The organism is Burkholderia mycopellens (assembly GCF_964265025.1).
Classification (GTDB): Bacteria; Pseudomonadota; Gammaproteobacteria; order Burkholderiales; family Burkholderiaceae; genus Burkholderia.
Window position 1 is genome coordinate 1,129,925 of sequence record NZ_OZ183802.1, and the last position, 111,519, is coordinate 1,241,443.

Below are 111,519 nucleotides of genomic sequence, written 5' to 3' on the forward strand. Positions count from 1 at the left end.
GTGTGCGACGACGGTGCGCGTCTCGGCCATCCGGCGGCGGTCCTCGTCGTCGAGGTGGATGCAGTGGCCGTACACCGCGCGCGGGCGCAGCAGCCCGTAGCGGTCGTAGATGTCGAGATAGCTGCGATGGCCGGGAAACAGCTCGGCCACCCATTTCACCTCGTCGACGTTCTCCGCGACATGGCTCTGCACGAACACGTCCGGATGGCGGCGCGCGAGTTCGCTGCACGCCTCGAGCTGCGCCTCGGTCGACGTCGGCGCGAAGCGCGGCGTGAGCGCGTACATCTGTCGACCCTTGCCGTGCCAGCGGCCGATCAGCTCGGCGCTATCGTCATAACCCGATTGCGCGGTATCGCGCAGGAATTCGGGGCAGTTGCGGTCCATCAGCACCTTGCCCGCGATCATCCGCAGGTCGCGCGCGTCGCTGGCCGCGAACAGTGCATCGGCCGACTGCTTGTGCACCGTGCAGTAGACGAGCGCGCTCGTCGTGCCGCAGGCGAGCAGTTCGTCGATGAAGAAGTCGGCGACTTCGCGCGCATGCTCGGGATCGCCGAACTGGCGCTCGGTCGGGAACGTGTACTTGTCCAGCCACGGCAGCAGGCCCGGCGCCGGCGACGCGATCATGTCCGTCTGCGGATAGTGGATGTGCGTGTCGATGAAGCCGGGCACGATCAGCTTGTCGCGCAGGTCATGGACGATCGCGTCGCGCGCGAGCGTCGCCGCGAGCTGCGCGTACGGGCCGGCCGCGACGACCTTGCCGTCGTCGACGACCAGGAGGCCGTCGGTCTCGTAGTTCGCGGCCTGGCTCGATTGCGCCGGGTCGCCGTTGAAGGTCAGCAGCTGGGAACGAAAAGCGGTTTGCGTCATGACGAATGGTCCTGCATCAAGGTAAGGCGAACAGAAGAAAACGAGCGACGTCGCACGAGGGCAACGCGGCGCATGGCGAGCGGGCGTGGCACGCTGCGTGCGGCACGACCGGATGCGCAAGCGCGGGCGAACGTGGCGGCCGAAGCCGCCAGCGAGTGGTTGCCGGCGGGCCTCGCAGCCGTTGTGCTCGCGACCGATGCGGTAGCGAGCGCAACGGCAAATCGCAACGGCAGGCACGCGCGTGCGACGACGAACGGCGCCGCCGCCGCCCGGGCATGCACGCGATCGCCCCGGCGCAAGGCCGGGCCGGTGGTCGCGAAGCGGATGCCGTTGCCGTGTTTCATCTGTCTAGCGTTCCTCGATGCCTGCCGTCACGCGGCGTGCCAGTACGCGTCGAGGCGCGCGAACAGCGCGTCGCGCTGCGCCGGTTCAATGAACGATGCCTCGAAGCCGTTGCGGATCACCGCATGGACTTCGGCATCCGTGAGTTGCAGCCCTTCGGCCGTCGCGAAGTAGTTTTCGTTGACGTAGCCGCCGAAATAGGCCGGATCGTCGGAGTTGATCGTCACCGCGACGCCGCGATCGAGCAGCGCCTTCAGCGTGTGCTTCGCCATGTCGTCGAACACGCAGAGCTTCAGGTTCGACAGCGGGCACACGGTGAGCGCCGTGCGCGTCCTGGCGAGACGCTCGACGAGTGCCGCGTCCTCGATGCTGCGCACGCCGTGGTCGATCCGGTCGACCTTCAGCACGTCGAGCGCTTCATAGATGTACGCGGGCGGGCCTTCCTCGCCCGCGTGGGCGACGAGTTTCAGCCCGAGCGCGCGCGCTTTCTCGAACACGCGTGCGAACTTCGTCGGCGGATGGCCGAGCTCGGACGAGTCGAGGCCCACGCCGATCAGGCGATGGCGATAGCGCTCGAACAGCGGCAGCGCGGATTCGAACGTCGCGAGGGCGTCCTCTTCGGACAGGTGGCGCAGGAAGCACAGAATCAGCTTGCTCGACAGCCCGCGTTGTTCGGCATCGGCGAGTGCGCGCTCGATGCCCGCGACCACCGTCTCGATCGGCACGCCACGCTCGGTGTGCGTCTGCGGATCGAAGAACAGCTCGGTGTGGACGACGTTGTCGGCGAGCGCGCGTTCGCAGTACGCGGCCGTCATGTCGTAGAAATCCTGCTCGGTCAGCAGCACGCTCGCGCCTGCGTAATAGATGTCGAGGAACGACTGCAGGTCGGTGAACGCGTACGCGGCGCGCAGCGCGTCGATCGAGTCGTACGCGAGCTTCACGCCGTTGCGCTGCGCGAGCGCAAAAATCAGTTCGGGCTCGAGCGAGCCTTCGATATGGATGTGCAGCTCCGCTTTCGGTGCGCGGGCAATCTTGTCCTTGAATGTCGGGGTCATGGCGTCGTTCTTGGTCGGTCAATAGGTAGGGGAAGCCTGCGCGGATGCGTTCGCGTTTGCCTCGACGGCCTGCAGCAATTGCGCCGCCACCGAGATCGCGATCACTTCGGGCGCCTTGTCGATGATGCCTTCGACACCGATCGGGCAGCGCATCCGGGCGACCTGGGCCGGGTCGATGCCGATGGCTGCGAGGCGATGATCGAACTGCACGCGTTTCGCGCGCGAGCCGGTCATCCCGAAGTACGCGTAGTCGCCGCGCCGCAGGATGCGCTCGGCCAGCACGAAATCGAGCGCGTGGTCGTGCGTCATCACGACGAAGTAGGATTGCGGCGGCGCCGCGTCGACCGCGTCGACCGCGTCGGCCGGGGCAGCGGCCGCTTCGATCGCGAGGTTGCCGATGCCGGCGAGCGCGTCGGCCGGCGGGAACACCGCATCGGGCCCGTCGATCCAGCGCACGTGGCACGGCAGCGTCGCCAGTACCTTCACGAGCGCGGTGCCGATGTGCCCGGCGCCGAACAGGACGACGGGGAACGCATACGGTGCGATCGTTTCGGTCATCAGCGACACGCCGCCGGTTTCCCACAGCAGGCAGTTGGCACGCGCGGCTTCCGATTCGGGCTCGCTCAACAGCGGCGCGCCCGGCGAGGGGCCGAATGATACGCTACGCACGGTCGCGGCGCCGGCCGCGACACGCTTCGCGAGCGACATGATCCAGCCGAGATCGCCCACATCGAGCCGCTCGAACGCGAGCACCACCGCGCCGCCGCAGCACTGGCCGAGGCTCGGGCCGAGTGCGAGCCGCTCGAGCCGGCGCGCGTGCGGCACGTGCGCGCCATCCTTCAGCAGGTGCCGCGCGATCTCGATCGCCTTCCACTCCAGATGACCGCCGCCGATCGTATGGCGGGCCGTGTCGCGCGTGACGAGCATCTTGGTGCCGGCTTCGCGCGGTGCGGAGCCGTCGGTATGCGCGACCGTCACGAGCACGGCCGCTTCGCCATGCGCGAGCAGTTGCTGCAGATCGCCGAGCCAGGCTTCCATCAGCACGCTCCGTTCGGGGCGACGCGGCAGGACACGCGGCGCGGGCTGGCGAGCGTGGCGGCAACGATGACGGACGGGGGCGAGGCGGGCCGGCCGCACGGCCGATGCGGTGCGGTGGCAGCGCGCCGACGGCGTTCGCGGACGGCACCGCCGGATGCGCGGACGCGATGAGGGTGGCGGATGCGGATGGTTTGCGTTGTCATGATGAATCCAGTCGACATTGCGGATCAGGCGCGCGTTACGCAGGGAGAGTGAGACCGCCTGGCCTCGCGCACGTAGATCGCCATCCAGTCATGAAGATAGCACCGCAGGGCGTCGGGAACATCGCGGGGCGGTGATCCGGGCTATCAGGAGGCGATCATGTCGATCATAGGCCCGCCGCGCGGGATCGGGGCGCCGATGCGTGCACATCGGGCTGAAACGCAGGCGTGGCGGGGCGGGGCGCGGAAGTCGCACGATGCGCGTTCGCCCGGAGATCCGGGCGGTGGCGGAGTAGGTGTTTACGCGTGACGGCCCGGATGCGGCCCTGGCGAGCAGGCGAGCGGGCCGCGTGCAGGCCGGTCGAAACCGGCCGGTCAGCCCACGAGCTTGCGGCGATGGCGCCAGAGGCTTGCGACGACCGCGATCAGGATCACGGCGAAGCCGATCAGCGACCAGCCGGGCAGCAGGATGCCGAAGATCGGCGGGTAGACGGTCTCGCACAGCCCGGCGACCTTGAACATGCCGGGGAACCAATGCGCGGGCGGCAGGCTGTCGACGATCGGCTGCAGCGTGTCGAAGCCGCAGCTGAAGCCCGGGTTCATCTGGATCGACAGGTGCCGCGCGGCCGTGCCGACGCCGCCGGCCGCCGCGATTGCGATCAGCAGCTCGAGCACCCAGACGCCGCGCCAGTTGCGGATCCCGGCGGCCAGGAACGCGAAGATCCCGATCGCGCAGAAGAAGTAGCGCTGGATGATGCACAGCGGGCACGGATCTTCGTTCTTGACGTACTGCAGGTAGAGCGCACCGGCCAGCAGGGCGATGCACACCCATCCGAGCAGCATCAGCAGGCGGCGTTCGCGGCGGAGTGCGAGCGTGTAGTCGTTCATGTCGGCGGGGTTCCTCGTGGGTCGGTCCGGAAAACAATCGCGAGATTTTAGCGCGAACGGTCTGGCACGAAACTGACAGTGCGCGTGCGGCAACCTGCTGCACCGCACTTCCTGTCCGCCGCCGGTCGGTTGGTTGCGGTCAGCGGATCGTGTTCAGCACGGCCTCGACCGCCTGGCCGATCGAGAGCAGCGCGTCGTCGCGATGCGGTGCGGCCGCGAGCATCAGCCCGACCGGCGCCGCGTCGCGCGGATGGCAGGGCAGCGACAGCGCGCATGCGTCGAGGAAGTTGAACGCGCTCGGGTTGCGCAGGATCAGCGCGTTGGTGCGCGTGAACGCGGCGTCGTCCGCTTCGAGTTCGGCGATGCGCGGCGGCACGACCGGCACCGTCGGCGCGACGAGTGCGTCGAAGCGCGACCAGACCGTGTGGGCGGCTTCGTCGAGCATCGCCGCGCGCGCGGCGAGCAGGTCGAGATAGTCGGCCGCGGTCGCGGGTTCGCCCTTCAGGATCCGCGTGAGCACGCGCGGGTCGTACTGGTCGCGGTGCTTGGCGAGCAGCGGGCGATGCCACGCGTAGGCCTCGATCGGCGAGAAGCCGAAGCGGTTGATGTCCGGCAGCCGGTCGAGCGCGGGAAAGCGTACTTCCGTGACGATCGCGCCGGCGGCTTCGAGATGCTTGAGCGCGGCGTCGAGTGCAGCCACGACGTCGGCATCGACGCCGTCCGTCACGTAGTTCGTCAGCACGCCGAGCCGCACGCCTTCGAGCGGCCGGGCGGCCGGCACGTGCGGTTCGAGGCCCGCGAGTATCCGGTCGACGAGCGCACAGCAGGCGACCGTCAGGCCGATCGGGCCGAACGAGTCGAGCGTCGTCGACAGCGGCACGCCGCCTTGCGTCGGGATCCGGCTCGCGGTCGGCTTGAAGCCCGTCAGCCCGCACAGCGCGGCCGGAATGCGAATCGAGCCGCCGGTGTCGGTGCCGAGCGCGATGGCGGCCATCCCGTCGGCGACGGACGCGGCCGCGCCGGATGACGAGCCGCCGGAAATCCGCGCGTCGCCCGGCACGTCGCGGTGGTACGGCGAGCGCGGATGGCCGAAGTGCGGATTCAGCCCGAGCCCGGAGAATGCGAACTCGCTCATGTTGGTGCGGCCGACCAGCACTGCGCCCGCGCGCTTGAGTCGTGCGACGGCGACTGCGTCCGTGCGGGCGGCCGGCGCGCCGTCGAGCACGCGCGAACCCGCGCGTGTCACCTGGCCCGCGACGTCGAACAGGTCCTTGACCGACACGGGAATGCCCGCGAGCGGCGACAGCACGGTGCCCGCGGCGCGCAGCCGGTCGTGCGCGTCGGCGGCCGCGCGCGCGTTGTCGGCATCGACTTCGGTGAAGACGACCGCGCCCTGGCCCGACGGATCGGCGATCCGGTCGAGCGCGGTATCGACGAGCGCGCGGCTCGTGGTTCGGCCGGCGGCGAGGTCGGCGGCGAGCTGGGCGAGCGGGGGGAAGGGCGTGAAAGTGGTCATGGGCGGCTCAGCGGCGAAGATGTTGAAGAAGCGTGGAGCGGAACGAATCGATATGGCTTTCGACGGCCGCGCGCGCGCCGGCGGCGTCACGCGCGGATAGCCGGTCGAACAGTTCGCGATGTTCGTGCTGGACGTCGGCGAGATGGTGAGGTTCGGACAGCGTGACGAACCAGAAGCGCAGCGAGCGCTCGTGCAGTGCGCGCAGGATGTCGGCGAGGACCGTATTGCGCGCGGCCGTGGCGATCGCCTGGTGGAACGCGCGGTCGAGTTCCATCATGCCTTCGACGTCGTGCGTGTCGACGCACGCCTGCCCAGCGTCGAGCAGCGCGGCCAGGCGCGCGAGATCGTCGGGGGTTGCATGGCGCGCGGCGAGTTCCGCGCAGTGTGCTTCGTTGATGCGCCTCACGTCGATCACCGCGATGATGTCGTCGAGCGACAGCGGCTGCACCATCAGTCCCTTGCGGGGCATCACGGACAGCAGCCCTTCGAGCACGAGCCGGTGCACGGCCTGATGTACCGGCGTGCGGCCGATGCTGGTGCGGGCGACGAGGTCGGCTTCGTTGAGGGCGGCGCCGGGCTTCAGGCGCATCGTGATGATGTCGCGCTGGATCAGCGCGTACGCCCGGTCGGCGAGGCTGCCCGACGGTGCGGCTGGGCGCTTGCGGGTGACGTCGGTCAGGGCATTCATGCGGGGTGCGGTGCGGTGGCCGGACGGGGCACGATCATGGCGCAGGCAATCGGGAAGCGTGGACGATGTCTGGATATTATTGTGATATATCACTGGTGTCCAGTACCGGCCGCGATGCACCCGCGTTGCCGGCGCGCGGGCGGGGACGCCCAGCGACGCAGTTTGTCGCCGACTTGCAACAATATCGACAGGATGTTGCCGGTTTGCCGCTCGATCGTGCGCTGAAGCATAATGAATCCTCGTCTATCCATACGCGTGAGCGACGTACCAGACCATCGTCATGAGCGAAAACACGCCTTCCCCGGCCGGTCTGCCCGGCACCTCCTCCGTTTCTTCCGATTCTCCCCGTACCGATCCGGCGAAAGCGCCCGATGCGCCGGCAGCCCCGGCCGCCGCGCAGACCGTCGCTGCTGACGGCGCGTCACCGGTTACGGCTGCGCCCGGTGCGACAGGCGCCGCCGTCGATGGCGCTGCTGCGGTCGCGCCGCCGAAGGCTGGAACGCCGCCCCCCGGATTCGGCGCACAGCCCGATTTCGACACGCCGCGCCCACCGCCCGCGAACGCGCAGCATGCACCGCCGGCCTACCTGAAGCAGAGCGACACACCGTGGTCGGTGTTCGGCCGGATCGTGGCCGCGCGCGCCCGTCGGCTGTTCGACCGCGCCGGCCAGCGCATCACGCAGCGCACGCTGCGCATCGGCGTGTCGGCGCGGATCTTCCATCCGGAACCGGGGGCGAAGGGGCTGCGGGGCAAGACGCTGCAGTATCTCGAGGAATCGATCGCGCACTGGGTGATGTCGCGTGACGTGCTCGTGTTCATGATTCCGACCGTCGGCCACCAGGGCATGATTCACCCGAGCAACATCCGCCTGCGCGACTACGCGAAGCATCTCGACGGCCTGTTGCTGCAGGGTGGCGCCGACGTATCGCCGCAAACCTACGCCGCGTCCGACGCACGCCCGGAATGGCCGGGCGATCGCGTGCGCGACATGTACGAGCTCGAACTGCTGCACGAGTTCGTCGAATCCGGCAAACCCGTCCTCGGCGTGTGCCGTGGCTGCCAGCTGATCAACGTCGCGTTCGGCGGCTCGCTGTACCAGGACATCGCCACCGATGTGCCGACCGCGAATGCGCACGTGAGCGAGCATTACGACCAGCATCGTCACGCAATCCGCTTCCCGGATTCGTCGACGCTCGCGAGCATGTTCCCCGGGCGCAGCGAAGCGATCGTCAACTCGATTCACCATCAGGCGATCCGCGATCTCGGCCGCGACCTGAACATCGAGGCCGTGTCGGCGGGCGACGGCATCATCGAAGGCATTCGTCATCGGCGTTCGCCGTTCGTCGTCGGCGTGCAGTGGCACCCCGAGTTCCATCGGGCCGGCGGTTCGGAACTGCTCGACTGCACCCCGTTACTCGATGCGTTCCTGCGCGCGGCGCGCGAAACCCGCCTGTAGCTAGCCGAATGCTTCGCGTCGTACGAGGGTCGGCCGCATTCCGATAAATTCGAGATGCGGCCGTTTCGTTTTGAACGATAATCGCGAGTTCCGATTCGTTCGCCGGAGTCTGACGTTGGCTTTCCGAAATTTTTCCCCTGCACGATGCGCCACGTGGATCGTTGCGCTGGTTGCCTGCACGCAAGCAGGTGCGGCCTGGTCCGCCGACGTGACCGCACCCGCCGCCGGCACGCGTCCGGCGGTCACGAGCCTGCGCGGCGATGCGGCGGCATCCAATGCGACTGGGACGGATGCGTCCGCGCAAGGCAACGTCGCCGAGCTGACGCAGATGCTGCACGACGGACGGATCGTCGAGATGCGCACGACGTACAACGGCAGCTACGGTGCGAGCCTGATGTTCGATCCGCGCGAGATGACGTATTACGTCGCGCTGTTCCAGGACAAGCACCTGTGGCGCGTGATCCGGTCGCAGGAAAAGAATCGCGCGGAGATGGTGTACGCGAACTTCGTTCAGCAGACCGTACAACTTGCCGATATCGAGATCCGCCGTACCGAGCTGGAGGCACAGAAGGCGTTTCTCGAGCGCGTGATTGCGCTGCAGGCGAATCGTGCGCAGCAGTTGCAGGCCGACCTGAGCGTTGCGCGCAGCCAGCAGGCTGAAGTCGCGCAGCGGCAGCGGTCGGCGCAGGAGCAGGCGCAGGCGCTGCAGGTCGAGAAACGGGCCGCGCAGATGCAACTGCGCGATCTCCAGGAGCAGGTGCGACAGCTCGAGAAGCAGACCGAGACGGGGCTGCCCGCGCAGAAGTAGCGATTCGTCGGACGGAGAGAGACGAGCAAAACCCGGCGAAGCGAGCTTCGCCGGGTTTTTTTATGGTGCGGCCGTCAGCGCGCGAACGCGTCCGGGGTATCGGTCAGGCGGCGGTGGGACAGTTGCGCCGTCCAGTCGAAACCGGTGGCGGGCGCGTGCGCTGCGCGGGCAGGCTGGGCGCGCAAGGCGCTTGCCATTGCGATCAATGTGAGCGGATCGTCGAGCGTGTCGAGCGTTTCGCCAGTTGCACGCGGCGATGCGGCGAGCCGATCGCGTGTGCGGACGTCGACCGTGCTGCTCCGGATCGGCTGACGCGCGGCCAGCCGCGACACGGTTGGTGTTCGGACCGGCGCCGCCGCCATGCGCTTGCCGCTCGAACGAGGCAACGCGGAAGTGGCCGTCGGCGCCACGCGGGATGTTGCCTTCGGACGCGTAACGTGGTGCGTGGCCGGCGGTGATTCGGTCGTTGTCGCGACAGGCGCGGCCATCTTGCGCTGCGGTGGCGCGCTCGGCGACGTATGCGGCTGAACCGCAGCGACCCGCACGGTACCCGACGACATAGCGTCCGGTACAGCACCGGCCGTGTGAATCGCGTATGCCGGCCCGGACCCCGCAATGGGTTCATGCGCGGCAATCAGCCAGCCGATGATGCCGAGCGCGCCGATACTCCAGCAGAATGCGTACTTCGCGCGCCGGTCGCGAAAGCCGCCGGCGATACGGCGGGAACACGGGGCCGCAGCGGCAGGCAGTGCAACCGGCGACCCCGCATGAGTTGGTGCCGGCGCCACGATGGGCAGCGGCTGCCAGCGGCATGCGCGGTGTGGCCGGTTCACGTCGATGCAGGACGTCGACAGTGTCGCGAGGCAGTGCCTGCCGGGCCGCGCACCGGGTGCGCCGCGAAAGGTCCAATCGTGGGCGAACGACGGTACGTTCTCGAGCGGAGCGACGCGAGGGCGGGCGAGCGCGCCTGTCACGGGGACGAGGGACGATGGGGTCATGAGGGCGGTGCGCTATGTGACACGGGCAACCGTGCCGGTGCGGCGCGGAACCGTCGTTGCAAATCGAGACATTGTGGTCAGCCGGCGAAGGCCAGTCGATCGGATCAATCTGATTTTTGCGTCCGTCTCGGGACGACTTGTACGAGGAGTACGCCGCGACGGCAACGGCAAGGGGGACACAAGGCAAATGTCGGGTTGGCGTGGCATGATGCGCGAACCATACCGGTGCGCGCGTCGTTGCGCGGCGCGCCGCCGGTGGGCAGTGATGCCCGCGCGCGCCGGCCCGGCGCCGCGTGCGTCATCGGATCCATACGGCGCGAATTCGCGCCATCCGAGCTGAGCGAGAAAAACATGTCCACAGCTTCACACGCCGCTGCGCAGGAATCGAAATTCCGCACCGTGTTCCGGGTCGTCAGCGGCAACTTCCTCGAAATGTACGATTTCATGGTCTACGGGTATTACGCGTCGGCCATCGCGAAAACCTACTTTCCGAGCGGCAACGCGTTCGCGTCGTTGATGCTGTCGCTGTCGGTATTCGGCGCGGGCTTCCTGATGCGGCCGGTCGGCGCGATCGTGCTCGGCGCGTACATCGACCATCACGGCCGCCGCAAGGGGCTGATCCTGACGCTCGGGCTGATGGCGCTCGGCACGCTCACGGTGGCCGCGATACCCGGCTACGCGACGATCGGCGTGCTCGCGCCGGCGCTCGTGCTGCTCGGCCGGCTGCTGCAGGGCTTTTCGGCTGGCGTCGAGCTCGGCGGCGTGTCGGTCTATCTGTCCGAGATCGCGACGAAGGGCCACAAGGGGTTCTATACGTCGTGGCAGTCGGGCAGCCAGCAGGTGGCCGTCGTGTTCGCCGCGTTCGTCGGCGTGCTGTTGAACCGCGCGCTGCCGGCCGAGGAGATGACCGCGTGGGGCTGGCGCATTCCGTTCCTGATCGGCTGCCTGATCGTGCCGTTCCTGTTCCTGATCCGGCGTTCGCTGAAGGAGACCGACGAGTTCCTTGCGAAGCGTCATCGTCCGACGATGGGCGAGATCATGCGTTCGATGCTCGACAACTGGGGCGTCGTGGTGGCGGGCATGGGGATGGTGATCATGACGACGGTGTCGTTCTACATGATCACCGCCTATACACCGACGTTCGGCAAGGAAGTGCTGCACCTGTCGTCGCTCGACGCGCTCGTCGTGACCGTCTGCGTCGGGATTTCCAATCTCGTGTGGCTGCCGCTGTCCGGTGCGTTGTCCGACCGCATCGGTCGCCGCCCGGTGCTGATCGCGTTCACGGTACTGACGCTGTTGACGGCTTACCCGGCCGTGCTGTGGCTCGTCGGCGATCCGTCGTTCCTGCGGTTGCTCGCGGTCGAGCTGTGGCTGTCATTCCTTTATGCGTCGTATAACGGGGCGATGGTCGTTGCGCTGACCGAGGTCATGCCGGCCGACGTGCGCACGGCCGGTTTCTCGCTCGCATACAGCCTGGCGACGACGATCGGCGGCTTCACGCCCGCGATCTCGACGCTGCTGATTCATCAGACCGGGAACAAGGCGGCGCCGGGGCTGTGGCTCAGCGTTGCCGCGATTTGCGGCCTGATTGCGACACTCGTGCTGTATCGCACGTCCGAGGCGCGCAACCAGTACAAGGCGGCCTGACCGGCACCGGGTTAGCGCGCGGCGCCGGCCGCACGCATTGCAATGAGAAAGGGAGCGCGGCGCGCTCCCTTTTTTTGTCTGCGCTCAGACTTCGCGCAGCATGCCGGCGATGGCCGCCGTGACGTCGAGCCATTGCCCCGGCGCGGGCTGGCGGGCGAGCCTGGCCTGCGGATACCACGGGCAGTCGTCGCCGGTGAACCAGCGCCAGTCGGGCGCGAACGGCAGCATCACCCACAGCGGCTTGCCGAGCGCGCCGGCGAGGTGCGCGACCGCCGTATCGATCGTGACAACACCATCGAGCCGCTCGATCAGCGCGGCCGTGTCGGCAAAGTCGTTCAGCCGGCCGTCGAGCCGATGCACGCGCGGATGCGCGTCGACGCGCGCGCGTTCGTCGTCGTCGAGTGCGGGCTGCAGCACGATCCAGTCGATGTCGGGCAGCGCGAGCAGCGGTGCGAGCGCGTCGAATGGCATCGAGCGGTTTTCCTGCGTCTGCCGGCGCCCCGACCACGCGAGGCCGAACTTGCGCTTCGACTGACCGCCGAGCGAGCCGCGAAAGCGCCGGCCGGCGCCGTCGGGCGCATCGAGGTAGCGCGAGCCTGCGACGATGTCCTCCTTCGTCTGAAGCCCGAGCAGGAACGGCAGGCTCATCAGCGTGCACGCGACATCCGCGGCAGGCGGTTTCGCGGCGCCCTGTGCGACGAGCGTCACGCGCCAGCGCGACGCGGCCGGCGCCAGCAGCGTAACGAGTTCCGGCTGGACTTCGAGCACGACGCGCGCGCAGCGTGCGCGGGCAAGCGGCACGAAGCGGACGAACTGCAGCGTATCGCCGAAGCCCTGTTCCGCGCGGATCAGCAGCGTGCGCGATGCAATCGGCTCGCCTTGCCAGCGCGGCAGTGTGCCGAGCGGTGTCGCGCCCGGCGTGTCGTGGCGGGCTTCGTAGGCGGGCAGGCCGCGCGCGAAGTCGCCGAGCGTCAGCAGCGTGACCGCGCGGTGCAGCCGTGCCAGCGTGAGATCGGGCGCGACGCGCAGCGCCTGGTCGAATGCGCGCAGCGCCATCTCGTGCGCACCGAGCGCGTGGTGTGCGTTGCCGAGGTTCAGCCACGCCAGGCTGAATGACGGATCGAGCCCGACGGCGCGTTCGTAATAGGGCAGCGCATCCCGGTGGCGTGCCTGCGCGCTCAGTGCGTTCGCGAGCCCGAACAGCGCGAGCGGAAACGGCGGATGCAGCGCGAGCGCGGCTTCGAACGCGGTCGCCGCCTCGGCATGCCGGCCGACCGCATCGAACGTGTTGCCGAGATTGAAATGGGCGGCGACGAAACGCGGCTGCGCGGCAATCGCTGCCTGGAAGTGCGCGATCGCGTCGTCGGCGCGGCCCATCGCGTTCAGCGCCATCGCGAGGTTGTTGTGCGCTCCCGCATGCCCGGGCCGCAGCTCGAGCGCACGACGGAACGCGGCGAGCGCGTCGTCGTGGCGGCCGAGCGCGTTCAGCGCGTTGCCGAGATTGTTGTGGATCGATGCATCGTCGGGCGTCAGCCGGAGCGCGCGGCCAAATGCATCGATCGCATCGTCGTGGCGCTGCAGCGCCGCATACGCGTTGCCGAGGTTGTAGTGCGCGAGCGGAAATTCGGGCGCGAGCGTCAGCGCGTTGCGAAAGCGGTCGACCGCTTCATCAAGCCGGCCGAGTGCCTTCAGCGTGTTGCCGAGATTGAGCTGCAGCGCGGCATCGTTCGGCCGCAGCGCGACGGCGCGGCCGACGAGATCGGCCGCCTCGGCGTGCTGGCCCTGCTGGTGCCGCAGCACGCCGAACAGGTGCAGCGCGTCGGCGTCGGCGGGGTTGGAGGCGAGCGCGTTGCGATAGCCGTGCTCGGCCTCGGCGAGGCGGCCCGCGCGGTGTGCGGCATACGCCCGGTCGAATGCGGAATCCATAACGCGATAACTGACGGAAAGCGCGTATTTTCCCACACCGCGCGGCGCCGCCGCGTATCGGCCGTTCGGCATATGGCCCCGTCACGCGGAGCGGCGTAGACTTGCAGGGTCGCGTGTCATCGAGGTTCTCATGGCTGACACACTGCCCGATATCCCGCCCGTGCTGATCGTCGGCGCGGGGCCGACCGGCCTTGCCGCGGCGATGAGCCTCGCGCGGGCCCGCGTGCCGGTGCGCGTCATCGATCGGCTCGCTGTGCCCGCGCCGCACTCGCGTGCGATCGGCATCCAGCCACGCACGCTCGAACTGCTGGAGCAGCATCGCGCGGTCGAACCGTTTCTCGCGCTCGGCCATCGTGCGCATGCGGCCGCGCTGCATGCCAACGGCCGCGTGATCGCGCGGCTCGATTTCGATCCGCTGCAAACGCGCTATCCGTACCTGCTGTTTCTCGACCAGACCGTCACCGAGCGCCTGCTCGCCGAGCACCTGGCCCGGCTCGGCGTGACGGTCGAGCGCGGCGCGACGCTGACCGCGTGCGAAGCGGGCGGCGCGTCGCTCGACGTGTCGATCCGCTGCGCCGACGGTCGCGACGAATCGTTCGCCCCGTCGTACCTGATCGCGGCCGACGGCGCACACAGCACGGTCAGGCATCTGCTCGGCCTGGGCTTCACCGGGCATGCGTTCGAGCAGACTTTCCTGCTTGCCGATTTCGCGGCGATACCCGACTGGCCGGACGAAGAGATCCACCTGTTCACGACGCCCGAAGGCATCGCCGGCCTGTTTCCCATGGGAGGCGGCCGTTACCGGCTCGTGGCCGACCGGCCGCCCGGCAGCGACGTGTCGCCCGATGCGCCGACGCCGTCGCTGGCGGAATGCGACGCGATCGTGCGTGCCCGTGCCGGTGCATCGATCTCGCCGAGCGATCTCGCGTGGTCGTCCTATTTTCACCTGCACAGCCGGATGATCGACCGGCTGCGTGACGGGCGCGTGTTCTTCGCGGGCGACGCCGCGCACGTCCACAGCCCGGCGGGCGCGCAGGGCATGAACACCGGCATCCAGGAAGCATTCAATCTCGGCTGGAAGCTCGCGCGGGTGCTCGGCGCGGGCACGCCGGAGCGGCTGCTCGACACGTATCACGCAGAGCGTCATCCGATCGAGCGCGACGTGTTGCGGCAGACCGGTTTCGTCACGCAGATCGTCGAAGCCGAGCGTGGCGCGATGAAATTGCTGCGCGATCATGTCGTGCCGCTGCTGGCGTCGTTCGGGCCGATGCGCGACGCGGTGCGGCGCACGGTCAGCGAGCTCGGCGTGCAGTACCGGAAGAGTCCGCTCACGCTGGAGCGTGTGCTCGACGGCGGGCCGCGTGCAGGCGAGCGGGCACCCGACGCGCACGTGCGGGTGCTCGACGGGCCGCTCGGTCAGGCGCCCGGAACGGCGCGGCTATACGACCTGCACGATCCGGCGAGCTTCACGTTGCTGCTGCTGGAAGAGCCGGTCAATGCCGACACCGGCGCGGTGCCGCCGATGCCGGCCGATGCGCAGGCACTCGTGCAGGGGCTCGAACGCATCATGCCGGATGCGGTGCGCGTCTGGCGCGCCACCGATGCCGAAGGCGGCGATGCCGGGCTTGCGCAGGAATACGGCCGCTCGCGGCCGTCGTTTTACCTGCTGCGGCCGGATGGTTACGTCGCCGCGCGCGGGCGCACGGCGACCGACGCGAACGCGCTGCTGCGCCATTGCGAAAGCTGGTTCGCGGGCATGTCGCGGCCCGCGTAGCGGTGCGGTCAGGCGCTCGCCGCGGCGGGTACGAGTGACGCGCGGTGCACGGCGATCGCGTCGCGCACGATCGGCGCCGCGCGCTGCGCGGCTTCGCATGACGGATCGTCGAGCGCCGCGAGAAGCGCGCGGCGCATCCGCGGCTCCCAGAAGCGCCGGATATGGTCGGCGATCCCGGCCAGCGCTTCGTCGCGGTCGGGCATCGATTCGAAGAATGCGCCGATCTGGTTGGCCATGTCGATCAGGTGTCCGATGTCCATCGCTTCCTCACTTGCCTGCCGTCACGCTGGCGGTCGCGGCTGCGCGGCGCTCGAGCAGGTCGAGCTGCTCAGCGTTGAAGCGCGCATACGCTTGCTGCCAGTCGGAGGGCTGCGCGACGGGCAGCACCTGCACGGCCGTCACCTTGTACTCGGGGCAGTTCGTCGCCCAGTCCGAGCTGTCCGTCGTGATCACGTTCGCGCCCGATTCGGGGAAGTGGAACGTCGTGTACACGACACCCGGCTGCATGCGTTCGGTCACGAGCGCGCGCAGCACCGTCTGCCCCGCCCGCGATTCGATGCCCACCCAGTCGCCGCTGCGGATGCCGCGATCCTGGGCGTCGTGCGGATGAATCTCGAGGCGATCCTCTTCGTGCCACTGCACGTTCTCGGTGCGGCGGGTCTGCGCGCCGACGTTGTACTGCGACAGGATGCGGCCCGTCGTCAGGATCAGCGGATAGCGTTGCGTGACCTTCTCCGGCGACGCAATGAACTGCGTGATCACGAACTTGCCCTTGCCGCGCACGAATGCGTCGATATGCATCGTCGGCGTGCCTTCCGGCGCGTGCTCGTTACACGGCCACTGAATACTGCCGAGCGTGTCGAGCTTCGCATACGACACACCCGAGAAGGTCGGCGTGAGCCGTGCGATCTCGTCCATGATTTCCGACGGATGCGCATAGTCCATCTCGTAGCCGAGCGCGCGCGACAGCATCAGCGTGACTTCCCAGTCCGCGTAGCCCGCGAGCGGCGGCATCACCTTGCGCACGCGCGAGATGCGGCGCTCCGCGTTCGTGAACGTGCCGTCCTTTTCGAGGAACGACGAGCCGGGCAGCAGCACGTGCGCGTATTTCGCGGTCTCGTTCAGGAAGATGTCCTGCACGACGATGCATTCCATTGCCGACAGCGCGGCCGCGACGTGCTGCGTATTCGGGTCCGACTGGACGATGTCCTCGCCCTGGCAGTAAAGCCCCTTGAAGCTGCCGTCGAGGGCTGCATCGAACATGTTCGGGATGCGCAGCCCCGGTTCCGGTTGCAGCTTCGCCGACCACGCGGCTTCGAACTGCGTGCGCACGACCTCGTCGCTGATGTGCCGGTAGCCGGGCAGCTCGTGCGGGAACGAGCCCATGTCGCACGAGCCCTGCACGTTGTTCTGGCCGCGCAACGGATTGACGCCGACGCCTTCGCGGCCGAGGTTGCCGGTCGCCATCGCGAGGTTGGCAATGCCCATCACCGTCGTCGAGCCCTGCGCGTGCTCGGTCACGCCCAGCCCGTAGTAGATCGCGGCATTACCGCCCGTCGCATAGAGGCGCGCGGCTTCGCGTACCAACTCGGCGGGCACGCCCGTCACGTCGGCGGTTGCCTCGGGCGAGTTGTCGGCACGCGAGACGAAGTCGCGCCATTGCTCGAACGCTCGCGTCTCGCAGCGCTCGGCGACGAACGCGTCGGCGACGAGCCCTTCGGTGACGATCACGTGCGCGAGCGCATTGACGATCGCGACGTTGGTGCCGGGGCGCAGCTGCAGGTGGTAGGTGGCCTTCACGTGCGGGCCGTCGACGACGTCGATGCGGCGCGGGTCGATCACGATCAGCTTTGCGCCTTCACGCACGCGCCGCTTCAGCCGCGAGCCGAACACCGGGTGGCCGTCGGTCGGGTTCGCGCCCATCACGACGATCACGTCGGCCTGGCTGACCGATGCGAACGTCTGCGTGCCGGCCGACTCCCCGAGCGTCGTCTTGAGGCCATAGCCCGTCGGCGAGTGGCACACGCGTGCGCAGGTGTCGACGTTGTTGTTGCCGAACGCGGCGCGCACCAGCTTCTGCACGAGGTAGGTTTCCTCGTTCGTGCAGCGCGACGACGTGATGCCGCCAATCGAGTCCCGGCCGTACTTCTGCTGCAGCTTGCGGAATTGCGTCGCCGCGTAGGTCAGGGCTTCGTCCCAGCTGACTTCGCGCCACGGGTCGGTGATCTTCTCGCGGATCATCGGCTTCGTGATGCGGTCCTTGTGCGTGGCATAGCCCCATGCGAAGCGTCCTTTCACGCATGCGTGGCCCTCGTTCGCGAGGCCGTTCTTGTGCGGCGTCATGCGCACGACCTGCGTGCCCTTCATCTCGGCCTTGAACGAGCAGCCGACGCCGCAGTATGCGCAGGTCGTGACGACCGAGTGTTCGGGCTGCCCGAGCTGCACGACGGATTTTTCCTGCAGCGTGGCGGTCGGGCAGGCGGCGACGCACGCGCCGCACGACACGCATTCCGACGCCATGAACGATTCGCTTTCGCCCGCGGCGACGCGCGATTCGAAGCCGCGTGCGGCGATCGTCAGCGCGAACGTGCCTTGCGTTTCCTCGCAGGCGCGTACACAGCGGTTGCAGACGATGCACTTCGACGGGTCGTACGTGAAATACGGATTCGATTCGTCCTTTTTGTCGTGCAGATGGTTCGCGCCGTCGAAGCCGTAACGCACTTCGCGCAGCCCGACGACGCCTGCCATGTCCTGCAGCTCGCAGTCACCGTTGGCGGGGCAGGTGAGGCAATCGAGCGGATGGTCGGAGATGTACAGCTCCATCACGTTGCGACGCAGCGACTGCAGCCGGTCCGACTGCGTGCGCACCTTCATGCCCGCTTCGGCAGGTGTCGTGCACGACGCCGGATAACCGCGCCGGCCTTCGATCTCGACGAGGCACAGCCGGCACGAGCCGAACGGTTCGAGCGAATCGGTCGCGCAGAGCTTCGGGACGTTGACGCCGGCTTCGATCGCGGCACGCATCACCGACGTGCCGGCCGGCACCGTGACCGGCTGGCCGTCGATTTCGAGCGTGACGTCGGTATCGGCATGCCGCTGGGGTGTGCCGTAGTCGGTATCGTCGAACGGGTCGCGGGTGCGCGCCTGTGCGGCGCTCTTGCACGCGCATTGGCCCGAGCCGCAGCCGCCTTGGCGGACATTGTTCGTGTCGAGGGACATGCAGGGCTCCTTCTGGGTCAGGCCGCAGCCTTGACCGGACCCGACGCGGCATTTTTGCCGGCAGCGAGCCCGAAATCTTCGGGGAAATGGTCGAGCGCGGACAGCACCGGGTAGGGTGTCATGCCGCCCATTGCGCACAGCGAACCGGCCAGCATCGTGTCGCACAGGTCGCGCAGCAGCGTGACCTGCCGCTCCGACGTGTCGCCGTGGCGGATGCGCGCGATCGTCTCGACGCCGCGCGTCGAACCGATTCGACACGGCGTGCACTTGCCGCACGATTCGATCGCGCAGAACTTCATCGCGTATTCGGCCAGCTCGGCGAGGTTCGATGTGTCGTCATGGAGCACGATGCCGCCGTGGCCGACCACCGCGCCGATCGTTGTATACGCTTCGTAGTCGAGCGGCACGTCCCACTGATGGTCGGGCAGGTAGGTGCCGAGCGGGCCGCCCACCTGCGCGGCACGTGCGGGCCGGCCGCTTGCCGTGCCGCCGCCGAAGTCGAACAGCAGCTCGCGCAGCGTGACGCCGAACGCGAGCTCGACGAGGCCGCCGTAGCGGATGTTGCCTGCGAGCTGGAACGGCAGCGTGCCGCGCGAGCGGCCCATCCCGTAGTCGCGATAGAACGCCGCGCCGCGCGCGAAGATCACGGGCGCCGTTGCGAGCGTGATCACGTTGTTGATGACGGTCGGCTGCCCGTACAGGCCGGCGAGCGCGGGCAGCGGCGGTTTCGCACGCACGACGCCGCGCTTGCCTTCGAGCGATTCGAGCAGCGCCGTTTCCTCGCCGCATACGTACGAGCCCGCGCCTTTCGCGACGTGCAGCTCGAACGCATGCGCGGAGCCGAGCACGTGCTCGCCGAGCCAGCCGGCTTCGCGTGCGCGGACGATCGCGGCTTCGAGCGTGGCGATCGCGTGCGGATATTCGCTGCGCACGTAGATGTAGCCGACCGTCGCGCCGGTCGCGATACCCGCGATGATCATTCCTTCGATCAGGCAATACGGATCGCATTCCATGATCAGGCGGTCGGAGAAGGTGCCCGAATCGCCTTCGTCTGCATTGCAGACGATGTATTTCTGCGTGGCGCTTGCTTGCCGGACCGTGCGCCACTTGATACCGGCCGGGAACGCTGCGCCACCGCGGCCGCGCAGCCCTGATTCGATCAGCGTTTCGCACGCCGCGTCGCCGTCGAGCGCGAGCGCGTTTTTCAGGCCGGCGAGGCCTTCGTATCGCAGGTAGTCGTCGATCGACAGTGGGTCGGTCAGGCCGATGCGTGCGAACGTGAGGCGTTGCTGGCGCGCGAGATAGGGCAATGCGTCGACGAGGCCGACGCCGCTCGGATGCGTGCCGCCTTCGAGCCAGTTTGCGTCGAACAGGGCCGGCACGTCGGCGGCCGACAGGTTCGCATAGCCGACGCGGCCGGCGGCCGTGCCGACCTCGACGAGCGGCTCGAGCCACAGCAGCCCGCGTGAACCGTTGCGAACCAGTTCGACGGCGACGCCGCGGCGTTCGGCTTCCGCTGCAATGGCGGCGGCGAGCGCGTCGGCGCCGAGTGCCAGCGCGGACGAATCACGCGGGACATAGATGCGGGTCGTCATGCGGCCCCCGGGGTGTGGGCGACCGCGTCGGCAAGTAGCGCGTCGAATTTCTCCGGCGTGACCTTGGCATGCAGTACGCCGTTGACCGTCAGCGACGGCGACTGCGCACACAGTCCGAGGCAATAAACCGATTCGAGCGCGACGTCACCCGGTGCATGCACATCGGCGGCATTGCCGTGCGCCGCGTCGAACCGGCAACCCGTGCGGACTTCCGCATGCGCGGCCAGCGCTTCGCAGCCCATGCTGCGGCACGCTTCGGCGCGGCACATCTGGATCGTCACGCGCGCGGGCGGCGCGGTGCGGAAGTGATGGTAGTAAGTCAGGACGCCGTGCACTTCCGCACGCGACAGGTTGAGTGCGCGGGCGAGCGGCGCGACGCAGCCTGGCGGTACGTAACCCGCGTCGTCCTGGATCGCGTGCAGGATCGCCACGAGCGACCGGCCGGCGCGTGCATGGCGCTCGACGAGCGCGTCGGGCGCTTGGGAATTCGGGGACATCAGTTGTGCTCCTCCAAAGTCTCATATGCGCTCGAGATTCATATAGTGCGCATCGCGACTTCGTTCTGATTGATTTCAAACAACGATAAGCGGAAGATTTGGCGGTCGCAATAGGAAATCGGAGTGCATAAATGATTCGAATCGAATGCGACGCGTATCTGACCGTACGCGACACGGAAGGCCGTGCGGCCAGCCTGTCGGATGTCGCGCCATTGCTCGAACTCGTGGCCGACACGGGCAGCATTGCGCAAGCCGCGCAAGCGAAAGGGCTGTCCTACCGGCACGCGTGGGGCATGCTGCGCACGCTGGAAGCGTGCATCGGCGGGGAACTGATCGAAACCGCGCGCGGCAAGGGTTCGACGCTGTCGGCGCTCGGGCAGGCGGTGGTTGATGCGCAGCGCCTCGCGCGCAGCCGGCTCGACGGGAACCTGCGCACGCTGGCGGCCGAAGTGGCGAGCGACCTGAACCGGCGGCTCGCGCAGCGCGACGGCGCCGTGCGTATCCACGCGTCGCACGGCTACGCGGTCGCGACGCTCGTATCCGCGCTCGTCGATGCGCAGGCGGCTGTCGACATCAAGTATCGCGAGAGCGTCGAGGCCGTGCAGGCGCTTGCTCGCGGCGAGTGCGACCTGGCCGGCTTCCATCTGCCGCGCGGCGCGTTTCGCGCGCAGTGCGCACAGATCTACCGGCCGTGGCTCGACGATACGCGCCATGTGCTGATCCACCTGACACGGCGCCAGCAGGGGCTGTTCGTTGCGCGCGGCAACCCGAAGCAGGTGCGCGGGCTCGCGGATCTCGCGCGCAGTGACATCCGCTTCGTCAACCGCCAGCCGGGGTCGGGTACGCGCATGCTGCTGGATCTTGCGCTGCGCGCGATCGGCATCGATCCCGAGCGCATCGACGGCTACGCGTCGGCCGAACTCACGCATTCAGCGATCGCGGCGTTCGTCGCCAGCGGGATGGCCGATCTCGGCTTCGGCGTCGAGCCGGCTGCACACCACTTCGGGCTCGATTTCATTCCGGTCGTCGACGAAGATTATTACTTCGCATGCGAACGCGCGCGGCTCGACGCGCGGCCGCTTGCCGGCGTACTGGCGCTGCTGCGCGATGCACGCTTCGTCGAGCGCGTCGCGCATCTCGACGGCTACGATCCGGCCGCGTGCGGAACGCTGACGAGCATCGCGACGGGTTTGGCCGGCGGCGACGGCGCGAGCGCGCCGGCGGGCAATTCCCGGTAACGCGGGCGTGATCGCACCGCGATGCAGCAGCGAGGGATTTGCGCTACGCTTGCCGCTTGACCAACGTTCCAACAAGCACGCCGTTCAAGCGTCATCCCGCCATGAAATTTTCCGTTCCCCTCGCCGCGGCAGCGTTGACCGCAGGGCTGCTGGTCGCTGTTTCGCCGTTTGCGCTCGCGCAGAATTCCCCCGGTGTGCCTGGCGGTATCCTGAGCGAACAGTTTCGCCTGAACGAGCATCCGCAGATGCCGTTCGCGGCGTCAACGCCGTCGCAGAAATACCAGAGCGGCAAGAAGTCGGCCTTGCGCCGCAAGGGCGACATGGGCGATCCGAACGGCTGCAACCTGAAGTGTCCGATGGATACTCAGTAACCCGGCTGGCGGGCGCGTCCGCACGATAGTCGTGCGGCACCGGTCCGACTGGCGTGCATTGCGCCCGCCCGCGCATCGGCCTGGCTCACTGGCAACTGCCGGAATCCCGTGCGATCCCGATTCTGCCCGAGCCCCGCGAAGCGTTTTCGCTTTGCGGGGCTTTTGCTTTCCGTCGAATCTTCAGGCGATTTGACGCCGGGCGATGCCCGCGCACATCGCCGACCTGACAGATGCCTAGGGTTAACCCGTAAATCAGGAAGGATGTCTTCCAGAAACCTGCCTTATTCTTAAGCATCTGCCTACATAAACTTCGGGTTGTCAGCGATGAACAAGGTGTTCACCGCGAACACAGACAAATCTGGAGGTAGGTCATCATGAAGTCGCTCGTTCAAGCTGTTGTCGTTGCTGCCGCTCTCGTTGCCCCGGTCGTGTCGTTTGCTCAGTCGGGCTCGACGATCACCCGCGCGCAGGTTCGTGCCGAGCTGGTCCAACTGCAGCAGGCGGGTTACAACTCCGCTCGCGGTGAAGATCCGCATTATCCGGAAGCGATCCAGGCTGCAACGGCGAGTGTTGCAGAGCAACAGCGCAGCGCGCTGGCGCAAGCGCAAGGCGCCGACGCCAGCGGGTACGGTGCACAGGCGCAGGGCGTATCGGCATCGGGTTCGCGCGCAATGGGCGTGCGTCCGGCCACTGCTGAGGAAATGAAGTCGTTGTATCGCGGCAGCTAAACCGCGCATCGCCCGGTGTGCGTGAATGCCGGGTGCGACGACGCGTCGCGCCCGGCACTGCAGCGCCCGGGCTGGCCGCTGCCTGGCGCGATCGACGATTGCGCGGACGCGGCAGGAACTCCGTCACCTCCTGTCGCCGGAAGCCCGGCGGCATTCCGCCCGGCCCACCCGTGGCTGGGCGCTTTTTCGGAAGGAGGGGGCGCATGCGTTTCGCCGGCCACAAAAAACCCCGCAGACTTGCGTCATGCGGGGTTCGTGCGGCGAGCGCGGAATATGGTGGAGGCGGCGGGAATCGAACCCGCGTCCAGAAGCGCTCCACGACTAGTTCTACATGTTTAGTTCAGTCATTTGATTTAACCGCAGCGACGCGGACGAACACGCTGCACTACGGCGATTCGCTAGGTTTTCGACCCTGGCGTCGCGACGCCGACAGGGCTTAACTGACGTAAATGACCTCTGGCGGTATTGCTACCGGTCTTGCGACACTAGCCCGTCAGTGAACTAGGCAGAGGACGGCGGCCCTTAGGCTGCCAGTGCGAACGTATCGTCGTTTGCAGTTACGATTTTCCCATTGATTAACGAGGTGACGGGTCCTCGACATGCCCTAGCCGCTTCACAACCCCTGTCGAAACCAGGTCGCCCCCGCGGATAAGATCGACCATTATAGCCCAACATCGCGCAGCAGTTCGCGTAGTTGCTGCGTTGTGTCGACGAGATGCTCCGCTTGCCAGTCGGCCGGCGCGGCGCCGTCGCCGCAATAGCCGTACGCAGCCGCGACCGTCGCCATGCCGGCGGCGCTGCCGGCTTGAATGTCGCGCAGATCGTCGCCGACGTAGACGATGCGCGCAGGCGCGAGCGTCAACTGGTCGGCCGCATGCAGCAGCGGGGCCGGGTGCGGCTTCGGATGCGGCGTTGTGTCGCCCCCGACGACGCAGGCGGCGCGCGGCGCGAGGCCGAGCAGCTCGACGAGCGGCGCCGTGAGCCGCATTGCCTTGTTCGTGACGATGCCCCAGCGCACGCCGCGCGTGTCGAGTTCGTCGAGCACGTCGCCAATGCCGGGGAACAGCGTCGTATGCACGCACAGATCCGTCGCGTAGTTGGCCAGGAACTCGTCGCGCATCGCTTCATAACCGGGCGTGTGCGGATCGATACCGAACGCGCCGCCGAGCAGGCCACGCGCACCGGCCGAGGCCAGCGGCCGCAGCACGTCGAGCGGTGTTTCGGGCAGGTCGCGCACGCGTTGCATCTTGTTGACGGCAGCCGCGAGATCGGGGGCCGTGTCGGCGAGCGTGCCGTCCAGATCGAACAGCACGGCATCGCAGTGCAGCAGGCGCGATTCGTCGATTGCAACCCGAGCGGTCGAGAGGGGAGTCGTCATGCCGGTTGGAAGGTCACGCGCCACGACGGCACGCGACGAGGTAGTTGATGTCGGTGTCGTTCGACAGCGCGAAACGCTTGCCGATCGGGTGATACGTGATGCCCTTGATCTCCACGATGTGCAGATCCGTTGCCCGCACGAAGCCGGCCAGTTCCGACGGGCGGATGAAGCGCGCGTAGTCGTGCGTGCCCTTCGGCAGCATTTGCGCGATGTACTCCGCGCCGATCACGGCGAACAGGTAAGCCTTCAGGTTGCGATTCAGCGTCGAGAAGAACACCCAGCCGCCCGGCTTCACGAGCGTCGCACACGCGGCGACGACATCGCCGGGCGACGGCACGTGCTCGAGCATTTCCATGCACGTGACGACATCGTAGGTGCCCGGCTCTCGCGCGGCGAGCGCCTCGGCGGCGATCGCCTCGTAATCGACCGAGATGCCGCTTTCGAGGCTGTGCAGGTCGGCGACGCCAAGTGCTTCGGTCGACAGGTCGATGCCTTTCACCTGTGCGCCGATTCCGGCCATCGATTCGGACAGGATGCCGCCGCCACAGCCGACGTCGAGCGCGCGCTTGCCGGCGAGGTGCGCATGCGCATCGATCCAGCCGAGCCGGACCGGGTTCAGGTCGTGCAGCGGCTTGAATTCGGCATTCGGATCCCACCACCGATGGGCGAGGTCGCTGAATTTCTGGAGTTCGTGCGGATCGGCGTTGGTCATGTCGGCAAACGGGCTACGGGAGGAGGGCGGTGCTGCGGTTCGTCAGCCCCGAGTATATAAGAAGCGGACGAGCGGCGAAGCGGCGAGCGCCTGGACGGGCATCAAAGAAAAAGCCCCGCCGGAGCGGGGCTTTGAAGCAGTCGAAAACCGCGGCTTAGTTTGCCGGAACGGTCGTCTTCTGGACTTCTTGCGTACCAACCACTTCGACTTCCACGCGGCGATCCGGTGCGAGGCAGGCGATGAGTTGCTTGCGGTTCTTCTGGTTGCAGCCAGTCGTAACCGGGTTGCGCTTGCCCTTGCCTTCCGTGTAGATCTTGTTGGCCGGCACACCCTTGCTGACCAGGTACGACTTCACGGCTTGCGCACGGCGCAGCGACAGACGGTCGTTGTACTTGTCCGAACCGATACGGTCCGTGTAGCCCGTTGCGACGACCACTTCCGTGTTCATGCCTTCGATCTTCGCAGCCAGTTCGTCCAGCTTTTGCTTGCCCAGCGGCTTGAGCGTTGCCTTGTCGAAGTCGAACAGAGCGTCAGCTTGATACGTGATCTTCTGGCTCGAGATGACCGGAGCGACCGGAGCGACCGGCGGTTGCGGTGCTTGAGCGACCAGTGCGCCATCGCACTTCGCATTGGCGGTGGCCGGCGTCCAGAACGCATCGCGCCAGCAGAGCTCGTTCGTACCGTTCATCCACACCCATTCGCCCGTGCCGTTCACCCAGTTGTCATTGACGGCTTGACGCGACGCCGGCACCGACTGTGCCGAAGCGGATGCAGCCATAACTGCGGTAGCTGCAATGAACGCGAGCTTTGAAAGTTTATTCATATTTCTCCTCTCGAAATTGAGATTACCGCAGGTTTACTGCGAGCCTGTTGACGGTGACAAGTCATACATTGCTCGAAGTATAACATTGGTGCGGCACAAAAAACGCGGCACCGCTCTGTGTAGACTTCGAGCAGCGTCTAACTTTCAGTGCGTTGGCATTTTGCCATATCGTTCCCTTCCTACGAAAAAAAATCCTCCCCACCCTAAGATCGCCCCAACGTTTGTGGTGCATGCGCAACACCGGCCTGCCGCAACTTTCAGAGATTGTCAAGAGTGTGGGGGCGGAATTGCGCCAGTGAATGCATTTGTTTACTCGTGTGCGAGAAACAAGTGCGATGCGATCGTCGGTGGCGCCGAGTCGGGCGCAATTGCGGTGGGCAATTTCCGGCCGGTCCGCCGCGGCTGCGATTTTCGCTATTTATATATAGAGGGGGAGGCGAATTGGCGGCTGATGGGCGCATGTTAGAATCTCGCGTTGCGTTGCGCATGCAGCGCCCACGCGAAAGGCGTTCGCCGTCTTCGCTCCGAAACGATACGGATACATGGATCAATTCGCCAAAGAGACCCTGCCCACCTCCCTAGAGGAGGAAATGCGCCGTTCGTATCTCGATTACGCGATGAGCGTGATCGTCGGACGTGCCCTCCCGGATGTCCGCGATGGCCTGAAGCCCGTGCATCGGCGCGTGTTGTTCGCGATGCACGAACTGAACAACGACTGGAACCGCGCGTACAAGAAGTCGGCGCGTATCGTCGGTGACGTGATCGGTAAGTACCACCCTCACGGCGACACCGCGGTCTACGACACGATCGTACGGATGGCGCAGGACTTCTCGCTGCGCTACATGCTGATCGACGGGCAGGGCAACTTCGGCTCGATCGACGGCGACAATGCCGCGGCGATGCGTTACACCGAAATTCGCATGGCGAAGATCGGTCACGAGCTGCTCGCCGACATCGACAAGGAAACGGTCGATTTCGAGCCGAACTACGACGGCAACGAAACGCAGCCGTCGGTCCTGCCGTCGCGCATCCCGAACCTGCTGATCAACGGCTCGTCGGGTATTGCGGTCGGCATGGCGACCAACATCCCGCCGCACAACCTGAACGAAGTCGTCGACGCGTGCCAGCACCTGCTGGCCAACCCGGAAGCGACGATCGACGAGCTGATCGAGATCATCCCGGCGCCGGATTTCCCGACGGCCGGCATCATTTACGGCGTCGCCGGCGTGCGCGACGGCTACCGCACCGGGCGTGGTCGCGTCGTGATGCGTGCGGCCACGCACTTCGAGGAGATCGACCGCGGCCAGCGGATGGCGATCATCGTCGACGAGTTGCCGTACCAGGTGAACAAGCGTTCGCTGCTCGAGCGGATCGCCGAGCTTGTCAACGAGAAGAAGCTCGAAGGCATCTCCGACATCCGCGACGAGTCCGACAAGAGCGGCATGCGCGTCGTGATCGAGCTCAAGCGCGGTGAAGTGCCGGAAGTGGTGCTGAACAACCTGTACAAGGCGACGCAGCTCCAGGATACGTTCGGCATGAACATGGTCGCGCTCGTCGACGGCCAGCCGAAGCTGCTGAACCTGAAGGAAATCCTGCAGTGCTTCCTGTCGCATCGGCGCGAAGTGCTGACGCGCCGCACGATCTACGAACTGCGCAAGGCCCGCGAACGCGGCCACGTGCTCGAAGGTCTCGCGGTCGCGCTTGCGAACATCGACGAGTTCATCGCGATCATCAAGGCCGCGCCGACGCCGCCGATCGCGAAGGCGGAGTTGATGGCGAAGCCGTGGGATTCGTCGCTCGTGCGCGAGATGCTCACGCGCGCGGAGAGCGAGAATGCGGCGGCCGGCGGCCGCTCCGCGTACCGCCCGGAAGGTCTGAACCCGGCGTTCGGCATGCAGAGCGACGGCCTGTACCGCCTGTCCGACACGCAGGCCCAGGAAATCCTGCAGATGCGTCTGCAGCGCCTGACCGGCCTCGAGCAGGACAAGATTATCGGCGAGTACCGCGAAGTGATGGCACAGATCGCCGACCTGCTGGACATCCTCGCGCGCCCCGAGCGGATCACGACGATGATCGGCGAGGAGCTGACCACGGTGAAGGCCGAGTTCGGCGACGCGCGCCGCTCGAAGATCGAACTGAACGCAACCGAGCTGAACACCGAAGATCTGATCACGCCGCAGGACATGGTCGTCACGATGTCGCATGCGGGCTACGTGAAGTCGCAGCCGCTGTCCGAGTACCGCGCGCAAAAGCGCGGCGGTCGCGGCAAGCAGGCGACGCAGATGAAGGAAGACGACTGGATCGAGACGCTGTTCATCGCGAACACCCACGACTACATCCTGTGCTTCTCGAACCGCGGCCGCGTGTACTGGGTCAAGGTCTATGAAGTGCCGCAGGGCTCGCGCAACTCGCGCGGCCGCCCGATCGTCAACATGTTCCCGCTGCAGGATGGCGAGAAGATCAACGTCGTGCTGCCGGTCAAGGAATTCTCGGCCGACAAGTTCATCTTCATGGCGACGTCGCTCGGCACCGTGAAGAAGACGCCGCTCGAAGCATTCAGCCGTCCGATGAAGAAGGGCATCATCGCGGTCGGCCTCGACGACGGCGACTTCCTGATCGGTGCGTCGATCACCGACGGCGCGCACGACGTGATGCTGTTCTCCGACGCCGGCAAGGCCGTGCGCTTCGACGAGAACGACGTGCGTCCGATGGGGCGCGAGGCGCGCGGTGTGCGCGGCATGCAGCTCGAGGACGGGCAGCAGGTCATCGCGATGCTGGTCGCGGGCAGCGAGGAGCAGACCGTGCTCACCGCGACCGAGAACGGCTACGGCAAGCGCACGCCGATCACCGAGTACACGCGCCACGGCCGTGGTACGAAGGGTATGATCGCGATCCAGACGTCCGAGCGCAACGGCAAGGTCGTGGCCGCGACGCTCGTCGACGCCGAGGATCAGATCATGCTGATTACGACGGCCGGCGTGTTGATTCGCACCCGCGTATCCGAGATTCGCGAGATGGGGCGTGCCACGCAAGGTGTTACACTCATCAGTCTCGATGAGGGTACCAAGCTCTCTGGCCTGCAGCAGATCGCGGAGGCCGAAGAGGGCGATGGCGAGGCCGACGAGGCGTCGGACGGCGAAGCCTGAAGAACGGATGAGACTCTGGCCGCCGCGGGCGTGAAGCGCCGCGGCCGGCGAGCAACCATTCATATTTCCAAAAGGGAGTGATGATGCAAAAGCAATTCAAGCAACTGGTCCTGCTGGCTGCACTGGTGCCGACGTTCGCGATGGCGCAAGCGCTGTCGAATTCCGCACCGGCACCCGCCGCGGCAGCTGCGCCGATCGACGCCGACAAGAAGGCAGCGATCAAGGATCTGCTCGACGCGATCGACGCGCCGAAGCTCGTGTCGGCAATCGGCAACAGCGCCGAAATGCAGGCCAAGCAACTCGTGCCGGCGATCCTGTCGGACGCGCTGTCGGAAAACAAGACGCTGAACGACAAGCAGAAGCAGGCTGCCGTTCCGACGCTGCAGAAGAACGCAGTGCCGAAGCTGGTTGACGGCGCAGGCAAGGTGTTCGGTACGCAACAGTTCCAGAACGACGCGATGTCGGCTCAGTACGACGCATACGCGAAGTACTACAGCACGTCGGAGATCAAGGATCTGACGACGTTCTACAAGAGCCCGACGGGCCGCAAGTTCATTCAGGTTCAGGATCAGGTCGGTCGCGACGTGGTCAACGGCCTGATGCAGAAGTACATGCCGCAAGCTATCCAGGCAACGCGCACGCAGGCTGACAAGGAAGTCGCAGCAGTCAAGCCGGGCAAGTAAAGCCGTCCAGGCACGCCCCCCGGCCGTTCGGCCGGGTTTGGCGGGAGCCTGGCGACAGTGCGATAATGGCCGTTTGCGCGCGAGCGCAAGCGGCCATTTCTTTTCTGGCGCGTTCCGCCGGCGGCGAGCCGGTCGCGTCCCTCCGAGGTTTTCACGATGCGCGTCTTTAATTTCTCCGCCGGCCCTGCGGCGATGCCCGAGGAAGTGCTGCGGCAAGCTGCCGACGAAATGCTCGACTGGCACGGCAGCGGCATGAGCGTGATGGAGATGAGCCATCGCGGCAAGGAATTCATGTCGATCCACGAGGCCGCGCTGACCGACCTGCGCGACCTGCTCGGTGTGCCGGCCAGTCACCGGATCCTGTTCCTGCAGGGGGGCGGTATCGCGGAAAACGCGATCGTGCCGATGAACCTGCTCGGGTCGCGCAAGACGGCCGACTTCGTCGTCACCGGCTCGTGGTCGCAGAAGTCGTTCAGCGAAGCGAAGAAATACGGCACGCCGCATCTCGCCGCGACCGGCAAGACCGAAGACGGCTTCACGCGTGCGCCCGCGCGCGCCGAATGGCAGCTGTCGGACGATCCGGCGTACGTGCATCTGTGCACCAACGAGACGATCGACGGCGTCGAGACGTTCGAGATTCCCGATCTCGGCGACGTGCCGCTGGTCGCGGACGTCTCGTCGCACATCCTGTCGCGTCCGATGGACGTCGCGAAGTACGGCGTGCTGTTCGGCGGCGCGCAGAAGAACATCGGGATGGCCGGCGTGACGCTCGTGATCGTGCGCGAGGATCTGCTCGACCGCGCGCTGTCGATCTGCCCGTCCGCGTTCGAATGGAAGACCATCGCCGCGAACAACTCGCTGTACAACACGCCGCCCACCTACGCGATCTACATCGCGGGCCTGGTATTCCAGTGGCTGAAGCGGCAGGGTGGCCTCGAAGCGATCGAGGCCCGCAACATCGAAAAAGCGAAGCTGCTCTACGACACGATCGATGCGAGCAGCTTCTATCTGAACAAGGTCGAGCCGGCAGCGCGTTCGCGGATGAACGTGCCGTTTTTCCTGGCCGACGAAACGCGCAACGAAGACTTCCTTGCCGGCGCAAAGGCGCGCGGGCTGCTGCAGCTGAAGGGCCACAAGTCCGTCGGCGGTATGCGGGCGTCGATCTACAACGCGGTGCCGCTCGAGGGCGTGAAGGCGCTCGTCGAGTACATGAAGGACTTCGAGCAGCGCGGCGCCTGACGGCGGCGCTGTTCAAACAGCACGGCAAAACGCATGGACGACGAACTGAATTCCCGCCTGAAACCGCTGCGCGATCGCATTGACGCGATCGATGCGCAGCTCATCGCGCTCCTGAATCAGCGCGCCGCAGTGGCGCTGGAGGTGGGCGAGGTCAAGAAGCATTTCAACGCGCCGGTGTTCCGGCCGGAGCGCGAGCTGCAGGTGATCGCGCGGCTGCAGGACATGAGCGCGGGGCCGCTCGCGAGCGAGCACATCAGCGCCATCTGGCGCGAGATCATGGCCGCGAGCCGTGCACTCGAGCAGACGATCCACGTCGCGTTCCTCGGGCCGGTCGGCACGTACAGCGAGCAGGCGATGCTCGAGTACTTTGGCCAGTCGATCGAAGGGCTGCCGTGCCCGTCGATCGACGAGGTGTTCCGCTCGGTCGAGGCCGGCGCGTCCGCATTCGGCATTGCGCCGGTCGAGAACTCGACCGAAGGCGCCGTGTCTCGAACGCTCGACCTGCTGCTGCAGACACAACTGCTGATCAGCGGCGAGCTCGCGCTCCCGATCCATCACAACCTGCTGACGCAGAGCGGCACGCTCGACGGCGTGAAACGCGTCTGTGCACATGCGCAGGCGCTCGCGCAATGCCAGCAGTGGCTCGCAGCGAATGCACCGCAGCTCGAGCGGCAGGCGGTAGCGAGCAACGCGGAGGCCGCGCGTCTCGCGGCGGCCGATCCGACCGTCGCGGCGATCGCGGGCGACCGCGCGGCCGCGCACTACGGCTTGCAGATCGCGTTCTCGCTGATCCAGGACGATCCGCACAACCGCACGCGCTTCGTGATCATCGGCAAGCAGCCGGCGGGGCAAAGCGGTCACGACCAGACGTCGCTGATCGTGTCGGTGAAGAACGAGCCGGGCGCCGTATTCAAGCTGCTCGAGCCGCTCGCACGGCACGGCGTGTCGATGACGCGCTTCGAGTCGCGCCCGGCGCGCGTCGGCACATGGGAGTACTACTTCTACATCGACATCGAGGGGCATCGGGACGATGCGGCAGTTGCGGCCGCGCTCGCGGAACTCGGCCAGAAGGCCGCGTTCCTGAAGATACTCGGTTCGTATCCGCGCGCACGCTGATGCGCGGCGGCCCGTCGCTTGTTCACGCAGGCGTTGGGGCCCGGCGGGCAGGGCAGGCCGGTCGGCGCTGCCGAAGGCGGGTTCGGGCGGCATCCGGCGCAGGTTGTGCCGGATGCGGGCCTGTTGCCCGGAATCTGGAATTCCGCGTGGCGGGCGTCGTCCCGCGCGCGTAACTTGGCTCTTGTCGTGTCAGGCTTTGCATTCAACAAACTGGTCATCTTCGGCGTCGGCCTGATCGGCGGATCGCTGGCCCGCGCACTGCGCGAGCGCGCGCCAGGCGGCGCGGGCGAGGTTGTCGGCGTGGGTCGTTCACGTCCTTCGGTCGAGCGTGCGCTTGCGCTTGGCGTGATCGACCGAGCGGCGGCGCTCGACGACGACGTGCAATTACGTGACGCGCTCGCAGGCGCCGATCTCGTGCTGCTGGCGGCGCCCGTCGCGCAGACGGGGCCGTTGCTCGCGCGCATCGCGCCGTGGCTTGAAGCGGCGACGATCGTCACCGACGCGGGCAGCACCAAGTCCGATGTCGTCGCGGCCGCGCGCGAAGCGCTCGGTGCTCGGGTCGCGCAGTTCGTGCCGGGGCATCCGATTGCCGGCCGCGAGTCGAGCGGCGTCGAGGCCGCGTTGCCGGATCTGTACGTCGGCCGCAACGTCGTACTGTGCCCGCTGCCGGAGAATGCAATCGAATCGGTCGCGCGGATCGACGCGATGTGGCGCGCAACCGGCGCTGACGTGCGCACGATGAGCACGGAGCAGCACGATCGTGTGTTTGCGTCGATCAGCCATCTGCCGCACGTGTTGTCGTTCGCGCTCGTCGAACAGATCCTCGGCGAGGCCGATGCGGAACTGAAGTTCTCGTACGCGGCGGGCGGTTTCCGCGATTTCACGCGCATCGCGGCGTCGAGCCCGGAGATGTGGCGCGACGTGTGCGTCGCGAACCGCGCGGCGCTGCTCGACGAACTCGATGGCTATACGCGCGTGCTCGCGCGGCTGCGCGCGGCGATCGACGCCGGCGACGGCGCGGCGCTCGAAGCGGTGTTCACGCGCTCGCGCGCGGCGCGCAAGGCATGGCAGGAGCGCGGTGGTGCGCCCGCTGCCGAACCGGTCAAGAAATAACAGGACGATTCCCATGGACTATCTCGATCTCGGCCCGTACTCCAGCGCATCGGGCACCGTGCGCCTGCCCGGCTCGAAGAGCATTTCGAACCGCGTGCTGCTGCTCGCGGCGCTTGCCGAAGGCGAAACGACGATCACCAACCTGCTCGACTCCGACGACACGCGCGTGATGCTCGACGCACTCGGCAAGCTCGGGGTGAAGCTCGCGCGCGATGGCGACACCTGTGTCGTCACGGGCACGCGCGGCGCATTCACCGCGAAGACGGCCGACCTGTTCCTCGGCAACGCGGGCACGGCCGTGCGGCCGCTGACCGCCGCGCTCGCGGTGAATGGCGGCGACTATCGCGTGCACGGCGTGCCGCGCATGCACGAGCGGCCGATCGGCGATCTCGTCGACGGCCTGCGGCAGATCGGCGCGCAGATCGACTACGAGCTGAACGAAGGCTACCCGCCGCTGCGGATCAAGCCCGCGAACATTTCCGTCGACGCGCCGATCCGCGTGCGCGGCGACGTGTCGAGCCAGTTCCTCACGGCGCTGCTGATGACGCTGCCGCTCGTGAAGGCGAAGGACGGCAGGATCGTCGTCGAGGTCGACGGCGAGCTGATCTCGAAGCCGTACATCGACATCACGATCCGGCTGATGGAGCGCTTCGGCGTGACCGTCGAGCGCGACGGCTGGCAGCGCTTCGTCGTGCCGGCCGGCGTCCGCTACCGTTCGCCGGGGCGGATCATGGTCGAGGGCGATGCGTCGTCCGCATCGTACTTCCTCGCGGCCGGCGCACTTGGCGGCGGCCCGCTGCGCGTCGAAGGCGTGGGGCGGGCGAGCATCCAGGGTGACGTCGGTTTCGCGAATGCGCTGATGCAGATGGGTGCGAACGTGACGATGGGCGACGACTGGATCGACGTGCGCGGTATCGGTCACGACCACGGCAAGCTCGAACCGATCGACATGGACTTCAACCTGATCCCTGATGCGGCGATGACCATTGCGGTCGCGGCGTTGTTCGCGAACGGCACGAGCACGCTGCGCAACATCGCGAGCTGGCGCGTGAAGGAAACCGACCGCATCGCCGCGATGGCGACCGAGCTGCGCAAGGTTGGCGCGATCGTCGAGGAAGGCCCTGACTACCTCGTCGTCACGCCGCCGGAAAAGCTCACGCCGAACGCGGCGATCGACACGTACGACGATCACCGGATGGCGATGTGCTTCTCGCTCGTCAGCCTGGGCGGCGTGCCCGTGCGGATCAACGATCCGAAGTGCGTCGGCAAGACGTTCCCCGACTATTTCGACCGCTTCGCCGCGCTCGCCAAAGCCTGACCCATTTGTTCCGATGAAATCGACCCGACCCTTTCACCCGACTCCCGTCATCACGATCGACGGCCCGACTGCTTCCGGCAAGGGCACCGTCGCCGCACTCGTCGCCGCGCACCTTGGCTTCCACCTGCTCGACAGCGGCGCGCTGTACCGGCTCGCCGCGCTCGCGAGCGTGCGCTACGGCATTGACGCGGAGGACATCGACGCGCTGGTGAAACTGATCGACGATCTCCACATCACGTTCCGCGAAGGCTGCGCGCAGCTCGACGGCGTCGATGTGTCGAACGACATCCGTGCCGAAGCGGTCGGCAACCGCGCATCGGCGATTGCCGTGCACGGGCCCGTGCGCACCGCGCTCGTCGCGCGCCAGCGCGCGTTCCGCAAGACGCCGGGCCTCGTCGCGGACGGGCGCGACATGGGCACCGTGATCTTCCCGGACGCCGTGCTGAAGGTGTTCCTGACGGCCAGCGCCGAGGCGCGCGCGACCAGACGGCATAAGCAATTGATGCAAAAAGGTTTTTCTGCTAATATAGATGACTTGCTCCGGGATCTTCGTGACCGTGACGCGCGCGACAGCAATCGCGCGGCCGCACCGCTGAAGCCCGCGGCAGATGCCAAGCTGCTCGATACGTCGGCACTTTCGGTCGACGAAGCAGTCGACCAGGTGCTGCAGTGGTATCGCGCGCTCGGTCAGCCCGCCTGAGAAGGCGGGCAGCGGTAGGTGCCCCGCGTCGCAAGCGCGGAGCGTGTTTCGAACCCTTAACCCCGTGTGGTCTTCGATCTGGCCCTTTCAGCCTGCCATTCCGGCCGGCGTGGCACAGCGAGCCATGCACAATCAGATTTTTATGTCCGACCTGCAAACCTCCAACCCGAATACTGAATCTTTCGCGGCTCTGTTCGAAGAGTCGCTGACCCGCCAAGACATGCGCGCCGGCGAAGTGATTTCCGCCGAAGTCGTGCGCGTCGACCACAACTTCGTGGTCGTCAATGCAGGCCTGAAGTCCGAGGCTTACATTCCGATCGAGGAATTCCTGAACGATCAGGGCGAGGTTGAGGTGCAGTCGGGCGATTTCGTGTCCGTCGCGATCGACGCACTCGAAAACGGCTACGGCGACACGATCCTGTCGCGCGACAAGGCGAAGCGCCTTGCATCGTGGCTGTCGCTGGAAAAGGCTCTCGACAACAACGAACTCGTCACCGGCACGATCACCGGCAAGGTGAAGGGCGGCATGACCGTGATGGTCAACGGCATCCGCGCGTTCCTGCCGGGTTCGCTGGTCGACACGCGTCCGGTCAAGGACACGACCCCGTACGAAGGCAAGACGCTCGAGTTCCGCGTGATCAAGCTCGATCGCAAGCGTAACAACGTCGTGCTGTCGCGTCGTGCAGTGATCGAGGCAACGCAAGGCGAAGAGCGCGCGAAGCTGCTCGAGACGCTGAAGGAAGGCGCGATCGTCAACGGCGTGGTCAAGAACATCACCGACTACGGCGCGTTCGTCGACCTCGGCGGCATCGACGGCCTGCTGCACATCACCGACATCGCATGGCGTCGTGTGCGTCACCCGAGCGAAGTCCTGTCGGTTGGCCAGGAAGTCACCGCGAAGATCCTCAAGTTCGACCAAGAGAAGAACCGCGTCTCGCTGGGCATCAAGCAACTGGGCGACGATCCGTGGGAAGGCATCTCGCGCCGTTACCCGTCGGGCACGCGCCTGTTCGGCAAGGTCACGAACATCACCGACTACGGCGCATTCGTCGAAGTGGAATCGGGCATCGAAGGCCTCGTCCACGTGTCGGAAATGGACTGGACCAACAAGAACGTTGCTCCGTCGAAGGTTGTCCAGCTGGGCGACGAAGTCGAAGTCATGGTCCTCGAGATCGACGAAGACCGTCGTCGTATCAGCCTCGGCATGAAGCAGTGCAAGCCGAATCCGTGGGATGACTTCAGCCGCAACTTCAAGAAGGGCGACAAGATCACGGGCGCAATCAAGTCGATCACCGACTTCGGCGTGTTCATCGGTCTGCCGGGCGGCATCGACGGCCTGGTTCACCTGTCGGACCTGTCGTGGAGCGAAGCTGGCGAAGAAGCTGTTCGCAAGTACAAGAAGGGCGACGAAGTCGAAGCCATCGTGCTCGGTATCGACGTCGAGAAGGAACGTATTTCGCTCGGCATCAAGCAGCTCGAAGGCGACCCGTTCAGCAACTACGTTGCAATGAACGACAAGGGCTCGATCGTCGACGGCGTCGTGAAGACGGTCGATGCGAAGGGTGCGGTCGTTACGCTGACGGGCGACATCGAAGGCTACCTGCGCGCATCGGAAATCTCGCAGGATCGCGTCGAAGACGCACGCAACGTGCTGAAAGAAGGCGACAAGGTCAACGCGATGGTGATCAACATCGATCGCAAGTCGCGCGGCATCAACCTGTCGATCAAGGCGAAGGATTCGGCTGAACAACAGGAAGCGATCCGCGGCCTGCAGTCGGACTCGAGCGCTGCTGCGACCGGTACGACCAACCTCGGCGCGCTGCTGAAGGCGAAGCTCGACGGCCAGAACCAGTAAGCCTCACGAGGTCTGCTGAAGTATGACCAAATCCGAGTTGGTCGCGCAGCTGGCATCGCGATTTCCGCAACTTGTCCTCAAGGATGCGGATTTCGCGGTGAAAACGATGCTCGATGCGATGTCTGACGCCCTGGCGAAAGGGCATCGCATTGAAATTCGGGGTTTCGGCAGCTTTGGCCTCAACCGTCGCCCGGCGCGCGTCGGACGCAACCCGAAGTCAGGGGAGAAAGTGCAGGTGCCCGAGAAGTTCGTGCCGCACTTCAAGCCTGGCAAGGAGTTGCGGGAACGCGTCGACGGCCGCGCCGGTGAACCGCTGAAGGCTGACGATCCGGACGACGAGCGTTGAGCGTCATCCGGTTGGCCCGGAACCCATCCGGCGAAGGCTGAAAAGAAAAGCGCCCCTTGCGGGCGCTTTTTTCATTTTCGGCGATCGCCGCGCAACGGGTGCGCGCAGGATCTGCGCAGGCGCGGAAACGCATCCTTTACAATACGGGTCGATTCGGTGCGGCGAAGGGGAGTCGCGCGCCGCGGCAAACCTCAACAAAGAGAGGGCTTCATGAAGTTTATCGTCTGGCTGATCCGGGTATTGGTGTTCGTACTGCTGCTGGTGCTTGCGCTGGCCAATACGCAAACCGCGACGCTGAATTTCGTTGCCGGCTATTCGTGGCAAGCGCCGCTGATCCTGATCGGCCTCGCGTTCTTCGCCGTGGGGCTGCTGGCCGGCCTGCTGTCCGCGCTGCCTTCGATCTTTCGCTTGCGTCTCGAGAACGGGCGCCTGAAGCGCGATCTGCGTGCGGCACGCGAAACGCCGGCCGTCATCGACCAGCCGCCGATGCCGCCCGTCCTTTAACACGGACGCCGCGCGATAATCGCGCGGTTTTCGTCTCTGCTTCGATATTTCGCATGGATCTGGATTTCTGGTGGTTGCTCGCGATTCCGGTGGCATTCGCGCTTGGTTGGGCGGCGTCACGCTATGACCTGAAGAATCTCCTGTCGGAGAGCGCCAACCTGCCGCGATCGTATTTTCGCGGCCTGAATTTTCTGTTGAACGAACAACCCGACAAGGCGATCGACGCGTTCATCGAGGTCGCCAAGCTCGATCCCGAGACGGTCGAACTGCACTTCGCGCTCGGTAACCTGTTCCGCCGCCGCGGCGAGACCGACCGCGCGATCCGGGTGCACCAGAACCTGCTGAGCCGCACGGACCTGCCGGTCAACGAGCGTGACCACGCGCTGTACGAGCTCGGCCAGGATTTCCTGAAAGCCGGCCTGCTCGATCGTGCGGAGGAGGCGTTTCACAAGCTCGCCGACGGTGATTACGCGCTCGGCGCGCAGCGGGCGCTGCTGACGATCTACGAGATCGAAAAGGACTGGAACAAGTCGATCGATACGGCGAAGCGCATCGAGTCGATGAGCGACAAGCCGCTCGGCGTCGAAATTGCACAGTTCCACTGCGAGCTCGCGCAGGACGCGCTGCAGCGCAAGAACGCGGCAGCGGCAGCCGAACAGCTGCGCCTGGCGCTGACCGTGAATCCGCAGAACGTTCGTGCGACGGTCCTGTCCGGCGACGCGGCGGAAGCGGAGGGCAACCACGCGGCCGCGATCGAGCACTGGAAGCGCGTCGAAGCGCAGAATCCGGCGTATCTGCCGCTCGTCGCCGACAAGCTGATGAAGGCGTACGTCGCGCTCGGCAAGAACGCCGAAGGCGCCGAGCTGCTGATGGGGTATGTCGACCGCTATCCGTCGAACGACCTGCTCGACATCGCGTACCAGCACCTCGCGGGGTTGCGCGGCCAGGATGTGGCACACGCGCTCGCGCGTACGCAGATGGAGAAGTCGCCGAACCTGTCGGGGATGCTGCATCTGCTCGATGCGCAAATCGCTGCGGCCGACGAGCCGCGCCGTAAGGAGCTTGAAATGATGCGTGCGCTGATCAAGCAGCGCACGAAGAATCTGCCACGGTATACGTGCCAGAATTGCGGTTTCCGGGCACGGCTTTTCTATTGGCAGTGCCCCGGATGCAGCGGTTGGGAAACCTATGCGCCGCGCCGCGTCGAACCTGCGATGCCGGGCTGATCCCGGCACGCGGAGCCAACGCGCTGCGGTTGCCGCCGGGCTTGTCCCGGCGGCCAAGTTAGTCAATTACCGGGAAGTACCGGAACATCTATGAAAATCACCATCATCGGCACCGGCTACGTCGGTCTCGTCACGGGCGCCTGCCTCGCGGAGATCGGTCACGACGTATTCTGCCTCGACGTCGATCTGCGCAAGATTGACACCCTGAACAACGGCGGGATGCCGATTCACGAACCGGGGCTGCTGGACATTATCGCGCGCAATCGCGCGGCCGGGCGCCTGCGCTTCTCGACCGACATCGAGGCGAGCGTCGCGCACGGCGAGATCCAGTTCATCGCCGTCGGCACGCCGCCCGACGAGGACGGCTCGGCCGACCTGCAGTACGTGCTCGAAGCCGCGCGCAACATCGGCCGCCACATGACGGGCTTCAAGGTGATCGTCGACAAGTCGACGGTGCCGGTCGGCACCGCGCAGCGCGTGCGCGGCGTGGTCGACGAGGCGCTTGCTGCCCGCGGTCTGGCAGGCAGCGTCGCGCATCGCTTCTCGGTCGTGTCGAACCCGGAGTTCCTGAAGGAAGGCGCCGCGGTCGAAGACTTCATGCGTCCGGACCGGATCATCATCGGCGTCGACGACGACGAGACGGGCATGATCGCGCGCGAGAAGATGAAGAAGCTTTACGCGCCGTTCAACCGCAACCATGAGCGCACGATCTACATGGACGTGCGCTCGGCCGAATTCGCGAAATACGCGGCGAACGCGATGCTTGCCACGCGTATCTCGTTCATGAACGAGATGTCGAATCTCGCCGACAAGGTCGGCGCGGACATCGAGGCCGTGCGCCGCGGGATCGGCTCCGATCCGCGCATCGGCTATCACTTCCTGTACGCTGGCGTCGGCTACGGCGGCTCGTGCTTCCCGAAGGACGTCCAGGCGCTGATTCGCACCGCAGGCGAGAACGGCCAGCCGCTGCGCATCCTGGAAGCCGTCGAGGCGGCCAACCATGCGCAGAAGGACGTGCTGATCGGCAAGATCGAGCAGCGCTTCGGCGTTGACCTGACCGGCCGCGAGTTCGCGGTTTGGGGCCTGGCGTTCAAGCCGAACACCGACGACATGCGCGAGGCGCCGAGCCGCCGCCTGATCGCCGCGCTGCTCGAACGCGGCGCGACCGTGCGTGCGTACGATCCGGTCGCGGTCGACGAGGCACGGCGCGTGTTTGCACTCGATTTCGGCACCAACCCGGACGCGCTGGCGCGGCTGCATCTCGTCGAGACGCAGGACATCGCCGTGACGGGCGCGGACGCGCTCGTGATCGTGACCGAGTGGAAGGAATTCCGGAGCCCCGACTTCACGCGCCTGAAGGCCGAATTGAAGGCGCCCGTGATCTTCGACGGGCGCAACCTCTATGAGCCGGATGCGATGGCCGAACTGGGCATCGACTACTACGCGATCGGCCGGCCGTATGTCGATCCCCAGTCGTCCACCCGTGGCTGACCCTACGATGAATACTCTCCGCGAAGTCGTTCCGGTGCCGCGCGAGCAGCTCGCGCGCTCGCGCGTGCTGGTCGTCGGCGACGTGATGCTCGACCGCTACTGGTTCGGCAACGTCGATCGCATTTCGCCTGAGGCGCCGGTGCCGGTCGTGCATGTGCAGCGTCAGGAAGAGCGCCTTGGCGGTGCAGCGAACGTTGCGCGCAACGCCGTGACGCTCGGCGGACAGGCCGGGTTGCTGTGCGTTGTCGGTTGCGACGAACCCGGCGAGCGGATCGTCGAGCTGCTCGGCAGCAGCGGCGTGACGCCGCATCTCGAGCGCGACCCGGCGCTGCCGACCACGATCAAGCTGCGCGTGCTCGCGCGCCAGCAGCAACTGCTGCGCGTCGACTTCGAGGCCATGCCGACGCACGAGGTGTTGCTCGCGGGGCTCGCGCGCTTCGATGCGCTGCTGCCGCAGCACGACGTCGTGCTGATGTCGGATTACGCGAAAGGCGGCCTGACGCACGTCACGACGATGATCGAGAAAGCGCGTGCGGCCGGCAAGTCCGTCCTCGTCGACCCGAAGGGCGACGACTGGGCACGCTATCGTGGTGCGTCGCTGATCACGCCGAATCGCGCGGAACTGCGTGAAGTGGTCGGGCAGTGGAAGTCGGAAGACGATCTGCGCGCGCGCGTTGCGAAGCTGCGCGCGGAGCTCGGCATCGACGCGCTGCTGCTCACGCGTTCGGAAGAAGGGATGACGCTGTTTTCCGCCGACGGCGAACTGCACGCACCAGCGCTCGCGCGCGAGGTGTTCGACGTGTCGGGCGCGGGCGATACCGTGATCGCGACGGTCGCGACGATGCTCGGCGCAGGTGTGCCGCTCGTCGATGCCGTCGTGCTCGCGAATCGCGCGGCAGGCATCGTGGTCGGCAAGCTCGGCACGGCCACGGTGGACTACGACGAACTGTTTCACTGAGCGCATGCGGTGGCGCGACGAGCGCGCCGCACGCATGGCTCGCACTTTTCAGGCAGGACGATCATGACCCTCATCGTCACCGGCGCAGCCGGTTTTATCGGCGCGAACATCGTCAAGGCGCTCAACGAGCGCGGCGAGACGCGCATCATCGCGGTCGACAACCTGACGCGCGCGGACAAGTTCCGGAATCTCGTCGATTGCGAGATCGACGACTATCTGGACAAAACGGAATTCGTCGAACGCTTCGCACGCGGCGATTTCGGCAAGGTACGCGCGGTGTTCCACGAAGGTGCCTGTTCGGACACGATGGAAACCGACGGCCGCTACATGATGGACAACAACTTCCGCTACAGCCGCGCGGTGCTCGACACCTGCCTCGCGCAGGGCACGCAGTTCCTGTACGCGTCGTCGGCGGCGATCTACGGCGGCTCGACGCGGTTCGTCGAGGAGCGCGACGTCGAGGCGCCGCTGAATGTCTACGGCTATTCGAAGTTCCTGTTCGACCAGGTGATCCGTCGCGTGCTGCCGACCGCGAAGAGCCAGATCGCCGGCTTCCGCTATTTCAATGTGTACGGCCCGCGCGAAACGCACAAGGGGCGCATGGCGTCGGTCGCGTTCCACAACTTCAACCAGTTCCGTGCGGAAGGCAAGGTGAAGCTGTTCGGCGAGTACAACGGCTATGCACCGGGCGAGCAGACGCGCGACTTCGTGTCGGTCGAGGACGTGACGAAGGTGAACCTGTTCTTCTTCGATCATCCGGAGAAGTCGGGCATCTTCAACCTCGGCACGGGCCGTGCGCAGCCGTTCAACGATATCGCGTCGACGGTCGTGAATACGCTGCGCGCGCTCGACAACCAGCCGCCGCTGACGCTCGCACAGCAGGTCGAGCAAGGGCTGATCGAATACGTGCCGTTTCCCGATGCATTGCGCGGCAAGTACCAGTGCTTCACGCAGGCCGACCAGACGAAGCTGCGCGCGGCCGGTTACGACGCGCCGTTCCTGACCGTGCAGGAAGGCGTCGACCGCTACGTCCGTTGGCTATCCGGCCAGGTTTAAGCGGAAGCGTTGTATCGATAGACTGGGTCTCACGGTCGGCAGCCGCCGGCCGAATTCATCGGAGATCCAGCACATGATCAGGAAATGGTTGGCCGCAGCGGCAATGCTCGGCACGATCGCGTCGGCCTGGGCGGCCGTCGACGTCAACACCGCGAACGAGGATGCGCTCGTCGGCATCAAGGGCATCGGCCCGGCGCGGGCGAAAGCGATTCTCGACGAACGCGGCGCACGCGGTCCGTTCAGGAATGCCGAAGATCTCGCATCACGCGTGAAAGGCATGGGTGGCCATACCGTCGAGCGGCTTCAGCAGGAAGGGCTGACGATAGGCGCGGCCGGCACGAGTGCCGCGCTTCCGGCTGCGGGCAAGCCGGCTGCCGGCAAGCCTGCGGCTGCCCCCGCCCGCACCGCACAGAAGTAACGCGCTACGCGCGATCGACAACGAGCTCCTTCAGCCGCCGTCGTTGCGACGGCTTCCCGCGGCATGCCGCGGGTTTTTTGCGTGGGCACGGCGTAGGGCGGCCGCGCGTATTCCATCGTCGCAATGGGGTTGCCGGCGCGAGCAGCGGCGCTGGTTTACAATCGATCGATTGATCGGCCTCGTACTCACGGTATATCCATGGCTTACAAAACTATCGAAGACACGATCGGCAATACGCCGCTCGTCCAACTGGTCCGCTTGCCGGACGAGGAGATTCGCGCGCGCAACAACGTGGTGCTCGCGAAGCTCGAAGGCAACAATCCGGCCGGTTCCGTGAAAGATCGTCCGGCACTGTCGATGATCAGCAAGGCCGAGGCGCGCGGGCGCATCAAGCCGGGCGATACGCTGATCGAAGCGACGAGCGGCAATACGGGTATCGCACTCGCGATGGCCGCGGCGATCCGCGGCTACAAGATGGTGCTGATCATGCCGGAAGATCTGTCGGTCGAGCGCCGCCAGAGCATGGCCGCCTACGGTGCCGAAATCATCCTGACGCCGGTGAAGGGCGGGATGGAGCTGGCACGTGATCTCGCGGACCAGATGCAGCGCGAAGGCAAGGGCGTGATCCTCGACCAGTTCGCGAACCCCGACAATCCGATTGCGCATTACGAAGCGACGGGCCCGGAAATCTGGCGCGATACCGCAGGCCGCATCACGCATTTCGTGTCGGCCATGGGCACGACGGGCACGATCATGGGCACGTCGCACTATCTGAAGGAACAGAATCCGGCGATCGAGATCGTCGGTGCGCAGCCGGAAGACGGTTCGCGCATTCCGGGCATCCGCAAGTGGCCGGAGGCATACATGCCGACCATCTTCGATCGCAGCCGAGTCGACCGCGTCGAGAGCGTGAGCCAGGCCGCAGCGGAAACGATGGCGCGCCGGCTCGCGGCTGTTGAAGGTATCTTCGCGGGCATTTCGTCGGGCGGCGCATGCGAAGTCGCGATGCGTATCGCGCGTCAGGTCGAGAATGCGACGATCGTGTTCATCGTCTGCGATCGCGGCGACCGCTACCTGTCCACGGGCGTGTTTCCCGCCTGAACGCGGGCAGGCGCGCGTCGAGCGCGTGCGAAAAAAAAGCGCCGCTTGTGCGGCGCTTTTTCTTTGGGAGGGCGATGCTTACTGCGATTGCGTTTCGGTGGCGCTCGGCTGAAGTGCGCCGCTCGCTTCCATTTGTGCCTTCACGGCCTCGCCAAGCTGGTACACGGTGAGCGCGTAGAAGAAGCTGCGGTTGTAGCGCGTCAGCACATAGAAATTCTTGAGACCGAGCATGTACTCGGTCGCACGCCCCGGTGACGGCAGGTCGACCACCGTCACGGGCGTACTGGCTTCGGTGGTGATGTTGACCGCCGGCTCGTTCAGCGTCATGCCCGCGCGCAGCAGTTGCGACAGCGCCCAGTGCGGTTCAGGCTGGCCGTCGGCGGCGGCTTGGGCGATCCCCAGGCTGCCCGTATCGGGCGTGATCTGCCAGACCACCGGACGGTCGGTTTCCCAGCCGTGCTGCTTCAGGTAGTTCGCGACGCTGCCGATCGCATCGGCAGGGCTGCTGCGCAGGTCGACATGGCCCGTGCCGTCGAAGTCGACCGCATATTCGCGGATACTGCTCGGCAGGAACTGCGGGATCCCGATCGCGCCCGTATACGAGCCGAGCACGGTGGTCGGATCGAGTTGGTTATCGCGGGTCCAGACCAGGAAATCCTCGAGGTTCTTGCGGAACGTCGCCTGGCGGCTGTCGCGATTCGGCGTGTCCGGATAGTCGAACGTCAGCGTCGTCAGCGCGTCGAGCACGCGGAAATTGCCCATGTAGCGGCCGTAGATCGTCTCGACGCCGATGATGCCGACGATCACCTCGGGCGGCACGCCGAATTGCTCGGACGCGCGCTGCAGCGTTGCCTGGTTCGCCTTCCAGAATTTCACGCCCGCGTTGATGCGGATCGGCTCGATGAAGCGCGAGCGATAGACGCGCCAGTTCTTGACTGTCGGCGACGGGGCCGGCTTCACCAGCTTGACGGCCGTTGCCGAATAGCTGATGCGCGAGAACAGCGCATGCAGGCTCGCGGAGTCGAAGCCGTTGCGGCTCACCATCTCGTCGATGAACGCGTCGACCTTCGCGTTGTTCGCGTAGCGCTGCGGAACAATTTCCTCTTCGAAGGTCTGGCCTTGCGGCGTCGGCTGCTGCGGCTGGGCCTGTGCGACGAGCTTGCCCGCGGGCTTCGCGGGCTGCGTCTGCGCGCTGGCAGGCGCGGTGCCGAGGGCCGCCACTACAGCGACCGCAACGAGCGGGACGCGAGCACGGAACAGCGCGGAGAGAAGGGCGGCAGGCTTGCTGGAATTCATGTCGAAGCGGGCGGACAGGGCGATTGGGTTCGGCGCAGTATACCCGACGGATCCGGCGCGCCGGGGCGTGGCGGGCCCCCGTTGTGGTAAGTTAGCGGCGAATTCGCGGCAGACGATGGACATCATTGATGGAGACCTGCGGCGCACCGTGCGCCGTGGATGACAGCTTATGGCAACCGCTTTCTATACGCACCCCGACTGTATGCTGCACGAGATGGGGGAATGGCATCCGGAATGCCCGGCCCGCCTCTCGGCGATCCAGGATCAATTGATCGCGAGCCGCATCGACGACCTGATCGTGCACGAAACCGCACCGTTCGCGAGCGAGGTGGCGCTGGGCCGGGTGCATACGCAGGCGCACATCGACTACATCCGGAGCATGACGCCGGTGGACGGCTACGTCGAGATCGATCCCGATACGCTGATGAACCGCGATACGTGGCGCGCGGCGCTGCGCGCGGCTGGCGCCGCGATCGCGGCGACCGACGCGGTGATCGAAGGCCGCTATGCGAATGCGTTCTGCGGCGTGCGCCCCCCCGGCCACCATGCGGAGCCCGCGCGCGCGATGGGTTTCTGCTTCTTCAACAACGTCGCGATCGCCGCGCGGCATGCGCTCGATGTACACGGTCTCGAGCGTGTGGCGATCATCGATTTCGACGTGCACCATGGCAACGGCACCGAAGCCGCGTTCGCGAACGACGAGCGCGTGCTGATGTGCAGCTTCTTCCAGCATCCGCTGTATCCGTTCTCGGGCGTCGATCACCAGGCCCCGAACATGGTCAACCTGCCGATGCCCGCGCGCAGCAACGGGATGGCGATCCGCGAAGCCGTCGACATGTTCTGGCTGCCGCGCCTCGATGCGTTCAAGCCGCAGATGCTGTTCGTGTCGGCGGGTTTCGACGCGCATCGCGAGGACGACATCGGCAACCTCGGCCTCGTCGAAGCCGACTTCGAATGGCTGACCGCGCAGATCGTCGACGTGGCGCGGCGGCATGCGCAGGGCCGCATCGTGAGCTGCCTCGAAGGCGGCTACAACCTGTCCGCGCTCGGGCGCAGCGTGGTCGCACACCTGCGCGTGCTGGCCGGCATCTGATGACCGATTGACCGGCCGGGCCGGGCGCGCTCAGCGCGCCGGCACGCGTGCGTGAATCCACGCGATCAACGCGTCGATCACGCGATCGCGTTCGAGATCATTCATCGTTTCGTGAAAGCCGCCTTCGTATAGCGTCAGCGTGCGATCGGGCGAGCCGACGTGCGCGCCGAACGCCCGGCTGCCGTCGGGTTCGGTCAGCTTGTCCTCGGTACCGTGATAGACGAGCACCGGAACGCGGAGCCCAGCGCGGCCGCTTTCGATGCGTGCCATCGCGTCGAGAATCTCCGCACCGGTGCGCGCGGGTACCGCGCCGTGATGCACGAGTGGATCGGCGCGATTGGCCGCGACGATGGCCGGATCGCGCGACAGCAGCGCTGCATCGATCCTGATTGCGGGGAAGGTCGGCCATACGCGGCTGATGACGCGGCTCACCGCGAGCATCCAGCGCGGCACGTCGCGCCCCGGCGCGAGCGCCGGGCTCGATAGCACGAGGCCCGTCAGCGCGTGGCCACGTGCCGGCGCACGTTCGATTGCGTAAAGCGCCGCAATCGCGCCACCCATGCTGTGCCCCATCAGGAACAGCGGCGAATTGCCGCGCGCGGCTTCGGCGACCAGCGCGTCCGCGTCGTTCAGGTAGCCGTCGAAGCGCTCGACCCAGGCGCGCTTGCCGGGTGACTGGCCATGCCCGCGCAGGTCGATCGCGAGCACGTCGATGCCGGCTGCATTCAACCGGCCGGCGAGTGCGGCATAGCGGCCCGCGTGTTCGGCAAGACCGTGCACGAGCGCGATCGTCGCGCGCGGCGGCGTGGTGCCGTCGCCGGCCGGCCAGCGGTACGACGCCAGTTCGAGCCCGTCCGCGGTACGCAGCCGGCCCATGGTCGGCGCGGGCGACGACGAAGGTGCCGGTTCGGCAGTGGCGGGTGCGGCAGCCGGCGAAGTGGTGGCGGTCATCTGGCGTGTCCCCTGTCGGTTGGTCGGTGTTCGGGATCATAGTCGCGGCACCGTCGCGGCGCGCCAGCGGCGCTCCTCTAATTTCGTGTGGTTATGAAAAGATCGAAATCGATTATTAAGGGGAATGAGGGGTTTGCGGTAAAATCGCCGGCTATTCCAGATGCATCGGTGGCCGACTGGCGGGCCTGCTCGCCAGCCGGCCATCGTTTTGTTTACATGATCGAATTACGCAATCTTTCGCAGCGTTTCCCCGGGCCGAGCGGCTGGGTCGAGGCGCTGCACAACGTCAACCTGACGATCCCGCAGGGCGAGGTGTTCGGCATCATCGGCCGAAGCGGCGCCGGCAAGAGCACGCTCGTGCGCACCATCAACCTGCTCACGCGGCCGACCGAAGGCAATGTCGTCGTCGGCGGGCGCGATCTCACGCTGCTGCCGGCTGGCGCGCTGCGCGAGGCGCGCCGCGAGATCGGCATGATCTTCCAGCACTTCAACCTGCTGTCGTCGCGCACGGTGTTCGACAACGTCGCACTGCCGCTGGAACTGGCCGGCGCAAGCCGTGCCGAGATCGAGGCCGCCGTGCTGCCGCTGCTCGACCTCGTCGGGCTGTCCGCGCAAAAGGATCGCTATCCGTCGCAGATCAGCGGCGGGCAGAAGCAGCGCGTCGGCATCGCACGCGCGCTCGCGAGCCAGCCAAAGGTGCTGCTGTCGGACGAAGCGACGTCCGCGCTCGATCCCGAGACCACGCGCTCGATCCTCGACCTGCTGAAGCGCATCAACCGCGAACTCGGCCTGACGATCGTGCTGATCACGCACCAGATGGAAGTGATCAAGCAGGTGTGCGATCGCGTCGCGGTGCTCGATGCAGGGCGGGTGGTCGAGGAAGGCCGCGTGATCGACGTGTTCCTGCAGCCGCATCACGAAGTGACGCGTGCGCTGATCGGCGATGTGATTGCTCAGGAACTGCCGCCCGCACTGAAGGCGCGCGTGGCTGAGCGGCTGAAGACCGGCAGCGGGCATCTGCTGCGGCTTGCGTTCACCGGCTCGGGTGTCGACCAGCCGATCCTGTCGGAGACGATCCGCCGGTACGAACTCGATTTCAACATCCTGCACGGCCAGATCGACGAGATCCAGGGGCAGGCATTCGGTTCGCTCGCGGTGCTCGCGGGCGGCGAGCCGGGCAAGGTCGGGCAGGCGCTCGCGTTCCTGCGCGAGCAAGGTGTGGTGGTAGAGGAGCTTTCGTATGTTGAGTGAGATGTTCGATATGTTCGTGCAGTCGTTCTGGGAGACGCTGATCATGGTCGGCATCTCCGGGGCGGTCGGCGCGCTCGTCGGCCTGCCGCTCGGCGTGCTGCTCTACCTGACCGACCGCCAGGGCGTGCTGCAGAACCTCGCGGTGAATCGTGTGCTCGGCGGCATCGTGAATGCCGTCCGCTCGACGCCGTTCATCATCCTGCTGGTCGCGGTGATTCCGTTTACGCGGCTGGTCACGGGTTCGTCGATCGGCACGGCCGCGGCGGTCGTGCCGCTGACGCTCGCTGCCGCGCCGTTCATCGCGCGTCTCGTCGAGACGGCGTTGCGCGAAGTCGACCGCGGGCTGATCGAGGCTGCGCAGTCGATGGGCGCGACCACGTCGCAGATCGTCTTCAAGGTGCTGCTGCCCGAATCGCTGCCGGGCGTCGTCGCGGGCCTGACGATCACGTTCGTGTCGCTGGTCGGCTATTCGGCAATGGCGGGCGCGATCGGCGGCGGCGGCCTCGGCGATCTCGGGATCCGCTACGGCTATCAGCGCTATCTGCCCGAAGTGATGTGGACGGTGGTTGCGATCCTGATCGTGTTCGTGCAGATCGTGCAGTCGTTCGGCGACTGGCTCGTCCGCCGGCTGAGCCACAAGTAAAACAAGGTTGATTCGCTAGGGGACACTCGATGCAACGACGCTTCATGCTGAAATTCGCGGCGGCACTGGGCGCGGCCGCGCTGTTCGCGGGCGCGCACGCGCAGGCCGAAACCATCAAGGTGGGCGTGACGGGCGGGCCGCACGCGCAGATCATGGAGGCGGTGAAGAAGGTCGCGGCGAAGAGCGGCCTCGACATCCGCATCGTCGAATTCTCGGATTACGTGCAGCCGAACGCCGCGCTCGCGTCGGGCGACCTCGACGCGAACAGCTACCAGCACGATCCCTATCTGCAGGCGCAGGTGAAGGATCGCGGCTACAAGCTGATCAAGGTCGCGGATACCGTCACGTTTCCGATGGGCATCTATTCGAAGCGCGTGAAGTCGCTGGCCGAACTGAAGCCCGGCGCGCGCATCGCGATTCCGAACGATCCGACCAACGGCGGCCGTGCGCTCCTGTTGCTGCAAAAGCAGGGCCTGCTGAAGCTGCGCGCGGATGCCGGGCTGAAGGCGACGCCGCTCGATATCGTCGACAATCCGCGCAAGCTGAAGATCGTCGAACTTGATGCGGCGCAGATTCCGCGCTCGCTCGGTGACGTCGACGCGGCCGCGATCAATACCAACTACGCGATGGAAGCGGGGTTGAAACCGAAACAGGACGCGATCGCGATCGAGGGTCCGAACGGCCCGTACGCGAACATCCTCGCGATCCGCGAGGCGGACCGGAACAAGCCGTGGGTCGCGAAACTGGTCGCGGCCTATCATTCGGCCGATGTGAAGCAGTTCATCGAAGGCAAGTTCGGCGGCGCGGTTATTGCCGCCTGGTAACAGGCGAGGCACGGGGCGCCCGGCGAGATTAGAGTTGATGATCGAAAACCCGGGCTTTGCGTCCGGGTTTTTTCTCTTTTAAAATAGAACGACCGTTCGCTATCATTGGCGCGTCGCCAAGAAGCGGTATCCTCGACAGCCACGAAGGTTGGGTCCGCTTGGCCGCGCAGTCATGAGGCCTCGCTATAGAATGGCCTCTGGTCGTATTCGTAACTTTGGAGCGTGTGCATGAAAATCCTGGTGCCAGTGAAAAGAGTGGTCGATTACAACGTGAAGGTCCGCGTGAAGTCGGACAACACGGGTGTCGACATCGCGAACGTGAAGATGTCGATGAACCCGTTCGACGAAATCGCGGTTGAAGAAGCCGTGCGCCTGAAGGAAGCGGGCGTGGCGACCGAAGTGATCGCCGTGTCGGTGGGCGTCGCGCAAGCGCAGGAGACGCTGCGCACGGCGCTGGCGATCGGCGCGGATCGCGCGATCCTCGTCGAATCGACCGACAGCGTCGAGCCGCTGGGCGTCGCGAAGATCCTGAAAGCGCTGGTCGACAAGGAACAGCCGCAACTGGTGATCCTCGGCAAGCAGGCGATCGACGACGATTCGAACCAGACGGGCCAGATGCTGGCCGCGCTGGCCGGCCTGCCGCAAGCGACGTTCGCGTCGAAGGTGACGGTCGCGGACGGCAAGGCCACGGTCGCGCGCGAAGTCGACGGCGGCTCGGAAACGCTGTCGCTGACGCTGCCGGCGGTGATCACGACCGACCTGCGCCTGAACGAGCCGCGTTACGTGACGCTGCCGAACATCATGAAGGCGAAGAAGAAGCCGCTGGAAACCGTGAAGCCGGAAGACCTGAGCGTGGATGTGGCGCCGCGTCTGAAGACGCTGAAGGTGGTCGAGCCGCCGAAGCGCGCGGCCGGCGTGAAGGTACCGGATGTGAAGACGCTGGTCGAGAAGCTGAAGACCGAAGCCAAGGTGCTGTAAGAGGGAGCGGAAAGAAATGACGATTCTGGTGATTGCAGAACACGACAACGCGTCGATCAAGACCGCGACGCTGAACACGGTGGCGGCGGCGGCAAAGATTGGCGGTGACATTCACGTGCTGGTCGCGGGCCACAATGCGCAAGCGGCTGCAGACGCAGCGGCGAAGATCGCAGGTGTTTCGAAGGTGCTGCTGGCCGACGCGCCGCAACTCGAAGCGGGCCTCGCGGAAAACGTCGAAGCGACCGCGCTGAACATCGCGAAGGACTACTCGCACATCCTCGCGCCGGCGACGGCCTACGGCAAGAACATCGCGCCGCGTATCGCCGCGAAGCTGGACGTCGCGCAGATCTCGGACATCACGGCGGTCGATTCGGCCGACACGTTCGAGCGCCCGATCTACGCCGGCAACGCGATCGCGACGGTGCAGTCGAGCGACCCGATCAAGGTCATCACGGTGCGTGCGACGGGTTTCGATCCGGTGGCTGCGGAAGGCGGCAGCGCGTCGGTCGAGAAGATTGAAGCGGCGGCAGATGCGGGCAAATCGCAGTTCGTGAGCCGTGAGGTGACGAAGCTGGACCGTCCGGAACTCACGAGCGCAAGCATCATCGTGTCGGGCGGCCGCGGCCTGGGCAGCGGCGAGAACTACACGAAGGTGCTGGAGCCGCTGGCGGACAAGCTGAGCGCGGCACTGGGCGCATCGCGCGCGGCAGTCGACGCCGGCTACGTGCCGAACGACTATCAGGTCGGCCAGACCGGCAAGATCGTCGCACCGCAGCTGTACATCGCGGTCGGCATCTCGGGTGCGATTCAGCACCTGGCAGGCATGAAGGATTCGAAGGTGATCGTCGCGATCAACAAGGATCCGGAAGCGCCGATCTTCAGCGTGGCTGACTACGGCCTCGTCGGCGATCTGTTCACGCTCGTGCCGGAACTCGTGGCCGAGCTCGGCTAACGCAGTGTGACGCTTCGGCGGTAAGCACACGAGAAGAGGGGGCGCGACGAGCGCCCCTTTTTTTTCGCCATCGACAGAAGAGAGAAGAGGGAGACACACATGAGCTATCACGCCCCCGTCAAGGACATGCTGTTCGTGCTGAAGGAACTGGCCGGCATCGACGCCGTTGCGCAGTTGCCGGGCTTCGAGGATGCCGGTTACGACACGGCGCAGGCCGTGCTCGACGAATCCGCGAAATTCTGCGGCGAGGTGCTGGCCCCGCTGAACGTCGAAGGCGACCGCAACCCGAGCAGCTGGAAGGACGGCGTCGTGACCGCGACGCCAGGCTTCGGCGAAGCGTTCCGCCAGTTCGTCGAAGGCGGCTGGCAGGGGCTGCAGCATCCGGCCGAGTACGACGGCCAGGGGCTGCCGAAGCTGATCGCGACGCCGTGCATCGAGATGCTGAACGCATCGAACCTGTCGTTCGCGCTGTGTCCGCTGCTCACCGACGGCGCGATCGAGGCGCTGCTGACGGCCGGCACCGACGAGCAGAAGCAGCGCTACGTGCCGAAGCTGATCTCGGGCGAATGGACCGGCACGATGAACCTGACCGAGCCGCAGGCGGGCTCCGATCTCGCGCTGGTGCGCTCGCGCGCGGAGCCGCAGGGCGACGGCACGTACAAGGTGTTCGGCACGAAGATCTTCATCACGTGGGGCGAGCACGACATGGCGGAGAACATCGTCCACCTGGTGCTGGCGCGCACGCCGAACGCGCCGGAAGGCGTGAAGGGCATCTCGCTGTTCATCGTGCCGAAGTTCATGGTCAACGACGACGGCTCGCTGGGCGCGCGCAACGACGTGCACTGCGTGTCGATCGAGCACAAGCTCGGGATCAAGGCGAGCCCGACGGCGGTGCTGCAATATGGCGACCACGGCGGCGCGATCGGCTACCTGGTCGGCGAGGAAAACCGCGGCCTCGAATACATGTTCATCATGATGAACGCGGCGCGCTTCGGGGTCGGGATGCAGGGGATCGGCGTGGCCGACCGTGCGTACCAGAAGGCGGCGGAATTCGCGAAGGAGCGCGTGCAGAGCCGCCCGGTGGACGGTTCGGCCAGGCAGTCGGCGACGATCATCCATCACCCGGACGTGCGCCGCATGCTCGGCACGATGCGCGCGCTGACCGAAGGCGCGCGGGCGCTGGCGTACGTGGCCGCCGCGCACAGCGACATTGCCCACCGCCATTCGGACGAGGCGACGCGTGCGCGTCATCAGGCAATCTACGAGTATCTGGTGCCGGTGGTGAAGGGCTGGAGCACGGAGATGGTGAACGACGTGGCGAGCCTGGGCGTGCAGGTGCACGGCGGGATGGGCTTCATCGAGGAGACGGGCGCGGCGCAGTATTACCGCGATGCACGTATCCTGGCGATCTACGAGGGCACGACGGCGATCCAGGCGAACGACCTGGTGGGCCGCAAGACGATGCGCGACGGCGGCGCGGTGGCGAAGGCGCTGATCGCGGAGATCGGCGAGACGGTGGCGGCGCTGGGCAGGCTGGACGGCGCGGCGGCCGCGTCGGTGAAGGCGCAACTGGAGAAGGGCGCGAAGGCGCTGTCGTCGGTGGTGGATTATGTGGTGGCGAACGTGAAGCAGGACCCGAACGCGGTGTTCGCGGGCAGCGTGCCGTACCTGAAGCTGGCGGGCGTGGTGCTGTGCGGGTGGCAGATGGGCCGTGCGCTGGTGGCGGCGCAGGCGAGGCGCGCGAGCGACCCGGCGTTCTTCGATGCGAAGATCGCGATCGCGCAGTGCTACGCGGAGCACGTGCTGGTGCAGGCCGGCGCGCGCGAAGCGTCGATCGTCGGCACGAAGGGCAACGAGGGCGTGCTCGCGTTGACGGAAGACCAGTTCTGATCGGCTGACGGTTCGATGAAATGAGAAAGGCGCCCCCGAGGCGCCTTTCTATTTGATGCCTGCCGGCCTGTATGGCCGCGGGCGTCGTCGGCTTAAGCGTATGCCGGGCGCGTCGGGCCGGCCACGTCCTTCAGGTAACGATGCACCGACAGGTCGTCGGCCTGGATCGCGGGCATCTTGCCCGAGATCAGGTCCGCGAGCAGTTGGCCCGAGCCGCACGACATCGTCCAGCCGAGCGTGCCGTGGCCGGTGTTCAGGAACAGGTTCGACACCGGCGTGCGGCCGACGATCGGCGTGCCGTCCGGCGTCATCGGGCGCAGGCCCGTCCAGAACGTCGCCTTTGACGTGTCGCCGCCACCCGGGAACAGGTCGTTCACGCACATTTCGAGCGTTTCGCGGCGCGCGGCGCGCAGCTTCTTGTCGAAGCCGACGATTTCCGCCATGCCGCCGACGCGGATGCGCTGGTCGAAACGCGTGATTGCGATCTTGTAGGTCTCGTCGAGCACGGTCGACACGGGCGCGGCCGCTTCGTTGACGATCGGCGCGGTGATCGAATAGCCCTTCAGCGGATAGACGGGGATCTTCATCAGGTTCGAGATGAAGCGGGTCGAGTACGAGCCGAGCGCGACGACGTACGCGTCCGCGCGCACCGTCTCGCTGCCGCACTGCACGCCGGCGATCTTGCCGCCCGCGATCGCGAGCGCATCGATCGGCGTGTTGTAGCGGAATTTCACGCCGAGCGATTCCGCAAGCGCGGCAAGGCGCGTCGTGAACAGCTGGCAGTCGCCCGTTTCGTCACCCGGCAAGCGCAGGCCGCCCGTCAGCTTGTGCGAGACGGCGGCGAGTGCCGGTTCGGCTTTCTTCAGGTCGGCCGGCGACAGCAGCTCGAACGGCACGTTCGCTTCCTGCAGGACGGCGATGTCCTTCGCCGCGCCGTCGAGTTGCTGCTGCGTGCGGAACAGCTGCAGCGTGCCGCCCGTGCGCCCTTCGTACTGGATGCCGGTATCGGCGCGCAGTGCCTGCAGGCAGTCACGGCTGTATTCGGCGAGGCGGACCATGCGGCCCTTGTTGACTGCATAGCGCTCGGCCGTGCAGTTGCGCAGCATCTGGTACATCCACTGGAGCTGGAAGCGCGTGCCGTCGAGGCGGATTGCGAGCGGCGCATGCTTTTCGAACATCCACTTGACGGCCTTCAGCGGCACGCCGGGTGCGGCCCACGGCGCGGCATAGCCGGGGGAGATCTGGCCTGCGTTCGCAAAGCTCGTCTCGAGCGCCGGGCCTGCCTCCCGGTCGATCACCGTGACTTCATGACCGGCGCGCGCGAGGTAATACGCGCTTGCCACGCCCACCACACCGCTGCCCAGAATGACGACTCGCATAGCTGCTCCAGATGGAAGGGACCAGATCGAGGCCGGGCGCACAGGCGGCTCCGTGTAACCTCTAGCTGATCTAGTTTTTTGCGCTATGGTATTGTCGAATGTGTAGGTTTTGTTATCGTATTTTTCAGGTTTTCAGCAGAAACAAATGAGAACGCAACGTCAGCCCGTACGCTCGCTCGACAAGCTCGACCGGCGCATCCTGAAACTGCTCCAGAACGACGGCCGGATGGCGATGAAAGACCTCGCGGAACAGGTCGGACTGACCGTCACACCGTGTATCGAGCGCGTGCGGCGCATGGAGCGGGATGGCGTGATCACCGGCTATCACGCGCGCGTCGATCCTCACCAGCTCGATGCCGCGCTGCTGGTGTTCGTCGAGATCACGCTCGGCCACAAGGGCGGCAACATGTTCGAACAATTCCGCCGGGAAGTGATGAAGATCGACGAGGTGCTCGAATGCCATCTTGTGTCCGGCGATTTCGACTACCTGATCAAGGCGCGGATCGGCGAGATGGCCGACTACCGGAAGCTGCTCGGCGACATCCTGCTGCAGTTGCCCGGCGCCGTGCAGTCGAAGAGCTATGTCGTGATGGAAGAAATCAAGGAGACGCTGACGATCGCGGTGGGCGACTGACGCGCCTGCGGCAGGCCGTCGGGCCCTTTATCCTGCCCTTGGCATGCTGCACCCAATACTGTATAAATGTACAGTATTGGGTGCAGGCGAATGGGTGGGCACATGGACGATCGATCCGACAACGAATTTCCGGTAGCGCCGCCCGTGCCCCGCAAGGGGCGCGGTGCGGTCGACAACCTGCAGGGGCGATATGAAATCGCGCAGCGTGAAGCGGTCGACGACGGCTGGACACACGAGTCGGACGATGCCGATTTCCCCGCGCCTTTGCGCACGCAGGTCTTCGAGGAGCGTGCGAAGAGCATCCTGACGCACAACCAGTCGCCCGACATTCCGTTCAGCGTATCGCTCAATCCGTATCGCGGCTGCGAGCACGGTTGCATCTATTGCTTCGCGCGGCCGACGCACAGTTATCTCGGCCTGTCGCCGGGGCTCGATTTCGAAAGCCGCATCTATGCGAAGGTCAATGCGGCCGAACTGCTCGAGCGCGAGATTTCACGCAAGCGCTACGTGCCGGAACCGATCGCGCTCGGCGTCAATACCGATGCCTACCAGCCGGTCGAGCGCGACCTGCGCATCACGCGCAGCGTGATCCAGGTGATGCACGATCGCGGGTTGCCGTTCGCCGCGATCACGAAGTCGTCGCTGATCGAGCGCGATCTCGACCTGCTCGCGCCGATGGCCGAACGCGGGCAGGTGATGGCGGCGGTGACGATCACGACGCTCGATGCCGATCTCGCGCGCACGCTCGAGCCGCGCGCGGCAACACCGGCGCGACGGTTGCGTACGATTCGCGCACTGAGCGAAGCGGGCGTGCCGGTCGGCGTGAGCATTGCACCGATGATTCCGTTCGTCACCGAGCCCGATCTGGAGCGTGTGCTCGAGGCGTGCGCGGAAGCGGGCGCGACGCATGCGAGCTACATCATCCTGAGGCTGCCGTGGGAAGTTGCGCCGCTGTTCAAGAACTGGCTGGCCGCACATTTTCCCGATCGCGCGGAGCGCGTGATGAACCGCGTGCGCGACATGCGCGGCGGGAAAGACTACGACTCGGATTTCTCGAAACGGATGAAGGGCGAGGGGATCTGGGCCGACCTGCTGCGGCAGCGCTTCCGCCAGGCCGTTAAGCGGCTCGGGCTGAACGAGCGCACGAACGGCATTCTCGATCTGTCGCAGTTTCGCGGTGCGCCGGCCGCCGCGGCGCCGGCGCCGCGCGTTGCTGTTCGTTCAGCCGCCAAGTGGTCGACGCAGTCGCGTGACGACACGCAATTGAACCTGTTCTGACCAGCGCGCTGAACCGGCGTGAGGCGCCGGTGCGTAGCGGCCGTTACGCTTACTGCGAAATCTGCTTGGCCGCTTCGACCTGCGACTCGAAATACGTCTGGAACGACAGTGCGAGTGCGGTCATCAGCAGGAATGCACCGATCAGCAGCGAGAAGATCACCACGAAGATCACGGTCCAGCCCGACTTGCTGTGCTTGCCCGTCTCGGCGTTGAATTGCGCGTCCCATTTTTCGTCGGGACGCAGCCCGTAGACGAGCGCGGCGAGGAATGCTGCCAGCAACGAGATTGCGCCGGGTACCGCGAGCCACCAGCCGAGGCCGGCGCTGCGCTGGGTTGCCGCGAGCAGTAGGAAGCCCGGGATGCCGACGATCGTCGCGAGCAGGTGCGCCCAGCCGAACACGTCGCGGAAGCCATATAGATAGAAGCGGTGCGCGCCGAGCGATCCGAACAGGAACGCGAGGGCGGCGGTGAGCGTCTTGGAACGAAAGCGGCGGGACGGTGCGGTGCTGCTGGACATGGATGGCGGCGTATTGTCGTTGGCATGGGCGGCCGGCAGGCCGGCGCGGGCACGCGGCCCGGCTCGCATTCTACGATGCCCGATCGGGCCCGGTCACCCCTGTCCTGCGTCAAGGTGCCGCATAGGTCACACGGTAGATCGCGCCTGCGTAGTCGTCGCTGACGAGCAGCGAGCCGTCCGGCAGCGGCAGCACGTCGGCCGGGCGTCCCCATACCGTGCCGTCGGGCCGCAGCCAGCCCGTGACGAACGGGGTCTGGCGCGCCTGGCTGCCATCCGCCGAGACGACGACGCGCATCACGCGATACCCGATCTTCGTGCTGCGATTCCACGAGCCGTGTTCGGCGATGAAGATGTTATTGCGATACGACGCCGGAAACATTGGCCCTGCATAAAAGCGCATGCCGAGTGCTGCGACGTGTGCACCGAGTTTCAATACGGGCGGCACATAGCGGCGGCATACGTCGGCGCTGCCGAATTCGGGGTCGGGCGTATCGCCGCCATGGCAGTACGGAAAGCCGAAGTCGAGGCCGGCGCGCGGCGCGCGGTTCAGTTTGTCGTCGGGCACGTCGTCACCCATCATGTCGCGCCCGTTATCCGTAAACCAAAGCTCGCCGGAATCGGGGTGCCACGCGAAGCCGACCGTATTGCGTACGCCGCGGGCAACAACCTCGCTCCCGCTGCCGTCCGCCTTCATGCGCGCGATGATTGCATAGCGGCTGCGATCGGCAAGACAGACGTTGCACGGTGCGCCGGTCGGCACATACAGCTTGCCGTCGGGGCCGAACGCGATGAATTTCCAGCCGTGATGGTGTTCGGTCGGCAGCGTGTCGGTGACGACGGCGGGTGCGGGCGGTGTGGCGAGCCGGTCGTCGATATGATCGAGACGCAGGATGCGCGATACGGCGGATATATAGAGTGCGCCGCCACGGTAGGCGACGCCGACGGGCATGTCGAGCCCGGACGCGATCACGTAGCGCGCGCTGATCCGTCCCTCGTGCAACACGAACGCATGTACGCGACCTTCCCGTGTGCCGACATACAGGATGCCGCGCGGCGACCACGCCATTTCGCGGGCGGTCGGTACCGCGTCGGTCAGCACTTCGACGTGGAAGCCGGACGGCACGACGAGTTCGCCTACTGGCAACGGCGCGGCAGGCGTCGGTGCGGACGCGAGGCAGGCAAGGCCGGCAAGCAGCGCCGCGAAACGGTGCTGCGCACGGCGCATCGAGGCGGCGCGTAGGGGCGGCATGACAGTGTGAAACGTCCCGGACACGACGATTGTATGCCCGGCGGGCAGGCCGCCTCCGGATTTTTTGCGCGTAAGTGTTTGTTGTACCTCCGGTTTCCGGCTATAATCGCGTGTTTCAGTAGTTTCGAACCCGGTTTTCCCGAAGGACATCATATGGTTATCATCCGTCTGGCTCGTGGCGGCTCGAAGAAGCGCCCGTTCTACAACATCGTTGCTACCGATTCGCGCAACCGTCGTGACGGCCGCTTCATCGAGCGCGTCGGCTTCTACAACCCGGTCGCTACGAAGGGCGAATCGCTGCGTATCGCTCAGGATCGCCTGACGTACTGGCAAGGCGTTGGCGCGCAACTGTCGCCGACCGTCCAGCGTCTCGTGAAGGAAGCGCAAAAGGCGCAACCGGCTGCCTAACATGGCACGGTGTGCCGGTCGTGCCGGCTTTGAGGTGCATTAATGGCGGGTCACGATTCCGGTAATGCAGGGCGCGGGCGTGCGTCGTTTGGCGCATTCGTCCGCAAGCCGGCCGAGCGCGGCGTTGTCGCGAACGCCGGTCAGGCCGCCGAGCAGGGCGGTCTCGAAGTGGTGCAAGCCTGGCCCGACGATGCCGTCGAGGTCGGGGCGGTGGTCGACGCCTATGGCCTGAAGGGTTGGGTCAAGGTGGCGACGCACGCCGACGCCGGTCGCGGTGGCGATGCGCTGCTCAAGGCGCGCCACTGGTGGCTGGAGCGTGGTGCAGAGCGGCTTTCCGTGCGCATCATGCAGTCGAAGACGCACAGCGACACAGTCGTTGCGCAACTTGCGGGCGTCAGCGACCGCGATGCCGCGCTGGCTATGCGCGGCTTTCGCGTGTTCGTGCGCCGGGAAGATTTCCCGGCATTGGCCGCGGACGAATTCTATTGGGTCGACCTGATCGGTCTCGACGTCGTCAACGAGCAATCGGTGGCACTCGGGAAGGTGAGCGGGATGATCGACAATGGCGTGCATTCGATCATGCGTGTCGAGTATCCGGCGACCGGCAAAGACGGTCAGCCGACCACCGACGAGCGGTTGATTCCGTTCGTCGGCGTATACGTCAAAACGGTGGATCAGGCGGCGCGTCGCATCGTCGTCGACTGGGAAGCCGATTACTGAAATGAACCAGGTTACCGAGAGCGCGGTGCAGTTCGACGTCGTCACGCTCTTCCCCGAGATGTTCCGTGCACTGACCGACTGGGGGATCACCAGCCGGGCCGTCAAGCAAGGGCGCTTCGGGTTGCGCACCTGGAACCCGCGTGATTTCACGACGGACAACTACCGTACGGTCGACGATCGTCCGTACGGCGGCGGTCCGGGCATGGTGATGCTGGCCAGGCCGCTCGAAGCCGCGATCGGTGCCGCGAAAGCGGCGCAGGCTGAGCAGGGTATTGCGAGCACGCGAGTCGTGATGATGTCGCCGCAGGGCGCGCCGCTCACGCATGAGCGTGCGGTGCGGATGGCGCAGGAACCCGGTGTCGTCGTGCTGTGCGGTCGCTATGAAGCGATCGACCAGCGCCTGCTCGATCGTTGCGTCGACGAAGAAATCAGCCTCGGCGATTTCGTCCTGTCCGGCGGGGAATTGCCGGCGATGGCGATGATGGATGCCGTCGTGCGGTTGCTGCCCGGTGTGCTGAACGATTCGCTGTCGGCCGTGCAGGATAGTTTCGCTGACGGCCTGCTCGATTGTCCGCACTACACGCGCCCCGAGGAATACGACGGCGTGCGCGTGCCGGACGTGCTGCTCGGCGGGCATCATGCCGAGATCGAGCGGTGGCGGCGCCAGGAAGCATTGAGGAATACGTTGCGGAAGCGGCCGGACCTGATCGTCCGGGCGCGCCGCGAGAAGTTGTTGAGCCGTGCCGACGAGGCGTGGCTTGCGAACCTCGCACGCGAAGCGAAGGACGCCTCCTGAGGCGGTGTCGCGAGCGGGAATTGGCGGTGCCGTGCATGCGTGCGCGGCGCCTGATGTGAATCCATCCTCTATCGGGGCCATGCCTGGAAGCAGGCAGGCGCAAACGCCGACACGATGGCAATAGGAGTCAGTGATGAACCTCATCGCAAAACTTGAGCAGGAAGAAATCGAGCGCGCGCTCGCCGGCAAGACGATCCCCGAATTCGCCCCGGGCGATACGGTGATCGTGAACGTGAACGTGGTTGAAGGTAACCGCAAGCGCGTTCAGGCTTACGAAGGCGTCGTGATCGCGATTCGCAACCGTGGCCTGAACTCGAACTTCATCGTCCGCAAGATCTCGTCGGGCGAAGGTGTCGAGCGTACGTTCCAGACGTACTCGCCGCTGCTGGCAAGCATCGTCGTGAAGCGCCGCGGTGATGTGCGTCGTGCGAAGCTGTACTACCTGCGCGAGCGTTCGGGCAAGTCGGCTCGTATCAAGGAAAAGCTGGTGTCGAAGGATCGCGCCGCAGCAGCTTCCCAAGAGTAAGAGCTGTAAGGAAAAAGCACCCAACCGGGTGCTTTTTTCATTCTGGCGCGAGAATATGCTCGATACGACACGAACCCGAGAGCCCCATTGAATCGCCGCCCCATCATCGATCCCGAAGTCCTGCCGGTCGAAGGCACCGGCGCCGGCCTGCCGGCCATCGATTCCCGCCTGATGACGCCGTCCGGCCTGCGCGACCGTTTCGCGCGCACGCTCGAATGGAGCGTCGAGCCCGGCGAAGCGAGGCTGCAGGAGGGCGTCGATCCACGCAGCGCGGCCGTCCTCGTGCCGCTCGTCGTCCGCGAGTCCGGCCTCACCATGCTGCTGACCCAGCGCGCCGACCACCTGAACGACCACGCCGGACAGATCAGCTTCCCCGGCGGTCGTCGCGAACCGTTCGATCGCGATGCAACCGCGACCGCGTTGCGCGAGGCAAAGGAAGAGATCGGTCTGGCAGACGAGCGTGTCGAGATCCTCGGCGCGCTGCCCGACTACCTGACCGGCACGGGTTTTTGCGTGACGCCGGTGGTGGGCCTCGTGCATCCGCCGTTCACCGTGCAGGCCGACACGTTCGAAGTCGCCGAGATTTTCGAGGTGCCGCTCGCGTTCCTGATGAATCCCGCGAACCATCAGGTCCGTGTGTTCCGCTGGGAAGGCGGCGAGCGTCGTTTTTTTGCGATGCCCTATCCGAATGGCGAACCCGGCGGGCATTACTTCATCTGGGGCGCAACTGCCGGCATGTTGCGCAATCTGTACCGCTTCTTGGCCGCCGGCTAGGCGCATGCGGCGGCCGGCGCTCGCGGCTGGTGGCCGTGCGACCGCACCGGCAGCCATCCGGCGCTTACGCTGTGCTATCGTTATGCAAAAAATGACATAACTCCGAAGACGGCGCCACGCATGACTTTCTTTTCGGTTCTCCTCGCCCTCATCATCGAACAGGTCCGCGCGTTGTCGCCGAACAATCCGGTGTTCGCGCTGTTCCAGTTTCATGCGGAAACCGTCGCGCATGGTCTCGACGCTGGCAAGCAGAAGCACGGCATCCTCGCCTGGCTCGCGGTCGTGCTGCCGTGGGTGCTGATCGTCGCGCTGATCTATTTCCTGCTGTACAAGGTGAGCTTCGTGCTCGCATTCATCTGGAACGTCGTTGTCGTGTATTTCACGCTCGGCTTCCGTCAGTTCAGCCATTACTTCACCGACATCCACCTCGCGCTCAATAACGACGACGTGCCGCGTGCGCGCGAAATCCTGCACGAGTGGACAGGCATCGACACGGTCGACATGCCGGTCGGCGAAATCGTCCGCCATACGCTGATTCATGCCGTTGTCGCATCGCATCGCCACGTGTTCGGCGTGTTCTTCTGGTACGTGTTGCCGATCGGCCCGGCCGGTGCCGTGCTGTACCGGATTTCCGAATACCTTGCGCGCAGCTGGTCGACGCCGGGCGACGACCGCACGGCGGCCTTCTCGACGTTCGCGCAGCGCGCGTTCTTCGTGATCGACTGGATTCCCGCGCGATTGACCGCGCTCGGCTTCGCGATCGTCGGCAATTTCGAGGATGCGATCTATGCGTGGCGCAACCATACGCGCCAGTGGCCCGATCCGAACGATGGCGTCCTGCTGGCAGCCGGCAGCGGAGCGCTCGGCGCCCGCCTCGCGGGGCCGCTCGCGGAACCGTCGAGCCTCGATGCGCTGGCAGTCGGCGACAGCGGTCCGTTGACGGTCGGTGACGATTGCACGCCGCGGACGCTGCAATCCGCGGTTGGCCTCGTCTGGCGTGCGGTGATCCTGTGGATGATTCTGCTGCTGATGCTGACGCTTGCCGTCTGGGTGTCGTGACGGGGCAGAGTGCGGTACCCGATGAAAGGCAAAAGGCCGGCTGGATGCCGGCCTTTTTGCTGTGGGTCAGTCGTCTAGCGGGTCGCGTACGGCGCCGCATTGCCAGCATGCGGTGAACTGGGCTTCGAGCGCCTCGCCGCACTGCCGGCAGCGCCACGGCGCGGCGCCGGCCGAGGGGCCGTGCGACGCGGCATCGAGGAGCCGGCGCGCGAGCGCGTCGTCGCGTTCGTCGTCGAGCCACAGTTCGGGCGTGCAGGCGTCGGCGGGCAGGCCGCCGAGCGCGCCGGTCGCGTAGCAGTTATGCAGTTCGCAACCGATGCCGGCCACCTGAAGCACGTTGGCCCAATGCTGCGCCGTCGCGAGATCGGGTGCCTTGAAACGCATCGCGGCTCCTGTCGGTGAAAGCCGGCCCGCATGGCACCGGCTGGCCGCTGTGCGCGCCGCGCGATCAGCGGACGATCTGGCTCGCCTCGTGCACGAGCTGCGCGTACAGCGCATGCCGCGACGTCGCGATACGGCCGTCTGCGACAGCTTCGAGAATCGCGCAGCCGGGTTCGTGCAGATGATGGCAATTATAGAAACGGCAGTCGGCGAGCAGCGGCCGGAACTCCGGGAAGGCGCGCTCGAGACGGCCTTCCGTCAGGTGGTAGAGGCCGAATTCCTGGAAGCCGGGCGAATCGATCAGCGCACCGCCGCCGTCCAACGGATAGAGGCGCGTGAACGTCGTCGTGTGACGCCCGCTGTTGAGCGCGGCCGAAATCTCGCGCGTGGCGGCTTCGGCATCGGGAACGAGCAGGTTCACGAGCGTCGACTTGCCCATCCCGGACTGGCCGAGCAGGATCGTCGAATGCCCGGCAAGGTGCGGCATCAATTGCGCGCGCGCGTCGTCCGGCGAGCCCTTCACCGACAGCTCGAGCACGTCATAGCCAAGGGCGCGGTAGGGCGCGAGGCGCTCGCGCGCGACCGGCAGCGCGGCTTCGACGTCGATCTTGTTCAGCACGACGAGCGGCTTCAGCTCGTTCGCCTCGGCGGCGATCAGCGCGCGGCCGAGCAAGTCCTCGCTGAAGTAGGGCTCGGTCGCGAGCACGATCAGCAACTGGTCGAGGTTGGCCGCGAACAGCTTCGACTTGAACTGGTCGGAACGGTACAGCAGGTTGCGCCGCTCGCCGATCTCCACGATGACGCCCTGGTCGGCCGACGCGAGTTCGTACGCGACACGGTCGCCAACCGCGATATCGCTCTTCTTTCCGCGCGGGAAGCATTGCAGCATCGGGCCGCCATCGTCGGGCGCGACGATGTAGTGGCGCCCGTGCGCCGCGATCACGCGGCCTTCGGCACGTTGCGCGCCCGACGCGCGCGGGGCCGGCTTGCGGGAGGTCGGCCGGCTCATGCGTGCTGCATCAGGCGGTCGATCCGCTGCGACGCGGGCGGATGCGAGTAGTAGAAGGCCGTGTAGACGGGGTCGGGTGTCAGCGTCGACGCGTTGTCCTCATAGAGCTTCACGAGTGCGCTGACGAGATCCTGCGCGTCGGTCTGGCTGGCCGCGAATGCGTCGGCCTCGAATTCGTGCTTGCGCGACGTGAGGCTGCCGAACGGCGTCGCGAAGAACAGGAACACGGGAATCGCCAGGAAGAACAGCACGAGTGCGGCACCCGCGTTGCTCGTGTCGAGCGACGGCGTGACGCCGAGCCCCGTGTAGAACCACGTGCGTTGCGCGAGCCAGCCGAGCAGCGCGAGCAGCACGAGGCTCAGCACGAACGATACGAGCATCCGCTTCATCACGTGGCGGCGCTTGAAGTGGCCGAGTTCGTGCGCGAGCACGGCCTCGATTTCCTGGCCGGACAGGCGCGCGAGCAGCGTGTCGAAGAACACGATCCGCTTCGACGCGCCGAAGCCCGTGAAGTACGCGTTGCCGTGCGCGGAGCGGCGGCTGCCGTCCATCACGAACAGCCCCTTCGCCGCAAAGCCGCAGCGCTTCATCAGCGACTCGATGCGCGCGCGCAGCGCGTCGTCCTTCAGCGGCTCGAACTTGTTGAAGATCGGTGCGATGAAGGTCGGGTAGATCAGCAGAACGAGCATCTGGAACGCGACCCAGACGATCCAGGTCCACAGCCACCACAGGCTGCCGGCTTGGTTCATCAGCCACAGCACGACGAACAGCAGCGGCAGGCCGAGCGCGGCGCCGAGCAGCGAGTTTTTCAGCATGTCGGTGAAAAACAGCCGCTTCGTCATCCGGTTGAAGCCGAAACGCTGTTCGATCCCGAACTGGCGGTAATACTCGAACGGGACGTCGATGACGCTCGTGATCACGAGCACCGCCGCGACGAGCGCGACCTGCTGCCCGTAGCCGCGGCCGAGCCAGCCGGTGAGCAGCGTGTCGAGCGCGCCGACGCCGCCGAGCAGCGTGAGGCCGACCAGCACGGCCGCGCTGACCACGATCTCGAGCATCGTCAGCCGGGTGCGCTCAACCGTATAGTCGGCCGCGCGCTGGTGGGCGGTCAGCGGGATGGTTGCGCTGAATTGCGCGGGGACGACGTTGCGGTGCGCCGCGACGAAGCGGATCTGCCGCGATGCGAGCCACAGCTTGGTGACGACCATCGCGAGCACGGCGAGCGCGAACAGCAGGGTGAACGAAAAGGGTGACATCGAAGGCGCCAAAGGGTTCTATGCGAGAATTATATGTTCTTGCGGACCGGCCCCGCTGATGCGATGCCGGCCGCCCGGTCGGCGCCGCGCGCCGCCCGCCATTTTCCAGGATGACTCATGACCGATACCGCCGCTTCCACCAGCCAGCCCGCGCTCGTGCGCAACGAGTTGAACCTCGTCTGGCTCGACATGGAGATGACGGGCCTCGACCCGGATAACGACCGCATCATCGAGATCGCGGTCGTCGTGACCAATTCCACGCTCGACATTGCCGTCGAAGGCCCGGTGTTCGCGATCCACCAGAGCGACGAAACGCTCGCAAAGATGGACGACTGGAACAAGTCGACGCACGGCCGTTCGGGCCTGATCGACCGTGTGCGCGCGTCGACCGTGACCGAAGCGGAAGCCGCCGAGCAGCTGCAGGCGTTCCTCGCGCAGTACGTGTCGCCCGGCAAGTCGCCGATGTGCGGCAACTCGATCTGCCAGGACCGCCGCTTCATGGCGCGCTGGATGCCGGAATTCGAGAAATTCTTCCACTACCGCAATCTCGATGTCAGCACGCTCAAGGAGCTGTGCCGACGCTGGCAGCCCGCGATCTACAAGGGTTTCCAGAAGCGGGCGATGCATACGGCGCTCGCGGACATCCACGAGTCGATCGACGAACTGAAGTACTACCGCGAGCATTTCCTGATTCCGGCCACGTCTGCTTCGGCAGGCGAGTCCGCGCCGGCCGCCTGAGCGGGCCGGCACACGCTCAGCGCGGGGCGCGCTGAGCGCTTTTCGGGCGGAACGCCGCGACCACCGCGGCGTCGGTCTCGATGTACGGGCCGCCGATCAGGTCGATGCAGTAGGGCACCGCGGCGAAGATGCCCGGCACGGTCGACTTGCCGTCGGCATCGCGCAGCCCTTCGAGCGTTTCCCGGATCGACTTCGGCTGGCCTGGCAGGTTGATGATCAGCGCCGCATGGTCGGCCGTCTCGCGGATCACCGCGACCTGCCGCGACAGGATCGCGGTCGGCACGAAATTCAGGCTGATCTGCCGCATCTGTTCGCCGAATCCCGGCATCTCCTTCGTCGCCACGGCCAGCGTGGCCTCGGGCGTCACGTCGCGGCGCGCGGGGCCCGTGCCACCCGTCGTCAGCACGAGGTCGCACCCCGCGACGTCGACGAGCTCGGCGAGCGTGGCGGAGATCGTGGGCGCATCGTCCTGGATCAGGCGCGTTTCGGCGCGCCACGGCGACACCAGCACGCCGGCGAGCCACTCCTGCAGCGCCGGAATGCCCTTGTCTTCGTAGACGCCCGTGCTCGCGCGGTCGCTGATCGACACGAGGCCGACGACGAGCTCGTCCGGATGGTTAGGCTTCGTCGTCATGGTCGTCTCCGGCGTCGTCCGCCGCCTCGTCGTCCGCATTGGACGTGCCGCCAGCAGTCTTGATCCACTGGAACAGCTCGCGGAAATAACGCGGCGGCTTGCCTTGCTGCGCTTCCTTGCGTGCGTTGCGGATCAGCGTGCGGCCTTCCTGGATATCGGCTTCCGGATGCTGGCGCAGGAATTCGGTCAGCGCGTCGTCGCTGGCGAGCAACTGTTCGCGCGTGCGTTCGATCCAGTGCAGGCGGGCCGTTGCGGCCTTGTTCACGCCGCGCTGCGCGTCGAGTGCGATGCGCAGCGCGGCCGTTTCGTCGTCGGTCAGCGAGCGCATCACGCGGCCGACGTACTGGAGCTGGCGGCGCTTGCCTTCGTGATCGGTGATCCGGCGTGCCTCGCGAACGGCGTCCGCGAGACTTTCGGGCATCGGCATGCGCTTGAGGGCGTCTTTCGGCAGATCGACGAGCGCCTGGCCGAGCACCTGCAACTCGTGCATCTCGCGCTTCAACTGGGATTTGCTGGGGCGATCGTAGCCATTGTCGTCGTCTTCGACGGCATGCTCGATCGGCTGGATTCGGGTTTTGCGTGTCATGGGCGGCATTGTATCGCGCCGCGGACACCCCAAGCTTGTCGGTGTCCGGCCCCGGACCTTGCTATGATCGCGGGATACGCAATATTTTGAACATGCGGGCGCCCGCCCGCCACCGGATATCAAGACGATGGCAGCCAATCTCGACGTACAAGCGCGCTATTTCCCGCACACGCAGGACCAGCTCAAAGAAATCGCCTCGGACATCCTTCGCCATGCGAAGGCGCTCGGCGCGACGGACGCCGCGACCGAAATCTCCGAGGGCGACGGCCTGTCGGTGTCGGTGCGCCGCGGCGAAGTCGAAACGATCGAACACAACCGCGACAAGATGGTCGGCGTGACCGTGTTCATCGGCAAGAAGCGCGGCAACGCGAGCACGTCGGATTTCTCGCCGGGCGCGATCAAGGATACCGTCGCCGCCGCGTACAACATCGCGCGCTTCACGGCCGAGGACGAGGCGGCTGGCCTGGCCGAGGCCGAACTGCTCGAAACCGACCCGCGTGACCTCGATCTGTACCATCCGTGGGCGCTGACGGCCGACGAGGCCGTGGAGCTCGCCCGCCGCGCGGAAGACGCCGCATTCGCGGTCAGCCCGCAGATCCGCAATTCGGAAGGCGCGAGCGTGTCGGCCCAGCATTCGCAGTTCGTGCTGGCCACGTCGCGCGGCTTCCTGTCCGGCTACCCGTACTCGCGCCACTACATCGCATGCGCGCCGATCGCGGGCAGCGGCCGTCACATGCAGCGTGACGACTGGTATTCGTCGAAGCGCAGCGCGATCGATCTCGCGGCACCCGAAGCGGTGGGCCGTTACGCGGCCGAGCGTGCACTTGCACGGATGGGCGCGCGCCGCCTCGACACCCGCAAGGTGCCCGTGCTGTTCGAGGCGCCGCTCGCGGCCGGCCTGCTCGGCGCATTCGTGCAGGCGGTAAGCGGCGGCGCGCTGTACCGCAAGACGTCGTTCCTCGTCGACAGCCTCGGCAAGCCGGTGTTCGCACCGCACATCCAGGTCGTCGAGGATCCGCACGTGCCGCGTGCGATGGGTAGCGCGCCGTTCGACGAGGAAGGCGTGCGCACGCGTGCGCGCAGCGTCGTCAAGGATGGTGTGGTCGAAGGCTACTTCCTGTCGACCTATTCGGCACGCAAGCTCGGCACCCAGACCACCGGCAACGCGGGCGGCTCGCACAACCTCGCGCTGCGTAGTTCGAACACGCAGGCGGGCGACGATTTCGACGCGATGCTGAAGAAGCTCGGCACGGGCCTGTTGCTGACCGAGCTGATGGGGCAGGGCGTGAACTACGTGACGGGTGACTATTCGCGCGGTGCGGCGGGCTTCTGGGTCGAGAACGGCGTGATCCAGTATCCGGTCGAGGAAATCACCGTCGCGAGCACGCTGCAGGAAATGTTCCGGCATATCGTCGCGATCGGCGCCGATTCGATCGTGCGCGGCACGAAGGAAACGGGCTCGGTGCTGATCGAGCAGATGACGATCGCCGGGCAGTAAGCGGAGCGCGGCTTCGGCCGCCATCAAACGAAAAAGCCCGACCGGTATGAGTGAGCCGGTCGGGCTTTTTCATTGTGCGTGTGCGTCAGCCGCGCTTGCGCTCGTAGACGACGAACGCATAGCCGAACGTATTCGGCGCGGCCGCCTGATGCGCATCGCGCGACACTTCCTGCCACTGCGCGGCGTCGGGCGCCGGGAACGAGGCGTCACCGTCGAAGTCGGCATCGATCTCGGTGACGACCAGCTTGTCGGCGAGTGCGAGACCTTCCGTGTAGAGCTGCGCGCCGCCAATCAGGAACACCTCGGGCACGCCGTCGCGCGCGGCAAGCGCCAGCGCATCGACGAGCGACGTGACCGTGTCGCAGCCGTCGAAGCGACGCGTCGCGTCGCGCGTGACGACGATATTGCGGCGGCCCGGCAGCGGCCGGCCGATCGACTCGTGGGTCTTGCGGCCCATCACGATCGGTGCGCCCATCGTCGTGCGCTTGAAGAAGGCGAGATCCTCGGGAAGTTTCCAGGGCAACTGGTTGTCGCGGCCGATGATGCCATTGCGGGCACGCGCGACGATCAGGGTCAACGTCGTCATGAAGGTCGGGGAAAGGAAAACCGGAATGGCGCCGATTTTACCGGAACGGCGACGCGCGCCGGTTCCGGGTGCGCGCATCCATTTTTCTGCGCTGCGCGCCGCGACGCTCGAGGCAATGCGTCGCGGCGACGGAATGAATAAAAAGCGTGCCCGCCGGGGGACGGAGCACAAAACCGTTCCGTGTTGCGAGATCGTCGATACCGGCCTCCGATCGATGCTGTCCGGCCCGCTCAAATCTATACGTGATCCTTATCAAATGAATCGACTCGTGCATCACTGATGCGTACTGCCTTGCGCGGTGCCTTCCATCGCGTGCTGCGCGTCGCCCGGCTGCGGTACCGGTACTGGAAGCGGCATCGGCAATTGAGGCGGCGGAATCTCGTCCCACAGCGTCACCGAAGTCCTGCCGGCCGGCAGCAGTTGCGGTGACGACACGGTCACGATACCGAACCCGTTGCCGTGCTGCATGCTCGGCGCGTTTGCTGCAAGCAGCATGGCGCGATCCGGATTCGCGCTTTCGTCTGCGCGTACGAGCGTGGGCGGGCCGACTGCGACGGCCGCAATGGCCATCGACACGAAAGAAAGTAAAAGATGTTTTCGCATGGTCGCTGTCTCCGACGGTTTCCATATTCAGCGAAATGCATGCCATCGCGCCGGGACCGTTGTCGAGACTGCGATTCGTGCTCGAGCGTTGCGAATTGTGTTGGAAAACGGCCGAAAATGTTTCAGGCCTGAAACGAGGGGGCTTGGGAATTCTGCGGATTCAATCCATACGCAGCAAGGATGAAAATCGTCGCAAGTGTTGATGACAGAGCGTATCGCTGCGCACGTGCTATGTGCAGACGATTGACGCGCATCGACCTCCTGAGCGATACGGCCGCGTCGCTCGCCGCGCTGAAATCGGATTGTCGTATTCAGTGCCTATAACTAAGCTGTCTTGATCAAAATAACTGGACGCAAGATAAGCGCCATCATGCGAGGCGATGTGATCGCCTCGTATCGGCATGGCGAATCGAGCCGCCTTCGGCTGACCCGATTCGATCCTTTTCGCCCGTGACCTGGCGGGCACGGCAATCGTTAGACGGTTGATGAACGGGGTGAGCATATGGGAGCCGATCAGCGGCACGTGATCTACTATTCGCGCGAACCGAACGACGCGTTGCGTGGCCATTTCGACGAATGCGGTTGGCGTGTCGATCTCGCGGAGACCGTGCGAGACGTACGACGTGTCGTGCAGCATGGCGTCGCAACGGCCGGGCTGCTCGATTTTTCGCCGGGCTTCAAGCCCTCCGACCTGCGCGAACTCGAATCCTGCCTGAGCATTCAGCACATCGGCTGGATCGCGGCGACGCGCCGCGGCCAGTTGCAGGACGCTACGCTGCGCCATCTCATTCGCGACTACTGTTTCGACTACGTGACGATGCCGTACGAGACGTCGCGGATCGTCGAGACCGTCGGTCATGCGCACGGGATGGTCGCGCTGACCGAACCCGTTGCGCCGCCCGTCGGCGCCGGACGCAGCGAAGGCGAAATGGTCGGGACCTGCGATGCGATGCTGGGGCTCTTCAGGACGATACGCCGCGTCGCGGCAACCGACGCGCCGGTGTTCATCTCCGGCGAATCGGGTACGGGCAAGGAACTGACGGCGGTCGCGATTCACGAACGTTCGTCGCGCGCGCAGGCGCCGTTCATCGCGATCAATTGCGGTGCGATCCCGTCGACATTGCTGCAGGCCGAACTGTTCGGCTATGAGCGCGGTGCGTTCACCGGCGCGAACCAGCGCAAGATCGGCCGCGTCGAGGCCGCCAACGGCGGCACGCTGTTTCTCGACGAGATCGGCGACTTGCCGCTCGAAAGCCAGGCAAGCCTGCTGCGCTTCCTGCAGGAAGGCAAGATCGAGCGGCTGGGTGCCCATGTGTCGGTGCCGGTCGACGTCCGCGTGATCTGCGCGACCCACGTCGACATGGAAGCGGCGCTGCGCGAAGGACGGTTCCGCGAGGACCTGTTCCATCGCCTGTGCGTGCTGAAGATCGAGGAGCCGCCGCTGCGCGCGCGCGGCAAGGACATCGAGGTGCTCGCGCGCCACATGCTCGAGCGTTTCAAGGGCGATGCGCATCGTCGCCTGCGCGGCTTTTCCCCCGATGCGGTCGCGTCGCTGTACGGCTATTCGTGGCCGGGCAACGTGCGCGAACTGATCAATCGCGTGCGCCGCGCAATCGTCATGTCGGAGGGCCGGATGATTACCGCGGCCGATCTCGAGCTGAACGACTTCGCGACGCTCGCACCCGTGTCGCTGCTGGAGGCGCGCGAGGCGGCCGAACGGCAGGCGATCGAGCAGGCGCTGTTGCGCCATCGCGGCCGATTCGCGGATGCCGCGCGCGAACTCGGCGTGTCGCGCGTCACGCTCTACCGGCTGATGTGCGCACACGGCATGCGCGATCGCGGCGACACGCTGGCAGGGTTTTCGGCGCCGTTGCCGGAGCTTCCGCATCACGCTTGCTAAAATTGGCGGGTACGGCCGCCCTCGCGGCCGAAGGAACCCGCATGAAACAGTACCTCGATCTCGTTCGTACCATTCTCGATACCGGCACCTGGCAGGAGAACCGCACGGGGATCCGCACCATCAGCATGCCGGGCGCGATGCTGCGCTTCGACCTGCAGCAAGGCTTCCCGGCCGTGACGACCAAGAAGCTCGCGTTCAAGTCCGCGATCGGCGAACTGGTCGGCTTCCTGCGCGCGTCGCGCAGCGCGGCCGATTTCCGCGCGCTCGGCTGCAAGGTGTGGGACGCGAACGCGAACGAGAACGCGCAATGGCTCGCGAACCCGTATCGCCAGGGCGTCGACGATCTGGGTGACGTGTACGGCGTGCAATGGCGCCAGTGGCCGGGCTACAAGGTGCTCGACGCGGGTGCCGACGCGCAGATCGCCGATGCGACGCGCCGCGGCTTCCGGATCGTCACGCGTTTCGACGAGGACGGCGCGCCCAAGGTGCTGCTGTACAAGGCGATCGACCAGTTGCGCCAGTGCCTGGACACGATCATGGAGAACCCGGCCGACCGCCGCATCCTGTTTCACGCGTGGAATCCGGCCGTGCTCGACCAGATCGCACTGCCCGCGTGCCATCTGCTGTACCAGTTCCTGCCGAATGCGACGAAGCGCGAAATCTCGCTGTGCCTGTACATCCGCAGCAACGACGTCGGCCTCGGCACGCCGTTCAACCTGACGGAAGGGGCTGCGCTGCTGTCGCTCGTCGGCCGGCTGACGGGCTACACGCCGCGCTGGTTCACGTACTTCATCGGCGACGCGCACATCTACGAGAATCAGCTCGACATGCTGCAGCGCCAGCTCACGCGCGAGCCGTACGACAGCCCGCGGCTCGAGATTGCCGAGCGGGTGCCGGAATACGCGAAGACAGGCGTTTACGCGCCCGAGTGGCTGGAACAGATCGAGCCGTCCGATTTCTCGCTCGTCGGCTACCGCCATCATGAGCCGCTGACTGCGCCGATGGCGGTCTGATCGCGCGACCCGGGCCGCGCGGATGCATCGATCCGCGCCCCGCAGGAAAAAGGCCCGACCGGTATCAGCCGGTCGGGCCTTTTGTTTCACGTTTGCGGCACTTACTGGTGATGCCGCTCTTCGTGACCGCCTTGCGGCGGGCTGCTCGGGTGGGGTGCCTCGACGTGCGGCGCCGGTTGCGGCCGCGGTTCCACGTGCGGTGCGGGCATCGACGGGCGCGGTTCCATGCGTGGTGCCGGTTGCGGTCGCGGCTCCATACGCGGCATGTCATGCACGGCGGGCGCCGGCGGGCGGTATTCGTTCACACGTGGCGGCGCGACTTCGCGATGCGGCGCCGGTTGCGCGAATTCGGGGCGAGGTTGCGGTTGCCCATGCTGGGCCGGCGTCGGGAAATCGGGGCGCGGATGCGGCTGCGGAATCTGCGCGGTATTGTCCAGCCGCGGTTGCGGCAGCGCGCGCGGTGCTGCGTTCCGGTCACCGGGCTGCGCGCCCTGCGGAGTCGGCGTGCCTTCCGGATGCGGCACCGCTGCGCTGCGTACGGGCGGTAGCGCATTCTGTCCCGCCGCGTGGAGTGCGGTCGGCGGAGCAGGGCGCTGACGTTCGATCGGCGTGTGCGGCTGCATCCACGCGGGCGACTGTGCCTCGGCTGCGTGTGCGTTGCCGATGCCCGCCGGACCGTTGTTCGCTACCGGCGGATGCGGGACGCCGTTGCCGGGCCCGACTGCCTGATGCGGCATCGGGTTGCCGGGGGCCTGCGGCATGCCGCCGGTGACGAAACGCGGTGCGTTGGGGTTTTCGCCGTTCGCCGGCCGCGTGACATTCGGCATGCCCGGCATCGGTGCTCCCGGCCGCCCGGCCTGCACGGCGGCCGGCTGGCCTTCGCGAGGCGCGCGAGCCGGTTGCACGACGGGGCCGTGCGGATTCACGAGCTGCACGTTGTGCATCGCCCATGCGCCGCCGTTCGGCTTGCCCGGAATACGGATCGGGCGAGCCGTGTAGTCGGCCGGCACGTTTGTCTTCACGACGGGGGCGCCGGCACCCGGTACGCGCCCGCCTTGCTGCGCGAGGTGGGCTGCGGCCTGGTCGCGATACGCGGCCGGCACGGCGGGATTACGCGTCGCGACGTACGGGTGCTGGGCAATCGCCGCAGGCGGACGGTAGCTCGCGTTGCGCAGCCCGCCAGTGAAGCTCTGGCGCACCGGCGCGATGCCCGGCGTCCCCGGCGTGACGTGCGCGTTGCGCCATTGCTGCGGATCGACGTGCTGCGAGAAGTGCGCGACCGGCTGGCCGTGCACGAACGCGGAGGCCGGTACGGCCGTGATCGCGTGCGGTGCGCGGAAGTTCACATATGTCTTGTTGATGTTGGTGATGTTCGTCACGTTCACGGTCTTGTTCACGTTGACGTTGTTCACCACGATGTTGCGGTTCACGCGGTCGTAGTAGTGCGGGCTCCAGCCGCCCCAGCCCGGATGCCACGGTTCGCCCGGGCCGAGCGCGAACCACGCGCAGCCGGCCGCGGCGACGCCGCCCACCGTGAGCGCGACGCTCCAGTCGGGGCCGCCGCCACCGCCCACGAACGCGACGAGCGCCGGCGCATAGACCGGCGGCTGGCTGACGACCAGCGGGCCCGGTACCCACGCCCAGCTGTCGTCCACGTATGCCCAGCGGCCGTAGTGATACGGCGCGAAACCCCACGGCGCGTCGTCGACCCACGTCCAGCCCCACGGCGCCTGCCAGATCCAGTGGCCGTCGTGGTACGGCGCCCAGTCTGCCGGCGTGTCGTTCGGCACCCATACCTGGCCGTAATTCGGGGTTTCGCGCCACGTGCCGTTCGCGTCGAGATCCTGGTAGCCGGGAATGTCGCGGGACACATAGCGGGCCGACACCGAGCGCTCTTCGGCTGCGTCGCGGCTGGCGGCCCACTGGTCGAGCGGATCGGGGCCCGGGGCAGCGGATTGCTGCGCGACCTGAAGGTCGGTGCCCGTGAACGTGACCTGCTGCCCGGGCGACAGCGGGTACTGGCCGTTGCTGCCGTAGACGGTTGCACTGCCGCTGCGCACCGTGACCGTCGTGCTCGCACCGTTTGGCGCGACGTCGACGCGATAGTCGCCGGGGCCTGTGATGCCGAGCGCGAGATTAGGCGTGTCGATTTCGTACGATCCGCCGGCCGGCAGATCGCGCACGTGCGTCGACACGGTGCCGAGCCCCACTTTCAGCTGGGTCGTCGTGTCGTCGAGGTTCAGCACCGACAAACTCGTCGACTCGCCGAGCCGTACCGCGGTCGAGCCGATGTGCAGTTCCGAGCGCGCCCCGGCATCGTTCCAGAGCTGGTCGCCGGTCGTCAGCGGCCGGTTTACGGCGGCATACGACCACGTATCGGTGCCGGCCGGCTCGGTCGTCACGGCCCCGGACAGGTAATTGAGTCGCGCGACACGGCTGGGCGGATCGCCGCCCGGTTGCCGTGCGGCGGCCGCATAGGGCGGGGCGCCGGCCGATTGCGCGAATGCGGGGGGCAGTGCCGCAAGCGCGGCAAACGCAAGCAGCGTGCAGCGGGCGGTTCGCTTGAGCGTGAACAGGGTGGCCATGGTGAGCGTCTTCGTCATTATCGCGGCGCGTCGATTCGTGCCGCTGAGTTCACAATATCCGCTCGGCCTGTTTCAATGCTCGGTGTTTTGTAAGGCGAATGGCACACGATGTAACAAAACCTGTCGATCGTGCGCCGTTGTCGCGCAGATGCAATGCTGGCGTCAAGCGGACGTAAGCCACCCGTCGAAAACCTGCTGTCCGGGCACGGTGACGCGCAGCACGCGAGGCCGTGCCGCGCGTTCGATCCAGCCGTGCGCGCAGAAGCTCTCGAGCAGCGCTGCGCCGAGTGCGCCGCCGAGATGCGAGCGCCGCTCGCTCCAGTCGAGACAGCCGCACGCGAAGCGGCGCCGGCGCGTGCGCTGCTGCGCGACGTCGATGCCCCATTGCGTGAGCGCCTGGGTGCCGAGTTCGGTGGTCTCGATCGCATCACCGTCGGCCAGCAGCCAGCCGCGCGCGGTGAGCCCGTCGAAGATGCGCACCGCGAGTTCGCCGGCCATGTGGTCGTAGCAGGTGCGCGCATAGCGCAGTTCGGCCGGGACCGTGCGGGACGGCGTAGGAACCGGGCGATGCGGCGCAGCCGCGCGGGCGACGTTCGCGAGCGCCTCGAGCGACGCCGCGATGTCGGCCGACGCGATCCGGTAGTAGCGATGCCGGCCGCGCACGTCGAGCGCGAGCAGGCCGCCTTCGGTCAAGCGCGCGAGGTGGGCGCTTGCAGCGGACGGCGACAGCCCCGCGATCATCGTCAGTTCGCCTGCCGGTCTCGCGCTGCCGTCCATCAGCACCCACAGCATCGCGGCGCGCCCGGGGTCGGCGATCAGCGAGCCGATGCGGCTCAGGCCCGGAAAGTGGTGGTCGTCTTGGTCGGTCATCGTCGTGTCTCGTCAGGCGGGATGATCCCCAGTGTAGTGGGCGTGCGCATTCGATGTTTCGTTTTTGGCTGAAATGTCGGATGCATCGGCACAGGCGCCGTCGATGCGGCGGAACCGCGCTGCGGCTGCTTGCGGCGCGCGCGTAGAATGGCCGAAAGCGGCCGCAGCGGGCGGCCGCACGTGACACGATGCAACGATGAAGACGATTTTCTGTTTGCTGGCGGCCGCACTCGTTTGCGCGGCCTGTGCGCAGGGCGGTGCGGGTGCGGCCGGCGAGCGCGGCGGCAGCATCGAGATGTACGGAACGATCGACCAGGGCATCACGGTGCGCCGCTGACCGGAGCCGGCCGTGCGCGCGCCAGTCACCGCCCCGACAGCCGCGCAACACGGGGCGCCCCGCGGCGCGTTGCCGCAGTGCAACGTATAATGGCCCGATTACAGCGCCCCTGCCGCCTGGAGCCAACAAGATGTCCCAACCGTCCCCCGTACCGGCCGCCCTCGATCGCACCGAAACCGTATTTCGCTTCCTCGCCGAGCCGTCGTCGGTGAACTTCGGCGGCAAGGTGCATGGCGGCGCGCTGATGAAGTGGATCGACGAGGTCGCCTATGCATGCGCGGCCGTCTGGTCGAGCCGCTATTGCGTGACGGTCAGCGTCGGCAACATCCGTTTCCAGCGTCCGATCATGGTCGGCAATCTGGTCGAGCTGAAGGCGCGCGTCGTTGCGACGGGTCGCACCAGCATGCACATTCATGTGTCCGTGCATGCCGGCGATCCGAAGGGCGGCATGCTGCGCCAGACAACCGATTGCCTCGTCGTGTTCGTCGCAGTCGACGAGAACGGCAACCCGGTGCCGGTACCGCCGTTCGTGCCCGAGACCGACGAGCAGAAGGTGCTCGCGAAATATGCGGCCGACGTGCGGGCCGCGCTCGACAAGATCGTCGAGATGAAACCGGAAGAGGTCGCGAAGGGCGCGGTCTGACCGCCGCGGGCGCCGCGCATCGCGCCGCGCCCGTCGTCCTGCCGTTACTGCGACCCGATCATCTGCTCGGGACGTACCCACGCATCGAATTCCGCCTCGGTCAGGTAGCCGAGCGCGAGCGCGGCCGCCTTCAGCGTCGTGCCTTCCTTGTGCGCCTTCTTCGCAATCTGCGCCGACTTGTCGTAGCCGATGTGCGGATTGAGCGCCGTCACGAGCATCAGCGATTCGTTCAGCAGCAGGTCGATCCGCGAACGGTTCGGCTCGATGCCCACCGCGCAGTGGTCGTTGAAGCTCTGCGCGCCGTCGGCGAGCAGCCGCACCGACTGCAGCACGTTGTGCGCGATCATCGGCCGGAACACGTTCAGCTCGAAATTGCCGCTCGCGCCGCCGACGTTGACCGCGACGTCGTTGCCGAACACCTGGCAGCACAGCATCGTCACGGCTTCGGACTGCGTCGGGTTCACCTTGCCCGGCATGATCGAGCTGCCCGGCTCGTTTTCAGGAATCGACAGCTCGCCGAGCCCGCAGCGCGGCCCGCTCGCGAGCCAGCGCACGTCGTTCGCGATCTTCATCAGGCCGGCCGCGACCGTCTTCAGCGCGCCGTGCGCGAACACCAGCGCGTCGGCGGCGGCCATCACCTCGAACTTGCTCGGCGCCGTCACGAACGGCAGTTTCGCGAGCCGGCCGATTTCATCGGCGACGCGCACGGCGAACTCCGGATGCGCGTTCAGTCCCGTGCCGACCGCGGTGCCGCCGAGCGCGAGTTCGTACAGGTGCGGCAGCGCCGATTCGACGTGACGGATGCCCTGGTCGAGCTGCGCAACGTAGCCGGAAAACTCCTGGCCGAGCGTGAGCGGCGTCGCGTCCTGCAGGTGCGTGCGGCCGATCTTCACGATGTCGGCGAACGCCTTCGACTTCGCGTCGAGCGTCGTGCGCAGCGTGCGCAGCGCCGGCAGCAGGTGGTTGACGATCGCGTACGCGGCCGCGACGTGCATGGCGGTCGGGAACACGTCGTTCGACGACTGGCCGCGGTTCACGTCGTCGTTCGGATGAACCTTGCGCGCTTCGCCGCGCTCGCCGCCCATCAGCTCGCTCGCGCGGTTCGCGATCACCTCGTTGAGGTTCATGTTGGTCTGCGTGCCGGAGCCCGTCTGCCACACGGCGAGCGGGAATTCACGCGGATGCTTGCCGGCGATGATTTCGTCGGCCGCGTCGATGATCGCGCGCGCCTTGTCGTCGGCCAGCACGCCGAGCGACTGGTTCACGGCCGCTGCGGCGCGCTTGACGATCGCGAGCGCGTGGATCAGCTCGGGCGACTGCTTCTCGGTCGAGATCCGGAAATTCTGCAGCGAGCGTTCGGTCTGCGCGCCCCAGAGCCGGTCAGCCGGCACGGCGATCTCGCCAAACGTATCGCGTTCCATCCGAACTGCTTCGTTCATGATCCACTCCTCCAGGAAAGGGGAAAGGCCACGCGTCGTCGCGCGGCATCAGACGTAACCAGACGTATCGTGAGGCAGTCGCGCCGCTCGCGCGGCGTCTTGGGGTCTTCAGCCGACTAGCATAGCGCCGGCCCGGATTTCGTGTCTTGTCGCGCTCAGCGCGATGACGTCACGAGCGACGCGCTCTTCAGATGGAAGCGCCATGCCATCAGCACGGCCACGCTTGCGAGGCCGGCCGCGAGGCCCCACCAGAGGCCGCGGGCGCCGAGGCCCACGTGGAAAGCGAACCAGTAGCCGGTCGGAAAGCCGATGCCCCAGTAGCCGAGGGTCGCCGCGAGCATCGGGATGCGCGTGTCCTTCAGGCCGCGCAGCGCACCCGACCCGACAGTCTGCGCGCCGTCGACGATCTGGAACACCGCGGCGATGCCGAGCAGCGACGCGGCGAGCGACACGGTGGCCGCGTCGGCCGGATCGTCGAGGTTCAGGTACAGGCCGACGATCGCATGCGGCGCGACGACCAGCACGATGCCCGACAGCGTCATGAACGCGACACCGAGGCCGAGTGCGACGAAGCCCGCATGCCGCGCGGCGACGGGTGCCCCGGCGCCGACCCAGTAACCGACCCGCACGTTGGCGGCCTGGCCGATCGCGAGCGGCACCATGAACGCCACCGACGCGACGTTCAGCGCGATCTGGTGGGCGGCCAATGACGTCGCACCGAGGACGCCGATCGTCAGGCCGGTCGCGAGGAACAGCGTCGACTCGACCCCGTACGTGATCGCGACGGGCCAGCCGATGCCGATCAGTTCGCCCATCATCGGCAGCTTCGGGCGCGCGGCGGTGACGAAATGGCGGAAGCGTTGCCGGCCGTGCAGCAGCCAGATCAGTGCGAGCGCGGTGAGCCAGATCGTGATCGTCGTCGCGACCGCCGAACCGAGGAAGCCGAGGCGCGGCAGCCCGAACGCGCCGTGGATCAGCCCGTAGTTCAGTACGCCGTTGACGCCGACGCCGCCGATCGACACCCACAGCAGCCGGCGCGCTGCGCCGATCGCCGGCAGGAAGGCGCGCATCAGCCCGACGCCGATCAGGCTACCGAGCGCGGCGAAGCGCAGGATGCCCGTGTATTCGCCGACGTGATGGGCGAGCAAGGGCGGCTCGTGGAACATCAGCAGGATCGGTTCGGACAGCGACAGCGCGATGATGGCCGGAATCGCGAGCAGCACGGACAGCGCGAAGCCGGTCCAGTAGATGTGCGGGACGCGCTCGTCGGCCTTCGCGCCGCGCGCGTGCGCGACGCTGACGCTGACCGACGACAGCACGCCTTGCAGCACGGTCACGATGACGAAGAAGAAGTTCGCGCCGAGTCCGCCCGCCGCGAGCGAATCGGGGCCGAGCGAGCCGAGCAGCACGGTGTCGGTGACGCTCATCGCCATCTGCGACAACTGAGCGATCGCGAGCGGCGCAGCGAGGCGCGCGGTATCGGCGGCGTGACTGGACAGGGACGGCGGCGCGGCAGCCGTCCGCGTAAGACCGGAATGCGACATGGAATGGGCGCTCGCGCGGGTGCGGGCCCGCGCTATATGTATTTATTTTGAGAGAGAGCTAGCTTACGGCTTTATTCGAACCGTGTCGAACGCGCGCGCCGATGGCCATGTCGCAGGCAGGGGGAACCGTCGGCCCTAGGCTTCGCGCACGGCAATGCGCGTGTCGCCGAGCAGGACGACCTGGCCCGCGCGGATCTTGCAGGTCTTGCGCAGTTCGACCGCGCCGTCGACTTTCACCGCGCCGGACGCGACGATCAGCTTCGCGGTGCCGCCGCTGTCCGCGAGGCCGGTGATCTTGAGAAGGTTATGCAGCTCGACGTATTCGCCGGTCAGCGTGAAATCCAGATTGGGCATGACGAAGAGGGGGCGCAATGCGCGGGAGGAGTCGCCCCGCATCATACGGCACCGCGGGCCGGTGCGCGAGCGCGGCCGGCTGCCGCACGCAGTTGTTAGGGAGTGTGAGCCATTCGTCAGCAAATGAAACGGTGGGTAACAGTCTGAGAGATTCGAGAACCGGCCGCGCGGGCCGCGGGTCTTTTGTCGTACCTGCTGCGTATTGCGGCGGGGATGCAACGGGTCGCATCGCTGCGGTCCGGGCTCACGACTTCCTGAGGAGAATTGCCATGTCCAAGATTCGTACGATGCTGATCGGTGCCGCACTGACGGCGTTCGCCACTTCGGCGGTATTTGCCCAGACGGGCGCGGCGGTGCAGGGCGCAGCCGGTGCCGGCGTGCAGGCGCAGACGCCGGCTGCGGGCGCCGGTGCCGGCATGCAGGGTAGTGCGGGCGCGAACGCGCCGGGCAATGCGGTCGGCGGTGCAACCGATGCGGTCGGTGCGGCAGCGGATGGCGCGAAGGATACGGCGTCGTCGGCCGTCCACTCGGCCAAGAAGCACACGAAGCACGCTGCGAAGTCGACCAAGAGCCGTGTCGGCTCGGCCAAGGCGAAGGCCGGCGAAGCGACCGAAGGCGGCGCATCGGTCGGCGCGGAGGGCGGTGCGTCGGCCCAGGGCGCCATGCAGTAAGCAGTGCCCGGCGCCGCGCGACGTTCGTCCTCGACGGTGCGTCGCGACGGCGGTCATCCGACGGCCCGGTTCGCGTTGCGCGAGTCGGGCCGCTTTCATGTGTCGATGCGATCTGGCGCGCCGTTACGGCCGCCGTTGGCTTTGTCCTTGTCCCTGACCCTGCGCCGGCCGCGCGGCGGCCGGGGTGAATACGCTGCGCAGCCACGCGGCGAGGCGGGCGAAGACGTCGTAAGGCTCCTCGACGAAGATCTCCGGCTTCAGCAGCCGCAGGTATTCCATGATCTGCTGCGCCTCCTGTTTCTGGAACGAGCCGTGCGCGAGCCCGAGCCGCAGCAGTCCGCGCAGCTCGCCGAGCTTGTCGCGCGCGGTGCTGCCGACGCTCATCTCGCACGCGAGCTTGGCCTCGTAGACCCGTTGTCGCAGCGATTCCGCGAGTCGCCATGCAGGCGTCTGCATCAGTTCCTCGAGCGCCTGGATGTCTTGCGCCGCCCCCTTGATCTGCGATGCGAGCGGATCGATCAGCGACGGGTCGCCCTGCGCTTCGGCGACGATCGCCTTCGCCCAGTCGCGGCAAGCCTTCGCGAGTTCGTCGGGGGTCCATTCGGAGCGTGACGCGAAGCCGAATCCGAATTCGCCGGCCTGCCGCATCAGGATCGCGACGACGTCCGGAAATTCCTTGTCCAGCGTGCGTTTTGCCCACGCGTACTGACCGCCCTGCAGCATCCGCTGCACCGCGTGCTCGGTCAGCGGCACCATGTTGTCGAGCAGTTTGGCGCGCAGGAAATCCTCGAACGACGGCGTCGCGAACTGCGGGTCGAGTTTCAGCGACACGCGCACGAACGCGTCGTAGTCCTTGCGCAGGGACTCGAGCGTGTCGTCCTTGAGGGAAAGGGTGATCTGGCCCATGAATCGTCTCGATGGCGGCCCGCGCAAGCCGGCGGCCGGCGCGGCGCACCGGGACGGGCGCAGCGTCGACTGACCGGTGCGCGCCGAGGCCGGTGGCGGGTCTTCATCTCCTATATCGGCGTGCCGTACGGAAACTTGAGCGCGCGTGACCGAGCGTGTACTCAGGCGGGTAGCCAGTGGGGCAGCACGACCCCTTGCCAGAAAAAGAACACCGCGAGCCCTGCCGCGATCGTCACGAGCGGGCGGCGGGTGGCTGCCGATACGAGCACGGCAGCGAGCGCGCCGACGAGCTGTGGATTGCGCCAGGTCAGTTCGGCCGTGCCGCCGTGCGGCGAGACGGTCATCGGCACGATGATCGCGGTCAGCACGGTAACGGGCACGAAGCCGAGCGCGGTCCGCACGAGCGGCGGGAAGGTCAGCCGTTCGCCGAACAGAAACAGCGTCGAGCGGATCGCGTAGGTGATGACGGCCATCCCGAGAATCAGCAGCGCGTAGCTCACGATGCAGCCTCCGTGCGCGAGCCGGCGCGCGTGCGTTCGTGCAGCAGCGTGAGTGCGACGCCGATCGCGACGCCGGCGGCGACCGCACCGAGCAGCCCGAGCTTGTACGGCCAGCCCTGCCAGAAGTACGCGAGCGGGCCGGCCGTCACGGCCGCCGCAAAATAACGCAGCGTGCCGAGTTGCGGGATGACGATCGCGATGAAGGTCGCCGCCATCGCGAAATCGAGACCGAGCGACTGCAGGCCTGGAAATGCCGCGCCGAAGCCGATCCCCGCGAGTGTCCAGACCTGCCAGTTCAGGTACATCGCGAGCCCCGAGCCGAAGAAATAGTGAGGGCCGATCGCGCCCGGCGGGAAATGCCGGTAGTGCGCATAGGCGACCGCGAACACCTCGTCGGTCATCAGTGCGCCGAGCGTCGCACGCCAGCGCAACGGCAGGTGTGCGACATAGGGCGCGAGCGTCGCGCTGTACAGCAGGTGGCGCAGGTTCACGATCAGCGTGGTCGCGAGCACGACGGCGAAGCTGGCGCTGCCCGCGATCAGGCCGAGCGCGATGAATTGCGCGGAGCCCGCGAATACGGCGAGCGACATCAGCGCGCCATGCCATGCGGCGAGCGGGCCGCCGCCAACGAGCGTGCCGAAAATCACGCCGAACGGGGCGGCGCCGATCATCATCGGGATCGTGTCGCGCGCGCCGTCGAGCCATTCGTTCAATGGGCGGCGGGCAGGTGATACGGGTGTCGGGTTCAAAGGGGGCTCCTCCATCAACGGGAGGATAGCGGCCAGGGGGTGTGCTGGCTTGTATGTTCTTGCGCTCGCGGGATCGGGGCGGTGCTTGCCCGCCTGCCGGCGCCGACGGTATCGCGGGGCCGGCCGGACGCTGCGCGTCAGCTCGCCTGCCAGCGCCCGGGCGGCACGCCGAACATGCGCTTGAAATGCCGTGTGAAGTGGCTTTGGTCGACGAAGCCGCTGGCCGCCGCGACGTCGGCGACGGGCACGCCCGCGCGCAGCGGCGCCAGCGCGCGCTGCAAGCGCAGCTGGTTGCGCCAGGCATGCGGCGGCATGCCGGTCGTGCGGGTGAACAGGCGCGCCGCGTGGAACGGTGACAGGCCAGCAGCCTGTGCGACTTCGTCGAGCGTCACCGTGCACATGAGGTCGGCGGCGAGCCGCTCGCGCATCGCGTCGACGCGCGGTTCGTCTGCCGCGAACGGCGCTGGTCGCGGCAGTGCGTCGGCATGGCGCACGATCAGCGTCGATAACGCGTCCAGCATCGCCGTTTCGGCGGCAAGCGGATCGTAGATGCGCGGCGCGCCGCTCGCCGGATCGTCAGCTGGCTGCCCGTGCGCCTGCGAGGGCAGTGCGCGCTCGCTGCCGGCCTCCATCATCCGGTGTGCCAGCGTGAGCCTGGTCGCAAGATCGGCGTCGCGAATCACGCCGGGCGCAAACCACGGCGCGTCCTGCGGGCGGCCGGCGATCGCACTGGTGAGTTCGCGGATGAATTCGACCGGCATGTAGCTGACGCGATAGCACCAGCCCTCGTCGGCCGCGCGCGAACCCGTATGCACTTCGCCGGGATTGATCACGGGTACGGAGCCGGTTTCGGCGACATAGCCGCTGCCGCGATAGGTAAAGCGTTCCGCGCCTTCGAGAATCACGGGGATCGTGTACGCGTCGTGCCAGTGGGGGGGCGAACGTGTGATCGCGATAGGTGGCCGTGACGAGATCCGCATCCGGCAGCAGCGGCGTGCGCCAGTAGCGTGCGGAGTCGGGAAGGCGGGTGGCGGACATGATCGGGCGCGGAAGCGGTCGAATCGACAGTGTATCGTTCGCGCGCCCGGCAGGCGCGGGCTTTACTTGACCGGAATCGTCGTGCCGGCCGGCATCGGTACCGCGGTGACGGCGTTCTTCGGGCTGCCACTGACGATGCGGTCGCTGTAGGTCAGGTAGACGATCGTGTTGCGCTTGGCGTCGACCACGCGCACGACGTGCAGGGTCTTGAAGATGAACGACATGCGCTCGCTGAACACGTCGGTCTGCTGCTTGAGCGGTTCCTTGAAGCTGATCGGGCCGACCTGGCGACATGCGATCGACGCTTCGCTCGGATCCTCGGCGACGCCGAGCGTGCCCTTGATCCCGCCGGTGCGGGCGCGCGACACGTAGCAGGTCACGCCGTTCACGACCGGATCGTCATACGCTTCGACGACCACGCGATCGGAGCCCGTGACGCGAAAATGGGTGTTGACGCTGCCGACCTCCTCTGCGTGCGCGAGCGGCGCCGCGGCGAACGCGGAAAGCAGGAGGGCGAAGGGGGCCGAGCGGAGGAGGCGGTGCTTCATCGATGGAACCGGATGCGAATGCGGGACAGAGACTCTAGCATGCGCGCGACCGGGCGACGAAAGTCGAAAGGCGGGCCGGAAAAACAAAAGGCCCGTCGATTGACGGGCCTTTCGCTATTTGGCTCCCCGACCTGGGCTCGAACCAGGGACCTACGGATTAACAGTCCGGCGCTCTACCGACTGAGCTATCGGGGAATAAATCGGTACATCTGCATGCTTGTTTGTCTACCAGCAAAAAGCCCGTCCACTTTCAACGGGCCTATGCGTTTTTGGCTCCCCGACCTGGGCTCGAACCAGGGACCTACGGATTAACAGTCCGGCGCTCTACCGACTGAGCTATCGGGGAACAAACAACAACAGCAGAGAAACGAGATTATATGGAGCGTTGATCAGGTCGTCAATACTTTTGAGCCGCGGCGCACAAAATTTTTTTGCGGCCGCTGCGCGATCAGCGCTCGAGCAGGTGCAGCTTGTCCTGCACGTCCTTCCACTCGTCTGCGTCGGCCGGTGCCGGCTTGGTCTTCGTGATCGACGGCCAGTCCTTCGCCAGCTCGGCGTTCAGCGCGGTGAACTGCTGCTGGTCGCCCGGAACGTCTTCTTCGGCATAGATCGCATTGGTCGGGCACTCGGCGACGCACACGGCGCAGTCGATGCACTCGTCCGGATCGATGGCGAGAAAGTTGGGACCTTCACGGAAGCAATCCACCGGGCACACATCCACGCAATCCGTGTATTTGCACTTGATGCAGCCTTCGGTCACAACGTGAGTCATTAAAACGCTCCTGCTTGGCGGTATATATGGGGTGGCGTATGCGCCAAAACCGGCATTGTAACTGAAGCGCAAAACCCGCATGGCGTGGTCGGCTATCCGGCTTATATCGTTTCGTGATTAGTTTATAGGGGCGTCCGGGGGGGCTCGCCGAAGGGGCGCACCAACGGGGCGCCTGTACCGTACGCCGGTAGGGCGGGGCGACCGGCGCCGGGCGGCAGGCGGTTTCACGATGGTCGGGCCCGCATTCGGGTAACATGGCCGACAGACCGGGCGGCGCGGGGTGCGCCGAGGCCCTGTCACGATATTGGCGGTGCCGTAATCATGATCATCACTTCGCTGCTCGACACGGATCTCTACAAGTTCACGATGATGCAGGTCGTCCTGCATCACTTCCCCGCTGCAAGCGTCGAATACCGTTTCCGGTGCCGCACGCCCGGCGTCGATCTCGTGCCGTACATCGACGAGATCCGCGACGAGGTGCGCGGCCTGTGCTCGCTGCGTTTTACCGACGTCGAACTCGACTACCTGCGGCGGATGCGCTTCATCAAAAGCGATTTCGTCGACTTCCTCGCGCTGTTCCACCTGAACGAGAAGTACATCTCGATCTCGCCGTCGCCGAAGGGCAACGGCGAGATCGACATCGAGATCACGGGACCCTGGCTGCATACGATCCTGTTCGAGATCCCGGTGCTCGCGATCGTCAACGAGGTCTATTTCCGCAACACGCAGCGCGAGCCCGACTATCGAGAAGGACGCGAGCGGCTGCGCGAGAAAATCAAGCTGCTCGGCGCGAAGCCCGAATTCGCCGACTGCAAGATCGCCGACTACGGCACGCGTCGGCGCTTCTCGAAGGTCTGGCACGAGGAAGTTGCGCTCACGCTGCGCGACGGCCTCGGCCCGCAGTTCGCGGGCACGAGCAACGTGCTTTATGCGATGAAGCACGGCATCACACCGCTCGGCACGATGGCGCACGAATATCTGCAGGCCTGCCAGGCGCTCGGCCCGCGGCTGCGCGATTCGCAGATCTACGGCTTCGAGATGTGGGCGAAGGAATATCGCGGCGACCTCGGGATCGCGCTGTCGGACGTCTACGGAATGGATGCATTCCTGAACGACTTCGACATGTACTTCTGCAAGCTGTTCGACGGCGCGCGCCACGATTCGGGCGATCCGTTCGAATGGGGCGAGCGGATGCTGCGCCATTACGAGTCGAACCGTTGCGATCCGCGTACCAAGGTGCTCGTGTTCTCGGACGCGCTCGACATCCCGAAGGTCATGCAGCTGTACGAACGGTTCCGTGGCCGCTGCAAGCTCGCGTTCGGCGTGGGCACGAATCTCACCAACGATCTTGGCTACGTGCCGCTGCAGATCGTGATCAAGATGGTCCGCTGCAACGGCCAGCCGGTCGCCAAACTGTCGGATTCGCCGGGCAAGAGCATGTGCGACGACAAGGCGTATCTCGCGTACCTGCGCCAGGTGTTCGGTATCGCGCAGCCGGTCGAGGAGGACGCGTCGAAGTAGGCGTCGGCCGAGCGGCCAAAACTGCGTTGCGGCGAGGTCGGCCGGTATAATCCGACAGTATCGCCCGCCAACGTCACGAGGACCGTTCATGGACACTTCCGCTGCCCGTCGTCAGATCCTCGCGCGCATTCGCGCGGCACAGGGGCGTGCGGCCGAACCCGATTCGGCCGAGCGCGACGGCGTTGCCGACTACCTCGTTCGGCATCCGGAGGGCCCGCGCCCGCCGGCGCCGGCCGATCTCGTCGCTGCATTCGTCGACGAAGCGGCACGCCTGTCGACGACGGTCGACGAAGTCGCGACGCTTGCCGAGGTACCGGCCGCCGCGGCTCGCTACCTTTCCGCTCACGGCCTGCCGACGCAGGCCGTCGCGTGGCGCACGCTGGCCGATTTCGACTGGGCGGGCGCAGGCCTGTCGGTCGAATGCCGCAAGCCGCGCGACGGCGATCTGGTCGGCGTCACCGGCTGCTTTTGCGCGACCGCCGAAACGGGCTCGCTGGTGCTGCTGTCCGGCCCCGACACCTATGCGTCGGCCGGCCTGCTGCCGGAAACGCATATCGCAATCGTTCCCGCGTCGCGGATCGTCGCCGGTCATGAAGACGCATTTGCGCTGATCCGCTCGGAGCGTGGCGAATTGCCGCGCGCGGTCAATTTCGTGTCGGGCCCGTCGCGCACGGGCGATATCGAGCAGACCATCGTACTGGGCGCGCACGGCCCGTACCGCGTTCACGTGATCGTTGTACGGGGCGCGTGACGCGCCCGCTGCATCCACTACCACTCGAACAAGGAAGTTCCGCATGAAACGACATGCCGCCTGGGCGGGCATGGCGTCGGGGATCGCGCTTGGCGCCGTTCCCGCGCTTGCATCGGCCGCAACGCTCGACGGTGCCACGCTGTCTGCCCTCTGGGGTATCCCGTTCGCCGGGATCCTGCTGTCCATCGCACTGTTCCCGCTCGTCGCCCCCGTGTTCTGGCATCACCACTTCGGCAAGATTGCGGCCGGGTGGGCGCTCGCGCTCCTGATCCCGTTCGCGTTCGCGTTCGGCGCGGGCACCGCGTTCGGCACGCTCGTGCATGCGCTGCTCGAGGAATACATCCCGTTCATCGTGCTGCTCACCGCGCTGTATACGGTCGCCGGCGGGATCTGCGTGAACGGCAACCTGCACGGCACGCCGAAACTGAACACCGCGATCCTCGCGCTCGGCACGCTGCTCGCGAGCGTGATGGGTACGACGGGCGCCGCGATGCTGCTGATCCGGCCACTGCTGCGCGCCAACGACAACCGCAAGCATGTCGTGCACGTCGTGATCTTCTTCATCTTCCTCGTCGCGAACGCGGGCGGCTCGCTGTCGCCGCTCGGCGATCCGCCGCTGTTCCTCGGTTTCCTGAATGGCGTGAGCTTCTTCTGGACGACCACGCATCTTGCACTGCCGATGCTGTTCATCTGCGTTGTGCTGCTGGCGCTGTTCTTCGCGCTCGATACGTACTTCTACCGCAAGGGCGGCGAGGAGCGGCCGGCCGTGCTCGATCCGACGCCGGACAGCGACAGGCTGTCGATCGACGGCAAGATCAATTTCGTGCTGCTCGCAGCCGTGATCGGCCTGGTGCTGATGAGCGGCGTGTGGAAGCCGGGCATCACGTTCGACGTGTGGGGCACCCACGTCGCGCTGCAGAATCTCGTGCGCGATGTCGCGCTCGTGGTCGTAACGCTCGCGTCGCTCGCGCTGACGCCGCGCTCCGCGCGCGAGGGCAACGCGTTCAACTGGGCGCCGATCGAGGAAGTCGCGAAGCTGTTCGCGGGGATCTTCGTGACGATCGCGCCGGTGATCGTGATCCTGCGCGCTGGGGCCGACGGCGCATTCGCGCAGATCGTCCATCTCGTCACGGGGCCGGACGGCAAGCCGATCGACGCGATGTACTTCTGGGCGACCGGCATCCTGTCGTCGTTCCTCGACAACGCGCCGACCTATCTCGTGTTCTTCAACCTCGCGGGTGGCGATGCGCAGTCGCTGATGACGACCGGCGCGTCGACGCTCGCCGCGATTTCCGCGGGCGCGGTGTTCATGGGCGCGAACAGCTATATCGGCAACGCACCGAACTTCATGGTGAAGGCGATCGCCGAATCGCGCGGCGTGAAGATGCCGAGCTTCTTTGCGTATCTCGGCTGGGCGCTGGTCGTACTGATACCGGTATTCCTGCTGACGTCGTGGATCTTCTTCACGGCGTAAGCTGACGATTTTCAACCTAGGGCGGGCGGTCCCGGCGGCGCACGGCGCGCTGTGTTCCGTCCGCGGCATGCGGAGATGGCGATGCAGAAGATCCTGGTCGCGCGTCCGATCTTTCCGGACGTGATCGAGCGCCTCAAGCAGTATTTCGACGTCGACTGGAACAACGGCGACGCACTCGCTCCCGATGCGCTCGCCGCGCGTCTGGCCGACAAGGACGGTGCGCTGACGGCCGGCGATCCGGTCGGTGCGGCTGAACTCGCGGCGGCGCCGCGCCTGCGCGTCGTGGCGAACATGGCGGTCGGCTACAACAATTTCGACATGGTCGCGTTCAACGCGGCGAACGTGCTCGGCACCAACACCCCCGACGTGCTGAACGAGTCGACTGCCGATTTCGGATGGGCGCTGATGATGGCCGCCGCACGCCGGATTGCCGAATCCGAGCACTGGCTGCGGGCCGGCCATTGGCAGAAGTGGGCGTACGACGGATTCCTCGGTAGCGACATTTACGGCTCGACGCTCGGCGTCATCGGGATGGGGCGCATCGGCCAGGCGCTCGCGCGCCGTGCGCGCGGCTTCGGCATGCAGGTGATCTATCACAACCGGTCGCGGGTCGCGCCCGAGATCGAGGCCGAGCTGAATGCCGAATACGTGTCGAAGGATGCGCTGCTTGCCCGTGCCGATCACGTCGTGCTCGTGCTGCCGTATACGAAGGAGAACCATCACACGATCGGCGCGGCCGAGCTCGCGAAGATGAAGCCCACCGCGACGCTGACCAACATCGCGCGCGGCGGGATCGTCGACGACGCGGCGCTGGCCGTCGCGCTGCGCGACGGGACGATCGCCGCGGCCGGCCTCGATGTGTACGAAGGCGAGCCGACGGTCCATCCGGCGCTGCTCGAGGTGCCGAACGTCGTGCTGACGCCGCATATCGCGAGTGCGACCGAAAAAACGCGCCGCGCGATGGCGAACCTCGCCGCCGACAACCTGATCGCCGCGCTGGGCGAAGGGCCGCGCGCAGGGCAGCCGCCGAATCCGATCAACCCTGACGTGATCGGGAAGCCGCGCGTATGACGATGACGTTGTTGCTTGCGACGGTCGTCGTGCTGGCCGTCGCGCTTGCGGTGGCGATTGTCGCGCTCGTGCGTGGCGGTGGCCGCCACGACGATGCGGCGGTACTGGGCGACCAGATCGAGGACGCCGCGCATGCACAGGCGCGCGCGGTCGAGCGGCTCGAACGCGAATTGCGCGGCGAGATCGTCGAGAACGCGCGCGGCTCGCGTACCGAGCTGGCCGGCAGCTTCGCGCAGCTTCAGCAGACGCTCGCCGCGCAGCTGACGAGCGTGGCAACCGTGCAGAACAACCAGATCGAAGGTTTTGCGCAGCAGCTCGGCAAGCTCGTCGCCGGCAATGCGCAGCAGTTCGACGCGATGCGCGAGAGCGTGCAGCGGCAGGCGCAGCAGGCGCGCGAGGAGCAGACGGGCGCACTCAGGCTGTTCGGCGACACGTTGAACCGGCAGCTCACGCAACTGACCGAAGCGAACGACCGCCGGATCGGCGAGGTGCGCGCGACGCTCGAACAGCGGCTGAAGGAAATCGAGACGAACAACGCGGCGAAGCTCGAGGAGATGCGCCGCACCGTCGACGAGAAGCTGCACGCGACGCTCGAGCAGCGGCTCGGCGAGTCGTTCAAGCTCGTGTCGGATCGGCTCGAGCAGGTGCATCGCGGGCTCGGCGAGATGCAGACGCTCGCGGCGGGCGTTGGCGACCTGAAGAAGGTGCTGACCAACGTGAAGACGCGCGGCACCTGGGGTGAAGTACAGCTCGAGGCGCTGCTCGAGCAGATGCTGACGCCCGAGCAGTACGCGAAGAACGTCGCGACGGTGCCGAAGAGCAGCGAGCGCGTCGAATTTGCGATCCGGTTGCCGGGCCGCGAAGCGGGCACGCGCGACGCACCGCCGGTGTGGTTGCCGATCGACGCGAAATTCCCGCGCGAGGACTACGAGCGGTTGATCGACGCGCAGGAGCGCGCCGATGCGGTGGCGGTCGAGGAGGCGGCCCGCGCGCTCGAAGCACGCGTGCGGCTGGAGGCGCGCACGATCGCCGAGAAGTACGTCTCGCCGCCGCACACGACCGATTTCGCGCTGCTGTTCCTGCCGACCGAAGGGCTCTATGCGGAGATCCTGCGTCGCCCGGGGCTGACCGACCTGCTGCAGCGCGACTATCGCGTGACGGTCGCCGGCCCGACGACGCTCACCGCATTGCTGAACAGCCTGCAGATGGGGTTCCGCACGCTCGCGATCGAGCAGCGCTCGAGCGAGGTGTGGCAGGTGCTCGGCGCTGTGAAGACGGAGTTCGGCAAGTTCGGCGACGTGCTCGCGCGCACGAAGGCGCAGCTCGAAACGGTCACGCGCTCGATCGAGTCCGCCGAGCAGCGTACGCGCGTGATGAGCCGCAAGCTGAAGCAGGTCGAGGCGCTGCCGGGTGATACGGCGGCAGGGCTGCTCGGCGCGGAAGGTAGCGATGGCGCCGATGCGGACGACGCATGACGCACACGGCCGACATCGGCCGGAAAGCAAAAACGGGCGCTGCGGCGCCCGTTTTCTTTTGAATCACGTGCCGGCGCGGCCTGCCCGCGATCAATGCCCGGCGAGCGTGTCCAGTGCGTCGCCCGTGACGCGAACGATGCGCCAGTCGGGCAGCACGGTTGCGCCCATCTTTTCGTAGAAATCGATCGCCGGTTGGTTCCAGTCGAGGACCGACCATTCGAAGCGCCCGCAACGTCGTTCGACGGCCAGTGCCGCGAGGTGACGCAGCATCGCGGTGCCGAGGCCCGTGCCGCGCTGCGACGGCTGTACGTACAGATCCTCGAGATAGAGGCCGCGACGGCCGAGGAACGTCGAATAATTGTGGAAGAACAGCGCATACGCGACGATCGCGCCGTCATGTTCGGCTACCCGCGCCTCGGCGGCAGGCTGCGTGCCGAACAGCGCGTCGGCGAGATCGGCTTCGGTCGCAACGAACAGGTGCGTGAGCTTCTCGAACTCCGCCAGCTCGCGCATCAGCGCGAGGATCGCGCCGACATCGCGTGCCTGCGCCGCGCGGATCAGCGGTGTGCCGCTCACGCTTCCTCCGGCGGGTCGGACAGGACGATCTCGATGCCACCGAAGCGCGATGCGACCCAGTTGTACGCGTGGCATGCGATCCACAGCAGCACGAAGCCGAGGATGGCGTTCAGCAGCAGCGCGCTCAGGATCGTGCTCAGTTCGACCATCCCGTAGCGGACGTACGCGACGAGGATGCCGAGCAGCACGATCGGCACGCTGAATGTCAGGTAGACGAGGATCAGCGCCTTGGCGGTCTGCCCCGCGGCGATCGACGAAATTTGTTTCTTCATGTGCGGATTGCCCCCGTAGAGATATACCGATAGTGGAATTCAGATCAGGCCGTCGAGCGGCAGGATGTCGACCGGGGTGCCCGCGTCGACTGCCGCGGTATCGTGGCCCAGGACGATGAAACAGTTGGCGGCCGAGAGGCCGCTCAGCGACGCGGAACTCTGCGAGCCGGCCGGTGCGACGTGCCAGCGGCCGTCGGCGGCGCGCGTCGCGATGCCGCGCAGGTAGTCGGTGCGGCCGGGGCGCGTCTTCAGCGCATGCGTGCTGAGCGCCGTGTACATCGCCGGCGGCGGAGTCTGCGCACCGGCCAGCGTCAGCAGCGCGGGGCGCACGATCGCGTAGAACGTCACGGCAGACGCGACCGGGTTGCCGGGCAGCCCGAAAAACAGCGTATGACCGGCACCGTTGGCCGCGCGTGTTAGCGTGCCGCACGCGAGCGGACGCCCGGGACGCAGCGCGAGACTCGCGAACGTCACGTCGCCGAGCCGGGCCATGACGTCGCGCGTGAAGTCGGCTTCGCCGACCGATACGCCGCCGGACGTGATCACCGCGTCGGCCTGCGCGGCGACCGCGCCGCGCAACGCGGCTTCGAGTGCGCCCGGGTCGTCGCGGACGATCCCGAGATCGACCGCATCGACCTGCAGCCTTTCGAGCATCGCGATCAGCATTCCGCGATTGCTGTCGTACAGTGCGCCGGGGCCGAGCGGCTCGCCGGGCTCGCGCAGTTCGTCGCCGGTGGAGAACACGGCGACGCGCACGCGCCGGCGCACCGAAACCTCGGTGATGCCGAACGACGCGAGCAGGCCGAGATCGGACGGCCGCAGGATGCGGCCCGCGGCAAGCGCGCACGCGCCGCGCGCGAGATCCTCGCCGGCCTTGCGGCAGTTCGCGCCGCGTGCGATGTCGTGCGCGGCGAAGTGAATCGTGTCGCCGTCGACGCGCACGCGTTCCTGCGGAATCACCGTATCGCAGCCGGACGGCATCGGCGCGCCCGTCATGATGCGCACGCATGATCCGGCGGCGGTGGCGCCGTCGAACGGATGGCCGGCGAGCGCGGTGCCGGCGACCGTCAGCGTGAGCTCCGCCTGCTGCGATGCGTGCATCTCGGCGCTGCCGTCGAACGCATAGCCGTCCATCGCCGAGTTGTCGTACGCGGGAATGTCGAACGGCGCGTTCACGTCGGCCGCGAGCACGCGATCGAGTGCGTCGCGCAGCGTCACCGTGTCACACGCGTCGACGGGCACCGCGAAGCGGCACGCGAGCGCCTGCGCGTCGGCGAGCGACAGCGGAGCATCGGAATCGGGTGCGGTTCGGGGGGCGGGCGAGGATTGCGTGATCATCAGTCGGACTGCGCCGCAAGGCGTATCGGGTTCGTGGCCGGTGGCGCGAGGAGGGTGCCTGGGCGCGGGTTTCGCGTGCGGCGGGCGCCGGGCGGGAACCGTACGGGCGCCGTCAGCGGCGGGCCAGCGCGGCGAGTTCCTGCCAGGAGTTGGCATTGTAAAACGCACGCTCGTCGTGAAACTCGACTTCGACCGTCTTGTGGCGTGCGTACCACGCACGCACCTTGCGGTCGCCGGCGGCGAGCCGGGCGGCGAGGTCGTCGGCCAGCGACGTGCGCAGCAACGCGAACGTCGGCTGCGGCGAGCGTGCCTGTCGTGCGTCGACGGTCACCGCCATGGCGATGTCGGCCTGCTGCGCGTCGAGCGCTGCCTGCAACCGTGCGACGAGGTCGGCCGGCAGATAGGGTGTATCGCACGGCGAGCACGCGACGAGCGGCGCGCGTGCCGCCCGCATGCCGGCGAGCAGGCCCGCGAGCGGGCCGGGGAAGTCGGGCGTTTCGTCCGCGACGATGCGCGCGTCGAACGGCGCACCGAGTTCGGCATAGCGATCGGCATGGCGATTCGCGCTGATCAGCGTCTCGCCGACCTGCGGCGAGAGCCGGCGCAGCACATGCAGCGCGAGTGGTGTGCCGTCGAGCAACTGCAGGCCCTTGTCGACGCCATCCATGCGTGTGGCGCGCCCGCCTGCGAGCAGCAGGCCGGCAATCGAGGGAGACGCGGAAGCAGGCATGGTAAGAGGGCGGGAAGGGCGGCGAGCATCAGCCGCCGATATACGACATCTCGACCCGCTTGCCGGCGCCGTCGGGCACGGCGTCGGCAGCCGCGCTACCGCGGAGTTGCGAATAACGGTCGGTGCGGGCCTGCCAGATGCGGGCGATCGCGGTCGCGATCTCGGCGTCGCTCGCGCCACCGCGCACGAGCGCGCGCAGGTCGTGGCCCGTCGACGCGAACAGGCACAGGTACAGCTTGCCTTCGGTGGACAGCCGCGCGCGCGTGCAGTCGCCACAGAAGGCCTGCGTGACGCTCGAAATCACGCCGATCTCGCCGCTGCCGTCCGCATAGCCCCAGCGCTGCGCGGTCTCTGCCGCCGTGTGCGGATCGAGCGGCACGAGCGGGAAGTGTTCGGCGATCCGTGCGATGACGTCCGCCGATGGCAGCACCTCGGTCATGTTCCAGCCGTTCGACGTGCCGACGTCCATGTATTCGATGAAGCGCAGGATCACGCCGGTCCCGCGGAAACGCTCGGCCATCGGCAGAATCTCGCTGTCGTTGGTGCCGCGCTTCACGACCATGTTGACCTTGACCGGCGCGAGGCCCACGGCCTGGGCCGCGAAGATGCCGTCGAGCACGTCGGCGCTCGCGAACTCGGCATCGTTCATGCGCTTGAACAACGTATCGTCGAGCGCGTCGAGGCTGACTGTCACGCGTGTGAGCCCGGCGTCCTTCAGCGCGCGCGCCTTGCGTGCGAGCAGCGAACCGTTGGTCGTGAGCGTCAGGTCGAGCGGGCGCCCGTCATGCGTGGTCAGGCGCGCGAGGCGCTCGATCAGGAATTCGAGATTCTTGCGCAGCAGCGGCTCGCCACCCGTGATGCGGATCTTCTCGACGCCGTGTGCGACAAAGAGTCGCGCCACGCGTTCGATTTCCTCGAGCGTGAGCAGCGCGCTGTGCGGCAGGAACGGGTAGTCCTTGTCGAAGACGGCGCGCGGCATGCAGTACACGCAGCGGAAGTTGCAGCGATCCGTCACCGAAATGCGCAGGTCGCGCAGCGGCCTGGCGAACGTGTCGGCCAGCGTGCCGTCCGGGGCATGCGCGACGCCGGAGACGTCCGGCATCCCGCTGACGTCGGCGAGAGGAATGATGCGTCGGGACATGTTGAAAGAAGTGCGGACCAGACCTCTATTTTAGCCGCAAGCGGCGGCCGGGTCCGGTGGGCGGAAACCCGCAGCGCGGACGTGAAAAAGCCCGCCGGAGGCGGGCTTTTCCTGGTCGGACGATGCGTCGATCAGTGATGCGTCGTTTCGACCTGCTGCATCGGGGCCGGATCGACCGGCGGCAGCACCTTGCGTTCACGCGGCACGCGAGCCGGACGCGGGAGGCGCGACGCGGCTTCCTGCGCAGCGGCGAACTTGTCGGCGTCCGTGTTCACCCAGACGAGACCGGCCTGCTCCAGCACGGTATCCAGGCTCGCCGAAGCGGGCGCGGCTGCCTGTTGGGCGGGTGCCGGTGCTGCGACGGCCTCGACCGGCGCTGCTTCGACATAGGCAGGCTCGGCAGCCGCCGGAGCGGCTTCGGTCGTCACGACCGGTGCAACTGGCTCGACGGGTGCCGGCTGCGGTGCCTCGACGGCGACAGGCGCTGCCGGCACTTCGAACGCGTCGGTCGGCGAAACCGCGACCGGCGCCGGACCGGCTTCCGTCGCGACGGCCGGTGCGATCGGTGCCGGTTCTGCTGCCGGGGCGACAACCGGTGCTTCGGCCTGCGCTGCTTCGGCATGTACCGGTGCCGCCGGCTGCGACTCGACAGCGGCCGGTGTTGCCGGTTCGGCATGGTGCTCGACCACTGCCTCGGCGACGACGGCGCTTGCCGCGGCGGCTGCCACGGCGACTGCCGGTGCGGCCGTGTGGGCCGGTTCGGCAGCAGCCGGTGCTTCCGGCGTCACGGCGTGCACCGAAACTTCGCCTTCTGCGCCTTGCTCGGCGTGGTCGACGACTGCGCCGTCTTCCTCGCGCTCGCGACGACCGCCGCGGCGGCCGCGACGGCGACGGCGACGTTCCTCGCCGTCACGCGCGCCAGCTTCCGCGTCGGCTGCCAGCTCGGCGCCGGGCAGGGCTTCTGCGAGGGCCTTGTCGGCTTCCGGTTCCGGATGGGTTTCGCCACGGGTGACGGTTTCCAGCGTTGCTGCATGCTGGGTCGGCTTGCGGCGCTCGCCGCGCTCGCGACGTTCGCCGCGTTCCTGGCGCTCACCACGACCGGCTGCTTCGACGCCTTCCGGCTGCTCGACACGTTCGCGCGGTTCGCGGTTCTCACGCGGTTCGCGCGGCTCACGGCTTTCACGCGGCTCGCGGCCTTCGCGCGGGCCACGGCCCTCGCGACCTTCACGCGGCTCACGACCCTCGCGCGGCTCGCGGCCCTCACGCGGCTCACGTGCTTCACGCGGCTCGCGTGCTTCCTTGCCTTCGCGTTCCTGGCGTTGCGGCTGGCCACGTCCGGCTGCGGCCTGGTCGCGGCCGCCTTGCGCCTGCTGGGCGCCGCCACGACGATTGCGGTTGCGATCGCCGCCGCGTTCGCCGCGCTGCTCGGACTTCTCGGTGCGTTCGCCGCGAGCCGGACGGGCTGCCTGCTCCTTCGCCGGTGCCGGAGCAACCGGTGCGGGTGCGGGCGCCGGCGACACGCCGAACAGGCCTTTCAGCCAGCCGATGAAGCCGCCGCTTGCCGGCACGACAGGCGCGGGCGCTGCAACGGGTTCGACCGGGCGCTGCGGTGCCGGGCTCGGGGCCGGACGCTCGGGCGTGATGCCCTTGACCGCGGCTTCCTGCTTCGGCTTAACTTCCGCCGCGCGCTTGCTGTAGCCGGTTTCCGACTCGAGTTCGCGGGCTGCTTCCTCGGCCATCTTCCAGGACGCGCGCGGGTCGTCGAGACGTGCGTCGTCGTGGCGCAGGCGCTCGAGCTTGTAGTGCGGCGTATCGAGGTGCTTGTTCGGGATCAGCACGATGCCGACCTTGAAGCGCGACTCGATCTTGTTGATTTCCTGACGCTTTTCGTTGAGCAGGAAGGCGGTCACCTCGACCGGCACCTGGCAGTGGATCGCCGCGGTGTTTTCCTTCATTGCCTCTTCCTGAATGATCCGCAGGACCTGCAGCGCGGACGATTCGGTATCGCGGATGTGGCCGGTGCCGTTACAACGCGGGCAGGTCACGTGGCTGCCTTCCGACAGGGCCGGACGCAGGCGCTGGCGCGACAGTTCCATCAGGCCGAAACGGGAGATCTTGCCCATCTGGACGCGCGCGCGGTCATGCTTGAGCGCGTCTTTCAGGCGCTGCTCGACTTCGCGCTGGCTCTTCGCCGATTCCATGTCGATGAAATCGATCACGATCAGGCCGCCGAGGTCGCGCAGGCGCAGCTGGCGGGCGACTTCGTCGGCCGCTTCGAGGTTCGTGCGGGTGGCCGTTTCCTCGATGTCCGCGCCCTTGGTCGCGCGTGCCGAGTTCACGTCGATCGCGACGAGTGCTTCGGTGTGGTCGATCACGATCGCGCCGCCCGACGGCAGCGGCACCGTGCGCGAGTACGCAGTCTCGATCTGGTGCTCGATCTGGAAGCGGGAGAACAGCGGCACGTCGTCGTGGTAGCGCTTCACCTTCGCGACGTTGTCCGGCATCACGATGTCCATGAATGCGCGGGCCTGATCGTGAATTTCGTTCGTGTCGATCAGGATTTCGCCGATATCGGGCTGGAAATAGTCCCGGATCGCGCGGATCACGAGGCTCGATTCCAGGTAGATCAGCATCGGCTGGCCGGCGTTGCCGCTTTGCGACGCCGCTTCGATCGCGCGCCACAGTTGCAGCAGGTAGTTCAGGTCCCACTGCAGTTCCTCGGCGCTGCGGCCGATGCCCGCGGTACGGGCGATCATGCTCATGCCGTCCGGGATCTGCAGTTGCGCCATCGTTTCGCGTAGTTCCTGACGCTCGTCACCTTCGATCCGGCGCGACACGCCGCCGCCGCGAGGGTTGTTCGGCATCAGCACCAGATAGCGGCCGGCGAGCGAAATGAACGTGGTGAGGGCTGCGCCCTTGTTGCCGCGCTCTTCCTTCTCGACCTGGACGATCAGTTCCTGACCTTCGCGCAGGGCGTCCTGAATGCGCGCGGAGCGCATGTCGATGCCTTCCTTGAAGTACTGGCGGGCGACTTCCTTGAACGGCAGGAAGCCGTGGCGGTCTTCGCCGTAGTTGACGAAGCACGCTTCGAGCGACGGCTCGATACGGGTGATGACACCTTTGTAGATATTGCCTTTGCGCTGTTCGCGCCCGGCTGTCTCGATGTCGATGTCGATGAGCTTCTGCCCATCTACGATGGCGACGCGCAGCTCCTCTTGCTGCGTCGCATTGAACAGCATGCGTTTCATGAACGACTCCAGGCGGCTCTACTGGCGGCGCCTCGCGGTTGTCAGTCGCGAGGGCGGGAACGACGGCAGGCCGCGCCTTGTTGTGTTGTCACAAGCACGCTGGAGCGGGAACGATGGCGGGGAGAATTGCCTGAAGAGGCGCTTGGGCCCGAAAGACGGGGCCGGCGGCCATAGGGCACCTGCGAACACGGCTTCAAAGCACGGCGTCCACACACCGCACGCTGTCAAAGCGCGCTAAGCCTGAGGCCGGGCACTGCCGCGGGGCGCGTCGTCATGCGACGCGCGTGCCAACGGGCGGCAGATGCTGCGGCTTGGGCCGCAGCGGGGAGTATCGAATCCAGCCCGACTTTCCCGCCTGGGGTGTACTTCCCTGGTTTGACGTCGCCAGGCCCCACACGCTTCGTGGAGCCAAATCGGGCGCAACGCCGTAATTTTCGCAACCAGCAGCCTGCCCGGACGCACTTCGCGCCGTCGGGCTGCCAATCAAATTCTTTTCAACCAACTTTCCGTTACCGCGGCGCCTTGCCGACCGAATCCGCCTGTGGGCGCGATCCTTGCCGACGGGCGGCGCCGTGCGTGCAACTTGCTGCTTCTCTTTGATTAGGGGCGAGCAGCAGACCCCCGGCGCAAGTAAAATAGCGGTTTGCGCTTGCGCCTTGCCCGGTTGGTCCGGGCCGGCCGGTGAGGCCGCCCGCAACGTCTGGCTGGGCAAAATTATATTCAGTATGAACGAGTTAGGCAAAATATCCCAGAATTCGGTCGCAAGCGGCCAGGTATCGATGCTCGAGATCGACGAAAGCTCGGTCGGTCAGCGTATCGACAACTTCCTGTTGCGCGTCTGTAAAGGCGTGCCGAAAAGCCATATTTACAGGATCCTGCGCAGCGGCGAAGTGCGCGTGAATAAGGGCCGGGTCGATGCGCAGTACCGGCTCGCGTTCGGCGACATCGTCCGCGTGCCGCCCATACGCGTGGCCGCAGCCGACCTCGCGCGCGCCGAAGCCACCATCGTGCCGCCCGCGCACTTCGACGTGCTGTTCGAGGACGACGCGATGCTCGTCATCAACAAGCCGGCAGGGGTCGCCGTTCACGGCGGCAGCGGCGTCGCGTTCGGCGTGATCGAGCAGATGCGCCAGGCGCGCCCGCGCGCGAAATTCCTCGAACTCGTGCACCGGCTGGACCGCGAGACGTCCGGGATCCTGATGCTCGCGAAGAAGCGCACGGCGCTGGTGGGCCTGCACGAACAGATTCGCGAGAACAAGATGGACAAGCGCTACTTCGCGTGCGTCCACGGTGAATGGCAGTCCGACTGGGGGCGTCGCCGCGCGGTGAAGGCGCCGCTGTTCAGGTATTCGACCCCGGAAGGGGAGCGGCGCGTGCGTGTGCAGGACGACGGGCTGCCGTCGCATACGGTGTTCAACCTCGTCGACCTTTGGCCTGAGTACGCCCTTCTCGAAGCGGAACTCAAAACGGGTCGGACCCATCAGATCCGTGTGCACCTCGCGCATCTCGGCCTGCCGATCGCCGGCGACGCCAAGTATGGCGATTTCGCACTGAACAAGGCGCTGGCGCGCGCGAATGCGCAGCCGTCGTTGAAACGGATGTTCCTGCATGCGTACCGGCTGCGGCTGGCCCACCCGCTGACCGGTGAGGCACTGCAGTTCGATGCGCCGCTGCCGGACGAATGCCGGCGCTTCCTCGATCAACTCAGCGCATTGCGCGATACCGCCTGAACCGCATGGCTCGACAGCAATTTGACCTGATCGTCTTCGACTGGGACGGCACGCTGATGGATTCGACTGCGCACATCGCGCACAGCATCCAGGCGGCATGCCGCGATCTCGGCCTGCCCACGCCGTCCGACGAGGCGTCGCGCTACGTGATCGGCCTCGGCCTGCGCGATGCGCTGCAGATTACGGCTCCGACCCTCGATCCGTCCGACTATGCGCGGCTCGCCGAGCGCTACCGCTACCACTATCTGCTCGACGACCAGCGCATCGAGTTGTTCGCCGGCGTGCGGGAACTGCTCGCCGAGCTGCGCGACACGGGCTACTTGCTTGCCGTTGCAACCGGCAAGGGGCGAGTCGGGCTGAACCGCGTACTCGACCAGTCGAAGCTGACGAGCCTGTTCGATGCGACGCGCTGCGCCGACGAAACCTTCTCGAAACCCCATCCGGCGATGTTGCACGAGCTGTCCCGGGAATTGGGGCAGGACCTGTCGCGCACCGTGATGATCGGCGACACGACGCACGACCTGCAGATGGCCGCGAGTGCCGGGGCGGCCGGCGTCGGCGTCGCGTACGGCGCGCACACGGCCGACGCACTGGCCGCGCTCGCGCCGCGCTTCGTCGCGCCGGACGTCGGCGCGCTGGCCGCATGGCTGCGGGAGCACGCATGAGCGCGGCGCCGGACGCCGTGCGCGTGTGCGCATCGGATGCCCTGGCCGACGGCGGCGCCGGCGTGCGCGTCGACGCGACTCTGCGCGGCGAGCAGGCTGTCGTGTTCTTCGTGCGCTACGAGGGCCAGGCATACGGTTACCTGAATCGCTGCGCGCATGTGCCGATGGAACTCGACTGGGCAGAAGGGCAGTTCTTCGAATCGTCGGGCCTCTATCTGATGTGCGCGACGCACGGCGCGATCTACGAGCCGAATACCGGCAAGTGCGTCGGCGGCCCGTGCCGTGGCGGCCGCCTGCGGCCGGTGGAGGTCGACGAGCGCGACACGTCCGACGGGCGTGCGGTATTCTGGGTGCCGGACGCTGACCTGCGTCCCGCCGTTCCCGCCACGACCGACTAACGACGACACTGCATGGCCGACCAACCGAATTCCCCGGATTCCTCCTCCCGTCCCGACAGCCGTGAACCGAACTGGGAGCGTGCGGCGCTCGAGCGGATCGCGCTCGCGGCCGTCAAGGAGCAGCGCGCGGCGCGGCGCTGGAAGATTTTCTTCCGCTTCGCGTTCCTCGCCGTGTTCGTGCTGTTCGCGTTCGCGTTGATCGATTTCTCGAGCGATTCGAAGTTCTCGGCGAGCGGGCGGCATACGGCGCTCGTGACGATCGACGGCGAGATCGCGGCCGGCGTCAACGCAAACGCCGACGACATCAACACGGCGCTCGATGCGGCGTTCGACGACGACGGCACGGCCGGTGTCGTGCTGCGGATCAACAGCCCGGGCGGCAGCCCGGTGCAGGCCGGAATGGTCTACGACGAGATTCGCCGGCTGCGCGCGAAGTATCCGGACAAGCCGCTGTACGTCGTCGTGACCGACATGTGCGCATCGGGTGGCTACTACATCGCGTCTGCGGCCGACAAGATCTTCGTCGACAAGGCGAGCATCGTCGGATCGATCGGCGTGCTGATGGACGGGTTCGGCTTTACTGGGCTGATGGGCAAGCTCGGCGTCGAGCGGCGTTTGCATACGTCGGGCGAAAACAAGGGCTTCTACGACCCGTTCTCGCCGGAAACGCCGAAGATGGACGCGCATGCGCAGGCATTGCTCGACCAGGTGCACGCGCAATTCATCAAGGCCGTGAAGGATGGCCGCGGCAAGCGGCTGCACGAGACGCCCGACATGTTTTCGGGCCTGTTCTGGACCGGCGAGAAGAGCGTCGAGCTCGGGCTTGCAGATGGCTACGGCACGACCGACACGGTCGCGCGCGACGTGCTGAAGGCGCCTGATCTCGTCGACTATACGGTGAAGGAAAGCCTGACGAACCGCGTCGCGCGCAAGTTTGGCGCGGCCGTCGGCGGCGCCGCGATGAAGGCGCTGACGGCCGGCGGCGCATCGGTCAGCTTGCGCTGACCAGAAGCGGGCGGGCCGCGATGGCCCGCCGTTCACCCGGCGGATCGCCTCCTGCGTTCAGTTCGCCAACAGCAGGAAGATGGCAGGGCGCTTGTGCAGATTCGGTGCAGGCGCCTTTTTCCAGTCTGCTACGGTACGGCTCGCGATCGTCTCGGTTGCGAGGGTCAGGTCGGCCGCGACGCAGATCTGCGTCGACGGTGCGCAGGTCGCGACCAGCGTGTCGAGCATCGCGTGATTCCGGTATGGCGTTTCGATGAAGATCTGCGTCTGGCGCGCCTTGCGTGACAGTTGCTCGAGTTCGCGCAGGCGTTTGGCGCGCGCGGCCGCGTCGACCGGCAGGTAGCCGTTGAACGCGAAGCTCTGGCCGTTCAGGCCCGATGCCATCAGTGCAAGCAGGATCGAACTCGGCCCGACGAGCGGCACGACCTTCACACCGCGCTCGTGCGCGCGGCGCACCAACAATGCACCGGGGTCGGCGACGGCCGGGCAGCCGGCTTCGGACACGAGGCCGGCGTCTGCGCCGGCGAGCACGGGCGCGAGGAGCCGGTCGATTTCGCCGGCCGGCGTGTTGACGTTCAACTCGCGGATCTCGATTTCCTGGATCGGGCGCGTCGTGCCGATCTTCTTCAGAAACGCGCGCGTCGTCTTCGCGTTCTCGCCGATGTAATAGCCGAGCGTGCCGGCGCGCGCCTGTACGGCTGCGGGCAGGACGGCCGCGAGCATCGATTCGTCGCCTTCGCCGAGCGTGTTCGGGACGAGGTAAAGCGTGCCGGCGGTCATGCGCGGTCTCCACGGGTGGTTGCAAACAACGGATATTCGACGGCGCGCAGCATGCGCGTGAGCGCGATCAGCGGCAGGCCGACGAGCGCGGTCGGGTCGTTCGAGTCGATCGCGTCGAGCAGGGCGATGCCGAGCCCTTCGGACTTTGCGCTACCGGCGACGTCGTACGGCGTTTCCGCGCGCAGGTACGCGTCGAGTTCGGCCTCGGGCAGCGAGCGAAAGCGTACGCGCGTGACGATGTCCTCAACCTGTGCCTCGCCCGTCCGGCTGTCGTACAGGCAAAGCGCGCTGTGGAATTCGACTTCGCGGCCCTGCATCGACACGAGTTGCGCAAGCGCGCGTTCATGGGTGCCGGGCTTGCCGATCTGGAGGCCGTCGAAGGTCGCGACCTGGTCCGACCCGATCACGAGCACGCCGTCCGGCGCGTCGATCGTCGCGGCGACGGCGCGCGCTTTTGCCCCGGCGAGCCGCAGGGCGGTCGCGGCCGGCGTTTCGCCGTCGTGCGGGGTTTCATCGAGGTCGGGCGACACGACGTCGAAGGGGATGCCGAGGCGCTCAAGGAGCGCGCGGCGGTAGCGTGAACTGGAGGCAAGAATCAGCCGCGGTGGGCGGCAAACGGTATCCGGCATGGTCGGTTGGATCGGTGAGTCGTCGGGAGTTGCGCAGCGTTGTGCGGACGCAAGCTTAAGTGATTGACCGCAAAAGGTAAAACAGGTATGCTTTCCCGCTTTTCGTCGGCAGGCTTCCGTTGTGGTGGCGCCTGCCGGTTCTTCGGAAGAAAAGTACGTCATCCGCGGATGAGTCGTACGCGAGCGGTGCCAAGCCGGATCCGCAAGTCAGCCTGTAGGCAGGAGCGCACATGAACACTTCTTCTTCTGGCAAACCTGCCGCGGCGCTTGATCCGCATGCAATCGACCTGTTCGAGTTCGCCCGCAGCGGGCGGCAGGCTGCCGGTGCGGTGCGCCTCTCGCAACTGCCGCGCATGTTAAACGAAGTGCCTGCGGACGCGCCAGATCGCGACACGGTCTTCACATGGCAGGCGGAGGGGTTCACCCAGAAGGAGTTGCAGGACGACGGCACCGACGGGCAGCAGCCGTATTTGCGCCTTGCGGTGCACGGCCATGCGTGGCTCACGTGCCAGCGCTGCATGACCCCGTACGACCAGACGTTCGACGTCGACATGACGTACCGGGTGGTCGCGACCGAAGAAGAGGCTGAAGAATTTCCGCTCGACGACGATGAAGCCGATGTGATCGTGGGCTCACGCCAGTTCGATCTCGTCGACTTGATCGAAGAGGAGTTGCTGCTTTCGTTGCCGCTCGTGCCCAAGCACGAGGTTTGCCCGGCAGTTCACGAAAGCCTCGTGTCGGGTGCGAGCGGTCCCGTGGAAGAGGCGGACGAAGAGTCCGGCGAAGCCGGGGACGAAGGCAAACGGCCGAATCCGTTCGCAGCGCTGGAAGCGCTGAAGAAGGACGGTGACGGCACCAAGAAACACTAAGCAGTTGTGGCGCGGGAAGGCGTAAAGGCTTTGGGCCAGGGTAGTTAAGCGCCGGATCGGGCTGTGTTAGAATCCGGAAAATTATTTAGGAGTTAGTCATGGCAGTCCAGCAAAACAAGAAGTCGCCGTCGAAGCGCGGCATGCATCGTTCGCACGATTTCCTGACGGCAGCGCCGCTGGCAGTCGAGCCGAGCACGGGTGAAGTGCACCTGCGTCACCACGTCAGCCCGAACGGCTACTACCGCGGTAAGAAAGTCGTCAAGACGAAGAACGACTAAGCGTCAAGTCACGCGTTGCGCGCTACGCTTGCCGTTCGCGTGACAACTGGTTCGCTTGACACTTTCCTGGCTCAACAAAAAGGCGGCATTCAACTGCCGCTTTTTTGTGCCTGAAATTCGTCGCATTCCATGACCGTAAAGCTCACAATCGATTGCATGGGAGGCGACCACGGCCCGTCCGTGACCGTTCCCGCGGCAGTCAAGTTCGTCCGCGCGCATCCCGATGCGCACCTGATGCTCGTCGGCATCGAAAGCGCGATCCGCGCTCAGCTGAAAAAGCTGAAAGCCCTCGACGATCCCGCGCTGACCATCGTTCCCGCCACCGAAGTCGTGGCGATGGACGACCCTGTCGAAGTGGCGCTGCGCAAGAAGAAGGATTCTTCGATGCGCGTCGCACTCAATCACGTCAAGGAAGGCGCCGCGCAGGCCTGCATCTCCGCCGGTAATACCGGCGCGCTGATGGCCGTTTCCCGTTACGTACTCAAGACGCTGCCCGGCATCGAGCGGCCCGCGATCGCGTTCGCTCTGCCGAACCCGACCGGCTACACGATGATGCTGGACCTCGGCGCGAACGTCGACTGCGAACCGCAGCACCTGCTGCAGTTCGCGGAAATGGGGCACGCGCTCGTGGCCGCGCTCGAAGGCAAGGAGCGTCCGACGATCGGCCTGCTGAACATCGGTGAAGAGGTGATCAAGGGCAACGAGACGATCAAGCGCGCGGGAGAACTGCTGCGCGCCAGCACGCTCAATTTCCGCGGCAACGTCGAAGGCAACGACATCTACAAGGGCACGGTCGACGTGATCGTGTGCGACGGCTTCGTCGGCAATGTCGCGCTGAAGACGTCCGAGGGGCTCGCGCAGATGCTGTCCGACATCATCCGCGAGGAGTTCGGCCGTTCGCTGATGTCGAAGCTGATGGCGCTGCTCGCGCTGCCTGTCCTGATGCGTTTCAAGAAGCGCGTCGACCACCGCCAGTACAACGGCGCGGCGCTGCTGGGGCTGAAAAGCCTCGTGATCAAGAGCCACGGTTCGGCCGATGCCTACGCGTTTGAGTGGGCGATCAAACGCGGGTATGATGCCGTCAAAAACGGCGTGCTGGAGCGCCTTGCGCGCGCGATGGCGGATAATTCAGTATCGCTCGGCGAAGGCGAACACGACACGGGCGGCGCGGGCCATGCAAGCCCCGCCGCAGGCCATCACGCCGAACCTTCCGCTGCGCAATCCTCTAAAGCATAAATGGCCCAATCGACTCTCTATTCCCGCGTGCTCGGCACGGGCAGCTACCTGCCGCCTGACCGCGTCACGAACCAGCAGTTGGCCGATCGCCTTGCGAAGGAAGGCATCGAGACGAGCGATGAATGGATCGTTGCGCGCACGGGTATCCATGCGCGCCATTTCGCCGCACCGGACGTCACGACCAGCGACCTCGCGCTCGAGGCGTCGCGTCGAGCGATCGAAGCCGCCGGCATCGATCCGCAGTCGATCGACCTGATCATCGTCGCGACTTCGACCCCCGATTTCGTGTTCCCGAGCACCGCGTGTCTGCTGCAGAACAAGCTCGGCATCAAGAACGGCGGCGCGGCATTCGACGTGCAGGCCGTGTGTTCGGGTTTCGCGTATGCGATGGCGACGGCTGACAGCTTCATCCGCAGCGGCCAGCACCGCACGGCGCTGGTCGTCGGTGCGGAGACGTTCTCGCGCATTCTCGACTTCAAGGACCGCACGACCTGCGTGCTGTTCGGCGACGGCGCCGGCGCGGTGATCCTGTCCGCGTCGGAGGAGCCGGGCGTGCTCGGCAGCGCGCTGCACGCGGACGGCAGCTATTCGCACATCCTCTGCACGCCGGGTAACGTCAACCGCGGCGTGATCGAAGGCAGCGCGTTCCTGTACATGGACGGGCAGGCCGTGTTCAAGCTCGCGGTCAACGTGCTCGAGAAGGTCGCGATCGAGGCGCTCGCGAAGGCGAATCTCGCGCCCGAGCAGATCGACTGGCTGATTCCGCACCAGGCCAACATCCGCATCATGACCAGCACCTGCCGCAAGCTCGGCCTGCCGCAGGAACGCATGGTCGTGACGGTCGACCAGCACGGCAACACGTCGGCCGCGTCGATCCCGCTGGCGCTCGACACCGCGGTGCGCGACGGTCGCATCCAGCGTGGCCAGCACGTGCTGATCGAAGGCGTCGGCGGCGGCTTCACCTGGGGCGCGTCGGTCTTCCGCTACTGATCCGCGGCGCGCGACTGCTGCGCGCGGATCCCATCGGCGCGCCATTCGTGCGCGCCGTCCGAATCGATTCAATTGGGGACGATATGAAATTTGCATTCGTTTTTCCGGGGCAGGGCTCGCAGGCGGTCGGCATGCTCAACGCATTCGCCGATCAGGCCGTCGTGCGCGAGACACTCCAGGAAGCGTCCGATGCACTCAATCAGGATCTCGGCAAGCTGATCGCCGAAGGCCCGGCCGAAGAACTGAACCTCACCACCAACACGCAGCCCGTGATGCTGACCGCGGCCTATGCGTGCTATCGCGCGTGGCAGCAGGCAGGGGGCCCGGCGCCGGCGATCGTCGCCGGCCACAGCCTCGGTGAATACACGGCGCTCGTCGCTGCGGGCGCGCTCGCGTTCAAGGACGCCGTGCCGCTCGTGCGCTTCCGCGCGCAGGCGATGCAGACGGCCGTGCCGGTCGGCCAGGGCGGCATGGCCGCGATTCTGGGTCTCGATGACGACACGGTGCGCGCGGTCTGCGCCGAAGCCGCGGAAGCGGGCGTCGTCGAAGCGGTGAACTTCAATGCCCCCGCACAGGTCGTTATCGCAGGCAACAAGGCCGCGGTCGAAAAGGCCTGCGAGATCGCGAAGGCGAAGGGCGCGAAGCGCGCACTGCCGCTGCCGGTGTCGGCGCCGTTCCATTCGTCGCTGCTCAAGCCGGCGTCGGACCAGCTGCGCGACTATCTCGCGAACGTCGACGTCAAGGCGCCGCAGATTCCGGTCGTCAACAACATCGACGTCGCCGTGGTCAGCGATCCGGCTGCGATCAAGGATGCGCTGGTGCGCCAGGCCGCGGGCCCGGTGCGCTGGGTCGAGTGCGTGCGGCACATCGCCGGCACGGGCGTCACGCATGTGATCGAGTGCGGTCCGGGCAAGGTGCTCGCGGGCCTGACGAAGCGCATCGACGGCAACCTGACGGGCGCGTCGGTATTCGATCCGGCTTCGCTCGACGAAGCGCTCAAGCTGGTGACCGCCTGACGCGGCGCCATTTCTCAAGAGACGGATATTCGATTCATGGACAAGACTCTCGATAAACAGGTTGCGATCGTCACCGGCGCGTCGCGCGGCATCGGCCGTTCGATCGCGCTCGAACTCGCGCGCCTGGGCGCGACGGTGATCGGCACGGCGACGAGCGAGTCGGGCGCCGCTGCGATCACGGCCGCGTTCGCGGAAGCGGGCGTCACGGGCCGCGGTGCGGTGCTGAACGTCAACGACGCGGCAGCCGCCGAGGCGCTGATCGACGCGACCGTGAAGGAATTCGGCGCGCTGAACGTGCTCGTCAACAACGCGGGCATCACGCAGGACCAGCTCGCGATGCGGATGAAGGACGAGGACTGGGACGCGGTGATCGACACCAACCTGAAGTCGGTGTTCCGCCTGTCGCGCGCGGTGCTGCGCCCGATGATGAAGGCACGCGGCGGCCGCATCATCAACATCACGTCGGTGGTCGGCTCGGCCGGCAACCCGGGTCAGGTCAACTACGCGGCTGCGAAGGCCGGCGTGGCGGGCATGACGCGTGCGCTCGCGCGTGAAATCGGCAGCCGCGGCATCACCGTGAACTGCGTGGCGCCGGGCTTCATCGACACCGACATGACGAAGACGCTGCCGGAAGAACAGCAGGCCGCGCTCAAGACCCAGATTCCGCTCGGCCGCCTCGGCAGCCCGGAAGACATCGCCCATGCCGTCGCGTTCCTCGCATCGCCGCAAGCCGGTTACATCACCGGTACGACGCTGCACGTGAACGGCGGCATGTACATGTCGTAACGATTTTCGTTTACCATCCGCGCCGTATCCCGTTTTTCAAGCGGATCGGCGCTTGATCGACCATCAAGCCAACGCGCGTTTTCGCGTCAGCAAACCTGATAAAATGCGCGCACTTGTAAATCTGAACTTTCCCTCGGAGGGGTAATGGACAACATCGAACAACGTGTCAAGAAGATCGTCGCTGAACAACTGGGCGTCGCGGAAGCCGAGATCAAGAACGAAGCTTCGTTCGTGAACGATCTGGGTGCCGACTCGCTCGACACGGTCGAACTGGTGATGGCTCTGGAAGACGAGTTCGGCATGGAAATCCCGGACGAAGAAGCAGAGAAGATCACGACCGTTCAGCAAGCAATCGACTACGCTCGCGCAAACGTCAAGGCGTAACGAGCGCCTTTCGCGCTTGTCCGCCACGTCGCCGCGATCTTCGCGATTGACGCGCCATCCTGCCGGCTTCGCGCCGGACGGACTAACAGCCACAGGGCTCGCAGGGCTGGTTCCTGTGGCCACTGTGGCTTTTGTTTTTGTCATCCAATAATGGAAAAGAGGTTACCGTGAGCCGCCGTCGTGTTGTTGTTACAGGCCTGGGGCTGATTTCGCCTGTTGGCAATAATGTTGCCGACGGCTGGGCCAATCTCGTCGCCGGCAAGTCCGGTATTGCCACCGTCACGAAGTTCGATCCGTCGAACCTTGCCGTCCACTTCGCTGGCGAAGTGAAGGGTTTCGTCGCCGAGGAGTACATCCCGGCGAAGGAAGCCCGGAACATGGATACGTTCATCCATTACGGCATTGCCGCCGGCATCCAGGCCGTCAAGGACAGCGGGCTGGAAGTGACCGAAGCCAATGCGGAACGCATCGGCGTGCTGGTCGGTTCCGGCATCGGCGGCCTGCCGATGATCGAAGATACGCACCAGACCTACGTCGATCGCGGCGCGCGCCGGATTTCGCCGTTCTTCGTGCCGGGTTCGATCATCAACATGATCTCGGGTCACCTGAGCATCATGTTCGGCCTGAAGGGACCGAACCTCGCGGCCGTGACGGCCTGTACGACCGGCCTGCACAGCATCGGCCTCGCCGCGCGCCTGATCCAGGCAGGCGACGCCGACGTGATGGTCGCGGGTGGCGCTGAAT

At 66.4% G+C, this 111,519-nt stretch carries 109 protein-coding genes, 2 tRNA genes, 1 other RNA gene and 1 pseudogene (2 of these 113 only partly in view); 63 read left to right on the forward strand and 50 right to left on the reverse strand.

From position 1 onward, the window contains the following. From guaD to ACPTTC_RS05330, 7 genes are all read right to left on the reverse strand, one after another. Positions 1–867, reverse strand: partial view of a guanine deaminase gene (gene guaD / locus ACPTTC_RS05300; RefSeq protein ID WP_423391771.1) — the 5' portion only. The gene continues 450 nt to the left of window position 1, outside the view; 867 of the gene's 1,317 nt are visible here — the first part of the coding sequence; it begins with the start codon at positions 865–867; its stop codon lies off the left edge, out of view. Beyond that, positions 864–1,211, reverse strand: coding sequence for a hypothetical protein (locus ACPTTC_RS05305; RefSeq protein WP_423391772.1), 348 nt, complete (start codon positions 1,209–1,211; stop codon positions 864–866). Before ACPTTC_RS05305 ends, guaD begins: the two co-directional genes overlap by 4 nt. Before the next feature lie 27 nt (positions 1,212–1,238). After that, positions 1,239–2,264 (reverse strand): adenosine deaminase, encoded by a 1,026-nt coding sequence (locus tag ACPTTC_RS05310; protein WP_423391773.1) that lies wholly within the window; start codon positions 2,262–2,264, stop codon positions 1,239–1,241. 18 nt (positions 2,265–2,282) lie between these two features. Continuing rightward, positions 2,283–3,302: a xanthine dehydrogenase accessory protein XdhC gene (xdhC, locus tag ACPTTC_RS05315; RefSeq protein ID WP_423391774.1), complete on the reverse strand. Its 1,020-nt coding sequence runs from the start codon at positions 3,300–3,302 to the stop codon at positions 2,283–2,285. A 575-nt stretch (positions 3,303–3,877) separates the two neighbouring features. After that, entirely contained in the window at positions 3,878–4,390 is a 513-nt protein-coding gene (locus tag ACPTTC_RS05320; RefSeq protein WP_226195618.1) for a disulfide bond formation protein B, read from the reverse strand. 139 nt (positions 4,391–4,529) lie between these two features. Continuing rightward, the gene (locus ACPTTC_RS05325) at positions 4,530–5,906 is read right to left on the reverse strand and encodes an amidase (RefSeq protein WP_423391775.1); all 1,377 of its coding nucleotides are present in this window, start codon (positions 5,904–5,906) and stop codon (positions 4,530–4,532) included. Positions 5,907–5,913: 7 nt separating this feature from the next. Next, positions 5,914–6,594: a GntR family transcriptional regulator gene (locus ACPTTC_RS05330; RefSeq protein ID WP_423391776.1), complete on the reverse strand. Its 681-nt coding sequence runs from the start codon at positions 6,592–6,594 to the stop codon at positions 5,914–5,916. Positions 6,595–6,874: 280 nt separating this feature from the next. On the opposite strand from ACPTTC_RS05330, the gene ACPTTC_RS05335 reads away from it, so the two are divergent. Next, on the forward strand, positions 6,875–8,050 hold the full coding sequence (locus ACPTTC_RS05335) for a gamma-glutamyl-gamma-aminobutyrate hydrolase family protein (RefSeq protein ID WP_423391777.1): 1,176 nt from the start codon (positions 6,875–6,877) through the stop codon (positions 8,048–8,050). A gap of 115 nt (positions 8,051–8,165) precedes the next feature. Further along, positions 8,166–8,858 (forward strand): DUF2968 domain-containing protein, encoded by a 693-nt coding sequence (locus ACPTTC_RS05340; protein WP_423391778.1) that lies wholly within the window; start codon positions 8,166–8,168, stop codon positions 8,856–8,858. Between the two features lie 74 nt (positions 8,859–8,932). Here ACPTTC_RS05340 and ACPTTC_RS05345 read toward each other — a convergent pair whose 3' ends face one another. After that, complete coding sequence (locus ACPTTC_RS05345) at positions 8,933–9,268, reverse strand: hypothetical protein (RefSeq protein ID WP_423391779.1); 336 nt, start codon at positions 9,266–9,268, stop codon at positions 8,933–8,935. A 939-nt stretch (positions 9,269–10,207) separates the two neighbouring features. On the opposite strand from ACPTTC_RS05345, the gene ACPTTC_RS05350 reads away from it, so the two are divergent. Continuing rightward, on the forward strand, positions 10,208–11,503 hold the full coding sequence (locus ACPTTC_RS05350; RefSeq protein WP_423391780.1) for an MFS transporter: 1,296 nt from the start codon (positions 10,208–10,210) through the stop codon (positions 11,501–11,503). An 84-nt stretch (positions 11,504–11,587) separates the two neighbouring features. On the opposite strand, the gene ACPTTC_RS05355 is transcribed toward ACPTTC_RS05350, so the two are convergent. After that, positions 11,588–13,429 carry a tetratricopeptide repeat protein gene (locus ACPTTC_RS05355; RefSeq protein ID WP_423391781.1) on the reverse strand — a complete coding sequence of 614 codons (1,842 nt, stop codon included), beginning with the start codon at positions 13,427–13,429 and terminating at the stop codon, positions 11,588–11,590. Positions 13,430–13,559: 130 nt separating this feature from the next. Between ACPTTC_RS05355 and ACPTTC_RS05360 the strand changes: the two genes are divergently transcribed. Then, the gene (locus ACPTTC_RS05360; RefSeq protein WP_423391782.1) at positions 13,560–15,203 is read left to right on the forward strand and encodes an FAD-dependent monooxygenase; all 1,644 of its coding nucleotides are present in this window, start codon (positions 13,560–13,562) and stop codon (positions 15,201–15,203) included. A gap of 8 nt (positions 15,204–15,211) precedes the next feature. Here ACPTTC_RS05360 and ACPTTC_RS05365 read toward each other — a convergent pair whose 3' ends face one another. Genes ACPTTC_RS05365 through ACPTTC_RS05380 form a run of 4 tightly spaced genes read right to left on the reverse strand, consistent with a single transcriptional unit; the run spans position 15,212 to position 20,514 of the window. Further along, complete coding sequence (locus tag ACPTTC_RS05365; RefSeq protein WP_175967101.1) at positions 15,212–15,463, reverse strand: formate dehydrogenase subunit delta; 252 nt, start codon at positions 15,461–15,463, stop codon at positions 15,212–15,214. Positions 15,464–15,470: 7 nt separating this feature from the next. After that, positions 15,471–18,422, reverse strand: a complete 2,952-nt coding sequence (gene fdhF / locus ACPTTC_RS05370; RefSeq protein WP_423391783.1) for a formate dehydrogenase subunit alpha — start codon at positions 18,420–18,422, stop codon at positions 15,471–15,473. Positions 18,423–18,439: 17 nt separating this feature from the next. Continuing rightward, complete coding sequence (locus ACPTTC_RS05375; RefSeq protein ID WP_423391784.1) at positions 18,440–20,017, reverse strand: formate dehydrogenase beta subunit; 1,578 nt, start codon at positions 20,015–20,017, stop codon at positions 18,440–18,442. Continuing rightward, the gene (locus tag ACPTTC_RS05380; protein WP_423391785.1) at positions 20,014–20,514 is read right to left on the reverse strand and encodes an NAD(P)H-dependent oxidoreductase subunit E; all 501 of its coding nucleotides are present in this window, start codon (positions 20,512–20,514) and stop codon (positions 20,014–20,016) included. The genes ACPTTC_RS05375 and ACPTTC_RS05380 overlap by 4 nt, the downstream gene beginning before the upstream one ends. Before the next feature lie 131 nt (positions 20,515–20,645). Between ACPTTC_RS05380 and ACPTTC_RS05385 the strand changes: the two genes are divergently transcribed. The 3 genes from ACPTTC_RS05385 to ACPTTC_RS05395 all read left to right on the forward strand — a co-directional run bounded on the left by ACPTTC_RS05385 (position 20,646) and on the right by ACPTTC_RS05395 (position 22,851). After that, complete coding sequence (locus tag ACPTTC_RS05385; RefSeq protein WP_423391786.1) at positions 20,646–21,752, forward strand: substrate-binding domain-containing protein; 1,107 nt, start codon at positions 20,646–20,648, stop codon at positions 21,750–21,752. Positions 21,753–21,853: 101 nt separating this feature from the next. Continuing rightward, positions 21,854–22,123, forward strand: coding sequence for a hypothetical protein (locus ACPTTC_RS05390; RefSeq protein WP_423393316.1), 270 nt, complete (start codon positions 21,854–21,856; stop codon positions 22,121–22,123). Positions 22,124–22,497: 374 nt separating this feature from the next. Then, a complete protein-coding gene (locus tag ACPTTC_RS05395) occupies positions 22,498–22,851 on the forward strand; it encodes a DUF4148 domain-containing protein (protein WP_423391787.1) in 354 nt (117 codons plus the stop codon). A 274-nt stretch (positions 22,852–23,125) separates the two neighbouring features. Here the strand turns inward: ACPTTC_RS05395 and ssrA are convergent. From ssrA to ompA, 4 genes are all read right to left on the reverse strand, one after another. Then, positions 23,126–23,495: a transfer-messenger RNA gene (ssrA, locus tag ACPTTC_RS05400) on the reverse strand. A gap of 17 nt (positions 23,496–23,512) precedes the next feature. After that, the gene (gene gph, locus ACPTTC_RS05405; RefSeq protein WP_423391788.1) at positions 23,513–24,229 is read right to left on the reverse strand and encodes a phosphoglycolate phosphatase; all 717 of its coding nucleotides are present in this window, start codon (positions 24,227–24,229) and stop codon (positions 23,513–23,515) included. 13 nt (positions 24,230–24,242) lie between these two features. Beyond that, positions 24,243–24,941, reverse strand: a complete 699-nt coding sequence (gene ubiG / locus ACPTTC_RS05410) for a bifunctional 2-polyprenyl-6-hydroxyphenol methylase/3-demethylubiquinol 3-O-methyltransferase UbiG (protein WP_423391789.1) — start codon at positions 24,939–24,941, stop codon at positions 24,243–24,245. A 154-nt stretch (positions 24,942–25,095) separates the two neighbouring features. After that, positions 25,096–25,764 carry an outer membrane protein OmpA gene (ompA, locus tag ACPTTC_RS05415; protein WP_174950996.1) on the reverse strand — a complete coding sequence of 223 codons (669 nt, stop codon included), beginning with the start codon at positions 25,762–25,764 and terminating at the stop codon, positions 25,096–25,098. 542 nt (positions 25,765–26,306) lie between these two features. On the opposite strand from ompA, the gene gyrA reads away from it, so the two are divergent. From gyrA to cysM, 16 genes are all read left to right on the forward strand, one after another. Continuing rightward, a complete protein-coding gene (gyrA, locus tag ACPTTC_RS05420) occupies positions 26,307–28,910 on the forward strand; it encodes a DNA gyrase subunit A (protein ID WP_226195634.1) in 2,604 nt (867 codons plus the stop codon). Between the two features lie 83 nt (positions 28,911–28,993). Then, positions 28,994–29,593, forward strand: coding sequence for a DUF2059 domain-containing protein (locus tag ACPTTC_RS05425; protein WP_021157463.1), 600 nt, complete (start codon positions 28,994–28,996; stop codon positions 29,591–29,593). A gap of 156 nt (positions 29,594–29,749) precedes the next feature. Next, positions 29,750–30,832 carry a 3-phosphoserine/phosphohydroxythreonine transaminase gene (serC, locus tag ACPTTC_RS05430; protein ID WP_089460586.1) on the forward strand — a complete coding sequence of 361 codons (1,083 nt, stop codon included), beginning with the start codon at positions 29,750–29,752 and terminating at the stop codon, positions 30,830–30,832. Positions 30,833–30,865: 33 nt separating this feature from the next. Continuing rightward, positions 30,866–31,948, forward strand: a complete 1,083-nt coding sequence (pheA, locus tag ACPTTC_RS05435) for a prephenate dehydratase (RefSeq protein ID WP_124669188.1) — start codon at positions 30,866–30,868, stop codon at positions 31,946–31,948. 186 nt (positions 31,949–32,134) lie between these two features. Then, on the forward strand, positions 32,135–33,061 hold the full coding sequence (locus tag ACPTTC_RS05440; protein ID WP_423391790.1) for a prephenate dehydrogenase/arogenate dehydrogenase family protein: 927 nt from the start codon (positions 32,135–32,137) through the stop codon (positions 33,059–33,061). A 13-nt stretch (positions 33,062–33,074) separates the two neighbouring features. Next, positions 33,075–34,379, forward strand: coding sequence for a 3-phosphoshikimate 1-carboxyvinyltransferase (gene aroA, locus ACPTTC_RS05445; RefSeq protein WP_423391791.1), 1,305 nt, complete (start codon positions 33,075–33,077; stop codon positions 34,377–34,379). 13 nt (positions 34,380–34,392) lie between these two features. After that, entirely contained in the window at positions 34,393–35,079 is a 687-nt protein-coding gene (gene cmk / locus ACPTTC_RS05450; RefSeq protein WP_226195637.1) for a (d)CMP kinase, read from the forward strand. Between the two features lie 142 nt (positions 35,080–35,221). Next, on the forward strand, positions 35,222–36,934 hold the full coding sequence (gene rpsA, locus ACPTTC_RS05455) for a 30S ribosomal protein S1 (RefSeq protein ID WP_069257957.1): 1,713 nt from the start codon (positions 35,222–35,224) through the stop codon (positions 36,932–36,934). Positions 36,935–36,956: 22 nt separating this feature from the next. Beyond that, positions 36,957–37,280: an integration host factor subunit beta gene (locus tag ACPTTC_RS05460; protein WP_006486894.1), complete on the forward strand. Its 324-nt coding sequence runs from the start codon at positions 36,957–36,959 to the stop codon at positions 37,278–37,280. Between the two features lie 210 nt (positions 37,281–37,490). Next, positions 37,491–37,784 carry a lipopolysaccharide assembly protein LapA domain-containing protein gene (locus ACPTTC_RS05465; RefSeq protein ID WP_423391792.1) on the forward strand — a complete coding sequence of 98 codons (294 nt, stop codon included), beginning with the start codon at positions 37,491–37,493 and terminating at the stop codon, positions 37,782–37,784. Between the two features lie 53 nt (positions 37,785–37,837). Then, positions 37,838–39,010, forward strand: coding sequence for a lipopolysaccharide assembly protein LapB (gene lapB / locus ACPTTC_RS05470; RefSeq protein ID WP_423391793.1), 1,173 nt, complete (start codon positions 37,838–37,840; stop codon positions 39,008–39,010). 90 nt (positions 39,011–39,100) lie between these two features. Further along, positions 39,101–40,501 carry a UDP-glucose dehydrogenase family protein gene (locus ACPTTC_RS05475; protein WP_226195639.1) on the forward strand — a complete coding sequence of 467 codons (1,401 nt, stop codon included), beginning with the start codon at positions 39,101–39,103 and terminating at the stop codon, positions 40,499–40,501. Positions 40,502–40,508: 7 nt separating this feature from the next. Further along, a complete protein-coding gene (gene rfaE1, locus ACPTTC_RS05480; RefSeq protein WP_423391794.1) occupies positions 40,509–41,459 on the forward strand; it encodes a D-glycero-beta-D-manno-heptose-7-phosphate kinase in 951 nt (316 codons plus the stop codon). Positions 41,460–41,522: 63 nt separating this feature from the next. Next, positions 41,523–42,515 carry an ADP-glyceromanno-heptose 6-epimerase gene (gene rfaD / locus ACPTTC_RS05485; protein WP_011351340.1) on the forward strand — a complete coding sequence of 331 codons (993 nt, stop codon included), beginning with the start codon at positions 41,523–41,525 and terminating at the stop codon, positions 42,513–42,515. Positions 42,516–42,588: 73 nt separating this feature from the next. Then, the gene (locus tag ACPTTC_RS05490; RefSeq protein WP_423391795.1) at positions 42,589–42,933 is read left to right on the forward strand and encodes a ComEA family DNA-binding protein; all 345 of its coding nucleotides are present in this window, start codon (positions 42,589–42,591) and stop codon (positions 42,931–42,933) included. Between the two features lie 198 nt (positions 42,934–43,131). After that, the gene (gene cysM, locus ACPTTC_RS05495; RefSeq protein WP_423391796.1) at positions 43,132–44,034 is read left to right on the forward strand and encodes a cysteine synthase CysM; all 903 of its coding nucleotides are present in this window, start codon (positions 43,132–43,134) and stop codon (positions 44,032–44,034) included. A gap of 78 nt (positions 44,035–44,112) precedes the next feature. Here the strand turns inward: cysM and mltB are convergent, their stop codons facing one another. Beyond that, positions 44,113–45,456 carry a lytic murein transglycosylase B gene (gene mltB, locus ACPTTC_RS05500; RefSeq protein ID WP_423391797.1) on the reverse strand — a complete coding sequence of 448 codons (1,344 nt, stop codon included), beginning with the start codon at positions 45,454–45,456 and terminating at the stop codon, positions 44,113–44,115. Between the two features lie 43 nt (positions 45,457–45,499). Here mltB and ACPTTC_RS05505 point away from each other — a divergent pair, with 43 nt between their 5' ends. Next, on the forward strand, positions 45,500–46,423 hold the full coding sequence (locus ACPTTC_RS05505) for a histone deacetylase family protein (RefSeq protein WP_011351344.1): 924 nt from the start codon (positions 45,500–45,502) through the stop codon (positions 46,421–46,423). Positions 46,424–46,453: 30 nt separating this feature from the next. Here ACPTTC_RS05505 and ACPTTC_RS05510 read toward each other — a convergent pair whose 3' ends face one another. Further along, complete coding sequence (locus tag ACPTTC_RS05510) at positions 46,454–47,374, reverse strand: lysophospholipase (protein ID WP_423391798.1); 921 nt, start codon at positions 47,372–47,374, stop codon at positions 46,454–46,456. Positions 47,375–47,590: 216 nt separating this feature from the next. Between ACPTTC_RS05510 and ACPTTC_RS05515 the strand changes: the two genes are divergently transcribed. The 6 genes from ACPTTC_RS05515 (at position 47,591) to ACPTTC_RS05540 (ending at position 53,912) form a co-directional block, all read left to right on the forward strand. Next, a complete protein-coding gene (locus ACPTTC_RS05515; RefSeq protein WP_175951676.1) occupies positions 47,591–48,625 on the forward strand; it encodes a methionine ABC transporter ATP-binding protein in 1,035 nt (344 codons plus the stop codon). Then, entirely contained in the window at positions 48,615–49,268 is a 654-nt protein-coding gene (locus tag ACPTTC_RS05520; RefSeq protein WP_006486982.1) for a methionine ABC transporter permease, read from the forward strand. Before ACPTTC_RS05515 ends, ACPTTC_RS05520 begins: the two co-directional genes overlap by 11 nt. A 29-nt stretch (positions 49,269–49,297) precedes the next feature. Next, positions 49,298–50,092 (forward strand): MetQ/NlpA family ABC transporter substrate-binding protein, encoded by a 795-nt coding sequence (locus tag ACPTTC_RS05525; protein WP_175967147.1) that lies wholly within the window; start codon positions 49,298–49,300, stop codon positions 50,090–50,092. A gap of 228 nt (positions 50,093–50,320) precedes the next feature. Beyond that, positions 50,321–51,070: an electron transfer flavoprotein subunit beta/FixA family protein gene (locus tag ACPTTC_RS05530; RefSeq protein ID WP_423391799.1), complete on the forward strand. Its 750-nt coding sequence runs from the start codon at positions 50,321–50,323 to the stop codon at positions 51,068–51,070. Between the two features lie 16 nt (positions 51,071–51,086). Continuing rightward, positions 51,087–52,022, forward strand: a complete 936-nt coding sequence (locus ACPTTC_RS05535; protein WP_423391800.1) for an electron transfer flavoprotein subunit alpha/FixB family protein — start codon at positions 51,087–51,089, stop codon at positions 52,020–52,022. A gap of 99 nt (positions 52,023–52,121) precedes the next feature. Further along, complete coding sequence (locus ACPTTC_RS05540) at positions 52,122–53,912, forward strand: acyl-CoA dehydrogenase (RefSeq protein ID WP_423391801.1); 1,791 nt, start codon at positions 52,122–52,124, stop codon at positions 53,910–53,912. Between the two features lie 92 nt (positions 53,913–54,004). Here the strand turns inward: ACPTTC_RS05540 and ACPTTC_RS05545 are convergent, their stop codons facing one another. Then, entirely contained in the window at positions 54,005–55,291 is a 1,287-nt protein-coding gene (locus ACPTTC_RS05545; protein WP_175967150.1) for a D-amino acid dehydrogenase, read from the reverse strand. 145 nt (positions 55,292–55,436) lie between these two features. On the opposite strand from ACPTTC_RS05545, the gene ACPTTC_RS05550 reads away from it, so the two are divergent. Then, the gene (locus ACPTTC_RS05550; RefSeq protein ID WP_175951682.1) at positions 55,437–55,925 is read left to right on the forward strand and encodes an Lrp/AsnC ligand binding domain-containing protein; all 489 of its coding nucleotides are present in this window, start codon (positions 55,437–55,439) and stop codon (positions 55,923–55,925) included. Between the two features lie 90 nt (positions 55,926–56,015). Further along, complete coding sequence (locus ACPTTC_RS05555) at positions 56,016–57,203, forward strand: PA0069 family radical SAM protein (RefSeq protein WP_423391802.1); 1,188 nt, start codon at positions 56,016–56,018, stop codon at positions 57,201–57,203. 49 nt (positions 57,204–57,252) lie between these two features. Here ACPTTC_RS05555 and ACPTTC_RS05560 read toward each other — a convergent pair whose 3' ends face one another. After that, positions 57,253–57,720: an NINE protein gene (locus ACPTTC_RS05560; RefSeq protein WP_039370986.1), complete on the reverse strand. Its 468-nt coding sequence runs from the start codon at positions 57,718–57,720 to the stop codon at positions 57,253–57,255. A 109-nt stretch (positions 57,721–57,829) separates the two neighbouring features. Beyond that, positions 57,830–58,969 (reverse strand): PQQ-dependent sugar dehydrogenase, encoded by a 1,140-nt coding sequence (locus ACPTTC_RS05565; protein ID WP_423391803.1) that lies wholly within the window; start codon positions 58,967–58,969, stop codon positions 57,830–57,832. A gap of 153 nt (positions 58,970–59,122) precedes the next feature. Between ACPTTC_RS05565 and rpsP the strand changes: the two genes are divergently transcribed. The 6 genes from rpsP to ACPTTC_RS05595 all read left to right on the forward strand — a co-directional run bounded on the left by rpsP (position 59,123) and on the right by ACPTTC_RS05595 (position 63,252). Beyond that, a complete protein-coding gene (rpsP, locus tag ACPTTC_RS05570) occupies positions 59,123–59,377 on the forward strand; it encodes a 30S ribosomal protein S16 (protein ID WP_006476550.1) in 255 nt (84 codons plus the stop codon). 42 nt (positions 59,378–59,419) lie between these two features. Then, the gene (gene rimM, locus ACPTTC_RS05575; RefSeq protein ID WP_423391804.1) at positions 59,420–60,097 is read left to right on the forward strand and encodes a ribosome maturation factor RimM; all 678 of its coding nucleotides are present in this window, start codon (positions 59,420–59,422) and stop codon (positions 60,095–60,097) included. A 1-nt stretch (position 60,098) separates the two neighbouring features. Next, entirely contained in the window at positions 60,099–60,893 is a 795-nt protein-coding gene (trmD, locus tag ACPTTC_RS05580) for a tRNA (guanosine(37)-N1)-methyltransferase TrmD (protein ID WP_175951686.1), read from the forward strand. Between the two features lie 133 nt (positions 60,894–61,026). Next, positions 61,027–61,419, forward strand: coding sequence for a 50S ribosomal protein L19 (gene rplS, locus ACPTTC_RS05585; protein ID WP_006753174.1), 393 nt, complete (start codon positions 61,027–61,029; stop codon positions 61,417–61,419). Between the two features lie 87 nt (positions 61,420–61,506). After that, entirely contained in the window at positions 61,507–62,193 is a 687-nt protein-coding gene (locus ACPTTC_RS05590) for a CoA pyrophosphatase (protein ID WP_069247448.1), read from the forward strand. Between the two features lie 120 nt (positions 62,194–62,313). After that, positions 62,314–63,252: a CobD/CbiB family protein gene (locus ACPTTC_RS05595; RefSeq protein ID WP_043181898.1), complete on the forward strand. Its 939-nt coding sequence runs from the start codon at positions 62,314–62,316 to the stop codon at positions 63,250–63,252. A gap of 66 nt (positions 63,253–63,318) precedes the next feature. On the opposite strand, the gene ACPTTC_RS05600 is transcribed toward ACPTTC_RS05595, so the two are convergent. The 3 genes from ACPTTC_RS05600 to ACPTTC_RS05610 all read right to left on the reverse strand — a co-directional run bounded on the left by ACPTTC_RS05600 (position 63,319) and on the right by ACPTTC_RS05610 (position 65,898). Next, positions 63,319–63,636 carry a putative signal transducing protein gene (locus ACPTTC_RS05600; RefSeq protein ID WP_011351362.1) on the reverse strand — a complete coding sequence of 106 codons (318 nt, stop codon included), beginning with the start codon at positions 63,634–63,636 and terminating at the stop codon, positions 63,319–63,321. A 64-nt stretch (positions 63,637–63,700) separates the two neighbouring features. Continuing rightward, positions 63,701–64,642, reverse strand: coding sequence for a ribosome small subunit-dependent GTPase A (gene rsgA, locus ACPTTC_RS05605; protein ID WP_175951688.1), 942 nt, complete (start codon positions 64,640–64,642; stop codon positions 63,701–63,703). Beyond that, positions 64,639–65,898, reverse strand: a complete 1,260-nt coding sequence (locus ACPTTC_RS05610; RefSeq protein WP_226195652.1) for a M48 family metallopeptidase — start codon at positions 65,896–65,898, stop codon at positions 64,639–64,641. The genes rsgA and ACPTTC_RS05610 overlap by 4 nt, the downstream gene beginning before the upstream one ends. A gap of 117 nt (positions 65,899–66,015) precedes the next feature. On the opposite strand from ACPTTC_RS05610, the gene orn reads away from it, so the two are divergent. Continuing rightward, on the forward strand, positions 66,016–66,636 hold the full coding sequence (gene orn / locus ACPTTC_RS05615) for an oligoribonuclease (protein ID WP_423391805.1): 621 nt from the start codon (positions 66,016–66,018) through the stop codon (positions 66,634–66,636). Between the two features lie 16 nt (positions 66,637–66,652). Here orn and mog read toward each other — a convergent pair whose 3' ends face one another. Next, positions 66,653–67,270 carry a molybdopterin adenylyltransferase gene (mog, locus tag ACPTTC_RS05620; protein WP_175951691.1) on the reverse strand — a complete coding sequence of 206 codons (618 nt, stop codon included), beginning with the start codon at positions 67,268–67,270 and terminating at the stop codon, positions 66,653–66,655. Continuing rightward, positions 67,254–67,856, reverse strand: coding sequence for a ribosome biogenesis factor YjgA (yjgA, locus tag ACPTTC_RS05625; RefSeq protein WP_423391806.1), 603 nt, complete (start codon positions 67,854–67,856; stop codon positions 67,254–67,256). The genes mog and yjgA overlap by 17 nt, the downstream gene beginning before the upstream one ends. A gap of 127 nt (positions 67,857–67,983) precedes the next feature. On the opposite strand from yjgA, the gene pmbA reads away from it, so the two are divergent. After that, on the forward strand, positions 67,984–69,354 hold the full coding sequence (pmbA, locus tag ACPTTC_RS05630; protein WP_011351368.1) for a metalloprotease PmbA: 1,371 nt from the start codon (positions 67,984–67,986) through the stop codon (positions 69,352–69,354). Positions 69,355–69,439: 85 nt separating this feature from the next. Here the strand turns inward: pmbA and ACPTTC_RS05635 are convergent, their stop codons facing one another. Next, positions 69,440–69,940 carry a dihydrofolate reductase gene (locus ACPTTC_RS05635; protein ID WP_226195725.1) on the reverse strand — a complete coding sequence of 167 codons (501 nt, stop codon included), beginning with the start codon at positions 69,938–69,940 and terminating at the stop codon, positions 69,440–69,442. A gap of 25 nt (positions 69,941–69,965) precedes the next feature. Between ACPTTC_RS05635 and ACPTTC_RS05640 the strand changes: the two genes are divergently transcribed. Beyond that, positions 69,966–70,220, forward strand: coding sequence for a hypothetical protein (locus tag ACPTTC_RS05640; protein ID WP_423391807.1), 255 nt, complete (start codon positions 69,966–69,968; stop codon positions 70,218–70,220). Here the strand turns inward: ACPTTC_RS05640 and ACPTTC_RS05645 are convergent. Then, positions 70,214–70,435 carry a hypothetical protein gene (locus ACPTTC_RS05645; RefSeq protein ID WP_423391808.1) on the reverse strand — a complete coding sequence of 74 codons (222 nt, stop codon included), beginning with the start codon at positions 70,433–70,435 and terminating at the stop codon, positions 70,214–70,216. The two genes, ACPTTC_RS05640 and ACPTTC_RS05645, sit on opposite strands and share 7 nt — an antisense overlap. 610 nt (positions 70,436–71,045) lie before the next feature. On the opposite strand from ACPTTC_RS05645, the gene ACPTTC_RS05650 reads away from it, so the two are divergent. Both ACPTTC_RS05650 and ACPTTC_RS05655 read left to right on the forward strand, forming a co-directional pair. Further along, the gene (locus ACPTTC_RS05650) at positions 71,046–72,443 is read left to right on the forward strand and encodes a sigma-54 dependent transcriptional regulator (RefSeq protein WP_175035625.1); all 1,398 of its coding nucleotides are present in this window, start codon (positions 71,046–71,048) and stop codon (positions 72,441–72,443) included. A gap of 41 nt (positions 72,444–72,484) precedes the next feature. After that, the gene (locus ACPTTC_RS05655) at positions 72,485–73,456 is read left to right on the forward strand and encodes a thymidylate synthase (protein ID WP_175967169.1); all 972 of its coding nucleotides are present in this window, start codon (positions 72,485–72,487) and stop codon (positions 73,454–73,456) included. A 101-nt stretch (positions 73,457–73,557) separates the two neighbouring features. Here ACPTTC_RS05655 and ACPTTC_RS05660 read toward each other — a convergent pair whose 3' ends face one another. Then, a complete protein-coding gene (locus ACPTTC_RS05660; RefSeq protein ID WP_423393317.1) occupies positions 73,558–76,041 on the reverse strand; it encodes a DUF6600 domain-containing protein in 2,484 nt (827 codons plus the stop codon). Positions 76,042–76,203: 162 nt separating this feature from the next. Then, positions 76,204–76,911 (reverse strand): ArsR/SmtB family transcription factor, encoded by a 708-nt coding sequence (locus tag ACPTTC_RS05665; RefSeq protein ID WP_423391809.1) that lies wholly within the window; start codon positions 76,909–76,911, stop codon positions 76,204–76,206. Positions 76,912–77,107: 196 nt separating this feature from the next. Here ACPTTC_RS05665 and ACPTTC_RS05670 point away from each other — a divergent pair, with 196 nt between their 5' ends. Continuing rightward, positions 77,108–77,248 carry a hypothetical protein gene (locus ACPTTC_RS05670; RefSeq protein ID WP_163008963.1) on the forward strand — a complete coding sequence of 47 codons (141 nt, stop codon included), beginning with the start codon at positions 77,108–77,110 and terminating at the stop codon, positions 77,246–77,248. Between the two features lie 130 nt (positions 77,249–77,378). Further along, positions 77,379–77,891: an acyl-CoA thioesterase gene (locus ACPTTC_RS05675; protein ID WP_039370920.1), complete on the forward strand. Its 513-nt coding sequence runs from the start codon at positions 77,379–77,381 to the stop codon at positions 77,889–77,891. Positions 77,892–77,935: 44 nt separating this feature from the next. Here the strand turns inward: ACPTTC_RS05675 and fumC are convergent, their stop codons facing one another. The 3 genes from fumC to ACPTTC_RS05690 form a co-directional block, all read right to left on the reverse strand. Beyond that, positions 77,936–79,330, reverse strand: a complete 1,395-nt coding sequence (gene fumC / locus ACPTTC_RS05680) for a class II fumarate hydratase (RefSeq protein WP_047850516.1) — start codon at positions 79,328–79,330, stop codon at positions 77,936–77,938. A gap of 155 nt (positions 79,331–79,485) precedes the next feature. Continuing rightward, complete coding sequence (gene norM / locus ACPTTC_RS05685) at positions 79,486–80,874, reverse strand: multidrug efflux MATE transporter NorM (RefSeq protein ID WP_423391810.1); 1,389 nt, start codon at positions 80,872–80,874, stop codon at positions 79,486–79,488. Between the two features lie 135 nt (positions 80,875–81,009). Then, on the reverse strand, positions 81,010–81,228 hold the full coding sequence (locus tag ACPTTC_RS05690; protein ID WP_006486208.1) for an RNA-binding S4 domain-containing protein: 219 nt from the start codon (positions 81,226–81,228) through the stop codon (positions 81,010–81,012). 269 nt (positions 81,229–81,497) lie between these two features. Between ACPTTC_RS05690 and ACPTTC_RS05695 the strand changes: the two genes are divergently transcribed. Then, complete coding sequence (locus ACPTTC_RS05695) at positions 81,498–81,899, forward strand: hypothetical protein (RefSeq protein ID WP_423391811.1); 402 nt, start codon at positions 81,498–81,500, stop codon at positions 81,897–81,899. Positions 81,900–82,022: 123 nt separating this feature from the next. On the opposite strand, the gene ACPTTC_RS05700 is transcribed toward ACPTTC_RS05695, so the two are convergent. From ACPTTC_RS05700 to fdxA, 8 genes and pseudogenes are all read right to left on the reverse strand, one after another. Continuing rightward, on the reverse strand, positions 82,023–82,805 hold the full coding sequence (locus ACPTTC_RS05700; protein ID WP_175951700.1) for a DUF4088 family protein: 783 nt from the start codon (positions 82,803–82,805) through the stop codon (positions 82,023–82,025). A gap of 161 nt (positions 82,806–82,966) precedes the next feature. Beyond that, positions 82,967–83,305 carry an AzlD domain-containing protein gene (locus ACPTTC_RS05705; protein WP_104768634.1) on the reverse strand — a complete coding sequence of 113 codons (339 nt, stop codon included), beginning with the start codon at positions 83,303–83,305 and terminating at the stop codon, positions 82,967–82,969. Beyond that, on the reverse strand, positions 83,302–84,069 hold the full coding sequence (locus tag ACPTTC_RS05710; RefSeq protein WP_423391812.1) for an AzlC family ABC transporter permease: 768 nt from the start codon (positions 84,067–84,069) through the stop codon (positions 83,302–83,304). Before ACPTTC_RS05710 ends, ACPTTC_RS05705 begins: the two co-directional genes overlap by 4 nt. A 122-nt stretch (positions 84,070–84,191) precedes the next feature. After that, a pseudogene (locus ACPTTC_RS05715) lies at positions 84,192–85,092 on the reverse strand (AraC family transcriptional regulator). A gap of 62 nt (positions 85,093–85,154) precedes the next feature. Next, positions 85,155–85,640 carry a CreA family protein gene (locus tag ACPTTC_RS05720; protein ID WP_011351383.1) on the reverse strand — a complete coding sequence of 162 codons (486 nt, stop codon included), beginning with the start codon at positions 85,638–85,640 and terminating at the stop codon, positions 85,155–85,157. Positions 85,641–85,759: 119 nt separating this feature from the next. Next, positions 85,760–85,835: transfer RNA gene (locus tag ACPTTC_RS05725), tRNA-Asn, on the reverse strand. Between the two features lie 75 nt (positions 85,836–85,910). Further along, positions 85,911–85,986 (reverse strand) — tRNA-Asn (locus ACPTTC_RS05730). Positions 85,987–86,088: 102 nt separating this feature from the next. Then, the gene (fdxA, locus tag ACPTTC_RS05735) at positions 86,089–86,412 is read right to left on the reverse strand and encodes a ferredoxin FdxA (RefSeq protein ID WP_011351384.1); all 324 of its coding nucleotides are present in this window, start codon (positions 86,410–86,412) and stop codon (positions 86,089–86,091) included. A gap of 321 nt (positions 86,413–86,733) precedes the next feature. Between fdxA and pncB the strand changes: the two genes are divergently transcribed. The 5 genes from pncB (at position 86,734) to rmuC (ending at position 92,704) form a co-directional block, all read left to right on the forward strand. Then, positions 86,734–87,933, forward strand: coding sequence for a nicotinate phosphoribosyltransferase (pncB, locus tag ACPTTC_RS05740; protein ID WP_423391813.1), 1,200 nt, complete (start codon positions 86,734–86,736; stop codon positions 87,931–87,933). Between the two features lie 88 nt (positions 87,934–88,021). Next, positions 88,022–88,684: a LutC/YkgG family protein gene (locus ACPTTC_RS05745; RefSeq protein WP_423391814.1), complete on the forward strand. Its 663-nt coding sequence runs from the start codon at positions 88,022–88,024 to the stop codon at positions 88,682–88,684. Positions 88,685–88,727: 43 nt separating this feature from the next. Then, positions 88,728–90,158 carry a sodium:proton antiporter gene (locus ACPTTC_RS05750; RefSeq protein ID WP_423391815.1) on the forward strand — a complete coding sequence of 477 codons (1,431 nt, stop codon included), beginning with the start codon at positions 88,728–88,730 and terminating at the stop codon, positions 90,156–90,158. 81 nt (positions 90,159–90,239) lie between these two features. After that, on the forward strand, positions 90,240–91,229 hold the full coding sequence (locus tag ACPTTC_RS05755; protein WP_423391816.1) for a 2-hydroxyacid dehydrogenase: 990 nt from the start codon (positions 90,240–90,242) through the stop codon (positions 91,227–91,229). After that, complete coding sequence (rmuC, locus tag ACPTTC_RS05760; protein ID WP_423391817.1) at positions 91,226–92,704, forward strand: DNA recombination protein RmuC; 1,479 nt, start codon at positions 91,226–91,228, stop codon at positions 92,702–92,704. The genes ACPTTC_RS05755 and rmuC overlap by 4 nt, the downstream gene beginning before the upstream one ends. 90 nt (positions 92,705–92,794) lie before the next feature. Here rmuC and ACPTTC_RS05765 read toward each other — a convergent pair whose 3' ends face one another. The 6 genes from ACPTTC_RS05765 to ACPTTC_RS05790 all read right to left on the reverse strand — a co-directional run bounded on the left by ACPTTC_RS05765 (position 92,795) and on the right by ACPTTC_RS05790 (position 100,009). After that, complete coding sequence (locus ACPTTC_RS05765; protein ID WP_423391818.1) at positions 92,795–93,280, reverse strand: GNAT family N-acetyltransferase; 486 nt, start codon at positions 93,278–93,280, stop codon at positions 92,795–92,797. Further along, complete coding sequence (locus tag ACPTTC_RS05770) at positions 93,277–93,552, reverse strand: hypothetical protein (RefSeq protein WP_006401288.1); 276 nt, start codon at positions 93,550–93,552, stop codon at positions 93,277–93,279. Before ACPTTC_RS05770 ends, ACPTTC_RS05765 begins: the two co-directional genes overlap by 4 nt. A gap of 39 nt (positions 93,553–93,591) precedes the next feature. After that, positions 93,592–94,890, reverse strand: coding sequence for a gephyrin-like molybdotransferase Glp (gene glp / locus ACPTTC_RS05775; protein ID WP_423391819.1), 1,299 nt, complete (start codon positions 94,888–94,890; stop codon positions 93,592–93,594). A gap of 112 nt (positions 94,891–95,002) precedes the next feature. Beyond that, complete coding sequence (gene mobA, locus ACPTTC_RS05780; protein ID WP_423391820.1) at positions 95,003–95,620, reverse strand: molybdenum cofactor guanylyltransferase MobA; 618 nt, start codon at positions 95,618–95,620, stop codon at positions 95,003–95,005. A 28-nt stretch (positions 95,621–95,648) separates the two neighbouring features. Further along, positions 95,649–96,761 (reverse strand): GTP 3',8-cyclase MoaA, encoded by a 1,113-nt coding sequence (moaA, locus tag ACPTTC_RS05785; protein ID WP_226195669.1) that lies wholly within the window; start codon positions 96,759–96,761, stop codon positions 95,649–95,651. Between the two features lie 131 nt (positions 96,762–96,892). Beyond that, positions 96,893–100,009, reverse strand: a complete 3,117-nt coding sequence (locus ACPTTC_RS05790; protein WP_423391821.1) for an Rne/Rng family ribonuclease — start codon at positions 100,007–100,009, stop codon at positions 96,893–96,895. Between the two features lie 725 nt (positions 100,010–100,734). Between ACPTTC_RS05790 and ACPTTC_RS05795 the strand changes: the two genes are divergently transcribed. From ACPTTC_RS05795 to ACPTTC_RS05810, 4 genes are read left to right on the forward strand one after another with little or no spacing between them, the layout of a single operon-like run. Next, complete coding sequence (locus ACPTTC_RS05795) at positions 100,735–101,739, forward strand: RluA family pseudouridine synthase (protein ID WP_423393318.1); 1,005 nt, start codon at positions 100,735–100,737, stop codon at positions 101,737–101,739. 5 nt (positions 101,740–101,744) lie between these two features. Next, complete coding sequence (locus tag ACPTTC_RS05800; RefSeq protein ID WP_069620561.1) at positions 101,745–102,404, forward strand: HAD-IA family hydrolase; 660 nt, start codon at positions 101,745–101,747, stop codon at positions 102,402–102,404. After that, on the forward strand, positions 102,401–102,802 hold the full coding sequence (locus tag ACPTTC_RS05805) for a Rieske (2Fe-2S) protein (protein WP_043181955.1): 402 nt from the start codon (positions 102,401–102,403) through the stop codon (positions 102,800–102,802). The genes ACPTTC_RS05800 and ACPTTC_RS05805 overlap by 4 nt, the downstream gene beginning before the upstream one ends. A 12-nt stretch (positions 102,803–102,814) precedes the next feature. Continuing rightward, entirely contained in the window at positions 102,815–103,807 is a 993-nt protein-coding gene (locus ACPTTC_RS05810) for a S49 family peptidase (RefSeq protein ID WP_423391822.1), read from the forward strand. 57 nt (positions 103,808–103,864) lie between these two features. On the opposite strand, the gene ACPTTC_RS05815 is transcribed toward ACPTTC_RS05810, so the two are convergent. After that, on the reverse strand, positions 103,865–104,587 hold the full coding sequence (locus ACPTTC_RS05815) for an SAM-dependent methyltransferase (RefSeq protein ID WP_175951714.1): 723 nt from the start codon (positions 104,585–104,587) through the stop codon (positions 103,865–103,867). Beyond that, complete coding sequence (locus ACPTTC_RS05820) at positions 104,584–105,216, reverse strand: Maf-like protein (protein ID WP_423393319.1); 633 nt, start codon at positions 105,214–105,216, stop codon at positions 104,584–104,586. Before ACPTTC_RS05820 ends, ACPTTC_RS05815 begins: the two co-directional genes overlap by 4 nt. 230 nt (positions 105,217–105,446) lie before the next feature. Here ACPTTC_RS05820 and ACPTTC_RS05825 point away from each other — a divergent pair, with 230 nt between their 5' ends. The 8 genes from ACPTTC_RS05825 to fabF form a co-directional block, all read left to right on the forward strand. Beyond that, positions 105,447–106,085, forward strand: coding sequence for a YceD family protein (locus tag ACPTTC_RS05825; protein ID WP_423391823.1), 639 nt, complete (start codon positions 105,447–105,449; stop codon positions 106,083–106,085). A 98-nt stretch (positions 106,086–106,183) separates the two neighbouring features. Beyond that, on the forward strand, positions 106,184–106,363 hold the full coding sequence (gene rpmF / locus ACPTTC_RS05830) for a 50S ribosomal protein L32 (RefSeq protein WP_006051932.1): 180 nt from the start codon (positions 106,184–106,186) through the stop codon (positions 106,361–106,363). A gap of 129 nt (positions 106,364–106,492) precedes the next feature. Further along, positions 106,493–107,599, forward strand: a complete 1,107-nt coding sequence (plsX, locus tag ACPTTC_RS05835) for a phosphate acyltransferase PlsX (protein ID WP_175951717.1) — start codon at positions 106,493–106,495, stop codon at positions 107,597–107,599. Then, a complete protein-coding gene (locus ACPTTC_RS05840; RefSeq protein WP_175967219.1) occupies positions 107,600–108,589 on the forward strand; it encodes a beta-ketoacyl-ACP synthase III in 990 nt (329 codons plus the stop codon). Positions 108,590–108,672: 83 nt separating this feature from the next. Then, a complete protein-coding gene (fabD, locus tag ACPTTC_RS05845; RefSeq protein ID WP_423391824.1) occupies positions 108,673–109,605 on the forward strand; it encodes an ACP S-malonyltransferase in 933 nt (310 codons plus the stop codon). 36 nt (positions 109,606–109,641) lie between these two features. Next, entirely contained in the window at positions 109,642–110,391 is a 750-nt protein-coding gene (fabG, locus tag ACPTTC_RS05850; RefSeq protein ID WP_006476504.1) for a 3-oxoacyl-ACP reductase FabG, read from the forward strand. 144 nt (positions 110,392–110,535) lie between these two features. Next, on the forward strand, positions 110,536–110,775 hold the full coding sequence (gene acpP / locus ACPTTC_RS05855; protein WP_004197638.1) for an acyl carrier protein: 240 nt from the start codon (positions 110,536–110,538) through the stop codon (positions 110,773–110,775). Between the two features lie 167 nt (positions 110,776–110,942). Further along, positions 110,943–111,519, forward strand: the 5' portion of a protein-coding gene (fabF, locus tag ACPTTC_RS05860) for a beta-ketoacyl-ACP synthase II (protein ID WP_175951719.1). 656 nt of this gene lie beyond the right edge of the window; 577 of the gene's 1,233 nt are visible here — the first part of the coding sequence; it begins with the start codon at positions 110,943–110,945; its stop codon lies off the right edge, out of view.

Coding starts and splice junctions, on each gene's coding strand:
- pncB (WP_423391813.1), top strand. CDS start 86,734: ATGATCATCACTTCGCTGCTCGACACGGATCTCTACAAGTTCACGATG.
- ACPTTC_RS05355 (WP_423391781.1), bottom strand. CDS start 13,429: ATGGATTCCGCATTCGACCGGGCGTATGCCGCACACCGCGCGGGCCGC.
- cysM (WP_423391796.1), top strand. CDS start 43,132: ATGGCTTACAAAACTATCGAAGACACGATCGGCAATACGCCGCTCGTC.
- ACPTTC_RS05490 (WP_423391795.1), top strand. CDS start 42,589: ATGATCAGGAAATGGTTGGCCGCAGCGGCAATGCTCGGCACGATCGCG.
- ACPTTC_RS05700 (WP_175951700.1), bottom strand. CDS start 82,805: ATGGGCCAGATCACCCTTTCCCTCAAGGACGACACGCTCGAGTCCCTG.
- ACPTTC_RS05330 (WP_423391776.1), bottom strand. CDS start 6,594: ATGAATGCCCTGACCGACGTCACCCGCAAGCGCCCAGCCGCACCGTCG.
- ACPTTC_RS05770 (WP_006401288.1), bottom strand. CDS start 93,552: ATGAAGAAACAAATTTCGTCGATCGCCGCGGGGCAGACCGCCAAGGCG.
- ACPTTC_RS05335 (WP_423391777.1), top strand. CDS start 6,875: ATGAGCGAAAACACGCCTTCCCCGGCCGGTCTGCCCGGCACCTCCTCC.
- ACPTTC_RS05660 (WP_423393317.1), bottom strand. CDS start 76,041: ATGGCCACCCTGTTCACGCTCAAGCGAACCGCCCGCTGCACGCTGCTT.
- ACPTTC_RS05510 (WP_423391798.1), bottom strand. CDS start 47,374: ATGACCGCCACCACTTCGCCGGCTGCCGCACCCGCCACTGCCGAACCG.
- ACPTTC_RS05810 (WP_423391822.1), top strand. CDS start 102,815: ATGGCCGACCAACCGAATTCCCCGGATTCCTCCTCCCGTCCCGACAGC.
- ACPTTC_RS05535 (WP_423391800.1), top strand. CDS start 51,087: ATGACGATTCTGGTGATTGCAGAACACGACAACGCGTCGATCAAGACC.
- ACPTTC_RS05460 (WP_006486894.1), top strand. CDS start 36,957: ATGACCAAATCCGAGTTGGTCGCGCAGCTGGCATCGCGATTTCCGCAA.
- gyrA (WP_226195634.1), top strand. CDS start 26,307: ATGGATCAATTCGCCAAAGAGACCCTGCCCACCTCCCTAGAGGAGGAA.
- norM (WP_423391810.1), bottom strand. CDS start 80,874: ATGTCGCATTCCGGTCTTACGCGGACGGCTGCCGCGCCGCCGTCCCTG.
- ACPTTC_RS05310 (WP_423391773.1), bottom strand. CDS start 2,264: ATGACCCCGACATTCAAGGACAAGATTGCCCGCGCACCGAAAGCGGAG.
- rpmF (WP_006051932.1), top strand. CDS start 106,184: ATGGCAGTCCAGCAAAACAAGAAGTCGCCGTCGAAGCGCGGCATGCAT.
- ACPTTC_RS05670 (WP_163008963.1), top strand. CDS start 77,108: ATGAAGACGATTTTCTGTTTGCTGGCGGCCGCACTCGTTTGCGCGGCC.
- serC (WP_089460586.1), top strand. CDS start 29,750: ATGCGCGTCTTTAATTTCTCCGCCGGCCCTGCGGCGATGCCCGAGGAA.
- fdhF (WP_423391783.1), bottom strand. CDS start 18,422: ATGTCCCTCGACACGAACAATGTCCGCCAAGGCGGCTGCGGCTCGGGC.
- ACPTTC_RS05305 (WP_423391772.1), bottom strand. CDS start 1,211: ATGAAACACGGCAACGGCATCCGCTTCGCGACCACCGGCCCGGCCTTG.
- ACPTTC_RS05640 (WP_423391807.1), top strand. CDS start 69,966: ATGGCGCCGATTTTACCGGAACGGCGACGCGCGCCGGTTCCGGGTGCG.
- ACPTTC_RS05530 (WP_423391799.1), top strand. CDS start 50,321: ATGAAAATCCTGGTGCCAGTGAAAAGAGTGGTCGATTACAACGTGAAG.
- mltB (WP_423391797.1), bottom strand. CDS start 45,456: ATGATGTCCATCGTCTGCCGCGAATTCGCCGCTAACTTACCACAACGG.
- ACPTTC_RS05560 (WP_039370986.1), bottom strand. CDS start 57,720: ATGTCCAGCAGCACCGCACCGTCCCGCCGCTTTCGTTCCAAGACGCTC.
- ACPTTC_RS05635 (WP_226195725.1), bottom strand. CDS start 69,940: ATGACGACGTTGACCCTGATCGTCGCGCGTGCCCGCAATGGCATCATC.
- fabG (WP_006476504.1), top strand. CDS start 109,642: ATGGACAAGACTCTCGATAAACAGGTTGCGATCGTCACCGGCGCGTCG.
- ACPTTC_RS05655 (WP_175967169.1), top strand. CDS start 72,485: ATGAAACAGTACCTCGATCTCGTTCGTACCATTCTCGATACCGGCACC.
- yjgA (WP_423391806.1), bottom strand. CDS start 67,856: ATGACACGCAAAACCCGAATCCAGCCGATCGAGCATGCCGTCGAAGAC.
- plsX (WP_175951717.1), top strand. CDS start 106,493: ATGACCGTAAAGCTCACAATCGATTGCATGGGAGGCGACCACGGCCCG.
- ACPTTC_RS05750 (WP_423391815.1), top strand. CDS start 88,728: ATGAAACGACATGCCGCCTGGGCGGGCATGGCGTCGGGGATCGCGCTT.
- ACPTTC_RS05545 (WP_175967150.1), bottom strand. CDS start 55,291: ATGCGAGTCGTCATTCTGGGCAGCGGTGTGGTGGGCGTGGCAAGCGCG.
- rplS (WP_006753174.1), top strand. CDS start 61,027: ATGAACCTCATCGCAAAACTTGAGCAGGAAGAAATCGAGCGCGCGCTC.
- ACPTTC_RS05745 (WP_423391814.1), top strand. CDS start 88,022: ATGGACACTTCCGCTGCCCGTCGTCAGATCCTCGCGCGCATTCGCGCG.
- ACPTTC_RS05395 (WP_423391787.1), top strand. CDS start 22,498: ATGAAGTCGCTCGTTCAAGCTGTTGTCGTTGCTGCCGCTCTCGTTGCC.
- rsgA (WP_175951688.1), bottom strand. CDS start 64,642: ATGAGCCGGCCGACCTCCCGCAAGCCGGCCCCGCGCGCGTCGGGCGCG.
- ACPTTC_RS05520 (WP_006486982.1), top strand. CDS start 48,615: ATGTTGAGTGAGATGTTCGATATGTTCGTGCAGTCGTTCTGGGAGACG.
- ACPTTC_RS05320 (WP_226195618.1), bottom strand. CDS start 4,390: ATGAACGACTACACGCTCGCACTCCGCCGCGAACGCCGCCTGCTGATG.
- ACPTTC_RS05795 (WP_423393318.1), top strand. CDS start 100,735: ATGAACGAGTTAGGCAAAATATCCCAGAATTCGGTCGCAAGCGGCCAG.
- ACPTTC_RS05365 (WP_175967101.1), bottom strand. CDS start 15,463: ATGGACATCGGACACCTGATCGACATGGCCAACCAGATCGGCGCATTC.
- ACPTTC_RS05805 (WP_043181955.1), top strand. CDS start 102,401: ATGAGCGCGGCGCCGGACGCCGTGCGCGTGTGCGCATCGGATGCCCTG.
- moaA (WP_226195669.1), bottom strand. CDS start 96,761: ATGTCCCGACGCATCATTCCTCTCGCCGACGTCAGCGGGATGCCGGAC.
- ACPTTC_RS05645 (WP_423391808.1), bottom strand. CDS start 70,435: ATGCTGCTTGCAGCAAACGCGCCGAGCATGCAGCACGGCAACGGGTTC.
- ACPTTC_RS05610 (WP_226195652.1), bottom strand. CDS start 65,898: ATGTCACCCTTTTCGTTCACCCTGCTGTTCGCGCTCGCCGTGCTCGCG.
- ACPTTC_RS05720 (WP_011351383.1), bottom strand. CDS start 85,640: ATGAAGCACCGCCTCCTCCGCTCGGCCCCCTTCGCCCTCCTGCTTTCC.
- ACPTTC_RS05505 (WP_011351344.1), top strand. CDS start 45,500: ATGGCAACCGCTTTCTATACGCACCCCGACTGTATGCTGCACGAGATG.
- ACPTTC_RS05695 (WP_423391811.1), top strand. CDS start 81,498: ATGTCCAAGATTCGTACGATGCTGATCGGTGCCGCACTGACGGCGTTC.
- ACPTTC_RS05425 (WP_021157463.1), top strand. CDS start 28,994: ATGCAAAAGCAATTCAAGCAACTGGTCCTGCTGGCTGCACTGGTGCCG.
- fdxA (WP_011351384.1), bottom strand. CDS start 86,412: ATGACTCACGTTGTGACCGAAGGCTGCATCAAGTGCAAATACACGGAT.
- ACPTTC_RS05800 (WP_069620561.1), top strand. CDS start 101,745: ATGGCTCGACAGCAATTTGACCTGATCGTCTTCGACTGGGACGGCACG.
- ACPTTC_RS05815 (WP_175951714.1), bottom strand. CDS start 104,587: ATGACCGCCGGCACGCTTTACCTCGTCCCGAACACGCTCGGCGAAGGC.
- ACPTTC_RS05690 (WP_006486208.1), bottom strand. CDS start 81,228: ATGCCCAATCTGGATTTCACGCTGACCGGCGAATACGTCGAGCTGCAT.
- ACPTTC_RS05515 (WP_175951676.1), top strand. CDS start 47,591: ATGATCGAATTACGCAATCTTTCGCAGCGTTTCCCCGGGCCGAGCGGC.
- ACPTTC_RS05475 (WP_226195639.1), top strand. CDS start 39,101: ATGAAAATCACCATCATCGGCACCGGCTACGTCGGTCTCGTCACGGGC.
- gph (WP_423391788.1), bottom strand. CDS start 24,229: ATGACGACTCCCCTCTCGACCGCTCGGGTTGCAATCGACGAATCGCGC.
- ACPTTC_RS05525 (WP_175967147.1), top strand. CDS start 49,298: ATGCAACGACGCTTCATGCTGAAATTCGCGGCGGCACTGGGCGCGGCC.
- acpP (WP_004197638.1), top strand. CDS start 110,536: ATGGACAACATCGAACAACGTGTCAAGAAGATCGTCGCTGAACAACTG.
- cmk (WP_226195637.1), top strand. CDS start 34,393: ATGAAATCGACCCGACCCTTTCACCCGACTCCCGTCATCACGATCGAC.
- glp (WP_423391819.1), bottom strand. CDS start 94,890: ATGATCACGCAATCCTCGCCCGCCCCCCGAACCGCACCCGATTCCGAT.
- ACPTTC_RS05825 (WP_423391823.1), top strand. CDS start 105,447: ATGAACACTTCTTCTTCTGGCAAACCTGCCGCGGCGCTTGATCCGCAT.
- mog (WP_175951691.1), bottom strand. CDS start 67,270: ATGACGACGAAGCCTAACCATCCGGACGAGCTCGTCGTCGGCCTCGTG.
- ACPTTC_RS05650 (WP_175035625.1), top strand. CDS start 71,046: ATGGGAGCCGATCAGCGGCACGTGATCTACTATTCGCGCGAACCGAAC.
- aroA (WP_423391791.1), top strand. CDS start 33,075: ATGGACTATCTCGATCTCGGCCCGTACTCCAGCGCATCGGGCACCGTG.
- ACPTTC_RS05790 (WP_423391821.1), bottom strand. CDS start 100,009: ATGAAACGCATGCTGTTCAATGCGACGCAGCAAGAGGAGCTGCGCGTC.
- rimM (WP_423391804.1), top strand. CDS start 59,420: ATGGCGGGTCACGATTCCGGTAATGCAGGGCGCGGGCGTGCGTCGTTT.
- ACPTTC_RS05565 (WP_423391803.1), bottom strand. CDS start 58,969: ATGCCGCCCCTACGCGCCGCCTCGATGCGCCGTGCGCAGCACCGTTTC.
- rfaD (WP_011351340.1), top strand. CDS start 41,523: ATGACCCTCATCGTCACCGGCGCAGCCGGTTTTATCGGCGCGAACATC.
- ACPTTC_RS05385 (WP_423391786.1), top strand. CDS start 20,646: ATGATTCGAATCGAATGCGACGCGTATCTGACCGTACGCGACACGGAA.
- trmD (WP_175951686.1), top strand. CDS start 60,099: ATGAACCAGGTTACCGAGAGCGCGGTGCAGTTCGACGTCGTCACGCTC.
- ACPTTC_RS05375 (WP_423391784.1), bottom strand. CDS start 20,017: ATGACGACCCGCATCTATGTCCCGCGTGATTCGTCCGCGCTGGCACTC.
- rpsA (WP_069257957.1), top strand. CDS start 35,222: ATGTCCGACCTGCAAACCTCCAACCCGAATACTGAATCTTTCGCGGCT.
- pmbA (WP_011351368.1), top strand. CDS start 67,984: ATGGCAGCCAATCTCGACGTACAAGCGCGCTATTTCCCGCACACGCAG.
- xdhC (WP_423391774.1), bottom strand. CDS start 3,302: ATGGAAGCCTGGCTCGGCGATCTGCAGCAACTGCTCGCGCATGGCGAA.
- ACPTTC_RS05840 (WP_175967219.1), top strand. CDS start 107,600: ATGGCCCAATCGACTCTCTATTCCCGCGTGCTCGGCACGGGCAGCTAC.
- ACPTTC_RS05820 (WP_423393319.1), bottom strand. CDS start 105,216: ATGCCGGATACCGTTTGCCGCCCACCGCGGCTGATTCTTGCCTCCAGT.
- ACPTTC_RS05540 (WP_423391801.1), top strand. CDS start 52,122: ATGAGCTATCACGCCCCCGTCAAGGACATGCTGTTCGTGCTGAAGGAA.
- ACPTTC_RS05465 (WP_423391792.1), top strand. CDS start 37,491: ATGAAGTTTATCGTCTGGCTGATCCGGGTATTGGTGTTCGTACTGCTG.
- pheA (WP_124669188.1), top strand. CDS start 30,866: ATGGACGACGAACTGAATTCCCGCCTGAAACCGCTGCGCGATCGCATT.
- ACPTTC_RS05550 (WP_175951682.1), top strand. CDS start 55,437: ATGAGAACGCAACGTCAGCCCGTACGCTCGCTCGACAAGCTCGACCGG.
- ACPTTC_RS05675 (WP_039370920.1), top strand. CDS start 77,379: ATGTCCCAACCGTCCCCCGTACCGGCCGCCCTCGATCGCACCGAAACC.
- fabD (WP_423391824.1), top strand. CDS start 108,673: ATGAAATTTGCATTCGTTTTTCCGGGGCAGGGCTCGCAGGCGGTCGGC.
- mobA (WP_423391820.1), bottom strand. CDS start 95,620: ATGCCTGCTTCCGCGTCTCCCTCGATTGCCGGCCTGCTGCTCGCAGGC.
- ACPTTC_RS05555 (WP_423391802.1), top strand. CDS start 56,016: ATGGGTGGGCACATGGACGATCGATCCGACAACGAATTTCCGGTAGCG.
- ACPTTC_RS05595 (WP_043181898.1), top strand. CDS start 62,314: ATGACTTTCTTTTCGGTTCTCCTCGCCCTCATCATCGAACAGGTCCGC.
- rmuC (WP_423391817.1), top strand. CDS start 91,226: ATGACGATGACGTTGTTGCTTGCGACGGTCGTCGTGCTGGCCGTCGCG.
- ubiG (WP_423391789.1), bottom strand. CDS start 24,941: ATGACCAACGCCGATCCGCACGAACTCCAGAAATTCAGCGACCTCGCC.
- ACPTTC_RS05600 (WP_011351362.1), bottom strand. CDS start 63,636: ATGCGTTTCAAGGCACCCGATCTCGCGACGGCGCAGCATTGGGCCAAC.
- rpsP (WP_006476550.1), top strand. CDS start 59,123: ATGGTTATCATCCGTCTGGCTCGTGGCGGCTCGAAGAAGCGCCCGTTC.
- ACPTTC_RS05350 (WP_423391780.1), top strand. CDS start 10,208: ATGTCCACAGCTTCACACGCCGCTGCGCAGGAATCGAAATTCCGCACC.
- ACPTTC_RS05325 (WP_423391775.1), bottom strand. CDS start 5,906: ATGACCACTTTCACGCCCTTCCCCCCGCTCGCCCAGCTCGCCGCCGAC.
- ACPTTC_RS05665 (WP_423391809.1), bottom strand. CDS start 76,911: ATGACCGACCAAGACGACCACCACTTTCCGGGCCTGAGCCGCATCGGC.
- lapB (WP_423391793.1), top strand. CDS start 37,838: ATGGATCTGGATTTCTGGTGGTTGCTCGCGATTCCGGTGGCATTCGCG.
- ACPTTC_RS05380 (WP_423391785.1), bottom strand. CDS start 20,514: ATGTCCCCGAATTCCCAAGCGCCCGACGCGCTCGTCGAGCGCCATGCA.
- ACPTTC_RS05755 (WP_423391816.1), top strand. CDS start 90,240: ATGCAGAAGATCCTGGTCGCGCGTCCGATCTTTCCGGACGTGATCGAG.
- rfaE1 (WP_423391794.1), top strand. CDS start 40,509: ATGAATACTCTCCGCGAAGTCGTTCCGGTGCCGCGCGAGCAGCTCGCG.
- ompA (WP_174950996.1), bottom strand. CDS start 25,764: ATGAATAAACTTTCAAAGCTCGCGTTCATTGCAGCTACCGCAGTTATG.
- orn (WP_423391805.1), top strand. CDS start 66,016: ATGACCGATACCGCCGCTTCCACCAGCCAGCCCGCGCTCGTGCGCAAC.
- ACPTTC_RS05710 (WP_423391812.1), bottom strand. CDS start 84,069: ATGGAGGAGCCCCCTTTGAACCCGACACCCGTATCACCTGCCCGCCGC.
- ACPTTC_RS05390 (WP_423393316.1), top strand. CDS start 21,854: ATGAAATTTTCCGTTCCCCTCGCCGCGGCAGCGTTGACCGCAGGGCTG.
- fumC (WP_047850516.1), bottom strand. CDS start 79,330: ATGAACGAAGCAGTTCGGATGGAACGCGATACGTTTGGCGAGATCGCC.
- ACPTTC_RS05360 (WP_423391782.1), top strand. CDS start 13,560: ATGGCTGACACACTGCCCGATATCCCGCCCGTGCTGATCGTCGGCGCG.